The sequence below is a fragment of the Sporosarcina sp. FSL K6-6792 genome (assembly GCF_038004885.1).
GTDB lineage: Bacteria > Bacillota > Bacilli > Bacillales_A > Planococcaceae > Sporosarcina > Sporosarcina psychrophila.
Genome location: NZ_JBBOSA010000001.1, coordinates 2,115,685 through 2,231,027, shown reverse-complemented (window position 1 = coordinate 2,231,027; position 115,343 = coordinate 2,115,685). Strand labels below are relative to the sequence as shown.

Annotated in this window: 115 protein-coding genes and 5 pseudogenes (2 of these 120 only partly in view); 96 read left to right on the top strand and 24 right to left on the bottom strand. The window is 38.0% G+C overall.

Going from position 1 to position 115,343, the window contains the following annotated elements; all coding sequences use genetic code 11:
• Nucleotides 1–485 carry the final stretch of a tyrosine-type recombinase/integrase gene (locus MKZ26_RS10825; protein ID WP_340758915.1) on the top strand. 1,429 nt of this gene lie to the left of the window's left edge, so only the last 485 of its 1,914 coding nucleotides appear in the window; its start codon lies off the left edge, out of view; it ends in the stop codon at nucleotides 483–485.
• A 1-nt stretch (nucleotide 486) separates the two neighbouring features.
• On the top strand, nucleotides 487–852 hold the full coding sequence (locus MKZ26_RS10820) for a DUF6262 family protein (RefSeq protein WP_340758914.1): 366 nt from the start codon (nucleotides 487–489) through the stop codon (nucleotides 850–852).
• Nucleotides 853–1,069: 217 nt separating this feature from the next.
• Here the strand turns inward: MKZ26_RS10820 and pckA are convergent, their stop codons facing one another.
• From pckA to MKZ26_RS10805, 3 genes are all read right to left on the bottom strand, one after another.
• Nucleotides 1,070–2,578 (bottom strand): phosphoenolpyruvate carboxykinase (ATP), encoded by a 1,509-nt coding sequence (gene pckA / locus MKZ26_RS10815; RefSeq protein ID WP_340758913.1) that lies wholly within the window; start codon nucleotides 2,576–2,578, stop codon nucleotides 1,070–1,072.
• 34 nt (nucleotides 2,579–2,612) lie between these two features.
• A complete protein-coding gene (locus MKZ26_RS10810) occupies nucleotides 2,613–4,367 on the bottom strand; it encodes a SulP family inorganic anion transporter (protein WP_340758912.1) in 1,755 nt (584 codons plus the stop codon).
• A gap of 105 nt (nucleotides 4,368–4,472) precedes the next feature.
• The gene (locus MKZ26_RS10805; RefSeq protein ID WP_340758911.1) at nucleotides 4,473–4,817 is read right to left on the bottom strand and encodes an ArsR/SmtB family transcription factor; all 345 of its coding nucleotides are present in this window, start codon (nucleotides 4,815–4,817) and stop codon (nucleotides 4,473–4,475) included.
• Between the two features lie 476 nt (nucleotides 4,818–5,293).
• On the opposite strand from MKZ26_RS10805, the pseudogene MKZ26_RS10800 reads away from it, so the two are divergent.
• The 8 genes and pseudogenes from MKZ26_RS10800 to MKZ26_RS10765 all read left to right on the top strand — a co-directional run.
• Nucleotides 5,294–5,434 (top strand): annotated as a pseudogene (locus MKZ26_RS10800) (JAB domain-containing protein); the annotation flags it as partial.
• 599 nt (nucleotides 5,435–6,033) lie between these two features.
• Nucleotides 6,034–7,812 carry a type I restriction-modification system subunit M gene (locus MKZ26_RS10795; RefSeq protein WP_340766193.1) on the top strand — a complete coding sequence of 593 codons (1,779 nt, stop codon included), beginning with the start codon at nucleotides 6,034–6,036 and terminating at the stop codon, nucleotides 7,810–7,812.
• Nucleotides 7,805–9,082, top strand: coding sequence for a restriction endonuclease subunit S (locus MKZ26_RS10790; RefSeq protein WP_340766192.1), 1,278 nt, complete (start codon nucleotides 7,805–7,807; stop codon nucleotides 9,080–9,082). The genes MKZ26_RS10795 and MKZ26_RS10790 overlap by 8 nt, the downstream gene beginning before the upstream one ends.
• A gap of 6 nt (nucleotides 9,083–9,088) precedes the next feature.
• Nucleotides 9,089–12,088, top strand: a complete 3,000-nt coding sequence (locus MKZ26_RS10785; protein WP_340767641.1) for a type I restriction endonuclease subunit R — start codon at nucleotides 9,089–9,091, stop codon at nucleotides 12,086–12,088.
• A 312-nt stretch (nucleotides 12,089–12,400) separates the two neighbouring features.
• Nucleotides 12,401–13,582 carry a nucleotidyltransferase domain-containing protein gene (locus MKZ26_RS10780; RefSeq protein WP_340766191.1) on the top strand — a complete coding sequence of 394 codons (1,182 nt, stop codon included), beginning with the start codon at nucleotides 12,401–12,403 and terminating at the stop codon, nucleotides 13,580–13,582.
• Nucleotides 13,583–14,221 (top strand): hypothetical protein, encoded by a 639-nt coding sequence (locus MKZ26_RS10775; RefSeq protein ID WP_340766190.1) that lies wholly within the window; start codon nucleotides 13,583–13,585, stop codon nucleotides 14,219–14,221.
• 37 nt (nucleotides 14,222–14,258) lie between these two features.
• Nucleotides 14,259–15,383 (top strand): SAVED domain-containing protein, encoded by a 1,125-nt coding sequence (locus MKZ26_RS10770; protein WP_340766189.1) that lies wholly within the window; start codon nucleotides 14,259–14,261, stop codon nucleotides 15,381–15,383.
• A gap of 268 nt (nucleotides 15,384–15,651) precedes the next feature.
• Nucleotides 15,652–16,506, top strand: a complete 855-nt coding sequence (locus MKZ26_RS10765; protein WP_340766188.1) for a tyrosine-type recombinase/integrase — start codon at nucleotides 15,652–15,654, stop codon at nucleotides 16,504–16,506.
• A 159-nt stretch (nucleotides 16,507–16,665) separates the two neighbouring features.
• Here the strand turns inward: MKZ26_RS10765 and MKZ26_RS10760 are convergent, their stop codons facing one another.
• Both MKZ26_RS10760 and MKZ26_RS10755 read right to left on the bottom strand, forming a co-directional pair.
• Nucleotides 16,666–17,808, bottom strand: a complete 1,143-nt coding sequence (locus MKZ26_RS10760; RefSeq protein ID WP_340766187.1) for an Abi family protein — start codon at nucleotides 17,806–17,808, stop codon at nucleotides 16,666–16,668.
• A gap of 663 nt (nucleotides 17,809–18,471) precedes the next feature.
• Nucleotides 18,472–19,074: a recombinase family protein gene (locus MKZ26_RS10755; RefSeq protein WP_340766186.1), complete on the bottom strand. Its 603-nt coding sequence runs from the start codon at nucleotides 19,072–19,074 to the stop codon at nucleotides 18,472–18,474.
• 322 nt (nucleotides 19,075–19,396) lie between these two features.
• Between MKZ26_RS10755 and MKZ26_RS10750 the strand changes: the two genes are divergently transcribed.
• The 13 genes from MKZ26_RS10750 to MKZ26_RS10690 all read left to right on the top strand — a co-directional run bounded on the left by MKZ26_RS10750 (nucleotide 19,397) and on the right by MKZ26_RS10690 (nucleotide 28,198).
• Nucleotides 19,397–19,579 carry a hypothetical protein gene (locus MKZ26_RS10750; RefSeq protein ID WP_340766185.1) on the top strand — a complete coding sequence of 61 codons (183 nt, stop codon included), beginning with the start codon at nucleotides 19,397–19,399 and terminating at the stop codon, nucleotides 19,577–19,579.
• Nucleotides 19,580–19,670: 91 nt separating this feature from the next.
• Nucleotides 19,671–19,850: a hypothetical protein gene (locus tag MKZ26_RS10745; RefSeq protein WP_340766184.1), complete on the top strand. Its 180-nt coding sequence runs from the start codon at nucleotides 19,671–19,673 to the stop codon at nucleotides 19,848–19,850.
• A 200-nt stretch (nucleotides 19,851–20,050) separates the two neighbouring features.
• Entirely contained in the window at nucleotides 20,051–20,245 is a 195-nt protein-coding gene (locus MKZ26_RS10740) for a helix-turn-helix domain-containing protein (RefSeq protein WP_203249284.1), read from the top strand.
• 1 nt (nucleotide 20,246) lies between these two features.
• Complete coding sequence (locus MKZ26_RS10735; RefSeq protein ID WP_203249285.1) at nucleotides 20,247–20,720, top strand: hypothetical protein; 474 nt, start codon at nucleotides 20,247–20,249, stop codon at nucleotides 20,718–20,720.
• A gap of 326 nt (nucleotides 20,721–21,046) precedes the next feature.
• Nucleotides 21,047–21,382: a hypothetical protein gene (locus tag MKZ26_RS10730; RefSeq protein ID WP_203249286.1), complete on the top strand. Its 336-nt coding sequence runs from the start codon at nucleotides 21,047–21,049 to the stop codon at nucleotides 21,380–21,382.
• Between the two features lie 173 nt (nucleotides 21,383–21,555).
• A complete protein-coding gene (locus MKZ26_RS10725; protein WP_203249287.1) occupies nucleotides 21,556–21,744 on the top strand; it encodes an antitoxin VbhA family protein in 189 nt (62 codons plus the stop codon).
• Nucleotides 21,745–21,759: 15 nt separating this feature from the next.
• Nucleotides 21,760–22,467, top strand: coding sequence for a Fic family protein (locus MKZ26_RS10720; protein ID WP_340766183.1), 708 nt, complete (start codon nucleotides 21,760–21,762; stop codon nucleotides 22,465–22,467).
• Nucleotides 22,468–23,050: 583 nt separating this feature from the next.
• Nucleotides 23,051–23,944: a DUF6744 family protein gene (locus tag MKZ26_RS10715; RefSeq protein ID WP_340766182.1), complete on the top strand. Its 894-nt coding sequence runs from the start codon at nucleotides 23,051–23,053 to the stop codon at nucleotides 23,942–23,944.
• A gap of 25 nt (nucleotides 23,945–23,969) precedes the next feature.
• Entirely contained in the window at nucleotides 23,970–24,164 is a 195-nt protein-coding gene (locus tag MKZ26_RS10710) for a hypothetical protein (RefSeq protein ID WP_340766181.1), read from the top strand.
• An 83-nt stretch (nucleotides 24,165–24,247) separates the two neighbouring features.
• Entirely contained in the window at nucleotides 24,248–25,414 is a 1,167-nt protein-coding gene (locus tag MKZ26_RS10705; protein WP_340766180.1) for an AAA family ATPase, read from the top strand.
• Nucleotides 25,415–25,491: 77 nt separating this feature from the next.
• Nucleotides 25,492–26,934, top strand: a complete 1,443-nt coding sequence (locus MKZ26_RS10700) for a VWA domain-containing protein (protein WP_340766179.1) — start codon at nucleotides 25,492–25,494, stop codon at nucleotides 26,932–26,934.
• 770 nt (nucleotides 26,935–27,704) lie between these two features.
• Nucleotides 27,705–27,902: a hypothetical protein gene (locus MKZ26_RS10695; RefSeq protein WP_340766178.1), complete on the top strand. Its 198-nt coding sequence runs from the start codon at nucleotides 27,705–27,707 to the stop codon at nucleotides 27,900–27,902.
• Nucleotides 27,899–28,198: a helix-turn-helix domain-containing protein gene (locus MKZ26_RS10690; protein ID WP_340766177.1), complete on the top strand. Its 300-nt coding sequence runs from the start codon at nucleotides 27,899–27,901 to the stop codon at nucleotides 28,196–28,198. Before MKZ26_RS10695 ends, MKZ26_RS10690 begins: the two co-directional genes overlap by 4 nt.
• A 415-nt stretch (nucleotides 28,199–28,613) precedes the next feature.
• On the opposite strand, the gene MKZ26_RS10685 is transcribed toward MKZ26_RS10690, so the two are convergent.
• The 3 genes from MKZ26_RS10685 to MKZ26_RS10675 form a co-directional block, all read right to left on the bottom strand.
• Complete coding sequence (locus MKZ26_RS10685; RefSeq protein WP_340766176.1) at nucleotides 28,614–29,240, bottom strand: site-specific integrase; 627 nt, start codon at nucleotides 29,238–29,240, stop codon at nucleotides 28,614–28,616.
• 176 nt (nucleotides 29,241–29,416) lie between these two features.
• Complete coding sequence (locus tag MKZ26_RS10680; RefSeq protein ID WP_340766175.1) at nucleotides 29,417–29,728, bottom strand: Arm DNA-binding domain-containing protein; 312 nt, start codon at nucleotides 29,726–29,728, stop codon at nucleotides 29,417–29,419.
• Nucleotides 29,729–29,946: 218 nt separating this feature from the next.
• Nucleotides 29,947–31,740, bottom strand: a complete 1,794-nt coding sequence (locus MKZ26_RS10675) for a V4R domain-containing protein (protein ID WP_340766174.1) — start codon at nucleotides 31,738–31,740, stop codon at nucleotides 29,947–29,949.
• Between the two features lie 160 nt (nucleotides 31,741–31,900).
• Between MKZ26_RS10675 and MKZ26_RS10670 the strand changes: the two genes are divergently transcribed.
• The 26 genes and pseudogenes from MKZ26_RS10670 (at nucleotide 31,901) to MKZ26_RS10540 (ending at nucleotide 54,278) form a co-directional block, all read left to right on the top strand.
• The gene (locus MKZ26_RS10670; RefSeq protein WP_340766173.1) at nucleotides 31,901–32,770 is read left to right on the top strand and encodes an alpha/beta fold hydrolase; all 870 of its coding nucleotides are present in this window, start codon (nucleotides 31,901–31,903) and stop codon (nucleotides 32,768–32,770) included.
• A 2-nt stretch (nucleotides 32,771–32,772) separates the two neighbouring features.
• Nucleotides 32,773–33,939 carry an acyl-CoA dehydrogenase family protein gene (locus MKZ26_RS10665; RefSeq protein ID WP_340766172.1) on the top strand — a complete coding sequence of 389 codons (1,167 nt, stop codon included), beginning with the start codon at nucleotides 32,773–32,775 and terminating at the stop codon, nucleotides 33,937–33,939.
• Nucleotides 33,940–33,955: 16 nt separating this feature from the next.
• Nucleotides 33,956–34,957 carry a VOC family protein gene (locus MKZ26_RS10660; protein WP_340766171.1) on the top strand — a complete coding sequence of 334 codons (1,002 nt, stop codon included), beginning with the start codon at nucleotides 33,956–33,958 and terminating at the stop codon, nucleotides 34,955–34,957.
• Nucleotides 34,958–34,976: 19 nt separating this feature from the next.
• Nucleotides 34,977–35,450, top strand: a complete 474-nt coding sequence (locus tag MKZ26_RS10655) for a flavin reductase family protein (RefSeq protein WP_340766170.1) — start codon at nucleotides 34,977–34,979, stop codon at nucleotides 35,448–35,450.
• 16 nt (nucleotides 35,451–35,466) lie between these two features.
• Nucleotides 35,467–36,261 (top strand): 2-keto-4-pentenoate hydratase, encoded by a 795-nt coding sequence (locus MKZ26_RS10650; protein ID WP_340766169.1) that lies wholly within the window; start codon nucleotides 35,467–35,469, stop codon nucleotides 36,259–36,261.
• On the top strand, nucleotides 36,258–37,145 hold the full coding sequence (locus MKZ26_RS10645; protein ID WP_340766168.1) for an acetaldehyde dehydrogenase (acetylating): 888 nt from the start codon (nucleotides 36,258–36,260) through the stop codon (nucleotides 37,143–37,145). The genes MKZ26_RS10650 and MKZ26_RS10645 overlap by 4 nt, the downstream gene beginning before the upstream one ends.
• A complete protein-coding gene (gene dmpG, locus MKZ26_RS10640) occupies nucleotides 37,142–38,149 on the top strand; it encodes a 4-hydroxy-2-oxovalerate aldolase (RefSeq protein ID WP_340766166.1) in 1,008 nt (335 codons plus the stop codon). The genes MKZ26_RS10645 and dmpG overlap by 4 nt, the downstream gene beginning before the upstream one ends.
• 17 nt (nucleotides 38,150–38,166) lie before the next feature.
• Nucleotides 38,167–38,940, top strand: a complete 774-nt coding sequence (locus MKZ26_RS10635) for an FAD synthetase family protein (RefSeq protein WP_340766164.1) — start codon at nucleotides 38,167–38,169, stop codon at nucleotides 38,938–38,940.
• 317 nt (nucleotides 38,941–39,257) lie between these two features.
• Nucleotides 39,258–40,088: pseudogene (locus MKZ26_RS10630) on the top strand (ATP-binding protein); the annotation flags it as partial.
• A gap of 225 nt (nucleotides 40,089–40,313) precedes the next feature.
• Entirely contained in the window at nucleotides 40,314–41,201 is an 888-nt protein-coding gene (locus MKZ26_RS10625) for an AlbA family DNA-binding domain-containing protein (protein WP_340766162.1), read from the top strand.
• A 74-nt stretch (nucleotides 41,202–41,275) separates the two neighbouring features.
• Nucleotides 41,276–41,869, top strand: a complete 594-nt coding sequence (locus tag MKZ26_RS10620; RefSeq protein ID WP_340766160.1) for a type IV toxin-antitoxin system AbiEi family antitoxin domain-containing protein — start codon at nucleotides 41,276–41,278, stop codon at nucleotides 41,867–41,869.
• A gap of 163 nt (nucleotides 41,870–42,032) precedes the next feature.
• Nucleotides 42,033–42,446, top strand: a complete 414-nt coding sequence (locus tag MKZ26_RS10610) for a hypothetical protein (RefSeq protein WP_340766159.1) — start codon at nucleotides 42,033–42,035, stop codon at nucleotides 42,444–42,446.
• Between the two features lie 87 nt (nucleotides 42,447–42,533).
• The gene (locus MKZ26_RS10605) at nucleotides 42,534–42,671 is read left to right on the top strand and encodes a hypothetical protein (RefSeq protein WP_340767723.1); all 138 of its coding nucleotides are present in this window, start codon (nucleotides 42,534–42,536) and stop codon (nucleotides 42,669–42,671) included.
• Nucleotides 42,672–42,938: 267 nt separating this feature from the next.
• Nucleotides 42,939–43,496, top strand: a complete 558-nt coding sequence (locus MKZ26_RS10600) for an RNA polymerase sigma factor (protein ID WP_340766158.1) — start codon at nucleotides 42,939–42,941, stop codon at nucleotides 43,494–43,496.
• On the top strand, nucleotides 43,480–44,322 hold the full coding sequence (locus MKZ26_RS10595) for a hypothetical protein (RefSeq protein ID WP_340766157.1): 843 nt from the start codon (nucleotides 43,480–43,482) through the stop codon (nucleotides 44,320–44,322). Before MKZ26_RS10600 ends, MKZ26_RS10595 begins: the two co-directional genes overlap by 17 nt.
• Nucleotides 44,323–44,822: 500 nt before the next feature.
• Entirely contained in the window at nucleotides 44,823–45,131 is a 309-nt protein-coding gene (locus MKZ26_RS10590) for a PadR family transcriptional regulator (RefSeq protein ID WP_340766156.1), read from the top strand.
• Between the two features lie 16 nt (nucleotides 45,132–45,147).
• Nucleotides 45,148–46,341, top strand: coding sequence for a chromate efflux transporter (gene chrA / locus MKZ26_RS10585; RefSeq protein ID WP_340766155.1), 1,194 nt, complete (start codon nucleotides 45,148–45,150; stop codon nucleotides 46,339–46,341).
• A gap of 485 nt (nucleotides 46,342–46,826) precedes the next feature.
• The gene (locus MKZ26_RS10580) at nucleotides 46,827–47,174 is read left to right on the top strand and encodes an ArsR/SmtB family transcription factor (protein ID WP_340766154.1); all 348 of its coding nucleotides are present in this window, start codon (nucleotides 46,827–46,829) and stop codon (nucleotides 47,172–47,174) included.
• Nucleotides 47,175–47,189: 15 nt separating this feature from the next.
• A complete protein-coding gene (locus MKZ26_RS10575) occupies nucleotides 47,190–48,488 on the top strand; it encodes an arsenic transporter (RefSeq protein ID WP_340766153.1) in 1,299 nt (432 codons plus the stop codon).
• A 24-nt stretch (nucleotides 48,489–48,512) separates the two neighbouring features.
• Complete coding sequence (gene arsC / locus MKZ26_RS10570) at nucleotides 48,513–48,932, top strand: arsenate reductase (thioredoxin) (protein ID WP_340766152.1); 420 nt, start codon at nucleotides 48,513–48,515, stop codon at nucleotides 48,930–48,932.
• A 665-nt stretch (nucleotides 48,933–49,597) separates the two neighbouring features.
• Nucleotides 49,598–50,725 carry an ABC transporter permease gene (locus MKZ26_RS10565; RefSeq protein ID WP_340766151.1) on the top strand — a complete coding sequence of 376 codons (1,128 nt, stop codon included), beginning with the start codon at nucleotides 49,598–49,600 and terminating at the stop codon, nucleotides 50,723–50,725.
• Complete coding sequence (locus MKZ26_RS10560) at nucleotides 50,725–51,396, top strand: ABC transporter ATP-binding protein (protein WP_340766150.1); 672 nt, start codon at nucleotides 50,725–50,727, stop codon at nucleotides 51,394–51,396. Before MKZ26_RS10565 ends, MKZ26_RS10560 begins: the two co-directional genes overlap by 1 nt.
• Nucleotides 51,397–51,449: 53 nt before the next feature.
• Nucleotides 51,450–52,121, top strand: coding sequence for a response regulator transcription factor (locus MKZ26_RS10555; RefSeq protein WP_340766149.1), 672 nt, complete (start codon nucleotides 51,450–51,452; stop codon nucleotides 52,119–52,121).
• Nucleotides 52,118–53,503 (top strand): sensor histidine kinase, encoded by a 1,386-nt coding sequence (locus tag MKZ26_RS10550; protein ID WP_340766148.1) that lies wholly within the window; start codon nucleotides 52,118–52,120, stop codon nucleotides 53,501–53,503. Before MKZ26_RS10555 ends, MKZ26_RS10550 begins: the two co-directional genes overlap by 4 nt.
• A gap of 15 nt (nucleotides 53,504–53,518) precedes the next feature.
• A complete protein-coding gene (locus MKZ26_RS10545) occupies nucleotides 53,519–53,881 on the top strand; it encodes a hypothetical protein (RefSeq protein ID WP_340766147.1) in 363 nt (120 codons plus the stop codon).
• 106 nt (nucleotides 53,882–53,987) lie between these two features.
• A complete protein-coding gene (locus tag MKZ26_RS10540) occupies nucleotides 53,988–54,278 on the top strand; it encodes a hypothetical protein (protein WP_340767722.1) in 291 nt (96 codons plus the stop codon).
• A 21-nt stretch (nucleotides 54,279–54,299) separates the two neighbouring features.
• On the opposite strand, the pseudogene MKZ26_RS10535 reads toward MKZ26_RS10540, so the two are convergent.
• Nucleotides 54,300–54,455: pseudogene (locus MKZ26_RS10535) on the bottom strand (chromate transporter); the annotation flags it as partial.
• A 231-nt stretch (nucleotides 54,456–54,686) separates the two neighbouring features.
• Here MKZ26_RS10535 and MKZ26_RS10530 point away from each other — a divergent pair.
• The 17 genes and pseudogenes from MKZ26_RS10530 (at nucleotide 54,687) to MKZ26_RS10450 (ending at nucleotide 67,930) form a co-directional block, all read left to right on the top strand.
• Nucleotides 54,687–54,950 (top strand): metal-sensitive transcriptional regulator, encoded by a 264-nt coding sequence (locus tag MKZ26_RS10530; RefSeq protein ID WP_340766146.1) that lies wholly within the window; start codon nucleotides 54,687–54,689, stop codon nucleotides 54,948–54,950.
• A 66-nt stretch (nucleotides 54,951–55,016) separates the two neighbouring features.
• A complete protein-coding gene (locus tag MKZ26_RS10525) occupies nucleotides 55,017–55,496 on the top strand; it encodes a DsrE/DsrF/DrsH-like family protein (RefSeq protein WP_340766145.1) in 480 nt (159 codons plus the stop codon).
• Between the two features lie 26 nt (nucleotides 55,497–55,522).
• Complete coding sequence (locus MKZ26_RS10520; protein WP_340766144.1) at nucleotides 55,523–55,819, top strand: rhodanese-like domain-containing protein; 297 nt, start codon at nucleotides 55,523–55,525, stop codon at nucleotides 55,817–55,819.
• A 43-nt stretch (nucleotides 55,820–55,862) separates the two neighbouring features.
• Nucleotides 55,863–56,432, top strand: a complete 570-nt coding sequence (locus MKZ26_RS10515; RefSeq protein ID WP_340767640.1) for a sulfurtransferase TusA family protein — start codon at nucleotides 55,863–55,865, stop codon at nucleotides 56,430–56,432.
• 44 nt (nucleotides 56,433–56,476) lie between these two features.
• On the top strand, nucleotides 56,477–57,604 hold the full coding sequence (locus MKZ26_RS10510) for an MBL fold metallo-hydrolase (RefSeq protein ID WP_340766143.1): 1,128 nt from the start codon (nucleotides 56,477–56,479) through the stop codon (nucleotides 57,602–57,604).
• 16 nt (nucleotides 57,605–57,620) lie between these two features.
• Nucleotides 57,621–57,848, top strand: coding sequence for a sulfurtransferase TusA family protein (locus MKZ26_RS10505; RefSeq protein ID WP_340766142.1), 228 nt, complete (start codon nucleotides 57,621–57,623; stop codon nucleotides 57,846–57,848).
• 100 nt (nucleotides 57,849–57,948) lie between these two features.
• Nucleotides 57,949–58,344, top strand: coding sequence for a DsrE/DsrF/DrsH-like family protein (locus MKZ26_RS10500; RefSeq protein ID WP_340766141.1), 396 nt, complete (start codon nucleotides 57,949–57,951; stop codon nucleotides 58,342–58,344).
• 45 nt (nucleotides 58,345–58,389) lie between these two features.
• Nucleotides 58,390–60,051, top strand: coding sequence for a SulP family inorganic anion transporter (locus MKZ26_RS10495; protein ID WP_340766140.1), 1,662 nt, complete (start codon nucleotides 58,390–58,392; stop codon nucleotides 60,049–60,051).
• Nucleotides 60,052–60,064: 13 nt separating this feature from the next.
• Nucleotides 60,065–60,616, top strand: a complete 552-nt coding sequence (locus MKZ26_RS10490; RefSeq protein WP_340766139.1) for a carbonic anhydrase — start codon at nucleotides 60,065–60,067, stop codon at nucleotides 60,614–60,616.
• 433 nt (nucleotides 60,617–61,049) lie between these two features.
• Nucleotides 61,050–62,750 carry an FAD-dependent oxidoreductase gene (locus tag MKZ26_RS10485; protein ID WP_340767639.1) on the top strand — a complete coding sequence of 567 codons (1,701 nt, stop codon included), beginning with the start codon at nucleotides 61,050–61,052 and terminating at the stop codon, nucleotides 62,748–62,750.
• Nucleotides 62,751–62,849: 99 nt separating this feature from the next.
• On the top strand, nucleotides 62,850–63,209 hold the full coding sequence (locus tag MKZ26_RS10480) for a rhodanese-like domain-containing protein (RefSeq protein ID WP_340766138.1): 360 nt from the start codon (nucleotides 62,850–62,852) through the stop codon (nucleotides 63,207–63,209).
• 20 nt (nucleotides 63,210–63,229) lie between these two features.
• A pseudogene (locus MKZ26_RS10475) lies at nucleotides 63,230–63,526 on the top strand (rhodanese-like domain-containing protein).
• Nucleotides 63,527–63,575: 49 nt separating this feature from the next.
• Complete coding sequence (locus tag MKZ26_RS10470) at nucleotides 63,576–64,142, top strand: sulfurtransferase TusA family protein (protein ID WP_340766137.1); 567 nt, start codon at nucleotides 63,576–63,578, stop codon at nucleotides 64,140–64,142.
• 11 nt (nucleotides 64,143–64,153) lie between these two features.
• Complete coding sequence (locus MKZ26_RS10465) at nucleotides 64,154–65,281, top strand: MBL fold metallo-hydrolase (RefSeq protein ID WP_340766136.1); 1,128 nt, start codon at nucleotides 64,154–64,156, stop codon at nucleotides 65,279–65,281.
• 23 nt (nucleotides 65,282–65,304) lie between these two features.
• On the top strand, nucleotides 65,305–65,532 hold the full coding sequence (locus MKZ26_RS10460; RefSeq protein ID WP_340766135.1) for a sulfurtransferase TusA family protein: 228 nt from the start codon (nucleotides 65,305–65,307) through the stop codon (nucleotides 65,530–65,532).
• A 62-nt stretch (nucleotides 65,533–65,594) separates the two neighbouring features.
• Nucleotides 65,595–66,369: pseudogene (locus tag MKZ26_RS10455) on the top strand (sulfite exporter TauE/SafE family protein).
• Nucleotides 66,370–67,126: 757 nt separating this feature from the next.
• A complete protein-coding gene (locus MKZ26_RS10450; protein WP_340766134.1) occupies nucleotides 67,127–67,930 on the top strand; it encodes a cupin domain-containing protein in 804 nt (267 codons plus the stop codon).
• A 536-nt stretch (nucleotides 67,931–68,466) separates the two neighbouring features.
• On the opposite strand, the gene MKZ26_RS10445 is transcribed toward MKZ26_RS10450, so the two are convergent.
• Entirely contained in the window at nucleotides 68,467–69,048 is a 582-nt protein-coding gene (locus MKZ26_RS10445; RefSeq protein WP_340767638.1) for a transposase, read from the bottom strand.
• A gap of 148 nt (nucleotides 69,049–69,196) precedes the next feature.
• Nucleotides 69,197–69,469 (bottom strand): transposase family protein, encoded by a 273-nt coding sequence (locus MKZ26_RS10440; protein ID WP_340766133.1) that lies wholly within the window; start codon nucleotides 69,467–69,469, stop codon nucleotides 69,197–69,199.
• Between the two features lie 305 nt (nucleotides 69,470–69,774).
• Here MKZ26_RS10440 and MKZ26_RS10435 point away from each other — a divergent pair, with 305 nt between their 5' ends.
• From MKZ26_RS10435 to MKZ26_RS10410, 6 genes are all read left to right on the top strand, one after another.
• Nucleotides 69,775–70,233, top strand: a complete 459-nt coding sequence (locus MKZ26_RS10435) for an SRPBCC family protein (protein ID WP_203248640.1) — start codon at nucleotides 69,775–69,777, stop codon at nucleotides 70,231–70,233.
• Nucleotides 70,234–70,643: 410 nt separating this feature from the next.
• A complete protein-coding gene (locus MKZ26_RS10430; protein ID WP_340766132.1) occupies nucleotides 70,644–70,994 on the top strand; it encodes a hypothetical protein in 351 nt (116 codons plus the stop codon).
• Between the two features lie 612 nt (nucleotides 70,995–71,606).
• Nucleotides 71,607–72,719, top strand: coding sequence for an endospore germination permease (locus MKZ26_RS10425; protein WP_340766131.1), 1,113 nt, complete (start codon nucleotides 71,607–71,609; stop codon nucleotides 72,717–72,719).
• The gene (locus MKZ26_RS10420; protein ID WP_340766130.1) at nucleotides 72,706–74,187 is read left to right on the top strand and encodes a spore germination protein; all 1,482 of its coding nucleotides are present in this window, start codon (nucleotides 72,706–72,708) and stop codon (nucleotides 74,185–74,187) included. The genes MKZ26_RS10425 and MKZ26_RS10420 overlap by 14 nt, the downstream gene beginning before the upstream one ends.
• Nucleotides 74,184–75,344, top strand: coding sequence for a Ger(x)C family spore germination protein (locus MKZ26_RS10415; RefSeq protein WP_340766129.1), 1,161 nt, complete (start codon nucleotides 74,184–74,186; stop codon nucleotides 75,342–75,344). Before MKZ26_RS10420 ends, MKZ26_RS10415 begins: the two co-directional genes overlap by 4 nt.
• A gap of 399 nt (nucleotides 75,345–75,743) precedes the next feature.
• Entirely contained in the window at nucleotides 75,744–76,196 is a 453-nt protein-coding gene (locus MKZ26_RS10410) for an SRPBCC family protein (protein ID WP_340766128.1), read from the top strand.
• 333 nt (nucleotides 76,197–76,529) lie between these two features.
• Here the strand turns inward: MKZ26_RS10410 and MKZ26_RS10405 are convergent, their stop codons facing one another.
• Both MKZ26_RS10405 and MKZ26_RS10400 read right to left on the bottom strand, forming a co-directional pair.
• Nucleotides 76,530–77,045 carry a hypothetical protein gene (locus MKZ26_RS10405; RefSeq protein WP_340766127.1) on the bottom strand — a complete coding sequence of 172 codons (516 nt, stop codon included), beginning with the start codon at nucleotides 77,043–77,045 and terminating at the stop codon, nucleotides 76,530–76,532.
• 29 nt (nucleotides 77,046–77,074) lie between these two features.
• Nucleotides 77,075–77,767: a B3/B4 domain-containing protein gene (locus MKZ26_RS10400; RefSeq protein ID WP_067205854.1), complete on the bottom strand. Its 693-nt coding sequence runs from the start codon at nucleotides 77,765–77,767 to the stop codon at nucleotides 77,075–77,077.
• Between the two features lie 56 nt (nucleotides 77,768–77,823).
• Between MKZ26_RS10400 and queG the strand changes: the two genes are divergently transcribed.
• From queG to MKZ26_RS10385, 3 genes are all read left to right on the top strand, one after another.
• A complete protein-coding gene (queG, locus tag MKZ26_RS10395) occupies nucleotides 77,824–78,963 on the top strand; it encodes a tRNA epoxyqueuosine(34) reductase QueG (protein ID WP_340766126.1) in 1,140 nt (379 codons plus the stop codon).
• A gap of 117 nt (nucleotides 78,964–79,080) precedes the next feature.
• Nucleotides 79,081–79,554, top strand: a complete 474-nt coding sequence (gene trmL / locus MKZ26_RS10390; protein ID WP_067205859.1) for a tRNA (uridine(34)/cytosine(34)/5-carboxymethylaminomethyluridine(34)-2'-O)-methyltransferase TrmL — start codon at nucleotides 79,081–79,083, stop codon at nucleotides 79,552–79,554.
• Nucleotides 79,555–79,879: 325 nt separating this feature from the next.
• Entirely contained in the window at nucleotides 79,880–80,173 is a 294-nt protein-coding gene (locus MKZ26_RS10385) for a hypothetical protein (protein ID WP_067205862.1), read from the top strand.
• A gap of 48 nt (nucleotides 80,174–80,221) precedes the next feature.
• On the opposite strand, the gene MKZ26_RS10380 is transcribed toward MKZ26_RS10385, so the two are convergent.
• On the bottom strand, nucleotides 80,222–81,523 hold the full coding sequence (locus MKZ26_RS10380; RefSeq protein WP_067205864.1) for an NCS2 family permease: 1,302 nt from the start codon (nucleotides 81,521–81,523) through the stop codon (nucleotides 80,222–80,224).
• A 156-nt stretch (nucleotides 81,524–81,679) separates the two neighbouring features.
• Here MKZ26_RS10380 and MKZ26_RS10375 point away from each other — a divergent pair, with 156 nt between their 5' ends.
• Nucleotides 81,680–82,504, top strand: a complete 825-nt coding sequence (locus MKZ26_RS10375; protein WP_340766125.1) for an aldo/keto reductase — start codon at nucleotides 81,680–81,682, stop codon at nucleotides 82,502–82,504.
• Between the two features lie 136 nt (nucleotides 82,505–82,640).
• Nucleotides 82,641–83,576 (top strand): methyl-accepting chemotaxis protein, encoded by a 936-nt coding sequence (locus MKZ26_RS10370; RefSeq protein ID WP_067205870.1) that lies wholly within the window; start codon nucleotides 82,641–82,643, stop codon nucleotides 83,574–83,576.
• Between the two features lie 118 nt (nucleotides 83,577–83,694).
• Here the strand turns inward: MKZ26_RS10370 and MKZ26_RS10365 are convergent, their stop codons facing one another.
• The 3 genes from MKZ26_RS10365 to MKZ26_RS10355 form a co-directional block, all read right to left on the bottom strand.
• On the bottom strand, nucleotides 83,695–84,546 hold the full coding sequence (locus MKZ26_RS10365) for an RluA family pseudouridine synthase (RefSeq protein WP_067205872.1): 852 nt from the start codon (nucleotides 84,544–84,546) through the stop codon (nucleotides 83,695–83,697).
• Between the two features lie 115 nt (nucleotides 84,547–84,661).
• Complete coding sequence (locus tag MKZ26_RS10360; protein WP_340766124.1) at nucleotides 84,662–85,141, bottom strand: thioredoxin family protein; 480 nt, start codon at nucleotides 85,139–85,141, stop codon at nucleotides 84,662–84,664.
• Nucleotide 85,142: 1 nt separating this feature from the next.
• Nucleotides 85,143–85,568, bottom strand: coding sequence for a disulfide oxidoreductase (locus MKZ26_RS10355; RefSeq protein WP_340766123.1), 426 nt, complete (start codon nucleotides 85,566–85,568; stop codon nucleotides 85,143–85,145).
• A gap of 133 nt (nucleotides 85,569–85,701) precedes the next feature.
• Between MKZ26_RS10355 and MKZ26_RS10350 the strand changes: the two genes are divergently transcribed.
• Nucleotides 85,702–87,246 carry a bifunctional GNAT family N-acetyltransferase/carbon-nitrogen hydrolase family protein gene (locus tag MKZ26_RS10350; protein WP_340766122.1) on the top strand — a complete coding sequence of 515 codons (1,545 nt, stop codon included), beginning with the start codon at nucleotides 85,702–85,704 and terminating at the stop codon, nucleotides 87,244–87,246.
• Nucleotides 87,247–87,523: 277 nt separating this feature from the next.
• On the opposite strand, the gene rsgA is transcribed toward MKZ26_RS10350, so the two are convergent.
• Both rsgA and MKZ26_RS10340 read right to left on the bottom strand, forming a co-directional pair.
• On the bottom strand, nucleotides 87,524–88,603 hold the full coding sequence (gene rsgA / locus MKZ26_RS10345; protein ID WP_445683458.1) for a ribosome small subunit-dependent GTPase A: 1,080 nt from the start codon (nucleotides 88,601–88,603) through the stop codon (nucleotides 87,524–87,526).
• Nucleotides 88,604–88,959: 356 nt separating this feature from the next.
• Nucleotides 88,960–90,285 (bottom strand): hemolysin family protein, encoded by a 1,326-nt coding sequence (locus tag MKZ26_RS10340; protein ID WP_067213830.1) that lies wholly within the window; start codon nucleotides 90,283–90,285, stop codon nucleotides 88,960–88,962.
• Nucleotides 90,286–91,278: 993 nt separating this feature from the next.
• On the opposite strand from MKZ26_RS10340, the gene MKZ26_RS10335 reads away from it, so the two are divergent.
• From MKZ26_RS10335 to MKZ26_RS10320, 4 genes are all read left to right on the top strand, one after another.
• Nucleotides 91,279–93,018, top strand: a complete 1,740-nt coding sequence (locus tag MKZ26_RS10335; protein WP_340766121.1) for an ABC transporter ATP-binding protein — start codon at nucleotides 91,279–91,281, stop codon at nucleotides 93,016–93,018.
• A gap of 1 nt (nucleotide 93,019) precedes the next feature.
• Nucleotides 93,020–94,777, top strand: coding sequence for an ABC transporter ATP-binding protein (locus MKZ26_RS10330; RefSeq protein ID WP_340766120.1), 1,758 nt, complete (start codon nucleotides 93,020–93,022; stop codon nucleotides 94,775–94,777).
• A gap of 224 nt (nucleotides 94,778–95,001) precedes the next feature.
• Nucleotides 95,002–96,291: an MFS transporter gene (locus MKZ26_RS10325; RefSeq protein ID WP_340766119.1), complete on the top strand. Its 1,290-nt coding sequence runs from the start codon at nucleotides 95,002–95,004 to the stop codon at nucleotides 96,289–96,291.
• Between the two features lie 55 nt (nucleotides 96,292–96,346).
• A complete protein-coding gene (locus MKZ26_RS10320; protein WP_187046664.1) occupies nucleotides 96,347–96,583 on the top strand; it encodes a hypothetical protein in 237 nt (78 codons plus the stop codon).
• A gap of 35 nt (nucleotides 96,584–96,618) precedes the next feature.
• Here MKZ26_RS10320 and MKZ26_RS10315 read toward each other — a convergent pair whose 3' ends face one another.
• Nucleotides 96,619–96,771 (bottom strand): hypothetical protein, encoded by a 153-nt coding sequence (locus MKZ26_RS10315; protein ID WP_156475954.1) that lies wholly within the window; start codon nucleotides 96,769–96,771, stop codon nucleotides 96,619–96,621.
• Nucleotides 96,772–96,824: 53 nt separating this feature from the next.
• Nucleotides 96,825–97,028: a YheE family protein gene (locus MKZ26_RS10310; RefSeq protein WP_067205894.1), complete on the bottom strand. Its 204-nt coding sequence runs from the start codon at nucleotides 97,026–97,028 to the stop codon at nucleotides 96,825–96,827.
• A gap of 71 nt (nucleotides 97,029–97,099) precedes the next feature.
• Here MKZ26_RS10310 and MKZ26_RS10305 point away from each other — a divergent pair, with 71 nt between their 5' ends.
• From MKZ26_RS10305 to MKZ26_RS10285, 5 genes are all read left to right on the top strand, one after another.
• Nucleotides 97,100–97,492 carry a ferritin-like domain-containing protein gene (locus MKZ26_RS10305; RefSeq protein ID WP_340766118.1) on the top strand — a complete coding sequence of 131 codons (393 nt, stop codon included), beginning with the start codon at nucleotides 97,100–97,102 and terminating at the stop codon, nucleotides 97,490–97,492.
• Nucleotides 97,493–97,555: 63 nt separating this feature from the next.
• On the top strand, nucleotides 97,556–98,713 hold the full coding sequence (locus MKZ26_RS10300) for a DUF445 domain-containing protein (RefSeq protein ID WP_340766117.1): 1,158 nt from the start codon (nucleotides 97,556–97,558) through the stop codon (nucleotides 98,711–98,713).
• Between the two features lie 12 nt (nucleotides 98,714–98,725).
• The gene (locus MKZ26_RS10295; RefSeq protein WP_067205901.1) at nucleotides 98,726–99,073 is read left to right on the top strand and encodes a YlbF family regulator; all 348 of its coding nucleotides are present in this window, start codon (nucleotides 98,726–98,728) and stop codon (nucleotides 99,071–99,073) included.
• A 112-nt stretch (nucleotides 99,074–99,185) separates the two neighbouring features.
• Entirely contained in the window at nucleotides 99,186–100,691 is a 1,506-nt protein-coding gene (locus MKZ26_RS10290; protein WP_067205904.1) for a coproporphyrinogen III oxidase, read from the top strand.
• A gap of 140 nt (nucleotides 100,692–100,831) precedes the next feature.
• Nucleotides 100,832–101,611, top strand: coding sequence for an enoyl-CoA hydratase (locus MKZ26_RS10285; RefSeq protein ID WP_340766116.1), 780 nt, complete (start codon nucleotides 100,832–100,834; stop codon nucleotides 101,609–101,611).
• Nucleotides 101,612–101,917: 306 nt separating this feature from the next.
• On the opposite strand, the gene mgsA is transcribed toward MKZ26_RS10285, so the two are convergent.
• Together mgsA and MKZ26_RS10275 are read right to left on the bottom strand one after the other, a co-directional pair.
• Nucleotides 101,918–102,322 carry a methylglyoxal synthase gene (gene mgsA / locus MKZ26_RS10280; protein ID WP_340766115.1) on the bottom strand — a complete coding sequence of 135 codons (405 nt, stop codon included), beginning with the start codon at nucleotides 102,320–102,322 and terminating at the stop codon, nucleotides 101,918–101,920.
• Between the two features lie 98 nt (nucleotides 102,323–102,420).
• Entirely contained in the window at nucleotides 102,421–102,606 is a 186-nt protein-coding gene (locus MKZ26_RS10275) for a YhzD family protein (protein WP_340766114.1), read from the bottom strand.
• Nucleotides 102,607–102,788: 182 nt separating this feature from the next.
• Between MKZ26_RS10275 and MKZ26_RS10270 the strand changes: the two genes are divergently transcribed.
• The 9 genes from MKZ26_RS10270 (at nucleotide 102,789) to yhaM (ending at nucleotide 113,976) form a co-directional block, all read left to right on the top strand.
• Complete coding sequence (locus tag MKZ26_RS10270) at nucleotides 102,789–102,986, top strand: helix-turn-helix transcriptional regulator (protein ID WP_067205914.1); 198 nt, start codon at nucleotides 102,789–102,791, stop codon at nucleotides 102,984–102,986.
• Nucleotides 102,987–102,988: 2 nt separating this feature from the next.
• Nucleotides 102,989–103,300 carry a hypothetical protein gene (locus MKZ26_RS10265; protein WP_067205915.1) on the top strand — a complete coding sequence of 104 codons (312 nt, stop codon included), beginning with the start codon at nucleotides 102,989–102,991 and terminating at the stop codon, nucleotides 103,298–103,300.
• A 74-nt stretch (nucleotides 103,301–103,374) separates the two neighbouring features.
• Nucleotides 103,375–104,274, top strand: coding sequence for an ABC transporter ATP-binding protein (locus tag MKZ26_RS10260; RefSeq protein ID WP_340766113.1), 900 nt, complete (start codon nucleotides 103,375–103,377; stop codon nucleotides 104,272–104,274).
• Nucleotides 104,267–105,532, top strand: a complete 1,266-nt coding sequence (locus MKZ26_RS10255) for an ABC transporter permease (protein ID WP_340766112.1) — start codon at nucleotides 104,267–104,269, stop codon at nucleotides 105,530–105,532. Before MKZ26_RS10260 ends, MKZ26_RS10255 begins: the two co-directional genes overlap by 8 nt.
• 1,144 nt (nucleotides 105,533–106,676) lie before the next feature.
• On the top strand, nucleotides 106,677–108,104 hold the full coding sequence (locus MKZ26_RS10250) for a hypothetical protein (protein WP_340766111.1): 1,428 nt from the start codon (nucleotides 106,677–106,679) through the stop codon (nucleotides 108,102–108,104).
• 247 nt (nucleotides 108,105–108,351) lie between these two features.
• Nucleotides 108,352–108,684, top strand: coding sequence for a MazG-like protein (locus MKZ26_RS10245; protein WP_340766110.1), 333 nt, complete (start codon nucleotides 108,352–108,354; stop codon nucleotides 108,682–108,684).
• 226 nt (nucleotides 108,685–108,910) lie between these two features.
• Nucleotides 108,911–110,131, top strand: a complete 1,221-nt coding sequence (locus MKZ26_RS10240; protein WP_340766109.1) for a metallophosphoesterase family protein — start codon at nucleotides 108,911–108,913, stop codon at nucleotides 110,129–110,131.
• 9 nt (nucleotides 110,132–110,140) lie between these two features.
• Nucleotides 110,141–113,041 carry an ATP-binding protein gene (locus MKZ26_RS10235; RefSeq protein WP_340766108.1) on the top strand — a complete coding sequence of 967 codons (2,901 nt, stop codon included), beginning with the start codon at nucleotides 110,141–110,143 and terminating at the stop codon, nucleotides 113,039–113,041.
• The gene (gene yhaM / locus MKZ26_RS10230) at nucleotides 113,038–113,976 is read left to right on the top strand and encodes a 3'-5' exoribonuclease YhaM (protein WP_340766107.1); all 939 of its coding nucleotides are present in this window, start codon (nucleotides 113,038–113,040) and stop codon (nucleotides 113,974–113,976) included. The genes MKZ26_RS10235 and yhaM overlap by 4 nt, the downstream gene beginning before the upstream one ends.
• Before the next feature lie 628 nt (nucleotides 113,977–114,604).
• Here the strand turns inward: yhaM and MKZ26_RS10225 are convergent.
• Nucleotides 114,605–115,343, bottom strand: the 3' portion of a protein-coding gene (locus MKZ26_RS10225) for a peptidylprolyl isomerase (protein ID WP_340741506.1). Its footprint extends 173 nt past the window's final position; only the last 739 of its 912 coding nucleotides appear in the window; the start codon falls outside the window, past its right edge; the stop codon is at nucleotides 114,605–114,607.

Genomic DNA, 115,343 nt, shown 5'->3' with positions numbered 1-115,343 from the left:
CTAGAATGATAAACAACGGAGTGCCACAGCATATTGTTCAAAAATTCTTAGGGCATGAATCACCAGAAATGACTGCAAGATATGCCCATATTTTTGATGAAACTCTAAAGAAAGAGTTCATAAAGTTTAAGGAAACTTTGGTGACGAATAGCGGTAGCATTCTGGATTTAACCGAAGAAAATACTGAAGCTGACAATACAGATCTTCAATGGTTTAAAAAAAATATCAATGCACAAGCACTTCCTAATGGCTATTGTCGTTTACCAGTAATTGCGGGACCGTGTCCTCACGCAAATGCTTGTTTAGATTGTACGAACTTCTGTACAAGTAAACAATTTCTAAATGAACATGAAGAGCACTTAGACCGAACTAAAGAAATATTAAATAGGGCTAAACAGAACCAATGGCAGCGTCAGGTTGAAACTAACGAACGTGTTAAAAATAGATTAGAGCAAATTATTCATTCGTTAAAGGAGACGAATTAAGATGACTAGAAAGAGTAACACAACTGCCATAATTCAACTATCCAAAGAAAAGTCGGAGAAGACAAGAATTAGGGTTGAAAAGACAATTTCAGAGATGGCACTGAAAAAAGAGAAGATTAATTTTAATTCCGTTGCACAAAAAGCAAGTGTTTCAAAGTCATGGCTGTACAAACAAAAAGACATTAGAACTAGAATAGAGACATTAAGAGGGATGCAAATAAGTGAATTAGTTCCCCGTAAACAGAGTAAAAACCTTCGTTCAGAAGATAGTTTAATTAAGACATTAAAAATCCGAATAAAGGCACTAGAAGAAGAAAACAAACAATTAAGGGATCAAGTTCAAAAATTACATGGCAAGTTGTTTTAGAGGTCTTGTTGAATAAGATAAAATAGTACATTGCAAATTAAAACAAGAAAAGCACTCTGTTAAATATGGAGCAAGGCATTCCCGAAGATCTTCTATGGTTAGACTACAGCTAATGTTACTGGATAGATAACATTCCCTTGGGGAAAAATCAAAATATACAAAAGTAAGTGGAGAAAAACGACTCGTTTTTCTCCACTTACCCTTTATTTTATGATTTTTATAAAAACTTCTCGAAATTTTCCCGAAATAGATTTGTTAATTTTGTTGCTTGGATATCATAAGCCTCTTTATCTTTCCATGTATTGCGGGGGTTAAGAATTTCAGATGGTACATTAGGACAACTTTTAGGTATGTTAAGACCAAAACTCCGTTCCATTTCAAATTCTGTATGTGCTAATTGACCTTCAATAGCTGCTGTAACCATCGCTCGAGTATGGGAAAGGGAAATACGTTCGCCTATTCCATAAGGGCCTCCTGACCAACCTGTATTAATTAAATAAACATCCACGTCATGTTTCCGAATTTTCTCTCGAAGCATTTCAGCATAAACTCTAGGTGATAATGGCAAGAATGGTGCACCAAAACAGGTTGAAAATGTTGCTTCTGGTTCTGTTATGCCCCTTTCAGTTCCAGCTAATTTACTGGTATAACCTGAAAGAAAATAATACATGGCATGTTCTTTTGATAATTTAGAAATGGGTGGTAAAACACCGAACGCATCTGCTGTTAAAAAGAAAATAACATTTGGATGTCCTGCCGTACTCGGATTAAGAGCATGCGGAATGTTATGGATCGGATAAGCTGCTCGTGTGTTTTCTGTTAAACTACAATCATTATAATCTGCCAAATGTGTATGAGGATCGATTATGACATTTTCTAAAACAGATCCATAAGTAATCGCGCGAAATATTTCTGGTTCTTTTTCCTCTGATAAGTTGATGCATTTTGCGTAACAACCACCTTCAATATTAAATACACCTTTGTCTGACCAACCATGTTCATCATCACCAATTAACATACGATTAGCATCTGCTGAGAGAGTGGTCTTTCCCGTACCTGATAAACCAAAAAATAAAGCAACATCTTCATTTAATCCTTTATTTGCAGAACAATGCATAGAAAGAACATCATTAATTGGTAAAAGATAATTCATTATAGTAAAAATCGATTTTTTAATCTCTCCTGCGTACTGTGTTCCTCCAATCAATACGATTTTTTTATCGAAATTAATCACAATAAAAGTTTCGGAATTTGTTCCATGAATGGAAGGTGTAGCTTCAAAATTAGGAACGCAGATTACAGTGAAATCTTCTTTGTGTACAGCTAACTCTTCTTTTGTTGGACGAATAAATAATTGATGAGCAAATAAATTATGCCAAGCATACTCGTTAATGATTCGAATAGGTAGACGATATGCTTGATCGGCTCCAGCGAACCCATCAAATACAAATAGTTCTTTTTCTTCTAGATAATTAGAAACATCCTTTAAAAGAAGATCAAAATTTGCTGACGTCATTTGTTGATTTGTTTTCCAATCAATTGCAAGTTCAGAGGCAAGTTCTTTAACAATAAATTTATCTTTAGGTGAACGGCCTGTATATTTACCTGTTTTCGCTACTATCGCGCCACCAGAAGAAAGTTGAACCTCTTTACGCTTGATAGCGATTTTTATTAGTTGACTAGGTGTTATATTAAAATGTAATTTGAGTGCGTTGTTTAGTCCCATTTTATATCCATCCTTTTTAGTTATCTTTTATTTTTTATATTTCTAGTAATTTAGACTCCTTTTTATCGAGATTTCCTGTATGTGAAAGTTGATTGCATTCATGAAAAGCGAAATGCTTACATCCTAAACATTTATTATGGTTAATTTCTGAGATGGAATAGTCAATGGCTTCGCCTGTACGACTAAATATATACTTTTCACCAATTTCATCATAAAGACCAGACTTTTTCAATGACTTTTTCAAATCATCAACTATACCTGAAAGCACAAGAATTCCACCTTGTTTTTTATAATAATTGACAATATTCTTCAAATTCGCTTCACCTGTCGAATCGATGAACGGTACTTTCCCCATACGTAAAATCAAGACAGTAGGTTCATAATGAATTGTATCCATTATGCGTTGTTCAAACACTTGTGCAGCACCAAAAAAAAGTGGCCCTTCAATTGTATAAATGCTAATTTGTGGGCAGTTATGAGCTTCGTTAACTACATGGGATTGAACAATTTCATTCTTATGAGTGTGGTCTGGTAACACTTTGGAAACAACCAACATATTACTCATGCGTTTTGCGAATAAAACGACAGCTAAGATGAGACCAACCATAACTGCTATCGTAATACTGGTGAAGACAGTTAAAAGAAATGTAACCAATAAAATAAGAGAATCGCCACTTTTCATTTTCAACACATGAAGAAACTGTTTTCTTTCACTCATATTCCAAGCCACTATCATTAAAACAGGCGCCATACTAGCTAACGGAATAAGTGAAGCATAGGGTGCTAATATTAAGAGGGTTAATAAAACAAAAATCCCATGAATAATCCCTGACATAGGAGAAGTAGCACCAGATTTAATATTTGTCGCTGTTCGTGCAATTGCACCTGTAGCTGGAATTCCTCCAAATAAAGGAGTAATGATATTTGCAATTCCTTGGCCCATTAATTCACGATTACTATTGTGTTTACTATTCGTCATCCCATCTGCTACTACAGCGGATAAGAGAGATTCAATTCCTCCCAATATAGCAATTACAAATGCAGGTACTATTAAACGCTGTATTCTTTCCCATGTTATATCGGGAAAGCGAAAATGAGGGAGTTGGCTTGGAATTTCTCCAAAGGTGGAGCCTATAGTTGAAATATTGCCTGAAAAGAATACTGTTGCTATTATTGTTGTTACGATTAAACCAATTAGTGATCCAGGAACTTTCGGCAATAATTTCGGTGTGAGTAAAATGACGAAAAGACACAATATGGCAATTCCTATACTATAAAAATTCATTGTATCAATATGAAAGATAATTTCCTTCATGTTGTCAATGAACTTCTCATGTTTTTCAAGCCCTGTCAGTCCAAAGAAATTTTCAATTTGCCCTGTGAAAATAATAATGGCAATCCCTGAAGTAAAACCAATTGTGACAGGACGAGGGATGAATTTAATCAAAGAACCTATTTTAAAAATCGCCATTAAACACAAGATAATACCGGCTAAAAAACCAGCAAGTAATAAATCTGTATATCCATAAGCTATGACAATCCCAAAAAGAATAGGTACGAAAGCACCAGTAGGTCCTCCAATTTGATATTTCGATCCACCAAATAAAGAAATTAAGATACCAGCAATACATGCTGTGTAAATCCCGTATTCTGGTTTCACACCTGATGCAATAGCAAATGCCATAGCTAATGGTATAGCAATTACCCCTACAATAACGCCTGAAAGAAGATCTTTTTGGAAATGCCGTATTGAATAGTCATCAAATCTTCCTGTAAAAAAGCTTTTCATTATACCCCTTCTTTTTCTATGAATGATTAAAATAGTAAATTGATTGTATATTATTGATTGTTTAGGGAGTTATATCTATTTAAATTTCCATTGATTACTCCGATTCTATGATTTAGAAAGTGTATCTTCTTCATCTAATTCTTCTAACATAGAAAGGGTATCAATTAAATGATTATTGAAGATTTCTCGTGTAACTATTAAAAGTTTTATAATGGATGGGTCGCGAAGTGAATAAACAACTCGTTTACCATTTTTGATACCAACTACAATATTTTTAGAGCGTAATACACTTAGTTGTTGGGAAACTGCGGAACCTTCACTATTAAGAGTGCTTTGAATTTCTGTAACGCTCTTTTCTCCTTCTGACAGTAATTCAAGAATCCGTATTCTTAGTGGATGTGCCAAGGCTTTAAAAAAATCAGCTTTAAATTGTTGTATATCTGTCCACAATCAATTTTCCTCCTTTGACAAATTCGATTATACATATTCAAATGTTTGAATATGTATAATCGAATTATACCTCCAGTTCTTTTGATTTACAAATCATTTTAAGTTAAAAATACAGAAATGTAGTTTTCTATCGTTAATACCTAAATTAATTAGTTAATCAACAATTCCTAGTGCGAAGTATCTTTACAGCGAACGACCAGACTTCGTTTATCCATCCAGTTGGTACAAGTTCCTGTTCTAATAAAGGCAAAACGACATGATCCCCACCGAAAACTAAATTTACAGGGGTAAACGAAATAAAAAGGCGACCACTCATTTGAAGTGCCCCCATAAAGTTAAACAGTTTTTCTTATCTTTTTTGACTAATTCTTTCATAAAAAAGGTAATTTTATAATTTAGTTATGCTAACTCTGAAGACATGTAGTCAAAGCCAAGAGATTGCTTTCATAATATTTCTCCCACTTTACTATTGATATAACCCAACTCCCTCCCCTGAGGATATAGATGTTACGAAAAGATTGGCTGAAGCAGGTAGTGTGATGGGGGTGGAGCTTTTGGATCACGTGATTATTGGTGATCATAAATTTTTATCGCTTAAAGAAAAAGGGTATATGTAAAGATAGAAGGTATAAGATTGTGTTAGTAATTTATTATTTAGAGAACAAGCTGTTACATGTGATTAAATTAATCACATGTAACAGCTCTTTTATTTTTTATATATAATTCTATGCTTCTCAACTTTAATTTTTTTAGAACTTAACATTTTATCATTTTTTGGATACCTAGAATCACAGGTAATCCAATTATTCTAATTGTATTAAAAGTTAGAAAGGTTTTTATATAAAGCACTATTTATAGGTGTTTATATACAAATATACAAAAGGAACACCATTCATATATACTATAATAGAGGGAAATAGGTTTTTTTCAGTTGTGCATAGAATTAATCAATAAACCCAATACAAAGTGAATCAGATATGAAGGTGTTTTCTATGCACTTTTGTACTATTACTCAATTGCATGAATTGATTATCTTAGTATTCTATATACCATTTACTCAACATTTAGTAAGTATGTGTTCTTTATTCACTAGTTACAGTAAAAGAAAAAGTTAGGACCTGCAAAAGTTATTGGTTTAATTAGATGTGTAAAATAGCAGAGGGTAATAAATAAAGAGCCACTAATAAAAGGAAAAATTCTAGGGGGAAATTTAAAAATGAGCGAAAAAGCTATACACCTGCAAACAAACTTTAATGTTCAAGAAAAATCGAGTTTAATTTGGAATATTGCTGACATTTTAAGAGGTTTATATAAACCTCATGAATACGGCGAAGTAATCTTGCCTATGACAGTTATTAAACGATTCCATGACACGTTATTGCCAACACGAGATGCTGTAATGGAGGCGTTTGATAAGTATGAAACCTTTGCTGTTAAGGAAGGATTTTTACAAAGGGCATCAGGCCACATTTTTTATAATACCAGTCATTACACATTTGATACGTTGTTGTCGGACTCCGAGCATATCGAAGAAAACTTTAGAGCCTATTTAAACGGATTTTCAGAAAATGTCCAAGATGTATTAACTAATTTTGAAATGGATAGACACATCACAAAGTTAGGTAAAAGCGGAAAATTGTTTCATGTTATTCAGGAATTTAACACAGCTAAAGGCTATATGGGCGCGGATACTATTACAAGTACAGATATGGGATATGTATTCGAAGACTTGGTAAAAAGATTTTCGGAAAGCTATAACGAAGAAGCTGGAGCGCATTTTACTAGCCGCGATATTATCTACTTAATGACAGATATTCTATTATCCGAAGAAAAGGATATCTTAATGGAAGAAGGTGTCGTGAAGACAGTTTATGATCAAGCAATGGGGACTTCACAAATGTTAGGTGCGATGGAAGAAAGGTTAAAGTTATTAGATGCCGATGCAGAAGTTACGGCATTCGGGCAAGAGTTAAATTCTCAGACGTATGCGATTGCTAAGGCTGACATGATTATTAAAGGTGGAAATCCGGAGAATATGAAACAAGGAAATACGCTGACCGAAGACCATTTTGAAGGATATACATTTGATTACTGCATCAGTAACCCCCCATTCGGAATTGACTGGAAATCCGAAAGAATAGCAGTCAAAAAAGAGCATGATCTTGGGGATAATGGTCGGTTTGGTATTGGATTACCAGGGGTAGGTGATGGTCAATTATTGTTCATGTTGAATGGGATAAAGAAATTAAAAGATACTGGAAAAATGGCGATTATTCATAATGGCTCAGCTTTATTTACTGGGGCTGCCGGAAGTGGAGTAAGTGAGATTCGTCGTTATATCATTGAAAGTGACTGGTTGGATGCAATTGTGCAATTACCAGGGGACTCATTCTACAACACGGGAATATCAACATATATTTGGATTATTTCAAAAGATAAACCTAGTCATCGGCGGGGGAAGGTTCAACTAATTGATGCTTCCAACATGTTTGAAAAACGTCGTAAAGCTATTGGGGATAAACGTAATGATATTACCCAAGATTGTCGTGAAATTATCATCCAAGCGTATGGCGACTTTTTAAATAAGGAATATACTTTAGAAGAAAAAACACTTGAATCAATAATTATGAACAATGAAGATTTCGGCTTTAATAGAGTGACTGTTGAATCGCCGTTGATAGATGAAAATCGTAATATTATAATGAATAAAAATAAACCAAGACCCGACCCAAGTTTAAGGGACACCGAAGATATTCCATTAACGGAAGATATCGAAACGTACTTTGAGCGCGAAGTAAAACCGTTTAATCCACAAGCGTGGATTGATAAGACTAAGACTAAAGTGGGGTACGAAATACCATTTACTCGTCTGTTTTACAAATATGAAAAACCTGAAAGAACAGAAGAAATAATCCTTAGAATCAAAGAACTAGAAGAAGGCATTGTGAAATCTTTTGAAGCTTTATCTGGTCAGGAGGTTAAAACTAATGGATAGAAAAATGAAAGATAGTAGGGTTAAATGGATTGGGGAAATTCCTGAACACTGGAGGGTTTCCCCAATGAAAAACTTCATGTCATTTATCAATGGGTATGCATTTAAGAGTAGCGATCTATTAACGGAAGGGAAATATCCCGTAATAAAGATTGGTGATTTCAACATTAATGGTATCGATTTTCGAAATGCAAATTATTGTAATATAGATTACGAAATATTGAAAAATTATTCTATAAAAAAGGAAGATATTTTAATTGCGATGAGTGGTGGTACTGTTGGAAAAATCGTTTATGTAAACGATACTGTAGAAGATGCTTTTATAAACCAACGTGTTGGAATAATTAGGGCCACAAATTCAAAATTTATTTATTACGTTTTGAGTACAGGGGAATTTCTTAAATATGTTTATTTGTTAGCAGGTGGCACGGCCCAACCTAATATTTCCACGAATAGCATCAATAAATACAAATTTGCTATTCCAGGAATAGAAGAACAACGAAAAATCGTTAATTTACTCGACGGAAAAACATATCAAGTTAATTCGATTATAAAAAACACTAAAGTTTCTATCGAGGAAATTAAAAGGTATAAACAATCTGTGATTACTGAAGCGATCACAAAAGGGTTAAATCATAAAGTTGATATGAAAGAGACCGATGTTGATTGGATTGGAAAGGTTCCAGTTCACTGGAACGCAATGAAAACAAAATATATTTTTAAAGTTGAGAAAAGAATAGCGAATGAAGAAGGCCATGTAATTTTGTCTGTTACACAAAAGGGTTTAAAAGTTAGGGATATATCAAAAAATGAAGGACAAATTTCCGCTGACTATAGTAAGTATCAATTTGTGAACGTTGGAGACTTTGTAATGAACCACATGGATTTATTGACAGGTTGGGTTGACCACTCAAAACTCGAAGGGGTTACAAGTCCCGATTATCGTGTCTTTAAGTTTATTAATGACAGTAATTATTCAGCTGATTATTATAAATATATTTTTCAAATGTGTTATTCCAATAAAATTTTTTACGGAATGGGGCAGGGCGTATCAAATTTAGGTAGATGGAGATTACAAACAGATAAATTCATTAACTTTGTTTTACCGGTCCCAAGTTTGGAAGAACAAAATGAAATCGTATTATTCCTTAATTCTAAATGCGCACACATTGACAGCTTAATTGAACAGAAGAGAAAACTTATAAACGAGCTTGAGAACTATAAAAGTTCCCTGATTTTCGAATACGTAACGGGAAAAAAGGAGGTTCTTTAATTGACGATCCTGCAAGATAATGAAAAACGCTTTGAGGAAGATATTGAAGCGTATCTTCTCGCCGAAGGTGGTTATTCAAAAGGGAACCAAGAAAACTATGATAAAGAAAAAGCTATCGATATAGATGAATTAATAAGCTATATAAAGGAAACACAGAAAAAGGAATGGAAGAAGTATGTGAGAACCTACCAATCCGATGCACCGAACAAGCTGTTTACGCGGTTAACACAAGAAATTAATGCGAATGGTTTATTACACGTATTACGCAACGGGATAAGCGATAGAGGAACCAGACTAATGATTGCTTCCTTTCGTCCAGAAACTTCAGGTAACCCTGAAGTGATTAGTGCCTATGAGGCTAATAGACTAACTTGTACAAGACAATTTTACTATTCGACAGAGAACCGCAACTCGATTGACATGGTTCTGTCCTTAAATGGGATTCCAATTGTTGCGTTAGAGTTGAAAAATCAAATCAAAGGACAAACCGTTGATAATGCAAAAAAACAATTTATGTATGATCGGAATGAACGTGAAGTTTGTTTCCAATTTAACACACGTTTTTTGGTTTACTTCGCGGTAGATTTATATGAATCATGGATGACTACAAGATTAGATGGAAACAAAACGTTTTTCTTACCATTTAATCAGGGTTCACATGGAGCCGGAAATGTTGGAGGAGCCGGAAATCCACAAAATATTGAAGGCTATTCCACATCTTACCTATGGGAGAATGTTCTTCAGAAAGATGCGTTGTTGGATATTTTACAACGATACATGCACTTGGACGGAAATGTTAAAACGGGTCGTTTGATATTCCCTAGATTTCATCAACTGGATGTTGTTACGAAATTAGTGGAGGATGTACGAGTGAATGGAAGTGGCGATAACTACTTAATTCAACATAGTGCAGGTTCGGGAAAATCAAATAGTATTGCTTGGCTATCTTATCGTTTATCAAGTTTACATAATGCGTTGGGTAAAAATATTTTTACATCAATTATCGTTGTCACGGATAGACGAGTATTGGATAACCAGTTACAGGCCACAATATCGGGTTTTGATCATACCCTTGGGCTTGTAGAAACAATTGGAGATAAAAAGACCTCAAAAGATCTTCGGGATGCTATCAATGACGGGAAGAAAATTATCATTACAACCCTTCAAAAGTTTCCGGTTATTTATGATGAAATCAATGATAATACCGATCGAAGATTTGCCATTATTGTAGATGAAGCACATTCATCACAAACAGGCGATAGTGCCAAGAAGTTAAGAACCGCTTTAGCGAATACGGAGGATGCTTTAAGAGAATATGCTGAAATCGAAGGAGTAGCTGAAGAGAACTTGGAAGACGGAGAAGACCAATTGGTTAAAGAGTTGTTGAGCCATGGTCGGCATGAAAACTTGAGTTTCTTTTCATTTACAGCAACACCCAAGCAAAAGACATTAGAAATGTTTGGAACCGAACATGATGACGGAACGTTTCATCCATTCCATATTTATAGTATGAGACAAGCTATTGAAGAAGGCTTTATCTTTGATGTCCTAAAAAACTACATGACATACCAAACATCATATCGTATTGCGAAAGCAACGCCGGATAACCCAGAAATACCAACAACTAAAGGAGTTAAAGCCATTCGTCGTTTCCAATCTTTACATGCACATAACTTGCAACAAAAAACGATTGTTATGATTGAACAGTTTCGTGATATAACAAAAAATAAAATTAGTGGAAAAGCCAAGGCTATGGTAGTTACGGCTTCTCGATTGCATGCTGTTCGTTATTATCATGAATTCAAACGCTATATTGAAGCGAAGAATTATGATGATCTTGATATTTTAATTGCTTTCTCCGGTGTCGTAAATGACGGTGATACCGATTATCGTGAAACAAGTATGAATAAAACGAAGGATGGCAAAAGCATTTCCGAAAACCAATTAAGAAACGAGTTTCACGAGGATGATTTTAATGTTTTAATTGTAGCTGAAAAGTATCAAACAGGATTCGATGAACCTCTATTGCATACAATGTTTGTAGACAAAAAATTATCGGGTGTTAAAGCGGTTCAAACACTATCGCGATTAAATCGCATACACGAGGGGAAAGAGGATACCTTCATACTGGATTTCATAAATACGGCGGAAGAAATAAAGGAGTCATTTGCACCATACTATGAATCCACATCACTGGATGAAGCAATTGATGTGAATATGATTTACGATATTCAAACTAAAATCCATAACTTCAAATTATATAATAAACAGGACATTGACAAGTTCTTGAAGATTTATTATAAAAAAGGGAAACAAAGCGATAAGGATTTGGGCGAAATGACCAGTCTTTTAAAACCGGTTCTGGAGCGTTATACAGACTTAAAAGATGAAGAACAGTATGAGTTTAGAATATCCCTTCGTAATTTTAATAAATGGTACTCATACATCATTCAAGTAGCGAGAATGTTTGATAAGGGGTTGCACCAGGAGTATGTCTTCACCTCCTATTTAGATAAATTTATTCCAAAACTATCTACAACAGATATAAATATAGAGGATAAATTAAAGTTAGAATACTATAAGCTAGAAGAAACGTTTAAAGGTGATATAACTTTAAATCCTAATACCGTGGATAGTGTATTGGAGAACCCAAAAAGCGTAGGAACGGGGATTAAACCAGTTGAAGAAGATGAGCTGCTTGAAGTCATCATTCAAAAGATTAATGAGAAGTTCCCAGGGTCATTTAGTGATGGTGAACGAATAATTGTCGAAACCTTGTACAAATCGGTAAAGAAAGATAAAAAGTTAAAAGTATCTGCTAAAAATAACGATGCCCAGATCTTCGAACAAAGTATTTTTCCGGAGTTTTTTCACAAAAGTGCTTTAGACAACTATGAAAAGTCAATGAATTCATTTGAAAAATTGTTCCAAGACTCGACCTTTTATCAAGCTGTTATGGATGCAGTAGCAAAAGTGGCATATAAGGATCTTAGAAGTGAAGATTAATTGACTAAATGAACTTTAGTAGAAGTATCAATGAAATAACCATTCTAAATAAAAATAACGGATTAACCAAAACACAGGTTATCCGTTATTTTTATTTGATTCAATAAATTCTTATTTTTCATAGGGTAATGGTTTACTATAAAATTTATCTTGAGTTACTTAAATACAAAAATTAGTAGCCAGGGACAAGAGTATAATCAATACTATAAACCCTTTAACTTTTAATAGTTTGATAACAACATCATACTAATGTACACTATATATAGACGCGTAATTTAATTATAGGTACAACATATAGGGGGATATTTAAGAATGCAGGCAGCAAAAGTAAAGGAAGTTTTATTAGAAATGGTATCGCAGCTAGATTTACCGAAGAGTATAGATGAAAAGGCGAGAGAAAGATATATTTCTTTAAGTAATTGGTTTAGTCGCGAGAACAGTAGTTTAAAAGATGTTAAAATTGACTTCTTTTCACAAGGGTCATTTGCATTGGGGACAACCATTAGACCAATAAAAGAGAATGAAGAATATGATTTAGATATGGGGTGTAAGTTAAATATTGAAGAATATAAAAGTTCTAGGACTCAAAAAGAGTTAAAACATTTGGTAGGACATGAGCTAGAATTGTATCGAAACAGTGTAGGTATAGAAAAGCCTTTAGATGAAAAGCGGCGATGTTGGCGATTGGAATATAAAGATGAGATTAGCTTCCATTTAGATATTGTGCCTTGTGTTCCATTAGAGGGTGAACGAAAAGCAATTTACGAATCGCAATTATTTCAAGCTTATAGATACGAACAGTCTTTTCAACAAGACTTAGTACATTTTGCAATTAATATTACAGATATGGAGAACGAAAATTACTCTACTATTACTCATGAATGGTATGTCAGTAATCCACAGGGCTATGTCAGATGGTTCCAAAAGCAAATGCAGAAGAGTAAACAACAAGGTTTTTTTGAATCAAGAAATTTGATTGAGCCTGTTCCCAAATATGAACAAAAAACTGTTTTACAACTTTGTATTCAACTACTGAAGCGTCATCGAGATAATATGTTTGAAGAAAATCAAGACAGCAAACCTATTTCAATTATTATTACAACGTTGGCAAGTAAAGCTTATGATGGTGAATTAAATATAGAAGTAGCAATTATAAATATATTAAGCAAGATGCCCCAACATATTCATTCTCAAAAACCAAGGGTTCCAAATCCAGTAAAACCAGAAGAAGATTTTGCTGACCGCTGGGCCAACTCAGAATTTAGTCATTTAAATTTAGAGGCAAACTTTAAAATTTGGCTAAATCAAGCATATCTTGATTTTAAAAAGTTACTTGAAAAAGAAAAAACAGAAGAAATTCGCTCCGTTCTTAACGAGAACTTTTCATTAGACATAAATAGCGAACGCCTAGAAAAAGAATTTGGTTATAAAGTTGATTCGACACCAACTATCCATGTGATTAATACTCCTACTACTAAACCCTGGTGTTCATAAATGAATTTCAATTTAATTAATAAGTTTTTAACCCAGTATGGTGAGTTTAGAATGCAACCTATTGTTAATAACACAATGATTTTAAAGGGGAACCTTTGTCGGCAATTGCGTCATGATTCTTTTGGAACAATTAATATAGACTATTCACTGTTAATTCATATCCCTTTAAATTATCCAGAGAATCCACCAATTGTCTTTGAAAGTAAAGGTGCAATTCATAACTCACCTGCCAATCATATTAACCCAGATGGGTCTCTTTGTTTAGGATCACCACTGCGCTTAAAAATACTATTGAAAAGAAATCCAGACTTTAATCACTTTTTTGAAAAATGCATCTTGCCCTATTTATATGCAGTTACAATAAATATTAAAGAAAAAGGTGGCTTCCCATTCGGGGAATTGGCACATGGAGCAACTGGTTTATTTTTGGATTTTCAGGACTTTTTTCATCTTAAGAATCCTTCGCAAGTATATCAAATGTTAAAAGTATTAAGTAGTAAAAGAAAATTAGCTAACATTATGGTTTGTCCTTGTAGTTGTAAAAAAAGAGTTTCACAATGTGATTACTTTGAACGTGTATTAAGAATGCGCAAGGTATTAACTCGGGCTGAGTGGGAAAAGCAATTCCACTTAATTTAAGTTATTAAGAAAAACCATTGGAAAAGGGGGGATTTAAATGTCAGTAAGTTATATTCCACAAGATGTTAGATACCGTTTATGGGGAAAGGCAGCCGGGAGATGTCAATATCGAGGATGCAACACACCTCTATGGATAGATAAACTTACAAAAGCAGAATTTAATAGTGCCTATATTGCTCATATTATCGCTGATAAACCAAGTGGTCCAAGAGGTGATGTTAAATTATCTATATTACTAGGTAAAGATATTAGCAATATTATGTTGTTATGTGATGCACATCATAGATTAATTGATATAAAAGAGGTTGAAGGTCATCCAGTAGAATTATTACAGGAAATGAAAAAAGAACATGAAAATCGAATTGAACTCATAACAGAAATGGATACGGATAGAGAATCACATGTTGTCTTGTTTGGTACCAATATTGGAGATCATAGCTCTCCTTTAAATAAAAATAGTGTTTATCCTGCTTTAAAAGTTGAGAAGAGATATCCAGCACAAGTAGAGCCGATTGCTTTAAATCTTGATAATAGTTTGTTTAAGGATAATGACGAATTCTTTTGGACAGTTGAAACTAAAAACTTGCAACAGCAATTTAAAGAAAAAGTAGAACCTATTTTATCCAAGAATGAAATGCATTTTTCTTTGTTCGGTATTGCACCACAACCATTGTTAATCAAGCTAGGAAAACTATTCTCAGATATCCCGGTTGTGGAAACGTTTCAACGGCAAAGGGAGCCAGAGCCAACTTGGGAGTGGTCGGAATGTGAAGAATTTACCTACATTGTTAAAGTACCCGAGAAAATTAAAAATAAAATCGCACTTATTATTTCTTTAAGTGGGGCTGTTACTGATGATCGCATAGTCAGCGTATTGGGAGAGGATATTTCGATATGGACACTTACAATTGACAATCCAAACAATGATTTCTTAAAATCCAAACACCAGCTAAGTGAATTCAGACAAATATTCCGTAAACTATTAAATGACATTAAGTTTCGTCATGGTCAAAATAATGAGATTCATGTTTTTCCAGCTGCTCCAGTAGCTGTTAACATAGAAATAGGGAGAGCTTGGATGCCTAAAGCAGATTTGCCTATGAGGATATACGACCAAAATTATAAAATGGGTGGATTTCAATATGCATTAACTATACGATGAAGCAATCTTGTTTGATTCAGTCAAAAAAGATTCAAGTGTATTATAATTTTTATATATTTATTAAATTCCTTCAGTAGTGAAATTTTATAAACTAGTCGTCATGCAGATCCTTTTATCCACAATAAGAATAGACCAAATTGACGATACAACATAATATAAATTATGTTGTATTTTCGTGTTTAATTAGATAAGATTAAGCCTATAATGCAACATAGTTTATAACTTATAATGAAAAATAAATGCAACATAATTTATAGGGGTGATATTTATGATGGAAGCTTTTCAGAAATATTTAAATTTAAGTGGGCTTAGCGAAAATACCATCAAAGGTTATAGTCAATCGGTCAATGGATATTTAAAATGGTTCGATGAATCAAAAGGTGTTTCATTCACAAAGTTGCACCGGGAAAATATGCGGGAATATATATCTTATCTTAAAGCGATCCAAACAGTCGGACCTAAAACGATTAACACGAAATTAAGTGGTTTGGTAAAATTCAATGAGTTTTTAATTGAAGACAACAAACAATCTGATTTAGTTATTGAAAAAGGTGATTTCGTTAAAGTTCAGCAACAATATGCATCCCTTGCAAAAGTTGAATTTCAGGATGCGGAAATGTTTCGCCAACTAGTGCTGGATAGTGGGAAAGCAAGAAATTATGCAATCGTAACAGTTTTGGCTTATGGCGGATTACGCATTTCAGAAACACTCAATTTAAAAGTAACTGATATTAACTTGGTGTCCCGTGAAATACTTATTGTAGACGGGAAGGGCGATAAATCTAGAACGGTTTTTATGGGAGAGAAAGTGAAGATTGCCTTACAGTCTTGGCTGCGTGAAAGAAAAGAGAAGGGTATAGATTGCGAAATCCTCTTTCCAAGTAACCGAAATAGAAGGTTAGATCGTACTGTTGTGAATCGTTTGTTCAATACTTATTCAGCCAAGATTGGAAAAGCTATTACGCCACATGATCTCCGACACTTTTTCTGTTCAAATGCGATTGAAAAAGGCATGAGCATTCATGAGGTGGCAAATCAAGCCGGACATTCAAATATTCATACGACGTTGTTGTATACGAATCCTACGAAAAAGGAAATGTTGGAGAAGATGAATCTGCTTTGAAGATGAATCTTGTTAATATTTGAAGAAATTATATACGATAATTACCTTTATCTAGAATGCAATGTTGTAAACAAGATATCGACTGGCTAGGAAAAAACCCCTGAGAATGTTTAAGGGTTTTTCTGTTTAATGGGGGTTGGGTATGTGTGCAGAAAACTATTAATGATCGTGCATTATTGAATCGATCCATTCAAAATTTAATCCCATCAGTCTTTTGATCTCTACTATAGATATTGTATGTAATTTTTCATCCAGCACTAAAAATTCTTTTTGTATCTCTTCTATAAAATGATTTAAATCATTTTTCCTAAGAAAGAGTGATATTACAAAAATCAGAGAGAATATACCCCTACGTGCGTTTAGTCTTTGATTCGACTTAGACTTATTTAGACGTCTATTACTAGATGGGTCAACGGAGTGCGGTAATTTTAACCCGAACTGCATGAATATATCGTCAATAGGAACTTTCACTTGAGTGTTATAAAATCGTTCATTATGAGCACAGATATTTCTGAAGATACTTAGTATTTGTAAGGAACGTGCTGTGTTTAAAATCGTCAAATTATTGCTCGTGTTAGGACTGCTATGCAACTTCAATGATTTTATCATGTGTAGTTGAATCGCTTCTTTTTGAAAAGTGAATAAGTGACTTACATTTCCTAGTGTCAACACGTTCATCAATATCCACATAGGAATGTATCCATGTTGATTTAGGTAGGATGTAATAGACAGATTTTTATTCTTTTTTTGTTGATGTATTGTTTGGTTTGCAGTCTTTACGAATTTATTATATGCAGCTTGTCGATCTAGTTTTGTACTTTGGACGTTGGGTTTACTATTTGAAATGCTAGTACTAACAATACCAAAGTTATTTATAGAATAAACACTATAAGAAGCATCTAGGGTATAATATGTACTGCGCAAATATTCACTGTCCCTATGTAAGTTGTTTTGCTGCGTTGAAGTGTTGTTACTTTTTGGGTCAAGGTGATATGTATAAAAAGATTGTACGATTTGATTTTTTATTATCTCTTCTATTTTCAAGATTTCTTTTAAAAAGATTAATCTTATATTCGTATCAAAGGTTAGTAATGCTTCCAGTTCTGATAATTGAGTACCATCCTTATATTTCTCTACTTTACTGGAACCATGAAACAAGAAAGGATCCTTATAGCCATTAATGATATTGTAATAGCTGTATCTTTTTAATATTTCTTTTTGTTCACTACTATTTGGTATATTCATATTTCGATGACGAAGAATCTCGACTCTTTGGCTATATAATGAAAAGAACTTGTCCATATTCCCCTCCTTAATACAAGAAAGGCCGGAGGTTAAATAACCCGCGGCCTTTAATCGATCTTTTATAATAATAATTATATCATTATTAAAGATCAATTACAATTATATTATATGTTTGTTTTTTGGAAAATATACAGAGAATAATAAAAAAATCGAAATGTCGCTTATGAATAGGAAAAAAGCGAATATTTGATTCTCAATTAATAGACGGATAAATGACGGTGGCGTCATTTATTTTGAACGTAAGTCAATTTATATGATTTAAATGTTAGCTAATGGACAGATAAATGACATTGAATAGACGGATATGCATTTATTTATGTCATTTCGGTCTAATTGAATGTAAATAAGGATGCTTCGCAATTTAATACTCGAACTTCTCGCAGATGAGGTTGAGCCACGCACGAAAATGCCAAAGAAAATGTAGGCAAACTGGGGTTTTGAGTTCTAAGCTTCGCATTTTGGAGCATGAGCTTCTCACGGATGAGGTTGAGCTTCGCATGAAAAACCTAAAGCAAGTGTAGGCAAACCGCGGTTTTAAGTTGTGAGCTTCGCATATTGTTGCATGAGCTTCTCACGTAGGAGGTTTAGCTTCGCATGAAAAACCTAAAGCAAGTGTAGTTAATACTGTGGATTTGTATAAATCCTTCTAAACAGATATTATTATTGATTTTTAAAATCATTCACCATTTTATAAAATGAGGTTTTCTTCATTCCAGCTTCCTCCATTGCTTTAACTGCTGTAATTTCCCTGGATTGCCATTTATCATAAGCCTGAATAAATTCGTCTGTTATTTTGATTGGTGGACGTCCAAATTTCACACCATTTGAGAGGGCTAAATCAATTCCTTCGCGCTGACGTGTTCGTATTCTATCTCGTTCATCTTCCGCAAGCCAAGATAGAACTTGCAGGATAAGATCTGAGATGAAATTACCAATACTGTCTTTATATTTTGTAGTATCCAACAAAGGCATATCAAGTACCACTATATCAGCCCCGATTTCCTTCGTAAGTTCTTGCCACTCGTTTAAAATATCATCCTTGCTTCGACCAAAGCGATCCAGAGAATGAATATAAAGAATGTCCCCTTTTCTAATCATCCGTTTCATTAGTTGATACTGTTCGCGATGAAAGTTCTTTCCAGATTGCTTGTCGAGGAAAATGTCGCGATCACTAATCTCAATCTTTTTCATTGCTTCCATTTGACGGCTTTCGTTTTGATCTTTTGAACTTACCCTAATGTATCCGAATTTTCGTGACTCCAAAAATAGAACACCCCTTTAAGAACATTTGTTTCTTTAAGTATATAATTCCGTTCGGGAAGTTGCAAAGGAATGCGTGAACGTTCGGTAGGCGTTTATATACATTTACGAACTGTTTTCAGCTATGTTTTTGTAACTTGGAGGAGCGTTCGTTAAAGTGTACTTTTGCGAACACAAAGATTTTGAATTTTATTTTGCAGATTTAAGATGAATAGCATTGGAACTTACAATTATGAATGCTATACTTACTGTATGTATTAGTGAATATTCAGTAAGAACGGTATTCAGCTAACGGGCCATTTTGCAGAGAAATGGGGGTGTTTCGATGAAAAAGAAATCTCTCTTTTACTGGCGAATATTCGTACTTGCCGTTATGTTTTTGCTTTTTTTAACGAAAGTAATAAGCCTAGACACCTTTTTAACAATGATAGGTGGAATAATAGTCTTTGTCGGTATCCCTGAGACTATAAAGGCAATAAAGGGTAAAGACAGAAAAGAAAATCCATAAACGGGCGCGATAATGGCAAAGTGTTGTGTCAGAATTGGGCCAGATTATTTCAGACAATTTAGTGTGTGAAGTGAAGTGAGGGGGAGACACAATGAACAAATATCATCGATCTAGCTTACAGCTTATTTTCATTGTCACTATGACATTAATTTTATCTACATACTGGTTAGATTTAGAAATTGGTTATGGAATTATATTTTTAATCATAGCCGTTGGATATACGATTTATCTTAATTTTAAGGCAAGCAGAAGAGAACAAAGGGAAGAATAAGAACCTTCTACAATCGGGCGCTTTTACGGAACACAACCGTTCCGCAATAGGTCCATTTTATCGAAGGAAAGATATATACGCTAAAAAGCACAGAAATTATTCTGTACTTTTTAGCGTTCTTTTAATTGACTTTAAGAAAACGTGATGTAATATATATATTATATAAGCAATATATATATTGCGAGAAAGCAGAGGTATCTATGAAAAATAACGTGAAGATATCCCGAATAAAAGTTTCTATGAAACAGGATGAATTAGCGACAGTAACTGGAGTAACCCGACAGACGATTGGTTTAATTGAAAAGGGAGACTATAATCCAAGTCTGAATCTCTGTATTGCAATTGCAAAAGCATTAGATAAAACACTTGATGAATTATTTTGGGAGGTAGATTGAAATGGAAAAAACGTGGATTGCTAACTTATTATCAAAAGATGAATATAGGGAAAAACGATTTCTGTATTTTGTAGCTGAATCAGTATTAATTTTAAGTATATTGCTCTTTCTATATTTAATTGTTGATTCTTTTTTAATTGATTTAAATGTTCCTGGCGATATGATGGCACTTATTTCTTTAGGGTTTCTGAGTATTTATATACTTTTGAGATCTACCTTGACGGGTATTGAATACCCTGAAATTGCAACAAAAGCAAGATATAAAGAGGAAAAACGTTCTAAAGTTTATGGATCGATTCGTTTCGGAATCCTATTTATAATCGTTTATGGTGTATTTAAAGGTATTCCAGCTAACTTACAAGAAGTAGTAAATGTTATTGGACCAGCTATATTAGCTGCGATATTTTTCTTTCTTTTAAATTATATTTCTTTGAGAAAGTCATATAGTAAAAACCGAGAATTGTTAGATGACTAACATAATTTCGATTGTGACTTTGTAAGAATTTATTCTGGAATCGGACGCGATTGCGGAAGATCATAAGCCTAATTCCTCGTTCAATATATGGAGGAGTTAGGCTTTTTTATCTTTCAAAATCCTTAACGTTGTAAACTTGCACATTCTTGACGTTACCGCATTGTTAAGCTCATTGGCAGCGAGTGGTAAGCTTTGCGGCAATCGCTGGTAAAAGAGATGGCGGAAGTGGTACATTCTTAGTGCTGGTATCAATTTGGAAAAGGTTTGTAAGCGTCAAGTAGCGTTTACATGGTTCAATAAAAATTTGTGTTAAAGGATGATTCTTGATGAAAGATCATATGAAAATAGATGGTAAGCTTCTTCGAATAAACAAACGTTTTTCACAATTGAAAAATAATCAAAAGGATTGGATCGCAACGGAACTTTATAAACTTTATCACGATAAGATGAAAGAAAGATGTACAACAAGAAAGCTTCCTCCTGTTCACCAAGATATGGTGATATCATCTCTATATGAACAGATTCAGAATAAAGAAATATGGATACCTTATAGCGAAGTAAAAAAATATACAGTGAGTAAAACCACAAAAATAGTGAAAACTTTTAAAAAACAATTTCCTGAGTTGAGTGAGGAAATCGAAGCCAATCATGCTAACAAATAAAATGTAAGTCATTATTAAGTAATCGTTCCATTTGCAAGAAAGAAGTATGTCTGATTATTTGATTTAGAAACGGCCTTTTCTATTCATCATATACGTTTATGAAAGGTTCGAACTATCTTCCGATACATGAAAGCTGATATAATGGATATATCAATAAGCGAGGGGTGTTATTTATGAATGAAAAAAACATAAGTATAGAACGCCAAAAACAAGTAGAGTTTGCAGTTGGAATGGCTGCAATTGACGGTGGAAAACCGAGCGCATTTACACAAAATCTTTTAAATCAATATGAACAAGGTCAGGTTTCATCCAGCCAATTGAAACAAGCAATTGTTGAAAAATATATAAGGCCATCACAGTAATTTATGGATCCATATGTGTATTCAAATACAAATATTTTGATCAACAAATTAAATATTAAAGATGAAAAAGAATTAATTGACGTTGAAGCACAACTAATCATTGCAGGTATTCTGGATATTACTTCTATTTTTGCTGAGATTAATTTCCAAGAGTATCGAAGCTTACAAAAGATTCATCACTTTCTATTTCATGAACTATATTCATGGGCAGGAGAATTCCGCACAATCAATATTTATAAAACTGAACGTGTTTTAAATGGATTATCCGTTGATTATAGTAATGAAGACCAAATCACTTCTGATTTGAAAGCAATTTTCAGTTGGGCTAATTCTAAACTGTGGAATTACTCAAATCCTCAGCTTGCAGAAGATTTTTCAACGTTGATGACCAATCTTTGGCGAGTTCATCCTTATCGAGAAGGGAATACCCGAACCCTTTCGATTTTCATGAAACTATTTGCTGAAGCAAATAATTTAGGCTTTAACGCTCAATTGCTTTCACAACATGCAGGGTATTTACGAAATGCTCTGGTTCTTGCGGCGGTAGAAGAAGCTTCAGAACCTCAATATTTACTTAAAATGATTACAGATGCGTTAAACTTAGATACTCTTAACATGGTCCAATTAGGTGATGAAGAGTCCAGTAATTATCAAGTAATTGGGCAATACGATGTTTCCAAGTATGAAGAAAAACCTTTCAAAACAGATTTCGATACGAAATAATTTCATTTTACAAACCGATTGAATAGGCTCTAGTCATTCAAATAATTTTTATTTTGCAAGAGTGAAAAACTTCACTTTTACCATGCGTTCCTGTAGTAGCAATAATTAATAAAAGTTTCAGCTTAAAATACAATCTGGTTTTAAGTTGTCATTTTTGATGAAGTTGCGATTTACATTGGGTTTTGTTAAAGTGAAAGTATATTCTTTATGTTATTAAGTCACTGTTCTACTGGTGAAAGTCGTTATACTTTATGCATACGCAGAAAGAGATTCGGCACAAATTTTCAGCCTTTGTATTCCTTATTTAAAGGAGAGGTTAGGCAGACGAATTAGACGTCAATAAATTGCTTTTGCTTATCAAAAGAGATACTTACGCATTTTGCGTGAACTATATTAAAACCGATTATTCCTATTCAGGAGTGGTTGGTTTTTTTGCTTTTAAAATGGTATTGAAGGGAGATGGCAAGGAATTTATTGAAATTAAACAAATCGGGTTATTTTAAAACGCATTTACTTAGCGATAGCTAGGTATAAATGCGTTTTTTATTTATCTAAAATACAAAAATAGAAAGGGTTGTTAGGTATGTCAATTAATCTTGATAATATGACGGCTGTTCAAAACAAGCAACAAGACGGTATTCTCGGTCATCTCATGTGGTTCTCGGTTGGTAAGCAATTAGTCAAAATGTATGATTTGGAGCAAGCACTCGTTCAATCGGGTTTGCCTGTTGAATGGATGCCGAATGCGATTCGTCCAGCCGATGCCTTCCGCAGAAGTACTAAAGAGATAGAGACTAGAAAATCTACTGGGCATGTTGGTGTATTCGAGAACTTTCTTATTCGTGAAGTGTTCTCGGACAAGAGCCACGTGCAAAGAAATATTGTGGTGGAAAAAGTGGATCAGGCAGGTAAACGTCTTGATTACAACAGTAAAGCGGGAGTAATCACGCTGGATAAACAGAAGAGTTCTCTGACGTTTATAACAGAGAATGAAATTGCAAAAGAGTTGTGTTTTGAAGCAGAACGTAATTTTAATATTTATAAATCCCATTATTCAGCCCAGCAAGTAAGAGTAATGGTGAGTAAAATCCTTCAATCATTAGCACCCACACCTGTGCGTCCTGGTGGTGGCGTTTATTTTGTTCCAGATTCACATACGGAAGGGTTGAATCAACTTGTAAATTTTACGTCCTCTCTTGAGAACAGTGAAGGGTTCAAGATACCCGTCGTAAATACATTCGACAACCGAAAAATGGTGAACACGAAGTTAAATGACCATTTGGAATCCATTTTACATGATTGTAAGTCGAGTGCTGGGCTGAAAAAAGGACAAGTGAAAGAGATTATTGAAAATGCGAAGTCGGTAATTGCCAACTATCGAAATTACAAAGGCATTGTCGCCAATGAAGCAGACACGCTAGAAAATAAAATCATGACGATTCGTGCTGCGGTTTCGAAAATGGTTGCGGATCTTTAAAAAATATAGAAATGGAGCGATTAGAATGCCTGAATTTTATCAAACAATAATGGGGAGAAAATTCTACGAGCGTGATGTTGTCGAGTGTGTGCAATCTATAAAGAAAATTGCGCAAGAACTTGAGCGTTCAAATGAATTGAAAGAACAGGAATTGCAGATGAAAATGCGTAAGCTATCGATAAAAGAACAAGAATTGTTTATTCTTTCAGCGAAAAACTGAAATGAATCTTAAAAAGGGAAGTAGGGTTTCATTAGAAGCCTGCTTCCTTTTGCTATCTAAACTAAAAAAAGGGGTTAATCAAAATGACAAACACTAATTTTACCAAGTTAGAGGAAATTAAAAAGGCGCTCAATGCGAAGTTTTTTGAGCGCGAAGAAGAGGTTGAGGGGATTCTTGTTGCGCTACTTTCTAGGCAGCATATGCTCATGATTGGACCTGCTGGCACAGCGAAATCAGCATTATCGGTAGAGTTAGCCAAGATTGTAAAGGGGACAGATTATTTTCAATGGTTGCTAACAAGGTTCAGTACACCCGAAGAAGTTTTTGGTCCTTTGTCGTTAAAAGATCTTGAACAGGGCGTGTACAAGCGGAATACAGCAACTAAAATACCGGAAGCCAATCTTGTATTTCTAGATGAGATATTTAAAGCCAACTCAGCAATCTTGAATAGTTTGCTGACGCTTATAAACGAAAGGCTTTTCTATAATAACGGGACGCCTGTAAAGGTTCCTCTGATGTCAGTCATTGGAGCTTCAAATGAATACCCAGAAGAAGGGGAAGGCCTTGAAGCTCTTTTCGACAGGTTCTTACTTCGATTCGAGCTAGATTATATTGCAGATGAAACGAATTTTGTTTCGATGATGAAGGGCACCGGTCAAAATATTGTTATGCCTTCTATGACAATGGATGAGTTGGTTCAACTTCAGTTTTTTACTGACATGGTTACAATTCCTGATGAAGTCTATGACACGCTTTCAAAAATCCGTAATGAATTACGTGATGAAGGAATCCGTCCATCTGACAGACGATTTAAACAGTCGCTCTCAGTGCTTCAGGCCAAGGCTTTGATAAACCAAAGACAAGTTGTGAAAGTTGATGATATTGTCATTCTTGAAAATGCACTATGGGAAACAGTTGATCAAAAGGATAACGTTTCTTTGATTGTTCGTAGCCACGCACAAGATGTGGTGACTCGAAAACTGGATAGGATTCAGGAAGAGGCGAGTGAAATATTTTCACTTATTCAGAAGGATGCTTCTACTGATGCTGGTATGGAAGCGACTCAAAAACTGAAATCGTTGGTTGCTGATTTAAATAAGTTGAAAAAGCATAATCAAAGTAGAGATGAGGATATAGATCCGCTGCTCGATAAAGTGAAGGTGATTCAGCAAGAGGTTCTTGACAGTATTTTAGAGCCAATGGATATTGATACTTCAAGTACAAAATCTGCTGTTGAAATGCCATTTTAAGCGTTAGGATTGGTAGTTGAAAGCCAGAGAATTAATCCCTGGCTTTCTATTCATTCAAATGAAGGGAAGTGTTTCGATTGGAACCAGCAAAAGCGAAAAGTGGAAATCAATCTGTGTTGAATACAGATGCATTTGATAAAAGACGTTTCATCGAAATTTATTCTATGTCGCAAAGTCTTCAAAAGCTAAAGGTTGAAGGAGAATTACCTACATTTGAACCGTTACTTGCTGATATTTGGGCATCGTTATACAAAATGAAGCCTGAATTGAGCGAAGATAATATTCCCGATGATTTGCAAGTGAACAAATCATTTATGGAGAAAATCATGAATGATGACTCGTTTGAAAGTTACCGGAAATTTACCAGACTGGATGATTTATCATCAGCCATAGGAACTGTTAAATTTGGAGAGAAAACAAATGAATGGTTAATAGACCAAAAGAAAAAGGATGAGGACCTACAAAAAAAAATGCAGGAAATTCAGGCGATGCAAAGGCAACTTCAAAAGCAGGACCAACAAAATGGGGCTGGAAAAGGTAGTGAGGAGTTACAAGAAGACTTAAAAGATGCAATGTCAGACTTAGGGAGTCAACTTCATCAGACATTGGAAAACAACAGTCATAGCTTTTCAGAAGCGATGTCGCAAGCTATGCAGGAAACGAAACAGACGAAGGATAGCTTGAAATCATTACTTGGAGGCACGAGTGCAGGTAGTGGTGACGCAGAATTGAAAAAAGTTCCTTTACGAGACCAAATTTCATTAGCTGAAAAGATCGCATCTAATAAACAGATGAAAGAAATTGCGGATTGGGCAGGTCGATTTAAACAGGTAGCCCGTAAAAAGCAAAAATCTAAGCATAGTGATTCAATGGAGAGAAGTGGGGTTACGGTTGGCAACGATATTGAGCGATTGCTACCAATGGAGTTGGGTTTGTATACACATCCAATAACGAAGAGTGATTTCCTACGTCGCTTTGTGGAAGGCCAAACGATGCAATATGAACAGAAAGGACATGAGGTACTAGGGAAAGGTCCAATTGTGCTTTGTCTGGATCAATCAGGCAGCATGCACAAACTCGATACCCAATCAAAAGGGTTTACGTTAGCGCTTATGTCAATTGCAAGAAAACAGAAAAGAGATTTTTGTTTAATCCTGTTTTCTACTCGTACAAAAATCTTTAAATATGAAAGAGGGAAAATAAAAAGTTCAGACATGATCAATTTAGCTCAAACTTTCTTAGGAGGGGGAACGGACTTTGCATTACCTCTTGAAAAAGCGATGAATGTAATAAACGAAAGTCGTTTTAAACAAGCTGATTTAGTTTTTATTACAGATGGGGAAGACAAAGTAAAAGATTCGTTTCTTGAGTCGTTTAATAAAAAGAAAAAAGAAAAGCACTACAATGTATTGTCGCTTACGATAGGGAGTAATATAAAAACAGTTGAACAGTTTTCAGACAAGGTGGTACAAGTTAAAGATTTTGATGACGTGGGAAGTTGTACTGCGTTTGAAATATAAAGTGAAAACTAGGGCTTTACAGATACAGTCATAGTAACGAGTTCGGCTTTGGCATCCGAAGAGAATAGCCCACTAAGAATTTAAATATTTTGTATTTCAATAACTAATCAACAAAAAATAGCATACAAAAAGCTCAGACTTAAATCTGAGCTTTTTTAGGTTATAGACTTTTTCGTTACACAATCAGCACCCATTCTTAAAGTACGTATGTCCAAGCAATCGTATAAAATCATTTCTAGATTGAAGAACAATACTTGGAATATCTTAATCTAATAAATAATTCATTAAGATGTTTCCTCTTTTTCTAAAAATTGATCAATTTGTCTTTTGAACAATGACAACATTGGCTCACTTTCCTTTTAATAGCACCCTCTTTTTTTAAATTATTACATATTTGATTAACCTGTTGCCTCGGTTTAATATTTAATACCACCGAGAGGCAATCATCACAATATGGCTCACTTGCGGTGTTAATGAAATCTTGGACAATTTTCATATTAGACATAAACTAATTATCTCCTTTGTATTCATAAAACAATTTGGCCTTGTTTGCAGAATACTGGTTTACTTAACCAATTGTATTCATTATTACATAAAGACTTCGATAGTTTCAAACTATTCCGGATAAAGAGTGATGATTGAAATTGTCCAAATAGATAAATCTATGCACTCTCTAAAAAACATAATACTTATAGTAAACGCTTTTTTGATTCTTTCAATATGACCCTCTATAATAGAAGGAACAGATCTTATCGGAAGAGGTGGCGTGTATGGCGATTATAATACCTTTCAAAAGTAGGCAGCAACTAGAAACAGAAAACGCTGTTAAAGTTATGCGTGAGTGGGAAGCGCATTTAGAATGGGAAGATGCTAATTGGAATAAGGTAGTAGATAGGGAAGCAAAAGAAGAAAGTTTATCTCAGGAGGAAATTAAGTGGCTGAATGACTGGGTGGGCGAAGAAATTTGATTACCATAGAAGTTGATCAAGAAAAGCTGGAAAAGCTCTACCTTCAGAAAATAGATGAGCATTTACAAAAACTTGAATCAGAAGTTTTTTTCATGAATTCAAAGCAACTTTGTACATACTTAAATATGTCCTGGAATACAATTGTCACCCATCTTTTATATGATGAAGAATTTCCGAAGATACGCCTAGGGAACAAGTGGTTGTTTCATAAAAAAGAGGTCGGTAAATATATGGAGAAGTATTATAATGAGGTTCGTAAAAATGGTGGGAGTATGGTAAATTACAAACGGAAGTGATGAAGACTGGATTGGGAAAGTTGGGTTTACTGCAATCCTTGGAATCAAGAAAACAGACAGCGGAGTCTGGAAATTATCGGCTATCTGTTTCTGATGCCACGAGGACGTAATTGATGCCTTGATTGATGCCGAAACTTATAAAAAACAGTATAAGTTGATATAATTAATTTGGATAAAACACTTCAAAACGTTGATATAAAGCGGTCTATACTATCCTGTATACATGTGTAATACCTCGGACTCTATGGGCGGCATGATGTAATTCAGCCTTCTAAACCTCTTATCTACCAAGGCTTCAGGTTAGATGTATGGTCTTTTGACCGCATTTTAAAATAATGACCCCTCAATTTAAATTTGAGGGGTTTTTTACGTGCGTTATTATCCGTAATTTAATCAAAATCAATTACCGAATCTATTAGTTTTTTGAATTTTTTCGAGTCTTGTTCTCTGATGGGTTTTGTCGTATGCAAATATATTTTTTAGTGATTTTATCATTACCATACCCCAAGTGTTTCATAATTCTTTCTAAACTAACTTCTGCTTCCGATAACAGTGAAGTGTGTGTATGTCTAAATGAATGGGGGGTAAAGTTTGAATCAAATCCCGATAATTTTAAAATTCGATTCATACGATGCTGAACAAATTTTTTATATAGGGGGTACCCTGGATACTTTCCAGTATTCACAAAGATGAAATCGGAATCATGATAACTTTGACCTACTTTTTTTAATGCTCTCGTGAAGGCTATAACTCGTTGTAGCGTATTGTAAACTGTTTCATCTATATCTATAACTCTTCGTGAAGTTTTATTTTTGGATGTGACAAGTTCGTATTCATTTACAATATTCCTTGGATTATACATAGTTTTAGTGATACTAAGGAAATAACCGTCATCATCTTTAATGACATCGCTTGATTTTAATAAGCAAAATTCTCCTACTCGTAATCCCGTGTATGCCAGCGTTATGAAAATTTCAAAATCGAATTGTAACCCTGATTTTAAACATGTTTTTAAGAACAAGGACAGATTTTCTTTTTCCATAAAGTTGGGTATGCTTTCTTCGTTTTCGATTTCCTCGATTGTCTTTTTGTATCGCGCATATAGCTAAATCGTGCAGGGTTTTCCTAATTACTTCTAATTCGACAGCTTTCTCAAATATTATTAAAGTGGTTGAATAAATCCCTTCGAGTGTACTTTCGGCAAACTCTTTCTTTAATTTATTTATTGACCCTTGGAATAACCCAAGGATTATATCTTTCATTTTCATAGATTTCCAACCATGTCCCGCAAAACTTTTTCAATGTTAATTCTTTCTCTTTGAAAATATTCCCTCGTTCTTTTATTTCTAATTCTAATTCTAATTCTAATTCTAATTCTAATTCATAACACTTTTCCTGCGCTTCACGTTTCATTTTAAATCCACTTCTAGTAGTATTTCTTCTCTCGCCAGTAATTGGATCGGCTCCAATCCCAACCTTGAACATCCACCTTGAGCCACTTTTAGTTTGATATCTTTTAAACGATACCACCAATTATTCTCCTTTCTATCTATTAGGGTCCTAAAAAGTGGTGTGCAATTATATTGCTTACTAGTTAAATGCATGATTTAAATATACGAATATTTTTTAGTTGCAAAAGTTTATTAAGACTAAAGGTAGTATCGAAAGGTGTAAATAGGCTTCTTGCAAAATTATAATTCTGCGATAGTTCATATTTAATCTTGAGTTACATCCAATATTGCTTGATGTTATTTAAATGAAATAACATCTAATAATATTAGCACTTCCATTAGGAGTAATATGTGTGCAGAGGTTGTAGCATCTTTTAGGTCAATATTTAACATTTTTTCGATTTTACTTATCCGATATTTTATACCACCAATAGATAGGGAAATATCTTGCATAGTTTTCTCTAATTTCTGGCTATTTTTCAAGAAAATATAAAGTGTATGTAATAATTCATAATGTTTATCGATATCCACTAGTAGTGGACCTAATTCATTCTGAGCAATATCAATTAATGTTTCTGAATTGAAATTTTCTAAGAGCGCGCTAAAGAATCCCAATGTATGGTATTCAGTAAATGTATCATTTCGTGGGAAATTCATAGCTTGTTCGGCTTGAGATAAGCTGGTATAAAATGATTCTAAATCCTCGAATTCATTGCTCATACCGTTTTTGAATGTTAATCCTGGGTTGAACTTTTCAATTTTATGACAAACTTTTTTTAATGATTTAAGAGCCCAATTATAATCAGTTAAATCATATAAAAATAGAATTATATGATTATTCTTTTGACTTAATAAACCTGAAATATTATACACTTTTAAAAATTTAGCTATCTCGAGAATTATTTGATAGTGATTAGGAAAAAAATCTTCAGTTTTATTAATAACTAATTTCATGGAAAGCGTTCGATAAGGCGGTTTTAATTTTGGTGTTATATATTTTGAGTGTAAAGCAACTTCAGTTGAATTTTGAAATTGATGATTAATTAATCTATCTAAAAAGTTGATTTTTAGATGCTCAGATGCTTCAAAACTAACTTTTTCATTTAAAAAACACAAACTAGCTGCAACACAAAGTCTTTCCAAAAAAAGATGATCGTTCGTATCTGGGTGAGTATGCTTATCATATAAAAAGAAACAAAATGCAAAGCTTTTAAAATCCAGTTGAATAGGGGCTACTAGAAAATTATTAAAATCATTATTTAGAACAGTAGCTCGAGTTATAGTGCTTATTTTTTTTGTTAATTGTGTTAAAGATAGTTCTGAATCAGTAGCAAAGCCATCCCTATATAGGATACTTCCATCTAAATCTGTTATAAAAACTGGGATTTTTAATGATGAATAAGCAGTTTGTAATACTTTATTTATGTCATTTTGTTGTGCAATTGTCTCTGTAATTTTACTGTGAAATTCAGTAACCTTTTTTAAAAGGTTTTTTTGTTGTAATAATTTATCATAAGTATAATCTAATTCGTTAATAATCGTTTGGCTATCGTAAATTTCTAATCTTAATTCATCTTTTGTCTCCCAATATTCTTTTGTATTTACTATAAAAGTACAGTTTTCATCGCCCCGTGCTCTGCATGTGACCTCTTTAACAAAAATATCTTCATTGTAAAAAGTAGTTAATATGCCACTTGCAAACCCACTTAAAATATAGCAGGAACATTCACTAGCTTTTCCAAAGTGATTTAGCTGTAAAGGTACCTCGAAGGAACCATACCAAACACCATATACATCATCGAAGTAAAATCGATTATCTCTTTTTAATGCGCTTCCAGTTACGGTTATATTTGAAATGTGCCCTAACGAAACATGGAGCTCAAGAGCTAATTTTAAAAAGTCTTCTATATTTCTTTCTATTAATAAAATTTCTTTAGCTTTTTCTATTCCCAATTCACGTCCGAAACGTAATAAAAATCTTTTAGCTTTCTCTAAACCTAAGTGTTCTATCAGCACATTTCTTAATAGACCAAATGTTTTAGACGTAATCACTAAATCGGCTGGCAATAATTTAAAAGGATTTTCATTCATCTAATCATCACTCCATTTTTGCTTGAATTATTATACCATACACAATAAAATTCCGTAATTTTTACTTTAAATTTAAATAATAACAGTAAAAACAAACATTGTTTATCCTTAATATATCATATATTCTGATATTGTACTAATTCTTCTAGGAGGGATAAAGATGGCAGAGTTTGCAGTGAAAAAACTACAAACAGAGGGATTTGAAACCGTATATTACCATTCGGGTGAAAAAAACAATGAAGCGGTTGTTCTTTTACATGGTTCTGGTCCAGGTGCAAGTGGAATTACAAATTGGAAAAAAGCATTAGAGGTAATGGGGGAAAAATATCAAGTTATCGCGCCTGATTTAGTTGGTTTTGGTGATACAGAAATTCCTTCAAATACCAAATTGACATTTTGGGAATGGACAACTTTACGTATTAAACAAATCTTGGCCATTTTGGATCATCACAATTTGGAAAAAGCACACTTAGTAGGTAATTCAATGGGTGGTATCGTTTCTTTAAACGCAGTAATGTATGACGAATCAAGATTTGATAAGTTAATCTTGATGGGCAGTGGGGGAGGAACAACAAATGGTCCAACGCCAGAGATTATTCGAATGAAAAATTTCTTTAATGATCCAACGATTGAGGCGTTTCGAAATCTAACTAAATGGTTCGTCTATGATGAGCGTACATTAGGGGATAATCTTGAAGAAATTGTTCAAACACGTTATCAAAATGTTATGCGTCAAGACATGAGCGAACTATATCCGACCTTGCTCCCATTTAATCCTATGGAAACACTGATACCACCAAGTGCATTACGAAGAATTAAACAGCAAGTCTTGTTAATTCATGGGTATGAAGATCAATTTGTACCAAAGGAAAGTAGTTTAAGTTTATTTGAGCATTTACCAAATGCTGAACTAATTTTGTTGAAAGAATGTGGTCACTGGGTTCAATTAGAAAAACCAAATAAATTTATACAACTTGTGGATCAATTTATTCAACAACATCAAAATACATTAGAAAAGATAGGAGGATAATCATGGGCGTAAATGTATTAACTAAAGAGTTGTATTCGCAATTAATGGAAAGCGCAAAAAAAATTGGGCAATTAGCAGAGCAAGAAGTATTGGCAGCAGAACAAAATTCTTCCCTTTCACAAAATGTAGTAGATGCAATCATTGAGGCTGGTGTTAACCGATTAATTATCCCGAAAGAATATGGATATCCACAAATCGATTTCACAACATATGCAGATTTAGTAAAAGAAGTAGGTTACTATAATCTGTCTGCTGCATGGTTGACGTATTTTTACTCATTACACAATGCTTGGGTAGCTTATTTACCAAAGCATCGAATGGATGAAATTTATCAAGATGGTGGCTTACTAGCAGATATTTTTGCACCGGTAGGTAAAGCAGAAAAGGTTGATGGTGGCTATATTTTAAATGGTAAATGGAATTATGTAAGCGGTATCAATTATTCTGAATGGGTTTCTTTAGGTGCTATTTACTTCCCGGAAGGTGAACCAATGCCAGAGCGATTAGCATTATGCATGAGTGTTTCAGAACTAGAAGTTGTACAAGATTGGAACTCTTTAGGACTTCGTGGTTCAGGTAGTAATACGGTTATAGCGACTAATTTATTTGTACCTGAAGATATGGTAATTAATTTTAATGATTGGACGATTCATCGCAAACCTCAAAATTTAGAGATTGGCGAAGACTATTTATATTACAATAAACCATTTTTCCCAGCATTCTATATGGGGTTTGCAGCGATGGCGATTGGTGGGGCAGAGCGTGTGATTGTAGAGTTCATTGATAGAACAAAAAAACGTGTGAGAATGGACGGTACACATGAAGGACAGTCTGCCAAAGCACAACGTGTTGCTGCAGAATTATCACTTCAGCTAAAACAAGCAAAAGGGTTATTGAAAGAATATATTGAGATGCTTGAAACCGATCAAGGTCAGTATAATCCAGGTGAATATAATGCTATTCGTGTACAAATTGTTAGAAATTGTTTAGATATTGCTATTCGTGCTACATCGTCTTTGGGTGCAACTGCCCTGATTAAGGGGAATCCTTTAGAAGTTATGACACGCGATTTAATTACAATTAGTACACATATTACATCACTTTACGAAGATGGCATTGACAATTATGGGAAATCATTATTCGGCATTCAAACAATGGCGATTGGATAATAAGGAGGAATTTAAAATGACAAATAATAAATTTGAGTTTTTACCTGAAATTGCAAAGTTAGGTCACGTAGCATTAGTCTCAGCGGATTTAGAGAAATCATTACTATTTTTTGAAGAAGTTGTAGGATTAGAAAAAACAGTTGAGGTTGATGGCGTGCACTACTTACGTGCATGGGGGGATTTTGAACATCATACGTTATCAATTCAAGCTGGCGAAGAATCTCGTGTGGACCATATCGCTTGGAAGGCAAAACGTCCAGAAGATGTAAATAATTTTGCTGCTTTATTGCGTGATGCCGATGTTGTAGTAGAAGAAGTAAAAGCAGGAACTGAAGTAGGACAAGGGGATTCAATTCGCTTTCAACTACCAACAGGCCATAACTTCGAAATTTATTTTGTTATGGATAAACCTGAAGTAGCGGATCCTAAGCGTAAAGCAGTATTGAAAAATCAAACATATAAAGCATGGCGTAAGGGAATTTCACCACGCCGTATTGACCATGTAAATATTGCAACAAACATGCCTGCTTCATTAATTACAGATTTTTTAATGGATAAATTAGGGTTCAAGCTCCGTGAATACGTGAAAGCTCCAAATGGCGATCTTTTATCAGGTTGGTTAAGCGTTACGAATTTAGTCCATGATATTGCTGTGATGTCTCGCCCGGATATTAAGACACCACATGAAATTCACCATTTGTCATACTGGTCAGATAATACGCAAGACATTTTACGTGCTGCAGATATATTAACTGAAAACGGTATACCATTTGTAGGACCAGGCAAGCACGGGATCACACAAGCATTGTATTTATATGTTATAGACCCAGGAAGCGGCGTTCGCCTGGAATTATTCTCAAGTGGTTATCTGATTTTTGAGCCGGATTGGGAACCAATTGCTTGGGACTTAAGTGATATGCAGTTAGGAATCACGTATTGGGGGGAACAAGCAGTTGCCCCAGATGGTCCTGAACCAACAATTAATGCAGGGGCAACATTGGAAGTAATTACAAAATAAAAATCTTGAGGTGATTTAAATGGACGATATTTTATTTCGTAATGCAATGGGCAAGTTTGCCACTGGTGTGACAGTTTTGACAACAGTCAATGACGGAGAACCACATGGGATGACAGCAAATGCTTTCATGTCCGTTTCACTAGATCCTAAACTTGTTGTTATCTCAATTGGACATAAAGCACGATTTTTAGAGAAAGTAATTGAATCTCAAAAATTTGGTGTAAGCATTTTAGCAGATGATCAAGAAGATTATTCACGCGTATTTGCTGGCCAAACTGACGGATCGCCTGAGTTTGTTTATTTGGCAGGTATGCCTGTACTTGATGGCGCAGTTACTCAGCTTGCATGTGAGGTAGTTTCTACACATATTGAAGGTGATCATACGTTATTTATAGGGAAAGTTGTAGATATTCAGCTTGAAGATAAAAATCCATTGCTTTTCTTTGGTGGCAAATATCGAAAACTAGTAGAGCTAGCGAATGTAGAATCTTAAAAAGAAGGTGTGGAAAATGGATATTAAGCAAGCTGCAGAATCTTTAATGGTTGCAGAAAGTACAAAACAGCCAATTCCACCTTTTACATCATCAACGGAAGTAATTTCTGTTGATGATGCTTATAATATTCAACTTTATCAAATCCAAAAAAAAGTTGAACAAGGAGCAGTTGTAAAGGGGTTGAAGATTGGTTTAACGAGCAAAGCAATGCAAGAAATGTTAAATGTTTATACACCAGACTATGGATTTATTTTAGACTCGATGGTGTTTGAAGAATCCGAAGGTATATCCGCAGCACAGTTTATCCAGCCGAAAGTAGAGTTTGAAATTGCCTTTGTATTCAATAAAGGTTTAAAAGGACCCAATGTTACCGTTCAAGATGTGATTGATGCTACAGCCTATGTTGTACCCGCAGTTGAAGTCATCGATAGTCGTATTACAGATTGGCAAATTAAATTTGAAGATACAGTAGCGGATAATGGTTCGTCAGCTGGTGCTATTTTAGGGAAAACACGTACGCTACTTTCAGACATAGCAGATATTACAGATATAAAAATGACAGTCACTAAAAATGGTAAATTTTTAGATGAGGCTACGAGTGCTGCAGTTTTAGGAAACCCATTAAATGCTGTTATTTGGCTTGCAAACGAAGTAGGAAAGTACGGCGTTTCAATTGAGCCAGGCATGTTCGTATTATCAGGTTCATTATCGAAAGCAGTTGTCTTTGAAGACGGAGACGTTTTTGAAGCAGACTTTGGCGTGCTAGGAAAAGTAAACGTTGTCATTACAAAGGAAGTGATGAAAAAATGACGAAATTAAAGGTGGGAATTATTGGATCAGGAAATATTGGAACTGATTTAATGTATAAAATTGAGCGTAGTCCAGTATTAGAAATGAGTGTAATGGTTGGTATTGATCCACAATCAGACGGCTTGCAGCGTGCGAAAAATCGTGGCTATGAAATTATTTCAAATGGTATCGATGGTTTAATGGAACGATTGGATTTAGTTGATATTGTTTATGATGCAACAAGTGCTTACGCGCATAAAAAAAATAGTGATTTGCTTACTGCTGCTGGAAAAAAAATAATTGATTTAACTCCTGCCGCCATTGGTCCATTCACGTTACCACCGGTGAATTTAAAAGAACATATTGAAAAGTCGAATGTTAATATGGTGACATGTGGTGGCCAAGCGACCATTCCTATGATTCATGCGATTAACCGTGTAGTACAAGTAGAATATGCAGAAATCGTCGCGACGATTGCGAGTCTTTCTGCTGGTCCAGGGACACGTGCCAATATTGATGAATTCACAAGTACGACTTCACGAGCAATCGAAGTGGTAGGTGGTGCGAAAAAAGGAAAGGCAATCATCATTTTAAATCCCGCCGAGCCGCCAATTATTATGCGTGATGCCATTCATGTATTAATAAAGGAAGAAGGACATGAAGAAGCGATCATTCAATCCATTCAACAAATGGTGAAAGAAGTACAAGCCTATGTACCTGGCTATAAACTAAAAGCAGAACCATTTTTTGAGGATAATAAAGTATCCATTTTTGTGGAAGTGAATGGTGCGGCAGATTATTTACCTGCCTATGCAGGTAATTTAGACATTATGACGGCAGCCGCTGTGCAAGTCGGCAATGAGATGGCACGGCATTTACTTGCAGAGAAGGGGGTCGCACAATGACGAAATCATTTGAAATTTTGGATGTTTCTTTACGCGATGGTAGCCATTCTGTACGCCATGCTTTTACAGAGGATCAAGTACGTTTAGCTGCACGCGGTTTAAATGCTGCGGGCGTGAAATATTTTGAAGTATCACATGGTGACGGCTTAGGCGGTTCATCGTTACAATACGGTTTATCAGCTGTTAATGAACTACAATTAATCGAAGCAGCGGTGGAAGAGGCAACAGATTCAAACGTGTCTGTGCTATTAATTCCAGGAATCGGCACAAAGGAAGATTTACAAGCAGCGGCAAAAATCGGTGCGAAAATGGTACGCGTGGCAACACACGTAACAGAAGCGGACGTAGCGGCACAACATATAAGCCTTGGTCGTGAACTTGGATTAAAAACAGCGGGCTTCTTAATGATGGCACATATGGCGCCTGTAGAAAAAATCGTGGAGCAAGCGAAATTGTTCGAAAGCTACGGCGCAGAAGTGGTCTACGTGACTGACTCTGCAGGTGCATTATTACCAGCTGATGTAACAGCGCGCGTATCAGCGTTGAAAGATACTCTTCGGTGTGAAGTAGGTTTCCATGCACATAACAATTTATCGATGGCGATGGCAAATACGGTTGCAGCGGTCGAAGCGGGTGCGACATTTATTGATGGTAGTATGCGCGCTTTAGGTGCAGGTGCTGGAAATACACAAACCGAAGCGGTGGTAGCAGTTCTTGAAAAGCTTGGCTATCATACGGGCGTTGATTTATATAAATTAATTGATGCTGCAAATGAGTCGATTGTACCACTTATGCAACAACCCCAAGAAATTACAGGATCAAGCTTAATCCTAGGCTATGCAGGTGTGTACTCGAGCTTCTTACTTCATGCACAAAAAGCAGCTAAACAGTTCGGTGTGGACGAACGTGATATTTTAATGGAGCTTGGTCGTCGTAAAACAGTTGGTGGACAAGAAGATTTAATTTATGAGGTTGCCCAAAATTTAAGTAGCCTAAATGTATAACTAAGGGAGGGGAAATGATGGAGAAAATTTACGTAAACATAGACAACATAGCGGATATACAAATGGAAAAATCGAATAGTGTGATGGTATTAGGCTATTTTGATGGGGTACATTTAGGTCACCAAGAAGTTTTAAAATCTGCCAAACAGATTGCGTGTAAATGTAATCTTAAACTTTCTGTATTATCATTTTTCCCTCATCCTAAAAGTGTATTAAATAAAAAATTCACTGATTTTTATTTGGAACCTATAGAAGATCGAATTGAAAAGTTGAAAAAGCTTGAAGTAGATACGTTTTATATTGTGGAATTTAATGAGCGATTTTCAAAGGTAGATCCAGATGCATTTATAAAAGACTATGTTTTGGGGCTAGGTGCAAAACATATTGTCTGTGGTTTTGATTATAAATATGGCTATAAAGCTAGCGGTAATACAGACACACTACAAAAATATAGAGAAATAGGTATTGGTATTACGATTATTAATGAACAAAAACATTGTAAGATCAAAATAAGTTCGACAGTTATCCGTGATTGTTTAGAAAATGGAGAGGTGCATCATATTCCGCACTATCTAGGAGGGCATTATTTTATTAAATATTGTAGTATTCAAGGTGTATTATCACATTATAAATTTCCATTAACAGGGAAGTATAAGACGATGCTTGAATTTGAAAATAACTCTATTTTATCATTCGTTACAATTGATGATGTAAAGAAATTACACTTTGATTGTAATGTTAGTCATGTTAAACAACCAATTAAAGTTTATTGGTTAGAGAAAGTGGGCTAAAATAGCGATTTGAGCTTTACAATTTGTTTCTAAAATTAAACGACCACGTTTTATAGGCAAAACATTAAAATAATTATTGGCTCCTTGCAATGGTTATTTAAAAAATGTTGATATTTCGGGTAACGATAAAAGGCAACAATGGCAAAATAGATGTAGGTGTCAGATAAATACTGTTCGTCAGTTATCTAAAGTTAGTAGCTCATGAATTTAATAATGCTAAGTGGAATCTTGAATACACTTAAATTCAGTTGAGGCGCTAGATAGTATGCATCTTTTTTAATTTCATTTATTAGAAAAAGAGGGTTCGTTATGAAAAAATATTAGTCGCTAATCGTGGGGAAAACGCAATTCGTATTTTTCGCGCGTGTAATGAGCTAAAACGTCGTACAGTTGCAATTTATTATTGATGCATATCACCGCTATAAAGCAGATGAGGCATACTTAGTCGGAAAAGGCAAAAAAACAATTGATGCGTATTTAGACATCGACGATATTATTCGCATTGCGAAAGATGAGAATGTTGATGCCATTCATCCAGGGTATGGTTTTTTATCTGAAAATCTAGAATTTGCAAAGCGTTGTGAACAAGAAGGGATTATTTTCATAGGTCCTACTTCGAAGCATTTAGATATGTTTGGAGACAAGGTGAAAGCACGTGAACAAGCAATTTCGGTACAAATCCCTGTTATTCTTGGTACAGATAGATCTGTATCGTTAGAGGAAGTACGTGCATTTGCAGATGAACAGGTTATCCTGTGATGATTAAAGCGGCACTTGGTGGTGGACGTGGTATGCGTCTTGTGCAGCAAGCAAAAGCAGCATTTGGTTCAGGTAACGTTTATGTAGAAAAGGCAATTATTAAACCAAAGCATATCGAAGTTCAAATTTCAGGTGATAAAGATGGGAATATCGTACATTTGTATGAGCGCGATAGCTCTATTCAATATCGCCACCAAAAGGTTGTAGAAATTACACCTTCAAATTCGATTTCTGAAGATTTACGTCAACGCACTTGTGACGCGGCAGTAAAACTAATGAAAAACGCTAGCTATATTAATGCGGGTACAGTGGAGTTTGGAGTAGCAGGCGATGAGTTTTATTTCATCGAAGTAAACCCACGTATTCAAGTAGAACATACAATTACTGAAAATGACCTATTCAACCTGTATAAAATTGAAATCCTTGAATTGTCGAAAGAAGTCGAATTGGAGGACGGGGCTTGGCCATTAATTCAAGAGAAAATGCAAGACGAAACTTATGTAACTGAAGCACCCACTCTTACTAGGATAGAGTATAGGGAACGCATTGGAAAAATTGTGGATATGATCGAACAATACATTGTCTGAATTGCGCCCGTAGTGGTGCTTTTTTTCATGCTTAAAAGGAAGGCGGATGGTGAAATTATTGCTATGGCCAATGCAGATGGGGGTATCATTGCTATTGATGTGAGCGACGGGAGAGTTCAAGGAATTACAGCCCAAGGAAATGTTAAAATCAATGATTATATCCAATGTAAAGTAACGCACTGTTTTCCTAATGTAAGGGCAGAAGAACGATTTTTATCTGTCCTAAATGATAAAGGGCAATCGGATCAAATACTTCTTATTCAAGTCGATGCCTCACCTAATACTGTACATAAAATAGCAAGTGATGAAGTGTATCTTAGAATCGGAGACGAAAGTATCCGGCTTAATCATGAGCAACGTCTAAATCTTGAATACGATAAAGGTGAACGGTCATTTGAAGATAAAATTGTAGAGAATTGCCGGGTTGAGGATTTGGACGATGATATTTTACTTCTATATAAAGAGGCGGTTGGGTATGAAGGTGAGGATCTATATCAACCTTTATATGCTCGCGGATTTATTCATCCTGCGACAGATAGCATAATGCAAGTCACAGCGGCAGCAGTGCTTCTTTTCGTAAAATATCCAATCCGATTTTTTCCCAATTCACGTATTCGCTTCTTCCGATATAAGGGTGATAGCGAGGAAGTGGGTACGTCCATGAATATTGTCAAACAACATACGATTGAAGGTCCTCTACCTGTTATGTTGCAGCAGACCAAAAAGTTTCTTTCATCACAATTACGGGATTTTACTAGCTTAAATCCACTGACTGGAAAATTCGATTCTGTACCAGAATACCTGGAGTTTGCCTGGCTTGAAAGTGTGGTAAATGCAAATATCCAGTGTCACTTTGCTTTCATTCTTGTGCCCGAATCCCCCTTGATACGGTCACGTTTAGCCCTAGTCAAATAGTTTTATAACAATTATTTTACATTTACGCTCATTCTGTATACAATAGTAGCATTAAAGTAAAAGTGGGGATAGGTATGAATTACCGTGAAATGCTTGATTCATTAATTGCACAGCATGAAGGAATTATTTTGACGAAAGATGTGACAGAGGCAGGAATTCCTCGCACTTATCTAAGTTCTTTGGTAAAAGAGGATATTCTGGAGCGGGTGGCACATGGTGTCTATTTATCCAGAGATGCATTTGATGATGAATTATATAGTCTACAAACAAGAAGCAGCCGACTGATCTACTCTCATGAAACAGCTCTTTATTTGCATGATTTTACAGACCGCGACCCTTTACAATGGGTGGGCACTGTTCCGAGTGGTTATAATAGTACCCATTTAAAAAATGAGGGCGTAAAGGTTTATACTGTGAAAAAGGTACTTCACAAGCTAGGGGCGACAACTGGACAGACAGAATTTGGTCGAAAAATTAACCTATACGACAAGGAAAGAACGATTTGCGACATCATTAGAAGTCGGAATAAGATGGACTCCAATCTCATCAATGAAACAATTCGGCGATACGTGGGAAGGAAAGACAAAAACATTCCACTTTTATTAAGATATGCGGAACAGTTTAGAGTACAGAAAATCTTACGGAATTACTTGGAGATTTTGTTATGAAAACGACCAGACAACTGAAAGACTTAATTAGGAATGTAGCAAAGTAAAAAGATATAAATACCCAATTACTGATGCGGAACTATATGCTAGAAAGACACCTAGAGAGAATTTCCTTGAGATTTTCCGTGTAACTGTTGATGATTTAGTAAAAGAGAGCAGCAGTATGGAGAATGAACAAAAAAGAAAAAGTGAATTTGAGAAAGCCCGAAATAAAATACCTGGCTACATCCTGATTGTGACAGGACTTTTGCTGATTGCAATATCTTTTAGCATTCCTGGTTATACCGTTTTTCTCGGAATTATTATGTTAATCATAGGTGTAGAATGGCTTTTGATAAAAAGTAATTTATTACTTGCGATTGCATGGACAATCTTCTTACTCACTGTTGTTATTTTTAATCCATGGACAACGGGAATAACTAATAAGTGGATTATCCATGCGATTTTTTCTGGAACAGTCTATACAGGTATTATTATTGGCATAATCCAAAGAATAGGTGGCATCCTATTGCTCTTTGTTACGGTTAAAAAGATTATTAATTTTTGGCGATCACAGTTACTCAAACAAAACGAATAGAAGGGAGGACGTAATTTGGAGAATTGCTACATTTCCGTGATTAGAGTATATATTCAGAATTCATAGGGCTCAAAAATTGCAGGTCGTGTGAATCAAATCCGTACACAACTTGAAGAAATAGTATCTGGTTTCAGCGCTTTTGACGGCAACTGGGTCAACATGATGGACGCAGGTATCGTCGATCCAACAAAAGTAACCCGCTATGCACTCCAAAACGCAGCATGATGTAAGGAAAACTCTAACCCCCTGATTTACCAAGGGGTAGAGCAACTTTCTTCAAACCGTGGTCATTTTATTGATCGTAAGCTTAAGTCAAATCAAATCATTCTAAATATGAAGGTCTTTCATCAATTCGCTGAATTGGTGAGAGGCCTTTTTTCTATTTGGAGACATTATTAATAGGAATTTGCCGCTAAAGCAACTCCCTATTTTGCTATGAGTCAACGTTTAAAAATAAGACTGTGACTTTATATTTTGCTATACGTCTAAATGATGAATAACAAAATGCAAGGAAGGGTGAGTTATTTGCCAGATGCGAAGGAGGAAATTACGAATTGGTATCATCTTTATAGTGATTCAATATTTAAGTATATCTTGATGATGATTAACGATTATCATCAAGCGGAAGATTTGACCCATGATACGTTCATTAAAGCTTACAAAAACCATCATTCCTTTCAAAAAAAAGCAAAACCTCAAACTTGGCTATTCAGCATTGCGCATAATAACACAGTAGACTATATCAGAAAACAAAAACCTATAAAGATTTTTCAAGAAATTTTCCAAACGACGAAGGACTCCGCACCTTTGCCGGAAGATATTTTAGAAATCAGGGAAAGTTCAATTGAGTTATATAAAGCGTTAAGCAAGCTTAAATCCTCCTATCGTGAGGTCATCATTCTCAGGAAAATAAAAGAGTTTAGTATCAGGGAAACGAGTGAAATTTTAAATTGGTCGGAAGGAAAGGTTAAAACAACACTTTATCGAGCAATTCCCGCTTTAGAAAAGGAACTGCTAAAGGAGGCTTTTTTGAATGAAAAACAAATCTAAGGATACGTTTTACTTCGATGAACAACTAAAACAATTAGATAAAGATATTATTTGGGAAGAGAAGAGAAAAAGCAAACTTGAAAATGAAATTTTATTTTCGATGGATAGTGATCGTTACAAAATTAAATTATTCGCAGGCTTTAAATATGCTTCAAATATAGGAATAATGGTTATTTTATTGTTGTTTGGCTATTACTTCTTATCCAACAGCATAACTCATCAAAGTGGAGAGAGTTCAACAGGCAACGAGGGTAATCAAACAAATAATAATCCAATCATCGATGATAAGAATGATCATGAAGAAGTGGAAAAAGAAGCGCCGGAAAATGATGAAAACGAAGAAACCAACATGGAGATTCATACAGGATCTTCCGAAACAGTAATTAGAAACGTGGAAGGCATGGACTTGGAAATTAAAGTTATTAATTATCATATACAACCTTATGGTATTGCTTATCAATTAGACGAAGTATTCGGTGCTCCCAAAATGAGCAGCAACCAAATAACTTATTCAACTCAAGATGATGATTATAAGATAACATTAGAAATGATAGAATACACAAATCTTGAAAAAGCTGTATCGAACTTGCAAGAAGGATTTGAAACAGAAGGATATGAAGAAAGTTATGAATTGAAAAGCACACCGGTTGAAGAAAATGGTTTGCTAGGAAAAATACAATTTTACGGCGACCATCCAATGAAAGGATTTATTGCATATGAGATTGATGAACATGCACTAGTGATTACTTTTCAATATCCAATAGAAGGTACAGATGCGATGAACCCACTTTTAGAAACCTTACGAAAGTCAATTAAAGTAGAATAATTGAATCAGTTTCATAATTGCAGTTTTAAAAATGCATAGAATAGCCCCTTGATGATTTCTAAGTTTTTTAAATAGATATTGGTTTTAATTAAGCTGCTTCTAGCGTTTGACCTTTCATTTCTACTCTACTTCAATCCACTGATAGCAGTACTCATCCTAGAATAAGAAGCTTCGGATGGGATTTGGTCGGAATGAAGAAAACCACAATCAAATCAAAAAAATAGGGTTTTGAAATGCAACCTTAGGGCACGGCAAGAAGAGTTAAAGCAGTACTGTCGATATGAGTATGAAGTTTAATAATTGGCAATCCCTAGTATTAAGCTATGTTATTAAGAATGAGTTGGATTGGACAAATTCATAAACGGGCATTGTATTGTTAAGAATATGTAAATTTCTTATTTTGACTTGGAGAATTTTATGATAAGTGCTATATTTATATTGTCGATTGTCGATATCTTAAACCGATATCGGATTTTGATATCAAGAAGGGAGATGACAGATTGGAAGATAAAGTATTGCGGAAACTTTTTCTTGGTTTTATCCACATACACATTTTGCACCATGCGAAAGAACACCCCATTTTCGGTGTATGGATGTTAGAAGAACTTAGGGAACATGGTTATAGTATCAGTTCTGGAACTCTTTATCCTATCCTTCATTCAATGGAGTCTGATGAACTTCTAATAAAAGAAGATAAAAACGTGGATGGGAAAATTAGAAAGTATTACACAACAACTGAAAAAGGAAATCTAGTCCTTATTGAAGCCAGGAAAAAGGCATATGAGCTCTTCAAAGAAATCAAAGACTAACAAAAAGGAGTCAACAATGAATCAAACGAACCCTAATAAAGGATTTAAATCACTTTTAGAGATATTTTTAGTTTCAACACGACTTGGGTTCACATCTTTTGGTGGACCAACAGCTCATTTAGGATATTTTCATGAAGAATATGTACGAAGAAGAAAATGGATGGATGAAAAAAGTTATGCGGATTTAGTTGCTTTATCTCAGTTCTTACCTGGCCCGGCCAGTAGCCAAGTGGGCATCGGTATAGGCGTTATGCGGGCAGGTGTACTAGGTGGAATTACATCTTTTATTGGGTTTACGCTACCATCAGTTATTGCGCTTATCCTTTTTGCTTTACTGCTCACTGGATTTGATATCGGAAATGCTGGATGGATACACGGATTAAAAATTGTGGCAGTAGCGGTAGTTGCACATGCCATTATTGGTATGGCCAAAAACTTGACGCCTGATTTAAAAAGAAAAGCCATCGCTTTATTTGCGCTAATAGGTACACTTCTTTGGCAATCAGCTTTTACTCAAGTAGGCGTCATTTTAATCGCTGCATTCTTTGGATTCCTTTTATTTAAACAACACGATCAAATTGAAGAAGCTAGTTCGAAATTCCCGATTGCTAAAAGAGTTTCGGTGATCTGTTTACTGTTATTTTTCGGTTTATTATTTCTTTTACCGGTCATCAGAGAAATAACTGGATCCTATTGGGTAGCTATGTTCGATAGTTTTTATCGTTCAGGTTCTTTAGTTTTCGGTGGGGGTCATGTCGTTTTGCCTTTATTAGAACAGGAATTTGTACCAACTGGATGGATAAGCGAAGAGTCATTCTTGGCAGGTTATGGTGCTACACAAGCAGTACCTGGTCCTCTGTTTACATTTGCAGCCTATCTAGGAACCGTTATGAAAGGTTGGCAGGGTGGCTTGGTCGCAACGTTTGCAGTTTTCTTACCTGCTTTCCTTCTGATTCTTGGTGCGCTACCATTTTGGGATAGTTTACGTAACAATCCTAAAATTAAAGGTGCAATAATGGGCGTAAATGCAGCAGTTATCGGAATTTTAATCTCTGCTTTTTATTTTCCGATTTGGACAAGTTCCATCTTGGCACCTGCTGATTTTGCTCTTGCTGCAATTTTGTTTAGTATGCTCGCTTATTGGAAGCTCCCACCTTGGATTATTGTGGTTTCTGGGGCTATAGGTGGATTCCTTTTAAGTCTGTTTTAAGATTCTTTCTTGTGGAAATCAATTTTGAGAAAATAAGTTGTGATTCGATACTTTAAGGAGGCTGTCCGGAAAGACCGAAAATCGTCAGAACGGCTCCCTTTCCGCGGGCATCGCTTCAGCCTCCTCGCTTCGCTGTGGGGTCTTCAGCTGATGCTATTCCCGCTGGAGTGTCGCCTTTTCTGACGATTTTCTAGAAATTACATGTAATAAAAATATGTGAAAGAAAATACTTGATTCTCCTACACATATTTGGTTTTTTCTGCTTATTGGAAAGGCCTCCTTCTACTTCGATAATATGAGTAATTTCACATTAAAGTCCATCTTCCAGCTGAAGGATTCGTTATTTTTTCACATCTCATACTCGCATTAAATATGTTCTTATTTTCTAGTTAATTCTTTGACTGTTGCTATACCATTTTCAAAAGTAGGCACTTGCATATATAAGCATATAATTATATGATGGTTGTGAAGAGGAGGGATGGTAGATGAATACAACATCAACAATTGATCTGCAACGAGCAGCACAACTATTAAAATTGCTTGGCGATCCGACACGCTTAACGATGATGAAGTTACTCAAGTCGCATGAATGTTGTGTGTGTGAGTTTGTTGAGATTTTTAAGATGAGCCAGCCGGCAATCAGTCAGCACTTGCGTAAACTGCGAGATATTAAGTTAGTTAAGGAAGAACGCAGAGGGCAATGGATTTTTTTCTCGATTAATGAAAGTCATGAAGACTATCCGTTTATTCAAAGCATCCTTGAGCATCTTCCAGACCAGAATGAATCAATTGCTGAACTGGAGGCACAAGGGCTTCGAGTTTGTTGTCCATAAGGAGGAGAAAGTGCGTTGGTTTCAGTTATTACCGCATCATTGATTTTCATAATTACACTTATATTTGTTATTTGGCAGCCTAGAAATCTATCGATTGGTTGGTCTGCTTGCATGGGTGCGGTGGTCGCTTTAGTGGCAGGCGTAGTCGATTTCCAAGATGTTATTGATGTTACAGGAATCGTGTGGAATGCTACGCTTGCTTTCATCGCAATTATAATTATTTCGTTAATCTTAGATGAAATTGGATTTTTCGAGTGGTCTGCTCTACATATGGCTCGATTAGCCAAAGGTAGCGGAATTCGCATGTTTGTTTACGTCAGTCTTTTAGGTGCCGTCGTTGCTGCTTTATTCGCAAACGATGGAGCTGCCCTCATACTTACGCCAATTGTGTTAGCAATGGTACGAAATTTGAATTTCAATGAAAAGATGATTTTTCCATTTATTATTGCCAGTGGTTTTATTGCAGATACCACTTCGCTACCATTGGTCGTGAGTAACTTAGTCAATATTGTTTCAGCGGATTTTTTCGGTATCGGCTTTGTGGAATACGCATCACGTATGATTGTCCCGAATTTGTTTGCATTAGTTGCGAGTATTTTAGTTTTATTGTTATTCTTCCGTAAAAGTATTCCTAAAAACTATGAGGTCTCGGATTTAAAAGAACCGAAGGATGCGATCAAAGATATAAAGTTGTTTCGACTAGCTTGGGTAATCTTAGGCGTATTACTCGTAGGGTATTTCTCTAGTGGGGTTACGGGATTGCCTGTATCTATTATTGCCGGGATTACAGCCATCTTCTTTATGCTTATGGCACAAAGAAGTTCGGCTGTTCATGCAATGCAAGTACTTAAAGGTGCACCTTGGGCCATCGTTTTCTTCTCTGTCGGGATGTACGTGGTCGTTTATGGATTGCGTAATGCGGGTCTGACAAGTGTCTTGGCAGATGTCATTCAAATGGCAGCGAATCAAGGGCTTTTTGTAGCGACGATTTCGATGGGCTTTATCGCGGCGGTTTTATCGTCCATTATGAATAATTTACCTACTGTTATGATTAATGCTTTGGCCATATCGGAAATGAATACAACCGGCTCGATTCGTGAGGCTTTAATTTATGCAAATGTCATTGGATCGGATTTAGGTCCGAAAATCACACCAATCGGTTCACTAGCTACTTTATTATGGTTGCATGTGTTGTCTCAAAAAGGTATGAAAATCTCTTGGGGTAGTTATTTTAAAATAGGTATTATTATAACGATCCCTACACTCCTGATTACACTCATTGGGCTGTATATATGGCTCTCATTCATACAATAAAACACAAAAAAGGGGATTTTTATTATGTCGAAAAAAACACTTTACTTCTTATGTACAGGTAATTCATGCCGTAGCCAAATGGCTGAAGGATGGGGCAAAAAGGTTCTTGGTGAAGAATGGCAAGTTCTCAGTGCAGGAATCGAAGCTCACGGAGTAAATCCAAATGCCATTAAAGCGATGAAAGAGGCTGGCGTCGACATTTCAAATCAAACTTCGGATATGATTGATCCGCAAATCTTAAACAATGCAGATTTTGTAGTCACACTTTGTGGAGATGCTGCTGACAAGTGTCCGATGACACCCCCTCATGTAAAACGCGACCATTGGGGATTTGATGATCCAGCAAAAGCAGAAGGAACGGATGAAGAAAAATGGGCATTCTTCCAGCGGGTACGCGATGAAATTGGTGCTAGGATTGAACGCTTCGCTAAAACAGGTGAATAAGTAAAAATGAAGAAAAATAGTAATGGTTGAAAAAGAGACCACTGAAAAAGTCTCAATTCCACTAATCCCGTTGATTTCCGTTCCGAGCGGACGCTTTCCACTCCAATCAACTAAGTTTCGTTATAAAAAGAAGGTTTTTCAGTGGCCTCGTTGAAAAATCGACCGCATTTTGACCGGAAAAGTTATATAATACTGTACAAGTTGGTATAAAATAAATCAAGGATAAAGATAGAAATCCTTGTGTTATCAGCATTTGTAGCAATACATATCAATCTGTAGAAGCTATTCAGTAAGGGGCGGCATGATGTAAGAAAAACTCTAAACCCCTGATATACAAAGGGTTAGAGCAACTTTCATCAAACCGAGGTCATTTTATTAGTCATAAGCGCCACAAAATCACACTAAATATTGAAGCTTTTCATTAATTCGCTGAATTTTTGAGAGGCTTCTTTTTCTATTCCTTTTGTCATATGTCCATATGTTTTTTTTACTTCTTTTGTCGATGCATGCCATTTTTTCATAACAACTTTTATTAATTTCTAAAATAAGGTTTTAACTTGGATGTATTAATACCTCTATTTCAGCTCAAATACCGAAAGTTTATATAGAGTTTATATAACTTGTTTATGATGAGGAATGTAAATGAAAAGAAGGAGGTTTATTGTATGTTTTTAGCATTAAAAGAATTAAAACATGGTAAGTTACGTTTTACAATGATTGGACTTATCATTGTATTAATCGCATGGCTTGTATTTATCCTTTCAGGTTTAGGAAATGGATTATCTACACTAAGCGCCGCGACGATTAAAAACTGGGAAGCAGAGCATGTGGTTTATGAAAAAGGGGCGGGTGCGAGATTTTCAAAATCATTATTATCTCAATCGATGCAAAGTGAAATTGAAGCTCAGCAGGGAGTAGAAGAAGTTGCACCATTTTCTCAAGCAATGATTGCAATCTTGCCAATTGATGGGGTTGCTGAAGGGGAGGAGAAAGTAGATGCAGCTCTATTAGGTATTGAAGCAAGCTCATTTCTACATCCTGAAGTAATAGAGGGTAAAGCACTTGATCCGAATATTAAAAATGGCGTTGTTGCGAATGTCACATTAAAAAATCAAAATGGCTATGAAATTGGTGATGACATAGCAATTGATGGTTCTGAACTACATGCAGAAATTATTGGTTTTGTGAAAAATGAGACTTTCAACCACTTGCCTTCACTATTTGGAAACATGGATTTTGTTCGGGAGTATAAATATTCCGCACCCGGATCAAATAATGGGGTAGAAGATGCTATCAATGCATTTGCCATATTAGGTAAAGACGTGGATGCCATTCAAATGGAAAAAGAAGTCAATGGCATTGAAGTAGTAACAAAATCCGCAGCTATTAATGGTATGCCAGGTTATACTGCGGAAAATGGTACAATAATGATGATGCTTGTATTCTTAATTGTCATTTCAGCTTTCGTCATTGCAGTATTTTTCTATGTTCTCACCATCCAAAAAATACAGCAATTTGGTGTGATGAAAGCAATTGGTGCTTCAAATGGATTTATCGCAAGAGCAATCGTGGCCCAAGTATTTGTCTTGTCATTTTTGGGTATTTTAGCAGGGATTGGTCTTACATATTTAACTGCGATGGTATTCCCAGAAGAAATGCCATTTAATTTAGATCCTGCATTAGTTATTATATATGCAATCGTACTATTAGTGATTTCAGTTGGCAGTTCATTGTTTTCAGTTCGTCGAATTTCAAAAATAGATCCATTAACAGCGTTAGGGAGGGTTGAATAATGACTTTAAGCATGAAAAATGTCTCAAAAGTATATAAAGAAGGCGAATCTCAAATAATTGCTTTAGATCAAGTGTCAATGGAGGTTGCGTCTGGAGAGTTTGTGGCAATTATAGGCCCATCAGGTTCTGGAAAATCAACATTTCTATCGATTGCTGGTGCGTTATTAAAGCCCTCGCAAGGTGAAGTGGAAATTGATAATAAGAATATCGCAACACTAAAAGACAAAGAGCTTTCCAATTTGCGACTACATGAAATTGGATTTATTTTACAAACGTCTAACCTAATGCCGTATTTAAACGTATTAGACAATTTGCTTCTTATAAAAAAGATGTCGGGTAAAGTAACAAAACAAGATGAAGCCTTTGCAAAAGAATTATTAACAGGGCTTGGTTTGACAAATAAATTCGGAAAACTTCCAAACGAGCTTTCTGGAGGAGAACGTCAACGTGTAGCAATCGCACGTTCATTTATGAATGATTCATCGCTTATTTTAGCCGATGAACCTACTGCATCATTAGATACAAACCGTGCAAATGAGGTCGTTTCCCTTATTTCAAAAGAAGTTAAAGCACGTGGTAAAGCGGCTGTTATGGTAACACATGATGAACGAATGCTAGCAAATTGCGACCGTGTTTACCGCATGGAAGATGGTAAATTAACGTTACAATAAAATGATTAATAGCTTACATGAAACTAAATTCACTAGAAAGTGGAGGCGTTACTATGCAGATTTTATTAGTAGATGATGATTTAGATACATTACAACTGGTATCTATACATTTGGAACGTGCAGGGTATAAAGTGCATATTGCTGACGATGCGGAAGCAGCGCTAACGTTATTAGAAACTTTCAAAGTGGATTTAGCGATTGTAGACGTTATGATGCCAGGAATGAATGGTTTTGAATTAACCGAAATTTTGACAAAAGATTATGAGATTCCTGTTATATTATTGACCGCTAAAGGCCAATTAGTCGATAAAGAAAAAGGGTTTATTGCTGGATCGGAAGATTACATAGTAAAGCCATTTGAACCTAGTGAATTATTATTTAGGGTTGCAGTTGTGTTACGACGGTATGAACGATCAGTAGAAAATTTCATAGAAATCGGAAATGTGAAAATTGATCAAAAAAACTTTGAAGTAATTATTAAAAATGAAACAGTTTTATTGCCTTTGAAAGAATTTGAGCTACTCACTTTTCTAGCATCACGAAGTGGAAAAATCGTACAACGAATTTTTCTGATTGAGCATACATGGGGAATTGATACTGAGGGCAATGACTATACGTTGAATACACATATTAATCGATTGAGGGAGCGATTAATACGTTATGAGGCGGATGTTGAAATTCTAACCGTTCGTGGAATTGGTTATAAATTAGAGATGTTGAAATGAAAACACTTTATCGACAATTTATTAGCGCCACATTATTAATTTTGTTTTGCAGTATCATCGTCGGATTTGCCCTTGCAAATATTATCTACTTTTCAATCTCAAAGGATAATATTAACTCACAAAATGTAAAGTTTGCTCAAGAGGTTGCGAACGGAATTGAAAATATGCATGATTCAAAGGATTCTATGCATGCATATTTATCATTAATCGGTAATTCAGGATATCAACTATATTTAATTTCTAGTTCCGGAGAAAAATATCCTTTTGGTGAAGAATTTCAAAACTTAAAGATACCTCATGAAACAGTTCAAACTATTATTGATGGTGAAATATACCATGGAATGAAATACGCATCGAGTTCATTATTTATGATGGGACATTTTTCCAATCGCTTGGAAAATTCAGTTGGGGTACCTGTTATTACAAAGCAAAACCAATATGCATTATTTTTAAGACCCGATAACAAGTCAATTTTCTCGGATATACATGTTGTTTTAATGAGCTTTGTAGTTGCAATAGCAATAATTAGCTTGCTGGGTGTAGTTATAATGACACGAAAATTAATTCGTCCCATTTCATCGTTAACAGAAGCAACAAAGGCAGTAAAAAATGAGAATTTCAATTATCGATTAAATATTTCTCGAAACGATGAGATAGGTCAATTGGCGGAAAACTTTAATCTAATGCAGCAACAACTTGCTCATAATGATGAATTGCGCAAAGGATTTATCAATGACGTTTCTCATGATTTTCAGTCGCCATTAATGAATATTCAAGGTTATTCTGATCTACTGCAAACTGATGAACTGAGGAAAGAAGAAAGATTACAGTATGCAGCGATTATTCAGCGAGAATCTAAGAGATTATCGAACTTAACAAAACAATTACTCATCTTAACCTCATTAGATCAGCCTTCTTATTCCCTACAAAGGAATAGTGTCCGATTAGATGAACAATTAAAAGAGACTATCAGGAATTCACAATGGCGGATCAATGAACGCGAATTAGAACTATCCTATAAATTAGAACCTGTATCCATTCAAGGCGATGCAGAATTACTCATGAGTGTATGGGATAATTTATTAAGTAATGCTATAAAATATTCTGAGTTTGGAAGTGTTATTTCGATTACGTGCCGACAAGTTCATGACGAAATTCAAATTATTTTCAAAGATTCAGGAATAGGGATTAATAATGAACAACTAACTCAACTTTTTGTCCGCTTTTATCGAGTAGATACAGCAAGAAAGAAAGACGGAACTGGGCTAGGACTATCAATTGTCAAGAAAGTTGTGGAGTTACATGGTGGACAAGTAAATGTAACAAGTAAAATTGGAAAGGGAAGTACATTTGGAATTAAATTACCAATTAGAAGAATCTAAAATTAAGGAAAATAAATGGTCAATCCGATTTTTGAAATAATCGGTACATTTTTAGGGTCGAAAATGAGTGGAAATACGGATTATTCATTGCGTCCGATATATGCACATATATTATTAGTTGGATGGTTATCGGTATTTGCATGGGGAATATTTTATAAAGTCTATACTGTAAAATATAAAAAACTTGTGTCTATACAAGCTATTACAGCAATGCTTGGTGCATTTGGTCTAACGTTAGGTATGTGGATGTATAATTTAAACCCATTTAACTTAAATGAAACATTTGTGATGATTTTTTTCATTGTAGGAGGAACTTTATTATTATTGGCATTTGCATTATTTGTAGTGATTACTTTCTTAACGGAGGATACGAACTAATTTTGTTGACGGGTGTTTGTAAAAAAAATATCCAATATTCATCTTATAATTTTTCATTTAATTGATTCTTCAAAGAAGAAGTTTAAATGCCTTTAGAGAATTTTGATTGGTGGTTACGTTAGGCAACGATATTGAGCGACTGCTACCGATGGAGTTGGGCTTATACACACATCCAATAACGAAGAATGACTTCCTTCGTCGTTTTGTGGAAGGCCAGACAATGATGTATGAACAGAAAGGACAAGAGGTATTAGGGAAAGGTCCGATCATACTTTGTCTGGATCAATCAGGTAGTATGCACAAGCTGGATACCCAATCAAAAAGATTTACATTAGCGCTCATATCGATTGGAAGGAAACAAGGGCTCCGGATTATGAAATTGACTCAGATAAGATAGTAATTCAGAACAATAGACACCTTTTTCATCCATCCACTTTCTTCGACTTACATATTCTTCATGAAAATAGCCTAAATGAGCCGTTGGTCTACCAAAAGAGGTTAATCCCAATCGTGTTGAAACTAGAAATATCTCCAATAGTGATTTGAAACCCCTATTCGGGTTGATTTGATTCATTGTAAACTTCTTTTTATTAAGTATTATATGTCAATTCAAGCCCTTATTAATACAGCACTAATCTGTACTATCTCGGGATTAGATAAGGGAGTTAACACATTCTTAACATATCCCTACGATAATATTGCTACGTATTTTTAACTTCGAGCTTTAACAAAAACAAATGTGTTGACTTTATACCCCGACGGGTATAAAGTGGAGACATCAGGTAAACAAAAAGGAGCCCAAACCATGGAATATGATGACAAAGTTAAAAACAGGTTAAAAAGGATTGAAGGTCAGGTCAAAGGTATTCTGAAAATGATGGATGAGGGCAAAGACTGCAAAGATGTAATCACTCAATTGTCAGCCTCTCGATCGGCGATTGACAGGACAATTGGTGTAATCGTCAGTTCTAATTTGATTGAATGTATTCAACAAATGGAGGACAGTGATTCAAGAACACAAGAGGATATCGTAAGAGAAGCAGTAGACCTACTAGTAAAGAGTCGCTGAAATAATCGACTCTTTTCTTTTTAATAAACATTATACCCTATAGGGTACTTGGAGAGGGAGATTTAATTGACTGAAACGAAAAGAACGACCATTGTATTGTTCAGTGGTGAGTATGACAAAGCAATGGCAGCTTATATTATTGCGAACGGGGCTGCAGCGTATGATCATGAAGTGACGATTTTTCACACGTTTTGGGGTTTGAACGCATTGCGTAAGGATGAACAAGTTGCGCTAAAGAAAGGTTTCTTAGAAAAAATGTTTGGAAAAATGATGCCACGTGGTGCAGATAAAATGGGCATTTCTAAAATGAACTTCGCGGGAATGGGTCCCAAGATGATTAAGCACGTCATTAAAAAGCATAATGCATTGACGCTCCCACAACTTATTGAATTAGCAGAAGAACAGGATATTAAACTTGTTGCTTGTACAATGACAATGGATCTTCTAGGTCTACAGCAAGAAGAACTGTTGGACGGCATTGAATATGCCGGAGTCGCGGCGTATTTAGGCGATGCACAAGACGGCAATGTCAACTTGTTTATTTAACAAACATGAAAAGGAGTTGTTCAAATATGAGACAAATTACAACAGCTGAAATAGCAAAAAAATTACAGGATAATCAATTAATCAATATTATTGATGTACGTGAAGTTGAAGAAGTAGCTGCGGGGAAAATTCCAAATGCTGTAAATATTCCCCTAGGTTTACTTGAGTTCCGAATGAATGAAATGGACAAAGATGCTGAATATATAATGGTATGCCGTTCGGGCGGTCGCAGTGGTAGTGCAACTCAATTCCTTGAAAATTACGGCTATAAAGCGGTCAACATGGTTGGCGGTATGCTTGATTGGGATGGTCCAACCGAATAATTTTTTATAAAAAAACATACCCTAATGGGTATAAGGAGAGTTTATATTGATTCAAACAGATTTCGTTTTGGACGCAAAAGGGCTAGCTTGCCCAATGCCTATTGTCAAAACACGTAAGACTATGAAAGACTTGGAACCCGGAAAGGTTTTGGAAGTGGTGGCGAACGATAAAGGATCGACAGCAGATATTAAAGCATGGGCTGAAAGTGCAGGTCATCACTATCTAGGTACGACAGAGGAAGACGATGTGTTAAAACATTACCTCCGTAAATCGAGTGGAGAGGAAAAGGCTGAAACTAAGCATCCATATATTGCATCACATAACGATTTACAAGTAGTGCTTGACGAAGGCAAGGAGGTGATAGTCCTCGACGTCCGTGAAGCAGCAGAATATGCATTTAGTCATGTTCCAGGTGCACAGTCACTACCACTAGGTGTATTAGGACAGGGTTTTGAGGAGATAGATAAAGAAGCGCAAATCTACGTTGTTTGCCGTACTGGAAACAGAAGTGATACTGCAGCCCAAAAGTTGGCGACCGCGGGTTTCAATAATGTGAGAAATGTGATTCCAGGCATGAGTGAGTGGAAAGGCGCTACAGAAAAGTCTTTATAATTACCAACAAAAAAATATATATACATTTGGGAGGTATATAGAAGATGGCAGTTACAGCAAGAACAGCAGGTGAAATCACTAAAAAAGTGATCAATAAGGAAGGGCTTTTTATCCTTGACGTACGAAACCAGGACGCCTTTGAAGATTGGAAAATTGAAGGTGAAAACGTACAATACTTGAACATTCCGTATTTCGATCTTCTGGATGGTGTAGAAGAAATCATGGAACAATTACCGAAGGATCAAGAAATCTTGGTCGCTTGTGCAAAAGAAGGTTCTTCTATTATGATTGCTGAAATGTTAGACGAGAAGGGTGTTCCGGCATCTTATTTGGCAGGAGGCATGAAAGCGTGGAGTGAACACTTGGAACCAGTGAAAGTTGGGGAAGTAAAAGGTGGCGGAGAAGTTTACCAATTTGTCCGTATCGGTAAAGGTTGCTTGTCCTACATGATTATTTCTAATGGTGAGGCGGCTGTCGTTGATGCCACTCGTATGACAGATGTATTCCTTGACTTTGCAAAAGAACAAAATGCGACAATCAAACACGTTTTTGATACGCATTTGCATGCAGATCATATTTCAGGCGGACGTAAACTTGCTGCAGCTGTGAACGGGACGTATTGGCTACCACCGAAAGATGCCGGCGAGGTAATCTTTGAATATGAAGCATTAGAAGAGGGTAAAGACGTTCAAATCGGAAATACCACAATTGTGATTCAACCGCTTTATTCACCAGGACATACGATTGGATCTACATCTTTTATCGTGGATGATCACTATCTTCTATCAGGTGATATTTTGTTCATCGACTCCATCGGCCGTCCGGACTTGGCGGGACTTGCAGAAGACTGGGTAAATGATTTACGTGAGTCATTATACAAACGTTACAAGCAATTATCGGATGATTTAGTTGTTCTCCCGGCTCACTTCATGATCATGGAAGAATTGAATGATGATGGTAGTGTTTCTGAAATACTAGGAACGCTTTACGCGGAAAATCATGGTTTGAATATCGAGGACGAGGTGGAATTCAGACAGCTCGTAACGGGTAATTTGCCACCACAACCGAATGCGTATCAAGAGATCCGACGAATGAATATGGGAATTATCATGCCGGACGAAGAGACACAACGTGAAATGGAAATCGGACCAAATCGCTGTGCAGTAAGATAAAGGGAGCGAATGAAAAATGAATGTTGTAAAAGTGTTGGATGCAAAGGGGTTGGCTTGCCCAATGCCAGTAGTGCGTGCACGTAAAGAGATTAAAGTGATGGCAACGGGAGAAGTATTGGAAGTTTTGGCAACTGACAAAGGGTCTGTTGCAGACTTGGCAGCGTGGTCTAAATCTGGCGGTCATACACTTCTAGATCAATTCGAAGAGGCGGGCGTCTTTAAGTTTTATATTCAAAAAGGATAAGAAAAATCGAAAGGGTGTTTTATAAAAAGATACCCTTTCTCTTTTTTGAAAGAAAGTAAAAGCTATATTACATTTAAATCACTTTATTGGAGGAATTGAGATGTCAAAAAAAGTAGCGATTATTGCAAGTAACGGTGGATTATTTGATGCGTACAAAGTATTTAATATTGCGACAGCAGCTGCTGCAAGCGAGGCGGAAGTAGGTATTTTCTTTACGTTCGATGGTTTACAATTAGTGCATAAAGAGGCGCATAAGCAATTGCCGATTCCTGAAGGCCGTGAAGCAATCCGTGAAGGCTTTAAGCAGCAGAATGTCCCTTCTATTTCTGAATTGATTGAAATTGCACAAGAAATGGACGTAAAGTTTATTGTCTGCCAAATGACAATGGATGTCATGAATATGACGAAAGATGAGTTTGTAGAAGGAATAGAAGTAGCAGGAGCCGCTAGTTTCATCCATTTTGCTTCCGATGCCGATATCTCTTTAACGTTTTGATTATCCAGAGTATGCAAGTAGTGGGAATGGAAAGGAGAGAAAATCGTGCTGAAGAAGTTAATACCTGCTTTGATGTGGATGCATGACTATAAAAAATCCGACCTGAGTGGAGACTTATCGGCTGGTTTCATTGTTGCCGTCATGTTAATCCCTCAGGGCATGGCCTATGCCATGCTAGCCGGGCTTCCTCCGGTTATTGGGCTATATGCTTCAACAATCCCACTCTTAGTTTATGCATTGTTTGGAACATCGCGGCAATTGGCAGTAGGTCCAGTTGCGATGGTATCGTTATTGGTATTGGCAGGCGTGTCTACGCTCGCGGAACCAGGCACGGAATCATATATTTCACTCGTCCTTCTGCTGATGCTTATGGTTGGGGTCATCCAATTTTTAATGGGGGTTTTGAAGCTAGGATTTATAGTGAATTTTTTGTCTCATGCTGTAATTAGTGGTTTCACGTCAGCCGCAGCCATTATTATTGGATTGAGTCAATTGAAGCATTTGCTTGGAGTGAAGTTAGAATCGAATCAAGTGTTTTTGGTACTTTGGGAAGCCATCCGGAAAATAGCAGAAATTAACCCCATATCATTTGCCATTGGAGCGGGTAGTATCATCCTTCTGGTCACGCTGAAAAAAGTTCTTCCGAGAGTTCCAGGACCACTTGTTGTCGTTGTTTTAAGCAGTATCATCGTTTATCTGTTCCAATTACAAAATGCAGGTGTAAGTATTGTCGGCGAGGTTCCGAAGGGTTTACCATCGCTGTCTGTGCCAATGTTCAATATGGACTCCATTTTACTGTTACTGCCGATTGCATTGACCATTTCATTTATCGGTTTCATGGAATCGATTGCGATGGCCAAGGCGATTGCAGCGAAAGAAAAGTATAAGATTGTACCGAATAAGGAATTGGTTGGATTAGGTCTTGCAAACGTTGCAGGATCATTCTTTTCTGGTTATCCAGTGACAGGCGGATTTTCACGCTCTGCTGTGAACTATCAAGCCGGAGCGCGAACGCCTCTTGCGACGATGATTACAGCAGTGCTTATTCTTCTCACGTTGTTGTTCTTTACAGACTTTTTCTATTACTTGCCGAACACGGTTTTAGCGGCAATTATTATGGTCGCTGTTTATGGATTAATCGATTTTAAAGAAGCGAAAGGCTTATTCAAAGTTCATAAACTCGATGGTGGGACATGGGCTGTCACATTTATCGCAACGTTATTTATCGGGATTGAACAGGGAATTTTAGCCGGTCTTGCTTTTTCATTGGTCGTGTTCATTGCAAGAAGTGCCTATCCGCATATGGCCGAGTTAGGTTTTTTAAAAAACGAAGAGGTTTTTCGTAATGTGAAGCGATTCCCAGAGGCGGAAACGGATCCAGAGGTTTTGATATACCGGATTGACGCATCTTTGTATTTTGCTAATATGAACTTTATCGAAGAAAAGCTTTGTGAGCGAGTCGCGGAAAGTCCAGCGTTAAAGTGGATTCTTCTTGATTTCTCAGGGGTAAATTCAATCGACGCAGTAGCCATTCATGCACTAGAAGACATGATGGACAACTGTTCGAAAGGTCAGATCAAGGTCTACTTTGCAGGGATTAAAGGGCCTGTTCGGGACTTGTTAAAAAAAGCGGGTTGGAACGAAAAGTACGCAGATCGCATGCAATACGTATCGATTGCGCATGTCTTATCATCAATTGGGAAGTAAGGGGGGAGCCACATTGGCAAGTCAAGACTTTCGTAATAAAAATGAAGAATTCATCCGGATGGCGAAGGAAACAAATCCAGATTTTTTTGAGGAATTGAAAAATGGTCAAAGTCCTGAATATTTCGTTCTTTCTTGCAGTGATTCCCGTGTGAGTCCATCAGTCATCACGCAATTGCCTTTAGGCCAAATGTTTGTGCATCGTAATATCGCCAATCAAGTGGTGGCAGCGGATGAGAGTTTTGCGGCGAGTCTCTTCTTTGCCATCCGGCATCTAAAGGTGAAAAAGATTATTATCAAAGGGCATACGAGCTGTGGCGGTGTGAAAGCGGCGATGGAGCGCAATCATGAAAAGGAGTTACAGAAGTGGGTTTCCCATATTCAAGAAAGCTTGCCTACCAATTTTGAGACTGAAAGCATGGATTTAGACGAACTGAGTAAACAAAATGTATTGCGACAAGTGAAGAAATTAAAAAAACATCCTATTTATATAAAATATGGTCAGAATGTCGAAGTGCAAGGGTACTTGTTCCATGTTGAATCGGGAGAATTAGAACGCCTGGCTTAAAGGCTAGGTACGGTGATTAGCTTCTTGTAAAGAGATGTACTCTTTTAGCAAGAAATTGCAATCTCTCGGTTAGAGTGCACCTCTTTATGCCACGGTCAAAAGGGTTAAGGTCTTTAAACTTATGTTTTGTATGGCATTCTAAGTGTGTACCATTATGAAAATTCCTCTCATTGCAACTCTAGCTGCCTCAATGATACACGAAATTTTATAATAGCCATTTTTTTGTCTGAATTTAGGTGGCTAAGTAGAATCTATAACTAGTCTTAAAAACTAAATATTGACAGTATACCTGCGAGGGTATATAGTTGGCGTTGTATGAGAAAGTAGTTCTAATAGTTCGCACTTTTTATTTAGAAGTTAATATACCCCTATCGGTATGGGAATGCAGTTGTGAAATGTTGAATGGCTCAGATAATAGATAGAAGAAAGGAAGATTCTTAATGGGGAAAAAAATTTAGTTGTTGGAGGAGTTGCAGGAGGCGCTTCTGCGCCGGCAAGGGTAAGAAGACTGGATGAGACGGCGGAAATTATTATGTTTGAAAAAGGACCGCACGTTTCTTTTTCGAATTGTGCACTCCCTTATCATTTGAGTGGTGTTGTGGAAAACAGCGAAGACCTCGTTTTAATATCTCCTGAAACTTTCAAAAAAAGATACAATATTGAAGCAAAAGTTCATCAAGAAGTGATGGAAATTAACCGCGATTCGAAAACAATAACTGTCAAAAATACACTCAATAACGAAACGTATGTGGAAAGCTATGATAAATTGGTTCTTTCACCCGGGGCTGCCCCTATTCGTCCTAATATAGAAGGGGTAAATGAAGACAATGTTTTTACAGTACGTAACGTTGTTGATATAGAGAGACTTAATACGTTTATAAAGCAAAAAGGTCTTAAAGATATTGCCGTAATTGGGGGTGGTTTCATCGGTGTTGAGGTCGCAGAGAATTTGAAGTTGGCAGGATACAATATTTCTTTAGTTGAATTTGCAAATCAAATGATGATGCCGTTAGATTATGGTATGGTGAAAATTCTGCATAAAGAGATGGTCGATAATGAAGTGAATCTAATTTTAAATGATGGATTGAAGAAAGTCGGAGACGGGTATATTCAAACGCAATCAGGCAAGAAAGTAAAGGCCGAAGCTGTTGTACTGGCAATTGGTGTAAGACCAGAAATTACGTTAGCCCAAAATGCAGATTTTGAAATCGGTGAGACAGGCGTAATAAAAGTGGATCACAATTATGTAACAAGCGATAAAGATATTTACGCTGTTGGTGATGCGATTGAAGTTTACCATAAACTGACACAGACAACTACTCGACTCGCATTGGCAGGTCCTGCGCAGAAGCAAGCGAGAGCGGCTGCAGATCATATGTATGGAATACCAAATCAAAATAAAGGGGTCATTGGCTCATCTTCTATGCATTTGTTTGATCTCAATGTTGGATCAACGGGTTTAAATGAGCGAATGGCTGAAAGTGCTGGCATTAGCTATGATTCTGTCTATATTATTCCCGCTGACAAGGTTGGATTAATGTTAAACAGCAGTCCGATGTATTTTAAATTAGTATACGAAGTTCCAACAGGGAAAATATTAGGGGCGCAAGCAATTGGTAAAGGAAATGTTGATAAGCGGATTGACGTCATTGCAACGATGATTACAATGAATGGGACATTAGAGGATTTGAAAGATCTAGAACTGTCCTACTCTCCTATGATGGGAACAGCCAAAGATGTTGTCAATCATGCAGCGTTAGTGGCACTCAATCAATTGTACGGAAGATACAAAGAGGTGAAAGTTTCACAAGTTCGGGAGTTGGTTGAAAATAATGCCTTTGTTATTGATGCAAGAGAACAAGACGAATATAATGGAGGACATTTAAAAAATGCAGTGAATATCCCATTGAGCGAATTTAGAGACCGTTTGGATGAAATTCCAAAGGATCAACCTGTATATATCCATTGTCGTTCTGGGCAACGCGGTTATAAGATGGTTATCGCACTTGAAAACTTAGGATTTGAAAATGTGTTTAATATTTCCGGATCCTATTTAGGTATTTGCCTATATGAATATCACGATGACTTAGTTACTGGCAGGGAAAAAATTGTAACGGAATACAATTTTAAATAATTTTAGTAGTTGAGTCAATTTCATAATTACTCAATTCTCTAGTATGAAAATGATTCAGTTAAATTAACTATTAATGAATAAGGAGTTAGAGGTTGCAGAATGGACATCATACAATGGGTCGTTATTATATTTTTAGTTGTTTTTGTTACTTATCGTTTCATTCCAACAAAAGGAATTACGAATATTACCATACAGGAAACAAAGGATAAATTTAAAGATAAGAAGGTTCAATTTATTGATGTACGTACACCTGGAGAATATAGGGCGAACCATCGCCCGCAGTTTAAAAACATATCCCTCTCAGAGTTGCCCAAAAAAACTAATAAGATGGACAAAAACAAAGAGGTAGTTGTCATTTGTCAAAGCGGAATGAGAAGTATAAAAGCGGCAAAAATACTAAGAAAGCAAGGTTTTAAAAAAGTTTGTAATGTAAAAGGCGGTATGAGTGCTTGGTTTTAAGAGAGAATGAAGGGTTTAAGATGAATGAAATAACACCAATGGAAGTCGAAAAGAAATTAAATACAAACCAACAGATTCACATAATCGATGTGCGTGAATTAGATGAAGTGAAAGAGGTAAGAATAGTGGGAGCAATCCACATTCCACTTGGATTATTGGAGTTCCGAATGCATGAATTGGATAAAGGAACTGTGTACACGATGGTATGCCTTTCAGGTGGATGAAGTGGAAGAGCTGCACAATTGCTTGATAGTCACGGTTATAAAGTAATGAATATGGTTGGCGGTATGAATGATTGGGAAGGTCCAATGGAATAAGTATATTTTTTGAAACTTAATATACCTAAACGTGAAGGGAGAAGATGACATGATAGAAACTAATTTAGTACTTGACGCAAAAGGATTGGCTTGTCCAATGCCGATTGTTAAAACAAGAAAGATTATGAAAGAGTTAGCACAAGGAAATGTGTTAGAAGTGCAAGCAACGGATAAAGGATCCACAGCAGATTTAAAAGCGTGGGCTGAAAGTTCGGGGCATGACTACTTAGGAACAACAGAAGCCGATGGAATTCTTAAACACTATTTACGTAAAGCAGGTGGAGAAGAAAAAATCGAGAAAAAATATCCACATATCGTCTCTAACAAGGAGCTTCAAGGGATTTTGGAAGGAAATAGAGAGGTACTTGTCCTTGATGTTCGCGAATCAGCAGAATTTGCGTTCGGCCACATCGCAGGCGCACAGTCGCTTCCGCTTGGGGATGTCGAAACTTCGTTAAGTGACCTTAATAAAGAAGCGGAGATTTATGTTGTTTGTCGAACGGGAAATCGTAGTGATCTTGTTGCTCAAAAGCTATCAAAAGCCGGTTTTACACAGGTTGTTAACGTTATACCAGGTATGAGCGAGTGGAACGGTTCAATTGAAAAATTACTTTAGGGGGTGTAGAAATGACCGTTAAATCTATGACAGCAAGTGAAATTGCAAAAAAAGTAGTGAACAAAGAAGCATTTTTCATAGTAGACGTTCGGAATGAGGACGTTTTTAAAGATTGGAAAATTGAAGGAGAGAAGATCGGGTATCTGAACATCCCTTATTTTGATTTGCTTGATGGGGTTGAAGAGATAATGAACAAGCTTCCGCTGGATCAAGACATTGTCGTGGTTTGTGCAAAAGAAGGCTCATCGATCATGATCGCAGAGATGATTGCTGAAGAAGGACGCGCTGTTCATTATTTGACAGGCGGTATGAAAGCATGGAGCGAACATTTAGAGCCAATTAAAGTTGGAAACTTGAAAGATGGCGGAGAGATATACCAGTTTGTTCGGATTGGAAAAGGTTGCCTGTCGTACATGATTATTTCGAACGGTGAAGCGGCAATTGTTGATGCAACACGAATGACTGATGTATTCATTGATTTCGCTAAAAAGATGGATGTTACAATCAAGCACGTGCTTGATACACATCTTCACGCGGATCATATTTCAGGCGGCCGTAAAATTGCGGAAGCGACAGGTGGCATGTACTGGTTGCCGCCAAAAGATGCAGAAGAAGTTACATTTACTTATGAACCGTTGGAAGAAGGAAACACAATTACAATCGGTAATACAACGATTGATATTCAGCCATTATATTCACCAGGGCATACGATTGGTTCGACTTCCTTTATCGTAGATGACTCGTATTTATTGTCCGGAGATATTTTGTTTATCGACTCGATTGGACGGCCGGATTTAGCAGGATTGGCGGAAGACTGGGTAGGCGATTTAAGGGAAACGTTGTATACACGTTATAAGAAATTGGCAGAGAATCTCATAGTTTTACCAGCTCACTTTATGATTCTAGAAGAGTTAAATGATGATGGAAGTGTATCCGAAAAACTGGGCACGTTGTATACCGAAAATCATGGATTGAAAATTGAAGATGAGGCAGCGTTTAGGGAAATGGTAACAGGGAACCTACCACCTCAGCCAAACGCCTACCAAGAAATCCGTGAAATGAATATGGGGAAAATAAAACCAGATGAAGAAACGCAACGTGAAATGGAAATCGGACCGAATCGTTGTGCAGTTAGATAATCAAAACTAAGGAGAGATGTTATATGAAAGCAAATAAAGTATTAGATGCAAAAGGATTGGCTTGCCCAATGCCGGTTGTACGTGCAAGGAAAGTAATGAAGGAAATGGAAACGGGCGACGTATTGGAAATTCAAGCAACGGATAAAGGTTCAGTCGCTGACTTGGCTGCATGGTCAAAGTCGGGTGGCCATGATCTTGAAAAGCAAACAGAAGAGGCAGGCGTATTTACTTTTTGGATAAAGAAAGGCTGAAGTAAAACGAAAGGGTATCTCTTTGGGGGTACCCTTTCTCTCTTTGAAAGAAGGATAATGTAATGGATTACTCATTTATGATTGTGCTATTTTTAATTGGCTTCGTAGGTTCTGTCATTTCTGGAATGGTGGATATTGGCGGTTCGATTATCAAGTATCCAATGTTGTTATATGTTCCACCACTTCTCGGGATGGCTGCTTTTAGCGCGCATGAAGTAACAGGTTATCAGTGCCATACAAGTATTGTTCGCGACTATTTCGGGTGTATGGGCATATCGGAAGAGCGGATATCTTAATAAAATATTGATTTTGTACATGGGTACAAGTATTTTAATAGGAAGTTTTATAGGTGGTTATGGCTTGAACTTGTTAGCTGAAGGATCCATCAATCTTGTTTACGGTTTACTCGCAACGATTGCGGCTATCATGATGTTTGTACCAAAAAAGGGTTGGACGATATACCGGTCGACCAAGTGAAATTTAATAAGTGGTTGGTGGCTGGGCTTGCATTTATCGTTGGAATTGGGGCAGGTATTGTTGGTGCCGCGGGTGCATTTATTCTTGTGCCAATTATGTTAGTTGTCCTAAAGGTCCCGACACGAATGACAATTGCAACCTCGCTTGCTATTACGTTCATCTCGTCTTATTGGCACAACTGTTGGGAAAGTTTTAACGGACCAAGTACTATATAGTCCAGCGGCTGTCATGATTGTAGCGAGTGTATTGGCGGCACCGATTGGAGCGAAACTTGGACAAAAGATGAATACAAAAGCATTACAGTGGATATTAGCCATACTAATTTTAGGAACCGCTATTAAAATATGGATGGATTTTTAACATAATTCAGCAGGGGTTCAGACCCCCCCGCCGGATGCCACAGAATTTGAAGGGCATTATTTAACCAAGCACAAATAAAAATCAGGGCGAAATATGCCAAGGCATACTTGATAGAGTTAGTTGGAAATGGGGTTATCTGTAAGCCGGTGAATAATCGGTCACGGATAGTCTTTTTTATTAAAGCGAAATATCTATGTAATTTAGCACGTCTGTTGATTACCCATTATTATACAGTTGAAATACTGTGAATCCGTTGGCTTCCGTTCCAGCGCACGCTTTCCGCGGGCACGGCTTCAGCCGCTTCCCTCGCTACGCTCAGTCCAGGGTCTTCAGCCGAGGAAGAGTGTACTTCCTCTTCCCATCTTTGCACTGCTGTTCCCGCAGGAGTCGGCGCTTACACTTCAGCCAACTATAGAAAGATGTAGAATATAATTATAATTTATAGCCAAAACTGCTTAATTCTAGCCATTTAACAACCTATTAAATGGATAATCAACACAAGTGGTAATTTAGTTAACTTCATAATTCAGAGTTCTTGGGGCTCTAGGCTTTCCGGGCTCAAAAAAATAGAGCACTTCTGTTAGTTATGATTGAAAGCAACTTGTTCTTACCACGGTTCAGAAGAGCGAGAAAGTAAGGTGGGTTGCATAAAGTTGAAAACCACTACTCCAGCATCTTCAAATTTATCTTGAATTTAAGTACACTCCATTTACAAAGCGCATAGGATAATTTATAAGTTGTGAAGGGATTGATAAAAATGTATTACGTTCCAAATATGTATCAATTTCAATATCCTCATTATGCTAATAGGCCAATGTATAATCATAGTAGGCAATGTGGTTGCTGGGCTCTTCCTGTTGAGGTGGAACATTTTCGCTCCTCCAATCATGATGTCCCTTACCTAAAAGATTATGGAGCAGAACCGTTTGTCGTTAATATCAATCAAGCTGCGAAGCAAAATAATACATTCCGTACTGCTTTATGGTCAGGAAAATACTTGCAAGTTACCTTAATGAGTCTCAATGTTGGCGAAGATATCGGTTTGGAAATGCATCCTGACGTTGATCAATTCCTACGTATTGAACAGGGCCAGGGTATTGTTCAAATGGGCAAGAGTAGAGACAATTTAAACTTTGAAAGAAATGTCTATGATGATTCTGCAATAATGTTACCTGCTGGAACATGGCACAATATAATTAATACAGGTAATATTCCGCTAAAACTTTATTCGATTTACGCTCCTCCTAACCATCCATTTGGCACAGTTCATGTAACAAAAGCTTATGCAGAGGCTTCAGAAGAAGGTTACGGTCATGGCAATGGAGATACAGTTGTTTTTGGCAAGACGCCAGATGAATGGATAAGGTACACGGATTTTTTGGTGAATCAAGGGTTAGAGGATGTTAAAAGAGGAATAAATGCTACACATATTCTTCAAGAATTTATTTTAATGGGAGTTCTTGTAGGGAAAGGGTATTCTCCTGAAAAAGCATATGAAACAGTAGAAGGATGGGAACGTACGGGAGAATTTAAACTTCTTCAGCAAAGCAAAAACATGTAAAAATAGAGTGAAATCGTATAGTTAAGAGAATGAAATATTTCAGAGAATAAAAAACTTATTAAAAAATACCGAATGGGGTTCCCTGAAAACTGGGGAGAATTTTTTCTATATCTCTACTTGAAAAATCATAATAAAAAGCATGTACAGGTTATATAACTTGTACATGCTTTTTATTATGAAACGAGTAATACAACCTGTATACAAGGTTAAGCGGGAATACGATTAAGACCCTAATTACAATTACACTGAAAAGACCTTTCCTTTTGATATATATATTTCTTTAACGAGCAAAAAACCTAACTGTTCTTTTTCAGTGGTCACAGCAACCTCAAACCTCCAACCGTTTTTGTTAGGTATTCTGTGGGTGTGCCATTATAAAATGTCCTCTCATTGTTAGTCTGTAAACTTCAATGATACACGAAATTTTATAATGGCCATTTTTTTGTCTAAATTTAGGTGGCTAAGTTGATTATACAACTAGCCTTTATTTACTGTTACCATACTGGCTCAACACCAAAACATGTACTTGACTACTTCTACCAGCCGATAAGCTCCTCGTTACATTCTAGTAAAATCCGTTGTTTGTAGTGCTGGGGATTTCGTATAAAGTAATGTCGACGTTGTAACGCTTTTATTTTGTTGTTTCTTCCTTCTACAGCTGCATTCGTGAAACGTAAGTGGTGGTAATTACAGATTTCTTCCTGCCAATTTTTCATGGTTTTTAGACAGCTTTGTACAGCTGAACTGTTGATTTGTTCACCTTGCTTAATCCACCGCACGAAACCTTTTACGGCTAAGGTATGATTTGAACTGCAATCATACCAAGTAATAAATGCTTCTTTCCATTCGTAGACCGCGCGTAAAACATCCGAATATTGAAGGAATTGGTTGATCAATTCGGTTTCTTTGTCGGTTAATTGATCCGCCCGTTTACCCAGGAGTCGAAAATGCCTCTTTAATTGTTGACGCGCGCGGGGCAAAAGTTCTTTCTGAACTTGCTTTCGAACAACCTGTAAGGCTTCTGTCACATAACGATTCACATGGAAACAATCGGCAATCCGAATGGCAGATGGATATATTTCATTGATAAAGGTATGGTAGCCTTTTGCCAAATCCATGACGACGGCTACAGGTTGAAGCTCTTTCCACCGTAGTTGCCGGTGTTTTCGTCTGTCTTGCGGCATATGTAACCGTCGCCCCAACGACATGACTAGGAATGGTTGCTTCAAATTGTTTGGTATAGCGCTTTTTAGGCGCGACACACGCCTACTGCCAAACGAAAGAAGCCCCACATTGGTTACACGACATGCGGATTGCTGGAAGCAAGAGATAAACACAACGGCCAAAGGCTGGAAGGTGCCGGACTTTTCGCTCATAGGCAGTGCCTTTACGGATGACATTCCTCCCCTCGCATTGAGGACAAACTTGCAGATAGTCAGTTGGTTGGACATAAATATAGAAATCATCTTGGACATTTACAATGTTGGTAATAGTTATCTCTTTTAAATTGAGAAGAAGACTGGTAAAATGAGCGTGCATCTGTATCCCTCTTTCGTTGTTTGCTGGTACTTACAACTATAGGGGATACGGGTGTTTTTTTGCATACTTTTTTACGTCAAGAACAGACTTTGGTGTTGAGCCACCATACTGCCTGAATAAATTTCGGTTACCATGTTCTCATTGAATTCAAAATTGTGTTAGAATCTGGCACCTCGTATTAATTGCATAAAATATAACTTGAAATCCGATACTAGCTGTCATTGGCGAGCTTCCAATTGAATTGTTATAAATACACCGCGCACAGGAACTGTCATAATATTTATATACCAAAAAAGGGTGACATCATGCCAATCATCAAACATGAAATTTCAATCCATGCTCCCATCCAAGTTTGTTTCGATGTTGCAAGAACTGTTGAAGTTCATGCAGGAAAAACGTTGCTAACGAAACAAATAGCCATTGGCGGAATTACGTTTGGATTGATGGAGCGTGGCGATTTCGTTACTTGGGAAACGACCCATTTTGGGATGAAACAAAAATTAACGTCTCAAATCATCGAAATGGTGAAGCCTTACAGATTCACCGATGCCATGGTTCATGGAGCCTTTCATTCGTTTACACATACACATGAATTCATTGAAAGGGGCACAGAAACAATCATGAAAGATACATTCTTATATAAATCCCCTTTTGGCATTTTAGGCAAAGTAGCTAATCGATTATTTTTGGAAAATTATATGAGCCATTTTATTGCCCGTCATGCCCAAAAGGTAAAAAAGGTTGCTGAAGCGACGAAATACTAAAATATCTTAATTTTAGGTTCTCATTGGATTCAGAATCGTTTTATAACCCTTCATTAGAGTGGAGCTAGTATGGATAGCGAGGAAATGTACTCACGCTAACGGGATGCTAAAGTTGAACATGCTTTAGTTTTTCAGATAATGTAATTTTCCTTGAAGAAATATTCAAAGCCAACTCGGCAATCTTGAATAGCTTGGCTAACGCTTATAAACGAAAGGCTATTCTATAATAAAGGGACGCCAGTAAGGGTTCATTTGATGTCAGTCGTTGAAGCTTCGAACGAATACCGGAAGAGGGACTTAAAGCTCTTTTCGACAGGTTTTTACTTAGGTTCGGATTAGATTACATTGCAGATGAAATGAATTTTGTTTCAATGATGAAGGGGACCGGTCAAAATCAGGTTATGCCCTCCATGACAATGGATGAGTTGGTTCAACTTCAGTTTTTTACTGACATGGTTACAATTCCTGACGAAGTATATGAAACTCTTTCAAAAATCCGTAATGAATTGCGTGATGAAGGAATCCGTCCTTCTGACAGGCGGTTTAAACAGTCGCTGTCGATTCTTCAAGCAAAAGCTTTGATAAACCAAAGACAGGTAGTAAAAGTTGATGATATTATCATCCTTGAAAATGCCCTTTGGGAAACGGTTGATCAAAAGGAAAACGTTTCTTTGATTGTTCGTAGCCACGCACAAGATGTGGTGACTCGAAAACTGGATAGGATTCAGGAAGAGGTGAAAGAAATCTTTTCCTCCATGTAGTCGGATACATCTACAGACTCTGGAATGGAGGCTACTCAAAAATTTAAATCGTTAGTTGTCGATTTAAATAAGTTGAAAAAATAATTAAAGTAGAGATACGGATATTGACTCTTTACTTGATAAAGCAATGCAACAAGAAATTCTTGACAGTATTTTGGAGCCAATGGATTTTAACTATAACTTTTGGGGTGCACTTCAGAATCAAGGGACTGATTTCCAATTTTAGTTTTTAGGCGCCCTACTTTGACAGCTTTTTTGGATGCTTTATCATCATTCCTATTTCTCAGAGGCTTCTGGCTTGAACCTTGACTTGATGCTTGTACTGATCCTCCACGTAGACGACTGTCATACTCATCATGGGCTTCTTCAACAAGTGCAATCTATTTCATCTAGAATTCGTTGATCACAACTTGAAAGGTCAGCTACCAAATTTGAAATTAGATCCTCGCATTTCCATTCTTCAAACAAATGGTACGTTTTCTCATTCTACTTTTGACATAGATCCAAACCAATGTTCCTTCGTGGCGGAAAACAATCAGTAGCTATAGGGTATAAACTTACTTACTTGTGTGAAAGATAAATGTTAGAAGCTAATGTTGGAGGTTATATTACATGAAGAAGTCCGACCCAATTAGCATTTTGCATGTAATATTCCTTTCAATGACTGTGATTGGTTTAAAAAACCATGTCACAATACTCCCACCGCTTTTGCAAGTTGGTGGGAGAGATGGATGGGCGTCAGTGGTACTAGCAACGTTGTTTATGTTGCCGTGGGGAATTCTATTGTTATACATTCATAAAAAATCAAACCAAGAGCCAATTAGAGATTGGTTGGAAGAAAAAATAGGTAAAGTCAGTTCATTCATTTTTCTATATACAACGATCGCATATCTTTTGTTTCTCGCTTCTGTCACGATGAGGGAAACATTACAATTCGTGACGAACACATTTTTACCGGAAACCCCTTTTATGTTCCTGTTAGTTATTTTTACAATTCTTTGTGTACTACTAGCAACAACTGATATTCAAACGATTGTCATGATAAATGTAATTGTTTTAGTTGGAGTGGTTGGTTTTGGTTTTTTTGCCGCTTTTACGAATTTTCAGGTGAAAGATTACAATTTGTTACGACCTTTTTTTGAAGATGGATTCCAACCTGTAATTAAAGGGATGATATATCCTGCTTCAGGGATTGTCGAACTGATTTTCTTTATCTTCATTCAACATAAAATAAAAAGTCGAATTCGCTTTTCTCATTTTGTAGTGATGGCTTTCATTTTAATGGGGTTAACGCTAGGTCCATTAACCGGAGCAATTACAGAGTTTGGACCTGAAGAAGCGGCTAAGCAGCGTTTTCCTGCTTATGAAGAATGGGGACTTGTGACCATTGGACGCTTTTTCGAGCATCTTGATTTTTTATCAATTTATCAATGGCTAACAGGTACTTTTATAAGAGTTGGATTAATTTTATTCGTTGTGATCGACCTGTTAAATTTGAATAAGAAAAAGAAGAAAATTTTCACATTTATTGCTCCTGTTTTCATAATAATATGTTTATCACTATTTGCCATGAGCGATATCAAATTCGTTGAGTTAAAAGGGAAATATATCTTGCCAATTACCTTCTTTGTTTTTTTTGTCACTTCTCTGTTCTTGGCGATTGTTGCCTTTGTGTCGTCAAAGTCATCCAGAAAGGAGATAAAACAAGACTATGAAGAAGCGTGAAAAAAGCAACCCAAGCGAACCTGTGAAAGCTATAATCGACGCAACAGAATTAAGGCGGATATTTCAGAAATCTTCGGACGTACAGTTTCAAGAATATACGTTTAAACAGCGTAAAGTGATGTTTATAACTTGCGACGCAATGATTGATCGACATTTATTAAACGCTGTAGTAATCGAGCGGGTTCAACTATTCTTTGATGCCCTTAAGAAAATATCATTTGAGGAAGCAGTGGAAAGTTACTTACACATTCCAGAAATAAAGAAAATAGAAGGAAAAAGCGAAATAGTTTCTAGTGTTTATTCCGGGAGAGTCCTTCTTTATTTTGAAGATTATGATGTTCTATATTCAAGTAATATCGCAAATATCCCGAATCGTACTCCTGAAGAATCGAATATAGAAGTTCCGGTGAAAGGGGCAAGGGATAACTTTATTGAGGATCTTTCGATTAATATCGCTTTAATAAGGAAACGTCTACCAACGGATTCATTATGCGTTGAAAAATTCGAATTAGGGAAAAGAACCAAAACGACTGTAGCCATACTTTATTTTGATGATATAGCGAACAAAGAGATTCTAAATGAAATAAAAGAACGAATGAATAAAGTCGATATAGATATCATTTTTAGTGGTGATATTTTAATGGAGCAGATAGATAATGGTTCGAACATTTTCCCGAAACATGATTACACAGGAAGACCGGATCATGCTGTTCAATCTCTTGCAAGAGGAAGATTTCTAATCCTAGTTGATGGAGTCACTTATGGAATTATCACGCCCGTAAATTTATTCCTGCTCCTTAAAACAGCTGAGGATAACGAGTACCCAACTATATTCAGTTCATTCGCACGGTTATTGAGATTGTCTAGTCTTTTAATAGGTATAATACTTCCAGCAACTTGGCTAGCCTTGACGACATTTCATCAAAACCAGTTACCTATGCTATTGTTAGCTACAGTCGTACAATCACAAAGAGGACTTCCGCTTCCTTCAGTGATTGAAATGTTGCTAATGTTAATCATGTTTGAATTATTCCGCGAAGCCGGTTTACGACTTCCTTCTGCAATTGGAGGGACAATAAGTGTCGTTGGGGGCTTAATTATCGGTGATGCGGCTATTCAGGCTGGGATTACGAGTCCGGCAATGATTGTTATCATAGCTGTTTCAACGATTGCGACATACACCTTGGTGAATCAATCGTTAGTTGCGGCTGTGAGTATATTGAGGTTCTTTTCAGTCATATTAACAGCATTTTTGGGTTTCTTTGGACTTTTTACTTCAATATTTTTTATTATTCTTTATTTAGCAAATATGCGAACGTTTGGTGTTCCATATTTAAATGTAGTGGCAGATCTAAGTTGGTTCACGGTAAAAAAAACAATGTTAAGATTACCGCAAAAAGATTATGTGGAAAGACCGCATGAGTTAAGTCCAAAAGATAAAATAAGATTAAAAGAGGATGAAAAATGAGCAGGACACAGATTATCTTTTTCACTATACTTTTTATTGTGATACTACTTTCTGGGTGCTCGAGTCATAATGAATCTGAACGTATGTTGTATATTCATGGAATTGGTATTGATTATGAAGACGATATGTATACTATATATGCACAAGTGATAAATTTTTCTACCGTGGCTAAATCAGAACAACCGGATGGCGAATCCGAACATAGTGAGGTTGGACAAGCTTCTGGTAAGACAGTGGATGAAGCAATATTTAATTTATATCACTCACTTGATCAAAAGCTTTTTTGGGGGCACCTTACTTTTGTTGTATACTCTGAAGAAGCGTTGAAAAAAGGACGAATGAATACCGTCATTGATTTGTTAAGCCGATATAGAGAAATAAGGTACCAAATTTGGTTTTACAGTACAGAGGATTCCGTAAAAGATGTACTGCTAACAGTTCCGATTATTAATACGTCACTTGCCTTATCTAGACTTGGAGATCCAAGGAATTCATATATGCAAGAATCATTTATTGAACCTGTTAATATGCGTATGACGATCATCGGATTAAATGAGCCGAGCCACGAAGCCGTAATGCCGGTTATATCTATTGTTAAAAATTGGGAAACGATAGAGGGAAAAAACGATATTGCAAAAGTAATTGGGGTTGGAGTTGTCTCGAAAGATGGCTTTAAAGGATTTATAACTAGTGACAAAGCCCGTGGATTACGTTGGATGAATAACAAGATGAAAAGGACGGAGATATCGATAGATACGGGAGAGGGTGAAGATGAAGAGAACGTAACAATTACAGTTGGAAAAATAAAAAAAAATGTGGATCCAGTCGTAGAGAGCGATACTTTAAAATTTGATATTAATGTTAAAATGACTATTGAAATTGCTTCAATTCAGGGAAAAGTAACAATCGAACAAATTAGGAAGCAATTAGAAAAAAAAATTGAACAAGAGATAAAGGAAACGTACAAAGAAGCATTAAAAAGAGATATCGATATTTATCGTTTATCAGAATATTTATATCGTGAAAATGTGAAGGCTTGGAAAAGAGTTGAGCAGGATGGAAAGGTGGAATTAACAGATAACTCAATTGGTAAGCTGGATATTAAAATAAAAGAGATTAAATCAGGAAGAAAATCTTTCAAGGAAACAATAAAGTAGAAAAGAGATGGATGGATTTAAACCGCTGTAGAACATATTGTATACACTGCTGATTGCCGAACTTTCAGGGGAAGTCGTTGTATAAAAAGGCGCTTACTCTATCGAAAGAGTAAGCGGACAAAATTATAAACTTAAACAATTTCACACAAATTTTACACAAGGATTGTCGGAAGTACTGATTTAACAGCATCCATAGGCCATAATAGAAACCGGCCTCGGGTATCAGATGAAAAACACAACTTCGGTTGTGTTTTTTTGTGTTTAATTACTACTATATAAGATGACTTAACTGAGCGAATGCGGGCTTTGGTTACCCCTAGCGCTTTAAAGAATTCAATGCAATTTAATTCTTTATTTCAATATATATTTAGATGAAAGAATAGAGAGCGGAGGAATATTATGCCATTAATTGAACACCAGGAGTTCGTTCAGGCCTCGATAGAACGTTGCTTTGATCTTGCACGAGACGTGGATATTCATACCCGTACCACAGAGGGAACGAAAGAGAAGGCTGTCGGTGGAGTGACAACAGGTTTATTGCTAGCCGGGGATGTTGTTACATGGGAGGCCGTCCATTTCGGTATAAGACAAAGACTAACTGCCAAAGTAACGGTGATGGATAGACCGTATATGTTTGAAGACATAATGATAAAAGGAGCATTCCACTCTTTTCACCATATTCATCAGTTTATTGAGAAGGATAATGGTACTCTGATGATTGACAGATTTCAATATAAATCACCCTGTGGAGTGATTGGTGTTATTGCGGATAAGTTGTTTTTGGAAAGCTATATGAGAAACTTTATTGTGAGTCGAGCAAGAGCTCTGAAGCATATTGCAGAAAATGAGTAAGAGGCATTTCATCAGGAAAAATCGACTTGATAAACTTGGTGGCACAAGTTTTCTAGAGAGTGGAACCTGGACATTACTAATCGATGGCGAGAAAACACAGCCGTTCAAAAATTGAGCCTAAACAAAATCGCTCCTTACCGCCGAAGCGCAAGGAGCGATTTTCATAGAGGGGATCCGATGACACTAGTTTGGGTTGTCTATTGCAATTGCCTTGGTTGGTCATTGGGGATTGGTCACAAAATAAATGGTGACAGGTTATTGGTTTGCCTGCAATTTAATTTGGATTGATCCCTACTCTATGCCCTGGAGAGGAGTCTCACCTTTCCAAGGAAATTAAAAGTACTTCGTATCATCAAATTTCAAGACAATCGAATAGTTTTTTGCATTAATAGAATTAGATAACTTATGTGCATCCTTTTCTGCTTGCAATGATTTCACCCGATAATCCTCAGGATCGAATAAAGCAACACGGTATACGACCGTACCTTCAGAGTAGCCGTATTGAATCTCTTCTTTTTCTGCCATAGAGAGTTCTTTGTAAAAGCGGGCTTTTGCACGCAATTGTATGGCAAGTTCAATCGCTTCGACAATCGCAAGTTGTTGCCCTTGGAACTCGATTTCATTATCGATATTGGCACGATACATGAGACGGTCGAGGACTCGACTATCTAAACGGACTTCATCCAATTCTGTTTCCACGATTTTAAGGCTACGTGGTCCTTGATCAGGGGTGTTGCCTTTTTCTACAGTCGTAAAGGCGACGCGTCTCATTTCATCTTCAAGCTCATGAATTCGTTTTGTTAAAACACTTTTTAATTTCACAGCTTCAGCGAGTGTTATGTTGCCCATTTGTTCATTCCCCCCATTTAGAAACATTGTCAGTCAACTATAATGGAAGTTTGTCCCTCGTGCAAAACATATGAACGAACATCTCCACCACTAAGACTAGTGAACATGTTCCCACATGCTGTTGTCAGTTCAAACGCTTCAGTAGCATCCATGGACGGGCGTAGGAAGAAGATATGTAGCGCGTCTGTCGTATCTTCTGTTACAGCGCTGCGTATAGAATCGACATATGGACTACCGAATGGGCTATAATCATCTTTTAACAGTAGAATATTTTGTAATGAATTAAAACGACCATTCAATCCATCATATCCATCCTCTTCTGTCCCTGAAGTAACGACTATATCGCCGACAATTTTTTCGAGGTCATAGATGCCTACTGGAATTTCGTGCTGCAAGGAAAAGAAGTTATTCAAGTCGACAGCATTGTGGAATGGATCGATGTAGTTTTGCTTCTTAATCCGCCGCATAAGTGCTTCAGTAGAATGACGGTATCGATTAGGGTCTGCGCCAAGTGCTTTCCACACAGTACGCCATTCTTTAATGCCAGGGAATTCGGGTACAGACTTGTTCTCCAACTCAAAGAAAAGTTGCTCTTGGAATAATTGCAATTTTCCTTTTAGCATTTGAGGCGATTCTGACACTGTAATTTTGGTATAATGGTTAATGCCCAATTTTAATCCGGGTACGGCACCTAAAAGCTTCATATCCATTTCAATAATCAATGACTTCACCCTTTATATAGTTTAATTCAATAGTAGCATAGTGGAGGCGATACAGTGTGAATGCTGTTCAGTTGCAACAGTCAGTGAGGGACTATGCGGAGTCAATCGGCATCGACAAAATTGGTTTTACAACAGCTGCACCATTTCGTGAGTTGAAAAACCGCTTGAAGCGGCAGCAAGAACTAGGCTATCAGTCGGGTTTTGAAGAAAAGGATTTAGATAAACGGACAGAACCTGCTCTTTTGCTTGATCAAGCAGAAAGCATTATTGCAATTGCTGTAGCTTATCCATCCAAAATGGCGGATTCTCCGAGAGGAAAAAAAGGCGAGCGCCGGGGTATTTTTTGCCGTGCATCATGGGGAACAGATTATCATACAGTCCTTCGTGAAAAGCTGAGACTGCTTGAGGAATTTATACTAGAACATGCACCTAAAGCAAAGGTTCGCTCGATGGTAGATACGGGTGAGCTTGCAGACCGCGCTGTTGCAGAACGGGCGGGGATTGGCTGGTCGGCAAAAAACTGTTCAATAATTACGCCGGAATTCGGTTCGTATGTGTACCTGGGTGAAATGATTACCAATATCCCTTTTGCGCCGGACGTTCCAATGGAAGATGAATGTGGGGATTGCACACTTTGTCTTGATGTATGTCCAACCGGTGCATTGATTCAGGGTGGTCAATTAAATGCGCAGCGTTGCATTGCTTTCCTTACACAGTCGAAAAAGCCAATCCCGGAAGAATTTCGTGCGGAGTTTGGTAATCGGATTTACGGGTGTGATACGTGTCAAACGGTATGTCCGAAAAATAAAGGAAAGCATAATTTGCATCAGCAAGCATTCCAACCGGACCCTGAACTGGCGAAGCCACTTCTTCAGCCTGTGCTCAGGTTGTCGAATCGAGAATTTAAAGAGAAATTTGGACATGTATCAGGATCTTGGCGCGGAAAAAATCCGATTCAGCGAAATGCAATTATTGCACTCGCACATTTTAAGGAGGAGTCTGCGGTACCTGAATTGATCAGTATGTTAGAGAACGATCCAAGGCCCGTCATTCGTGGTACGATTGCATGGGCACTTGGTCGAATTGGTTTGGAAGAAGGATATGTAGCGATTAAGGAAGCATTATCGAAAGAGGAAGATCCGGAAGTGCGTGCTGAATTAGAAAAGGCAGCGGATACTTATATATTAAAGAAATGAATGCCTATATAAACTAAACGAAGGCTCCTTACAAGAGGTAGCAGAAGTAAATTCAATGGGGTTCTATTTTTCAACAAATCTATAGTAAGAAAAAGTTTAATTGGAGGAATCACTGAGATGGCTATACACGTAGCGTTATTTGAACCACAAATCCCTGCAAACACAGGGAACATTGCAAGGACATGCGCAGGAACAGGAGCGAAACTTCATCTTGTGAAACCGCTTGGGTTTTCGACGGATGACAAAATGTTGAAACGTGCGGGGCTCGATTACTGGGAGCACGTCGACATTACATATCATGAAGGAATTCGTGAGCTATTCGCGGCGAATCCCGATGCTGTTTTTTACTTTTTGACAAAACACGGTGAAAGGACTCATACTGCATTCGATTATTCTGATGGTGCAACAGATATATTTTTCGTCTTCGGTAAAGAGACGAGCGGACTTCCTGAAGAAATTTTAGAGGAGAATAAAGAACGGTGTCTACGAATCCCGATGAACGACAACATTCGGTCGCTTAATTTATCGAACACGGCGGCGATACTTATATATGAAGCGCTTAGGCAACAATCTTATCCAGGATTGGTATAAAAAAAACGGGGCAGCCTGAAGGCATGTCCCGTTTTACTTATTGTTATTTTTTTAGGCCAGGTATCTTAACCTTGCCCGGTTTATCATCGTATCCGCCTGTGAAAATTGCAGATAGGAATGCAAAGCAAACACCTATAATTAGAATTACTGTCATGATAGGTACCTCCTGTAAATTCATTAGTAGCTTCGTTAAGTATACCCTATTTTAAATGGAATTGAAACGACCGTCAGGAAAAATTGTGACAGAGCCAAGAAAAATGAAACTTTTTGTCCGCTTGTCCGTATATAACATAACGACTTAAATAATATGGAGGTAGAATATAGTATGAAAAATTACTCGACAGGAATGAAATGGATCACGGCAATTGCAGAAGGTTTTCTTGCAATTCCAATCATTGGAGGAGTTTTTGTTATAAGCTCCGGATACTCAGTGCTGGGTGTCATGTTCGTTTTACATGCCATTACGTTACTGCTTTCAATTCGGGACATGCAGGGTAAGGCAGCACCCATCCTAGGTCTCGTAACGAGCATAGTGAGTGCTATTCCGTTCATTGGCTGGTTCATGCACCTACTAACTGCAGGAGCGCTCGTAATGTCAGCTATCACTTCTAGACGCTAAATCAATATGTAAGAAATACCCTTCCGAATACTAACGGAAGGGTATTTTTTAATGTGGTAAATAGAGCAGCTGATAGGTGAACAGTACTGCGAAAATATATAACAGGATAGGAACTTGTTTTCCTTTCCCTTTCACAACTTTCAATAGCGGGTATGTGATGAAACCAAGAGCGATTCCTGTCGCAATGCTCGATGTGAGTGGCATTGTTAGAATAACGAGGAATGCTGGGAATGCTTCATCGAATGAATCCCAATCAATATCTTTCACTGCGCCAATCATCAAGCTTCCGACGATAATTAAAGCAGGAGCTGTGATTGCAGATACACCAGACAATGTGCTGACGAGTGGACCGAAAAATGCCGCGACAAGGAAGAGGATAGAGACAGTCAGTGATGTCAATCCTGTCCGGCCACCTACTGCAACACCAGATGAAGATTCGATGTACGCCGTTGTTGGGCTCGTACCGAACATCGATCCGAATGTTGTTGCAACAGAATCTGCAAGTAATGCATGACGTGCACGTGGCAGCTTATTGCCTTTCATAAGGCCAGCCTGTTTTGCAACACCAATCATCGTGCCGGTGGTATCGAACAAGGTAACGATGAGAAAGGCAAAAACCACCCCATACAAACCATGTGAAATGACGTCACCGAATGCAGTAATCGGATTCCAAACAAGAATCCCTTCCGGTAATTGAGGCATTTTCCATAAGGCACCTTCAAATTTGAGCTGACCGGTAAAGACTGCGACAATTCCAGTTAGAACCATTCCAATGAAAATCGAACCATAGATATTCAAAGTCATAAGAATAACCGTCACGAGAAGGCCGAACAAAGCGAGTAGAACGGGCGGAGACGTAAGGTCGCCAAGCTTAACAAGATTCGCCTCATGTGGAGCGACGAGTCCAGAAAGACGCAAGCCGATAAAGGCGATGAATAACCCTATCCCAGCTGTAATCCCGAGCTTCAGACTCTCAGGAATTGATTCAATTAATTTTTCACGGAATGAAGTCAAGGACAACAGAACAAATATTAATCCAGCTATGAATACTGCAGAAAAAGCAGTCATGTAGTCGAGTTGACCATCAGATGCGAGAACAACCGATGTAAAATAAGCATTCAATCCCATTCCTGGTGCAATTGCAATTGGATAATTGGCGAAAAGTGCCATCCAAAGTGTACCGATAACCGCAGCGATAATTGTCGCAATGAATACTTGCTCAAATGGTACGCCGGCGTCAGCAAGAATAATCGGATTGACGATGACAATATAGGCCATTGTCAAAAAAGTTGTCATACCGGCCAATACTTCCGTTTTCACAGTGGTATTATGTTTTTTTAAATGAAACAATGTAAATCTCCTTTCAGAATACGAACGAAATGAAGTACATTTACAATAATATTCGTTTTTACGATAAAATTCAACTCTGAAATGCAATCAGGTAATTCGTAATATTCGAATGCCGCTTGTACAATTAAAGAATAAGTTTCGAAAGGGGAAATTCAAATGACAAAACGATTCAACGGAACACTTGAGCTAGCAAATGGTGTGAAAATGCCACAATTAGGACTTGGCGTCTATAAGATGACGGATCCGGGTCAGACTGTCGAAGCAATTACATACGCACTAGAAACAGGATATCGCGCAATTGACACAGCGGCAATCTATGAGAATGAAAGGGAAACGGGGGAAGCGATCCGTCACTCTGGTGTACCACGGGAAGAGCTGTTCATCACATCGAAGGTATGGAATACTGATCAGGGCTATGACGGGACACTCCGCGCATTCGAGACTTCATTGAAGAAATTAGGTTTAGAATATTTGGATCTTTATTTGACACATTGGCCCGTGTCAGAAAAATATGTCGACACTTATAAAGCGATTGAACGGTTGTATGACGAAAAACTGATCCGTACTACAGGTGTCTCCAATCATCATGCCCATCATCTTGAAAAAATCCTTGTAAAAGCAAATGTTGCGCCAATGGTGAACCAGATTGAACTCCATCCGTATCTAACACAGGAACCACTCCGTGCGTTTTGCGAAGAGAATGGAATTGCTGTGACGTCTTGGTCACCGCTTGCACGTGGGAAGCTACTTGCAGAACCAACGCTTCTTACTATCGGCGAACAGTACGGTAAAACACCAGCGCAAGTTATTATCAGATGGCATTTGCAAAATAATCTCATCGTTATTCCAAAGTCGGTGACACCTGAACGTATAAGTGAAAATAATGAAGTTGGCGATTTTGAACTGTCATCTGAAGAAATGGCATCGATTAACGCACTTAATCGCGATGAGCGGACGGGAACCAATCCGGATTCATACTAATTTCATCAGCGTACATGATATGTGTCATAAGTCTTAATGCTATTCATAGTATTGCAACTTTTAGCACAAATACTACATTCAAAATGAGGTATTTTATGGTATGATGAAAAAAAGGGTGTAGGAGGAATTGATTACCATGTTCAGAAGCAAGAAAAAGGGTATCGAGGATGATCGTCTTCAACTAGAAATTGACCGTTTGAAGTTGGCGTATTCGGATAAAGAACAACAGGATCAAGGACGTTTAACTGACTTAAAAAGCGAGTTGAATGCTGCTGTCAATCAGCATGAGAAAGTAAATGCGCAACATAACGTATTAGGAGAAGCAGTTAGTCAGATTGAGACAAGGTTTGAAAACGTGGGTGAACTAAGCGAAAGAACTTCGGAAAAGTCACAGGACTTGTTTGAAAAAGGTCGTTCACTTGAAGAACAATCTCATAGCATGGTTAAAGAAGCATCAGAAGGAACGAAAGAGGTAAAGGCGACAGCCGATGTCATCAAAGATTTGGGAATCCAAATTCAAGCTTCCGAACAGAACATGACGAACTTAAGCGCTAGATCAGTTGAGATACAGTCAATTGTCGGCGTCATTGAAGATATTGCAGCGCAAACGAATTTGCTTGCATTGAATGCGTCAATCGAGGCGGCACGGGCTGGAGAATCCGGAAAAGGGTTCGCGGTCGTTGCCCAAGAAGTAAGGAAACTTGCTGAAAGCACGTCGGATAGTACGGCAAACATCCAAACATTAACTTCTTCACTTCGCAATGAAATCGAGCAAGCGCTTGCCGCTACAAGGAAAAGTGCTGAGCTCGTTGAAAAAGGAGTCGAAGTAAGTTTGGCAACTGCATTAAAAATTGAAAGCATCCTAAGCACGATTGAGGTAAGCCAAGGTGACATTGGTGCTATTCAAGAAATGATTGAAGAACAGAAAAAACTGTCCGAAGAAGTGAAACATGAACTTCACGGTGCGAAAAGTTTATTCTCACAAGCACATAATCTAATTGTGGAACATATTGAAGATGCAAAAGAAGTTGATGAGCGTCTTGAGAATGGAATCCGTCAACTAGCGTTTTAATTTGATTCAGTAGGGGCGAGGGTATCTAGACTAAAATCGCCGCGTTCTGAGGATGCCACAAACTAAGTGTAATTGATTAAAAAAATGCCATGGAGAAATACTCTCCATGGCATTTTTTTTAGATATTTTTCATTTCGATAAGCGTCTGTTCTTCTGTAAAAGGATGGATGAACGATAACGCAGTTGCAGTTAACCGATAATGACCGTCTTCCGTTTCACTGCCGTCATATAGTGTATCGCCTGTAACTGGGTATCCAATATGTGATAAATGTACGCGGATTTGGTGTGTCCGACCGGTTTCAAGATCAGCCTCTACAATGGAAGTCTCTTCTTTACGTTCAATAAGTCGGAAGTTTGTAACAGCGGCTTGTCCAGACATTGAAACAATTCGTTTGGCTGGATGATGGCGGTCTTTTCCAATCGGAAGTCTAATGGAACCTTTAGGTCGTTTCAAGTAACCGTCAACTTCTGCCGTGTATTTCCGTGAGATGTCATTATTCTCAATCATACGGTCGAAGAGTGCCTTCGCAATTGGATGCTTCGCAACGAGAACAACACCGGAAGTTCCTTTATCAAGACGATGGATATGCTCGGCATAATCCCCGCCATTGTTTTTTACATATGCCATGACAGCATTCATCAGTGTACCTTTGTCCCTTGGACCATCGGGATGTGTTGTCATACCAGCAGGTTTAACAGCTGCCAGGATATGCTCGTCTTCAAAAAGTACGGTAAGTTCAACTTGTTCATCAGCAATATACGTGGAAGCTGCATCAGGGAAAGTAAACACCAATTCTGTACCTTTCGCGAGAGGTAAGCGCCAGTCGTCTACGGGTTCGCCGTTCGAATCTAGTACACTCTTGGCCATACGCATAAGGTGGACCGTCTTTTTACCGCCTTGCCATTTATCTTTGAGCAAGTATTCAACCGTCATATTGTCTTCTTGTGTTTTATAATGAAATAAAGCCATTTAAATCATTCCTTCCAGTCGTGGGCCTACAGGATGTAGGTCATGAAGCGTGAGGGATTGTACTTCATCCCTCCTAGTTGCCGCAGGACGCAGCGAACTTAGACTTCGTTCCATATTATTTGCCTTCGAATTCAGTGAAAAATGCACGTATATTTTCCTCGGGTTGTGCGCCGAGCATACGTCCGACTTCTTTACCATCTTTGTAGTGGACGAGGGCTGGCCAACGTTCAATTTTATAGTCTGTATCCATTCCGGCTTTATCACCAAATTCCATCATGTTATATTGCAGTACGTTGACATCCATCTCTTTTGCAATTGGCATCAAAACAGGTGTCATTTCCATGCAAAATTGACATTCAGGGTGGAAATAATAGGCCGTTACTGATTCACCGGCCTCTATTTTTTTGAACAGAGCATCTGGCAAGACGATGTTGCTGTAGTTTTCATTGCCTATCAAATCGATTGTTGGTTTTTCAAGATTATCCGTTCCATATGGATTGTCTTTCATTTTTGCTTGGTCCGCTTTGTTCGATAATACGACAATGAGGATGAAGACCGCGACAATAGCACCGCCAATGATTAATAATTTTTTCAAGTTACTTCGACTCCTTCTGCCATTTCATCATGAAAAGGCTTGTGATTAAGATGATTAAAAATGCCGTAAGCGCCAAGAATGGAATGGTGATGAATCCGAGATAGTTGATGTATTGTCCTGTACAAGACACGTTTCCACAAGTAGGTGCACTATTGCTCAAAAAAGTCAGCTTTTGAATTCCATAATGATAGAGGGAGATACTTCCACCAACAATCGAGAAAACAGCTAGAGTCAAGGCAATTCGTGCGTTTTTTTGGAACAGGGCGACACCTGAAATGAGTACGATTGGATACATCAGAATCCGCTGGTACCAACAGAGCGTACAGGGCTCATATCCGCGTACTTCCGAAAAGTATAACGAACCGAGCGTTGCGACAAATGAAACTGACCAAATAATAATGAGACTGTTTTCTAGTCGTTTTTGCATATAATCATCTCCTGCTTGGTAAACTACATACACATTTGATTATAGGGTGTCGTATTAAACAAGTAAAACATTATTAACTGTAGGGGCAACTGCGGTATAATGGAGAGATACAGGTTGGGAAGAGGTGTTTCGGATGAGTGAAGAATTTGATTTGTCTGAGTTTGAAATAAGTATGGTTATTCGTCAGATGAAATTTGAGGATATAACGAGGCTTTTAAGTATGCAGGAATTATGTTTCCCTGGCATGGAACCGTGGGAAGAGGGGCATCTAAAGAGTCATTTGGAAAATTTTCCGGAAGGGCAGATGGTTGCTGAATTGGATGGGGAAATCATCGGTTCATGCTCCAGTCTAATCATCAATTTCGATGAGTATGACGACCGCCATACATGGGATGATGTCACTGATGAAGGGTACATAACAAACCATAATCCCGACGGTTATAATATGTACGGCATCGAAGTTATGGTGCATCCTGGCTACCGCCGTATGAAGGTCGGACAGCGTTTGTATGAAGCACGTAAAGAACTTGCGAGAGAGCTCAATTTGAAGTCGATTATCCTAGGTGGTCGGATCCCGAACTACCATAAATTTGCCGAAGAAATGTCGCCGCGTGAATATGTAGATTCTGTGTCGCGCCATAAAATCTATGATCCTGTACTGACGTTCCAACTGATGAATGACTTTACGTTGATGAGGGTTAATCCAAACTATCTACCGGACGATAAAGCATCGAAGAAATATGCAACACTTATGGAATGGAATAACGTTGATTATAAACCGCTGACGAAGCGTCATTTCAAGACAAGTTATCCAGTACGTATTTGCGTTGTCCAATACTTGATGCGCAAGATTTCATCATTCGAAGACATGGCTCATCAGTGCGAATACTTCGTAGACGTCGCGTCTGATGCCAACTCCGATTTCGTCGTCTTCCCGGAAATATTCACGACTCAGCTTATGTCATTTATGGATGAAATATCGCCGAGCCAAGCAGTACGTAAAATGACTGAATATACGCCGCAATATATTGAGATGTTCATGAATCTTGCAGTCCGTTATAACGTGAATATCATTGGTGGATCTCACTTTGTCGAGGAAGAGGATGAAGAAATCTACAATATTTCGTATTTGTTCCGTCGTGATGGGTCAATTGAAAAACAATATAAGATTCACATTACGCCAAATGAACGAAAATGGTGGGGAATTAGTGCAGGAGATGCGGTTCGCGTCTTCGATACAGACTGTGGGAAAATCGCCATCCAAATTTGTTATGATATCGAATTCCCCGAATTGGCACGTATTGCAACAGATATGGGTGCCAATATTATCTTCACACCATTTTGTACAGAAGATAGACAAGGGTATCTGCGCGTCCGTTATTGTGCCCAAGCCCGAGCGATTGAAAATCAGATTTACACTGTTATTTCTGGCACGGTCGGAAACTTGCCACAGACGGCAAATATGGATATCCAATATGCACAATCAGCTATATTCGCTCCATCCGATTTCGAGTTTGCTCGGGATGGCATCGTAGGAGAAACGAATGCAAATTTAGAAATGGTACTTATTGGCGACGTCGACCTCGAGATATTACGTCGCCAGCGTCAGGACGGTACCGTGAAGCAACTAAAAGATCGTCGTCATGATGTGTACCATATCGAGTATAAGAAGGATTGAAAGCAAAAACGCCACGCATATCGGTAAACCTGGTGTACGTGGCTGTTTTTTGTAACGCAAAAAGTAGTTTCCGACTTACTAGGAATTCCATGGCGGTGATAAACTCGTTTAAGACGGTGATAAACGGGTCCATGGCGGTGATAAACCTCCCGATGACGGTGATAAAGCAATTCAACGCGGTGATAACAATCAATATGCATATCAAAAAAGGGCTGTTCTTGTTAGTCGATAAATTATCGATTAGCAGATCAGCCCTTCTCATATAGTGACTCTTTACTTATTTCTTCTTCGAAGGATGATTCCGCATACTTTTTGTTATCTTTTTCCACTTATTCCGGTCTTCGGATCGAGCGGCGGCATCCATTTTTCGTTCAAGGAATGCCAACTCTTTTTGGAGTTTCAGATAGCTCGCATAGCGGTCTTCAGGTAAAGCACCTGTAGCAAGTGCTTCCTGTACTGCACACCCAGGTTCATTGTTATGCTGACAGTCATTGAACTTGCATGAATTGGTGAATGCTTCCACGTCTTTAAAACCTGAATCCAGGCTCTCGCTGTTGTCCCACAGCTGAAACTCTCTCATCCCTGGCGTATCAATCAGTACACCGCCGCCAGGAATCTTAACGAGTTCACGATGGGTTGTCGTATGCCGGCCTTTATCGTCATCATCACGGATATCTTGAACGAACATCGTTTCACCGCCGTAAATGGCGTTTGTAAGAGAGGATTTTCCTACACCTGAAGAACCTAATAAGGCCGCTGTTTTTCCACCATCTAACAGTGCGGTCAATTCGTCAATTCCTTCACCGGTTACATTGCTCACGGCGAAAACATCAGCGCCCATAGCTATATTCCGTGCTTCTTCAATGTAGTAGGAAGGGTCATCACATACGTCTTTCTTTGTCAATACGACGACGGGACTTGCGCCTGAATCATAGGCGGCAACCAGATAACGCTCGAGTCGTCTAGCATTAAAGTCTTTATTCATCGACATGACCAAGAAAACGATATCGATATTTACTGCGATAATTTGTTCGGAAATCATTGTGCCAGCGGATTTTCTGGAGAACAGAGATGTTCTCGGTAATATGTCATGGATAATACCACGTTCTTCACCAGGCATTTTTTCCACTGCGACCCAATCACCGACAGCAGGGAAGTCTCGTCGCTCATCGGCTTCGTACTGCATCGCACCCGAACAGACAGATAGCCATTCACCTTCAGCTGTGACAACCCGATACATTCTTTTATGCTCGAGTGTGACACGCCCAGGCGTACATTTTTTCATTTTTAATCCGTCTTTTATATCATCCCAGTTCGTTTCATGGGATAAATTCCAACCGTACTCGTTTAAATTAATCAATTTATATTCCTCCTGTTATGTGCGTACTAGAAAAGCGCAAGGCGCCTGTAGCTAGACAATAAAAAAGCCGTGGGTCCTTTGATCGGACACCACGGCTTTCACGCGCATAACAGAATAAGCATGCTTATTATAAAAGCACGGCAGGTGAAAGTATGGGTCCGATCAAATTAGCAATAGGTACAATGATAATAGCCATAAAACTTCACCTGCTTTCTGTAAGTTGAATTAATAATAACAAGACGCAAGAAGAAAGTCAATACAGACTTTTCAGGTCATTTGAAATATAGCTGAGAAGGTGGGGAGTGTAACGTATCGGACAAAAAAAGCGTCCTCCATAGGGAAGACGCTTTTAGTTAGGATTCCATTGACAATTCTGAAGTGCTGTCAGTGGAGTCCTGTTCATATTTGATGACTTCTAGGTAGAGAATATGATGACCATCCACATCTTTCACCATGAATTCAAACCCTTGTTCAATAATTTTTTCACCTTGGATTGCTTCAAAGCGTTGGGTCATGATCCAGCCGCCGATTGTATCGATGTCCTCTTCGTTAATGGAAATACCGAGAATGTCATTTACATTTTCGATGCGCATCTTCGCGTCTAAAATGTAGTGGTTTTCCCCGAGAATTTGAATTTCTGGTACTTCATTCATATCGAATTCGTCTTGAATATCACCGACGATTTCTTCTAAAATATCTTCGATAGTTACAAGGCCTGAAGTTCCACCATATTCATCCATTAGAATCGCCATATGAATGCGTTCTCGTTGGATTTTGAGTAGAAGGTCGGCGATTGGTATCGATTCGATGACATGTATAATCGGTTGCATATAATTAACAATTGGTTGATGGCCAGCTGTGTCTGGTTCCTTAATGAATGCTGTCAATAGGTTTTTCATGTTGACCAGACCAATAATATGGTCTTTATCGCCATCCGTGACAGGGTAGCGTGTATATTGTTCAACACCCATCACATCGAATACTTCACGTAATGTCATATCTTTTTCGATTGATATCATTTCTGTCCGAGGGGCCATGATTTCATTGGCAATCCGGTCATCAAATTCGAAAATCTTATTGACATATTTATATTCGGCTTGGTTAATCTCGCCGCTTTTTAAACTATCTGATAAAATCATTCGAAGTTCTTCTTCTGTATGAGCGACTTCTGATTCAGAAATCGATTTATAGCCAAGCAGTCCAACGAAGAAACGTGCAGAACCATTCATACCTTTAATAACAGGGTACATGAGGCGATAAAATAAAATAAGCGGTTTTGCAAATAACAATGTAATGGCTTCCGCTTTTTGAATCGCGATCGTTTTAGGAGCCAATTCACCTATAACAACATGCAAAAATGTTACCGATGTGAATGCGATAATGAATGAAAGAATACTGGAAGTACTAGCTGTTAAATCGAAATACGAGAAAATCGGTTTTAACATTAGTTTTACAGTTGGTTCCCCGAGCATCCCGAGTCCGAGAGCAGTTATCGTAATCCCCAATTGGCAAGCGGACAAATACTCGTCCAGATTACTAATTACCTTTCTCGCAATTACGGCACGCTGGTTACCCTCCGCAACCAGTTGGTCAATCCGTGTTGATCTAATCTTCACAATTGCAAATTCACTCGCAACAAAAAATGCGGTGAGAGCGATCAAGACAGCAAATGCTGTCAATCGTATGGCAATATCCAAATAATTACTTTGTTCCGAACCCAAATGAGGGGGAGAACAAAGTGTACACCTCCTATAGTGGTAAAATCCTTAGTTAACTCTATGATAATTTATTTTCAAGAAAAAAACAAATAGATACTCTTGTCTTACGTATATTTGCTGGTAAGGCGCCTTCGCTCAGTATATATACCGGATTTATCCCAACTAATGAAATGCGCTTTCTCAAATAGACTATCCAGCGAAGGCGCGACTTCGTGGTAGCCGGAGCGATAAGACTGAAAGTGGTCTTCTTTCTGGCTTATCGCGGGAGGCATCCACAAAGCGTCGAAGCGGTATTGGCAGGAATTCTATTTAGTTCTAAGTATTGGTACCTTTTCAGTGGCCTCCTAAAAACCTTTATAAAGCGCTTACGGCGTATTCATTTGTTTAACATCTATAGTAGCTGTTATTCATTACGTATTTCTCTGTTGGTGTCATATTCAATTTAACTCATTCATATATTTATCCAATATTAACGAACAGTAAGATTCTCGCTGACTTGAGGATTACATCATAGAAAATGGTTGCAGTAATTCTGTTTTCGAAAAGTATTGACAACTCTGAAATGGAAATGATAACCTACAAGTAGTTAGTTACTCGAAATAGAAAGGGAGGTACGGAAAATGAAAAAAGTATACGTGTTCCAAAACAACAACAATAAAATGAAACCGTACCTATCCGTGTTTTAGTTTTTAACACTAAATAAACCCGGACCGGCGCGCTTTGCCGTTCCTTTTATGAGCACACGCTTATCTTAAGAAGCGTGTGCTCTTTTTTTGTTTTAATCTAAAGAAAAATTGGTGTTTCCACGCATTGCGTGTTGCATAAAGTTGGACCAACTAATAGGAAAAGGAGTGTTGACGATGTTAATCATCAAACAACAAAGGAAACTATTGAAAAAGGAATCTCTCGAAAGCGGATAGCTGTAAGAGAATAGGGAAGAAGGTTGATTGAATTATGTTTTCAGTGCTATTTAAATTAAAATGGTTTTTTAAAGAAAATCGTAAGAGGTACACAGTTGCGCTTATTCTGCTGATGGTGACGAATATTCTTGTTGTTATTCCACCTTGGCTAATCGGGCAGGCAATTGACTCGATCTATACACAGACGTTGACAGCAAGATTACTTGTTATATTTATTGGTTCTATGTTTTTAATTATGCTTTTCAATTATGCAAGTAACTATGTTTGGCAATACCAATTGTTTGGCGGGGCTTATGTCATCGAACGGCAATTACGGGGAAAGCTTATGCATCATTTTCTGAAAATGACCCCCACGTTTTATGAAAAAAATAAAACAGGCGATCTGATGGCCCGTTCTACAAATGACTTGCGGGCAATATCTGAGACGGCAGGTTTCGGCATCATGACGCTTGTCGATTCGACGCTCTATTTACTGACGCTAGTCTTGACGATGGGCTTTCTCGTGTCGTGGAAATTGACGCTTGTGGCGATTTTACCGCTTCCGATTTTGGCGTTTATCATGCAGGTTTTAGGAAAGAAAATTCACGAAAGATATATGACGGCACAGCAGGCGTTCGGTGATTTGAACGATAATGTCTTGGAAGCGGTCGCGGGTGTAAGGGTTGTTCGTGCATACGTCCAGGAACGTGCATCTGAAAAAGGGTTTTCTGATATGACGGAAGATGTCTATCAGAAAAACATGCACGTCGAGAAGATTGACGCGCTGTTCATGCCGATTTCAAAAGTACTGACAGGGCTGACGTATATGATTGGGCTCGGTTACGGGGCCTACCTTGTATCCATTGGTGATATGACGCTAGGGAATCTCGTTACCTTTAATGTCTATCTTGGGATGATTGTTTGGCCGATGTTTGCAATTGGTGAATTGATTAACGTTTTACAACGCGGAAATGCGTCACTCGACCGGGTGACAGAGACGCTTGATTATGAGGAAGATGTGAAGGATCCTAAACATCCCGTGAATGTTGAACAACCTGATAGTGTAGGTTTCCAGGATGTTACTTTCACGTATCCGACGTCGCATTCGGTCAACTTGGATGCTATTAAGCTCCATTTGAAACGTGGCGATACACTTGGGATAGTTGGGAAAACCGGTAGTGGAAAGACGACATTTGTCAAACAGCTACTGCGTGAATATCCATCCGGAGAAGGGGAAATCGTCTTCTCGGGAGTACCAATGCAGTCAATGACAAAAGATCAGGTAAGGGATTGGATTGGTTACGTCCCGCAAGATCACGTTCTGTTTTCACGGTCAGTCAGGGATAATATTTTATTCGGACGACCCGATGCAACAGAAGCGGACATTGCGGAAACGATTCGTCTGTCCTATTTTGAAAAAGATCTTGAAATGCTTCCTGAAGGACTTGAAACACTCGTCGGAGAGAAGGGTGTTGCATTATCCGGAGGACAGAAACAGCGAATATCCATTGCACGAGCACTGGTGAAAAATCCGGAGATTCTTATTTTAGATGACTCTCTTTCTGCGGTCGATGCGAAAACGGAAGCGAAAATCATAGAGAATATTCAAACGGAACGTTCTGGAAAAACGACAATTATTACAACACACCGACTGTCTGCTATTCAGCATGCAGACTGGATTATCGTCCTTGACGATGGGCGTGTTATTGAAGAGGGAACACATGAGGGCTTACTTGGAATGAACGGCTGGTACAAAGAACAATTCGACCGCCAACAGATTGGGGAGGTTGAATAATATGGGTACCGGTAGACGCTTACTCCATTACGCACTTGACTATAAAAAATTATTACTGACAGGTATTATTCTTCTCGCGTTCGCAGTCGCTGCGGATCTAATGGGACCAATGATTGCCAAGAAAATCATTGATGACCACATTGCAGGGGCTACTGGCGGGGGCATGGATTTCGCTCCGATTGCCAAGCTGCTTGCCATCTTTTTCGGGCTCGCCGTGGTCACTGCGATACTGAGGTATTTCCAGTATTTATTGATGCAACAGGCGGCAAACCGTATCATACAGAAAATGCGTAATGATCTGTACGAACATATTCAGACATTGCCAATCCGCTATTTTGATAATTTGCCTGCTGGGAAAGTTGTTGCAAGAATTACAAATGACACGGAAGCGATCCGTAACTTATATGTGACGGTCGTTTCACAGTTCGCAATTAGCGGAATGTACATTACAGGAATCTTCATTGCGATGTTCATTTTGGATCCTAAAATGGGTGCTATCACGTTATTTGTCTTACCAATACTTTATATTTGGATGAAGGCATACAGAAAATTCGCTTCAAAGGTTAACCATATCATCCGCGGAAAAGTGAGTGACATGAATGCGATGATTAATGAATCAATTAATGGTATGACAATCATTCAGGCATTTCGTCGTGAAAAGCAGATGGAAGAGGAATTCCGTGACTTGAATGATGAACACTTCCGCTATCAGAACAAACTGCTAAAAGTGGAGGCGGCGACTTCACATAACCTTGTCGACGTAATCCGGTCATTGACCTTTGTGTTCTTTATCTGGTATTTTGGCGGTGCTTCGATCTCCACAGAAAGTTTCATTTCAGTTGGGATGCTCTATGCTTTCGTAGACTATATTACACGGTTGTTCAACCCGGTGACGGGCATTGTAAACCAGTTCGCACGTCTCGAGCATTCACTTGTGGCGGCAGAGCGTGTCTTCAAATTATTGGACCGTGAAGGGGAGCCGGTAAGCGACGACAAAATCGCGCGTTACCAGGGAAATGTCCGCTTTGAGAATGTCTGGTTCGCTTATAAGGATGAAGAATATGTCTTAAAGGATCTTTCATTCGGAGCAAAGCAGGGAGAAACGGTCGCACTTGTCGGCCATACTGGATCGGGAAAAAGTTCAATCATGAATTTACTGTTCCGCTTCTATGACGCTTCGAAAGGGAAGATTACGATTGACGGACTAAACATCAGTGACATGCCACGTCAGACGATTCGTGATCATATGGGTATTGTTCTGCAAGACCCTTACTTGTTTAGTGGGACAGTCGAGTCGAACATTAGCTTAGGTGACTCACGCATTACACGCGAAAAAGTGCAACATTCGCTAGATGCAGTCGGTGGGGAACTGGTGTTGAAACATTTGCCAGGCGGAATTGACGAGCCAGTTGTGGAAAAAGGGAGTACGCTCTCTTCTGGACAGCGCCAGCTTATTTCATTCGCACGGGCGCTTGCGTTCGATCCTGCCATTCTTATTCTGGATGAAGCGACTTCCAACATCGACACGGAAACAGAGGAAATCATCCAACATGCGATGGACGTACTGAAAAAAGGGCGTACAACGTTCATCATTGCCCATAGGCTCTCTACTATTAAGAACGCGGATCGTATTTTAGTGTTAGATCGCGGGGAGATTGTTGAACAAGGCTCACATGATGAGTTGCTTATGCTTGGTGGGCAATATGCTCAAATGTATAAATTGCAGGCGGGAACTTCGGTTACTCCGAAAGTTGAATGACAAGGATATGACGAAGGGGACTTCCGTGTAAGTGGGAAGTTCCTTTTTTCTTTGTGATTAAGCTCCAAGTGACTGCTTTATTGTTGCCCGTACTACCCGGTGTGTAGTGCCAGCTGTTGCCACAATTTGAAGGGTACAAATGGTGTCAATAACTGGCATGATGCATTTGAGTTGTTGAAAAACTATTCTGAAAGACGTATCTTTAGAGTAACGAAGTATCTCGTATGGAAAGTTGGAGTAGCATGGGGAAATGGTTTGCGGATTGGAAGTTGAAAATATCTTCATTCAATAAAAACGTCAGGCTATTCATGCTAGCGAACGTGCTCATCCAGATTGGGATGGGTGTATTCATGGTCATGTATAATCTCTATATAAAAGAGTTAGGAATGCCTGAAACTATCAACGGAAAAGTTATTTCTATGACAGCGTTGGCGTCGGCAATTATGCTCGTTCCGGCCGGATTTCTAAGTGATAAATTCGGTCGGAAATGGATGATTGTTGGCGGTGCAATTTTCGGAGGAATGACATTGTTTTACCGAAGTGTTGCAGTTGCCGAAACACCGATAATTTACGCAGCATTTCTGACGGGTTTATTCATGGCATTCGTGCAAGTTTCGGGTGTCCCATTTCTCGCCGAAAACTCAAAGCCCGCCGAACGGGTCCATATGTTTAGTATCCACTTCGCCCTCATGACGGTTGCGAATGTTATCGGCAGTTTGCTTGGGGGCGTTATCGCTGACGTACTAGAAGTCCTCTTGGCTCTCGATGCAGCTGATGCGATTCGTTGGGCGCTTCTAACGGGGGCAACCATTTTTATCATTGGTTTACTTCCCTTATTTAAACTTCAAAACAAGCCGCCTGAATTGGTGCAAATGAAGAAAACGTCCGTTGAAGCTGTGGAAGAAGAGATTGAGAAAGTCGATAGCAGCTTCAGACGGAATATCATTCTGATTTTCCATTTCTCATTTGCGAGTTTGCTGATTGGTTTTGGTTCAGGTCTTGTTGTGCCGTACTTGAATTTATATTTCTCAAACCGATTTGATGCCTCTAATGCATACATTGGTCTTATTTTATCACTTGGATCTGCGATGACGGCGGTAGCTATGCTTATTGGTCCGGCATTAGTGAAAAAGGTTGGGAAAGTGAAAGCGCTTATCCTATTCCAAATGCTGTCTATTCCATTTTTACTATTAACAGCCTATACGACATCCCTGTTGTTAGCATCACTCGGATTCCTTATGCGCCAGGCACTCATGAATGCGGGGAATCCGATTCAAAGCGCTATCGCAATGGAAATCGTGGCTGACAAATACAAAGGACTTGCTAATTCAGTGAACCAAACTGTGTTTAATATTGGATGGGCAGCGATGGGGCCAGTAGCAGCGGGGCTTGTTATTGCAAGTGGTTCGTATTGGGGCTATGCCTATGCATTCACAATCACAGCAGGACTCTATGTTGTTTCCTCGACGTACTATTACTTCATTTTTGGCAGAAGAAATTTGTCGCAGGAATAGGGTGTCAGAAAAAACTGGTTAATTAGTGGTATAATAAATAAAAAGGGGTGTTCTTATGGGCATTACCATTATAGCTGTTGTTGCAATTGTATTGGGACTCGGAGGTATGGTGTTGATTGGTTTTGCAATCTACAAGACACTTTTTAATAAGAAGAAGTCAGGAAATATGTTTACGCCTTTTACTCCTTATGACGATATGACGAGGGGAACAAATGACACGAACAGTAATAAGTACTTGGAAGAAGATACAAGGCACGCGGTTGGCATAGAGGAAACGAGAAATGTAGAATAACAAAACTCCCTGCATACAATATGCAGGGAGTTTTGTTATTCACCGCGTCTGGCTTGTGTTTCTTTCCAGGCATTTTGTTCTTCTGGTACTCGACTCTTATCTTCAAAGACATTTTCAGTTTTCTGATCTTGTACTTTTAACTGTTCCTTTTCTTTACGCAACTCTTCAGGGGATTTTTCTTTATTCATACTGCGCCTCCTTAATACGTCATGGAGGACAGTATTCCCGAAGTTTTCACAAATCAATCATAGACGTGAAAAATCATCAATTCATGAATCATTTTTTTCAAATTGTCTTCTTCAGGCGGCGTTTCTCCTGTCCAAACAATGACACCCTCAGGTAAATAGTCACCGGTATACCTCGTATTGCGGAAGAAAAATGAGAATGTCCAACCCGGTAATTGTGTATTATCAAACATCGGTTTAAAACTGAAATGTTGTAGCATGTAAATAACTCCTCTCATAAGACGCTACCCGACCGCATAATATCAAGAAAAGAAAGCGAAAGGGTGCTGACTTGTTTGTTGATAAATTAAAGCAGGCCATCGAGGATGAGTACAAAGATTATTATTTTTATAAATCAATGCACGACATGACCAATGATCCGCTTTGGCAAGACTTCCTCAGACATATGTATGAAGATGAAAAAAGCCATTATGAAATGTTTCAACAGCTCTATTATATGATGACGGGGACATTTGTACCAAATCCAAAGAGACCATTGCCTTGTTATAACTTAAAAGAGTGTGTTCAGCGGGCATTGGTGAGTGAGCTTGAAGCGGTTGAAATGTATAAGGAAATGCTACTAACCGTTCCTTTTCAGCAGGCCTACAATCCGTTATTCATCGCTATGCATGATGAAATGGAACACGCTATTCGCATGTCAACAATGTACAACGCACTAAGATAAGTCTTTGAATTTTTCCGTTCGGTTTAGTTCTGCTATAATTAGGACTTAACGATACGGAAAAAGGTGAAGCATTTGGGTATTTTATGGACATTGTTATTCATGGCTTTTATTGGTGCATTAATCGGGGGACTTACAAATCATCTGGCGATTAAAATGCTGTTCAGGCCACATGAAGCGAAATATATTGGGAAATGGCGTTTGCCATTCACGCCGGGATTGATACCGAAACGGCGCGATGAACTGGCAGTGCAACTCGGTAAGACGGTGACGAATTATTTATTAACACCGGAAACGTTCAGAAAGAAATTATTGACGCCTGACATGGAGAAGAAAGCAGAGGATTTCCTCCAACAAAAACTTGAGCAGCATATCCTTCTCTCTGATAAAACATTAAATGACTGGCTTAATACTGCCGGCGCGATGAATGTTGCAGGGAAAGCAGAGCGGAAAGTGTTGGAAGTACTCGATGCCCAGCTTAACGCCGTTCGTGTAAAAATGACGACGGGATCGGTAGAAGAGGTGCTACCGCAAAAGTGGCGGGTAGAAGCTGCAGGGCGCATTCCAGCCATAACAACCTATATTCTAGGCAGGTCGGAAACCTACTTCGAATCAGATGAAGGAAAAGCAATGTTCCATAAAATGATTGATGATTTCCTAGCATCAAAAGGTACACTTGGAAGTATGGTAAATATGTTTTTTGGAGAATCAGAATCGCTTGTTGTAAAAGTACAGCGTGAAGCACTGAAGTTTGTCGCAGCACAAGGGACGTATGATCTTGTGAACACAATTATACTTAATGAATGGGAAAAGCTTCAAAAACGTCCCGTTGAGGAACTTCTCTCAGGGTTTGATTGGGATGGGTTGTTCAATTCAGTCCGATCTTATGCAGAAAAAGAACTTGTACTGGAAGCTCGCTTGAATAAGACGATACAGGATTATTGGCCTGCAGGGGCGGAATGGACAGCTGTTAATCTGACGCCGGCGCTGACTAGCTTTGCATTCGAACAGGCAGAAAAACAAATGGAGATATCGCTCCACAAACTTAAATTAGATGATATGGTTAGAGAGCAAGTCGATGCGTTTCCAGTTGCAATACTGGAAGATCTAGTACTTGGCATTTCAAAGCGCGAGTTCAAGATGATCACCATACTTGGAGCATTTCTCGGCGGTTTGATTGGAATCGTTCAAGGCCTCGTCGTCTTGGCAACAAATTTATCCTAGGGGGAACAATACATGACAGTGAATATTTACGATGATTTAAACAAATTGGAAGCAACATTCCGAAAAACTGCAGAGTTTTTAGAAGTACAGCAAGCGGTAGAAGAAGTGAAGGTGGATGACGATGCACTAGCGTTGTTCAAAAACTTCCGAAAAATCCAATTGAGCCTTCAGGAAAAACAGATGCAAGGTGAAGAACCAGTAGCTGAAGAGCTTGAGTATGCTCAAAAGACTGCACAACTTGCGCAGCAAAATCCTAAGATTATGAAAATGCTTGAAGCAGAAATGAAATTGAGTGGCTTGATTGAAGAAGTAAACCGTGTACTGATGAAACCAGTACAACAATTATACGAATCCATCTAAAAACCGGCCTAGGCCGGTTTTTCTTCTTTCACTCCGTAAATTTGCTATAATGATTTTATGTTTATCTAGAGAAAAAACTTCGGTTTTATAAATAGAAAGTTGGGTACTTACAATGCAAAAAATCATCATGAAAGAAAACTACGAACAGGGTTGGATTAGGATGTTTACGCATCTAGCAAACCTTTTCTTTGAACAATCGAAAATAGTCGATGAAGATGAAGAGGGTGCGATACTGGCAAATTTGACGTTGGAACGGACGCTTGATGGACAACTTGTCGGAAAGGCAATCCTTACATGGGACGGTGTGGAATATTCTGCTGAGTTTTCTGAGATAGAAGAGACGGACGATGATAAAGCGATTACCCGCCAGTTAAAGCGGATTTATTCACACGTTTTCCTTGAAACGCTTGAACAAGCAACAGGGATGCATCAATCGTGGGGAATTCTGACAGGGATTCGCCCGATGAAACTGTACCATAAATATCGTCACGAAGGACACAGTACGGAAGAGGCCCAGCAATTGTTAATGAATCGCCATCGGCTCTCGAGCGAAAAAAGCGAACTTCTAGCAAAAATAGCGAATGTGCAGTTGCGAACGGTGCCTGATTTACACGAATTAAAAAATGAAGTAAGTATTTATATAGGCATTCCATTTTGTCCGACGAAATGTGCGTATTGCACATTCCCAGCCTATGCGATTAATCGAAAAAATGGACGAGTCGAAACATTCCTAGACGGATTGCATGAAGAAATCCGAGAAATGGGAAAATGGCTGACAGAGCGAGACATGGCCATTACGACGATTTACTTCGGTGGAGGAACTCCGACATCTATAGAAGCGGAAGAAATGGACGCGCTATATGAAACGATGTATGCTTCATTCCCTAATATGGATAAAGTCAGAGAAGTAACGGTAGAAGCAGGTCGTCCTGATACGATTACGCCTGCTAAAATCGAAGTTCTGAAAAAATGGGGCATTGACCGGATAAGCGTCAATCCGCAATCCTATACAGATGAGACACTAAAAGCAATCGGTCGTCACCATACTGTTCAAGAAACAGTCGATAAGTTCTGGTTGTCACGCGATATGGGCATGAAAAATATTAATATGGATCTCATCATCGGTTTGCCAAATGAAGGAATGGAAGAATTCAAGCATTCACTTGCAGAGACTGAAAAAATGCAACCCGAATCGCTGACAGTTCATACATTGTCATTCAAACGGGCATCTGAAATGACTCGTAATAAAGACAAATACAAAGTAGCTAATCGTGAAACAGTCGAGCAGATGATGAAACTCGGAGAAGAGTGGAACGCTGCAAATGGCTATGAACCGTACTATTTATACCGTCAAAAGAACATTTTAGGCAACTTGGAAAACGTCGGGTACGCAAAGCCTGGTGAAGAAAGTATCTATAACATTGTTATTATGGAAGAGGTACAGACGATCATTGGAGTAGGCTGTGGGGCTTCAAGTAAGTTCATTGACCCTGAAACGGGGAAAATTACGCAGTTCTATAATCCGAAAGATCCGGCAGCTTATATTCTGACATATGAAGATTCAATCGTGAAGAAACTCGCTCATCTTGACGCGATTTTTCCAGAGATGGTTAAGTAGAAAAGCGCAAGCGCCTTGATAGACCCTACTCTAGGTAGAAAAACGTATACTTTCTTAGCTCTTAAATAAAGGGTTTACTGAAAAAACACCGAATCTAAGAAGTGAATGGTAATTCATTTCTTACGAAGGGGTGTTTTTTTATGTATACAACTGTCGAATTAAAAAAAGAGGGACGCCTTGCGCATCTTACGTTGAATAGGCCTGCATCGATGAACGCGATGGATAGTGTCATGATGAAGGAACTAGCAGATGTTTTCGAGGAATTGAAAAGCGATGTGTCAGTTCAAGTTTTGGTAATCCAAGGGGCCGGTCGTGCATTTTCTGCGGGTGGGGATATTAAAGCGATGTTAAATCCGGATAGCCCAATGGATATTGGTAGCGTAATGGTAGACGTGTCACGTCTTGCGAAAGCACTTTATACATTACCGCAAGTTACGATTGCGGTGGTCCATGGTGCGGCGGCAGGACTTGGATTTAGCCTTGTGCTTGGCTGCGATTATATTATTGCGGAAGAGGAAAGTAAACTTGCGATGAACTTTATCGGCATTGGTCTAATTCCAGACGGGGCAGGTCATTTCTTCTTAAAAGAACGCGTAGGTGTGCCTCAAGCGAAAAAACTCATTTGGTCAGGAAAAGTGATGAATGGTCAAGAAGCACTTGAAAAAGGACTCATCGATGAAGTGACTGCACAAGATACTGGTGCTGAACGCGGCGAAGCGTTTGCTCATAAACTGCTTGCGTCGCCGATTGCAGCAATGATTGCATCGAAAAAAATTCTGCACGCGCAAAAAACGAAAGAACTTGAAAGCATATTGGCAATGGAAAGTGAAGCACAAGTGGCAATGCGGAAAACAGCAGACCACCTAGAAGGTATTCAGGCATTTGTAGGAAAACGTAAGCCGGAATTTATAGGGAAATGATTTTTATGTAATATGGACACTGGTTTAGGGGTGAGTTTTTACACCATCCTGAATCAGTGTCTTTTCTTGTACTAGACATTTTGTACAATTAACATGTGGCGGTCATAAAACGGCTGATGCCAGTCATAACTGTACCCATGGCGAGCATAACAAGCTCCATGGCGGTCATAAGGAAGAAAGGAAATCAACAATTTAATCCAACGCATGCAGTCTGAATCAGCCTGCGTAATTAAAAAAGTACCAAGCATGAATCCGTTGAATAAAAGGATCAGTGCTTGGTACTTTTTATTTTATTTTGAAATGAACTTACTTATATTTATCAAGCATTTCACGCCATGAGAAGTACCCTTTTTCAACAGCGCGAAGTAACAGCTCAGCCGTTGCAATATTTGTAGCGAGTGGGATGCCATAGACATCACAAAGGCGTAATAACGCACTGACATCGGGTTCATGTGGTTGAGCAGTTAGTGGATCACGGAAAAACAAGATTAAGTCCAGCTCGCCAGTTGCAACCATTGCACCAATTTGCTGATCACCACCCAAAGGTCCCGAATTAAGTCGGGTTACAGATAAATTGGTTTCGTCCATAATTCTTTTTCCCGTTGTACCGGTAGCAAATAATGTGTATTGCGAAAAGATATATTCGTAGGCAATTGTGAAATTCACCATTTCATTTTTCTTTTCGTCATGGGCAATTAATGCGATTTTCATTTCTCAACACCCTGTCTATTTGTATGATGGAAATGCTTTGTTTCTGTTTAGGATTACATAATAAATGAAGTGAAGTAATCATCTAAGCATAAATTTATTCAAGAATGGAACAATAACAACTTTCCAGCAGGAGAGGCAAGGCGGTGTGTTTTGGTGAGAAGGTTTTTCTCCTCAAGCATTACTTGGCCTTTTTCTTTTGCTGCTTCGTCCGTTTCAGCTGTGAATGTATCTTCTGTAATTAATTCCCCCGTTGGTTCAAAAGCTGTTAGTTTATATGTTCTCACATAATTCACCCTTTCCACTCTATTTCATTCATTATACTATGAAAAATTCTAAAAGGAAATTTGTAAAGGTTACTTGACATCTCGAGTGTAGTAAAGTAACCTTTACGTAAAGCAACCTTTACAATAGTCGGTGTCTAGACTCCGGGTGCCCTGCGCTTTTCGTATGAAAGGGGAGCATTGAAATGAATAACTTGATAAAGGAAATGCGGACTGCGATGGGGCTAACGCAAGATGATCTGTCGGAGAAACTGGAAGTTTCGAGACAGACGATTATTTCCCTCGAAAAAGGTAGATATAACCCATCACTGACATTAGCGTTCAAACTTGCGAAGTTATTCAATTGTCGCATTGAAGATATTTTTACACCAGAGGAGGATTGAAAATGTACGAAGGGTTTAATATATGGGTATTTCTTGCAGGGCTGCCGCTTGCTGTAGTCATTATTTTCATTACTATGTTAATAAATCGGAAAAGGGGAAAGAAAGAACGATGGTTTGACGAACGATATAGAACGATTCATCAACATGCCCGTTCAATTTCGTGGTGTGCGACAACGGTTGCGATACTCATTGCTTGGGCAGTTATCATTATTGTTGAAGGACCGCAACTTGCATTTTTCATTCTAACGGGAATCTGGGTAGTGCACATGGCGTCGTATGCGATTGGTACAGCAATCGCCAGTAGTAAAAACTGAAAAACTAAAAAAGTGAAACTTCAGAGTGCTAGATACGTATAGTTAATATTGGGTAAAACGAAAGGGGTAATCAAATGTCATTGCTACTTGAAAATGTAACGAAACGATTTGGAGATTTCACGGCGGTTGATGATTTGACGCTGTCTGTAGGTAAAGGCACGATGTACGGTTTTCTTGGAGCGAACGGTGCAGGTAAGACGACGACATTTCGGATGATTCTTGGTCTATTAAATGCGAATGAAGGACGGATTACGTGGAATGGGAAACCGATTTCTTACGCAACAAGTCCTGAGATTGGTTATTTACCGGAGGAACGCGGCCTTTATCCGAAAATGAAGGTGGAAGAGCAACTGATTTTTCTAGCACAATTACGTGGTATGACAAAGTCGGATGCCAAGACAGCTATGAATAAATGGCTGGAACGAATGGAAATCACTCACTATGCCAATAAAAAAGTGGAAGAACTATCAAAAGGAAATCAACAAAAAATCCAAGTAATTGCATCTCTCATGCATAATCCGCAATTGTTAATTCTAGATGAACCATTTTCAGGGTTGGATCCAGTAAACGTTGAAATGCTGAAAAAGGCGATAATTCAATTTCGTAATGATGGTGCAACTATTGTATTCTCGAGCCATCGCATGGATCATGTCGAAGAATTGTGTGAGCAACTTAGTATCATCGATAAAGGTAAGCAAATCGTGAGCGGGACACTCCGCGATGTGAAGCGGTCATATGGCAAGCAGAACGTACGCATAAATTCAGACAATGATTTAGCACATCTGAATGCGATTGCAGGTGTTACATCTGTCCATAAGTCGGTTGAAGGGGCACTCTACCAGGTCGAATCTGAACAAGTGGCCAATGATTTGTTGACGGCCGCATTAAAGTCGGGCCCGATTCGCCATTTTGGGATTGAGGAACCTTCGCTACAAGACATTTTCATCGAAAAGGTGGGGAAACAGCATGCGTGAATTCATGATCATTTTTAAACAGGCATTTACGACAAAAGCGAAAACGAAATCGTTCATTATAACAACATCCATCATGATTGCGGCGGTTTTCCTTTTTGCTAACATGGAAAAAATCATTGATACCGTTAAAGGTGCCACGGGCGGAGATAAAGATTCGGCGGAAGTGCTGCAAGTACTCGATGAAAGCGGTGTTCTTGCGGAGCGGTTGAAAATGCAACTAGAGTCAAATGAATCAGGTATTAAGGTAGAACTGTCCAGTAAATCGGAAAATGCGCTTACAGAACAAGTGAAAGAGGGAGAAATCGATTCGTTCGTGACGCTTGGACTTGATAACACAAATACAATTCAAGCGAACTACATCTCGATGAGTGCCATGGACTTTTCTCTTCCAATGATGCTAGAAGAAGCACTTAAGTCGATTCAAACAGAAATGAAAGCGGAGGAGCTCTCACTGTCTAGTGAGCAAGTACAGACACTATTCGCACCTATCCAATTTGAACAGCAATCTGTATCTCCGTCAGCGAAATCACAAGAAGAATTGAGCCAAGCACGTGGTCTCGTCTATGTACTCATGTTTCTTATTTACTTTGCAGTCATCGTATATTCAAGTATGATCGCGACAGAAGTTGCTGCGGAAAAATCATCGCGTGTGATGGAAATTCTTATCTCAAGCGTATCACCTGTTAAACATATGTTTGCAAAAGTACTTGGCATTGGATCGCTTGGTCTTTTGCAAATGGTATTATTGGGTCTGGCAGGATATATTGCATTGAAAACAACAGGTTCTGAAATGGCAGATGGCTTCTTTTCCGTCTTCGGCTTTTCGAATATGAATGTGGGAACGCTTGTCTATGCGCTAGTTTTCTTCCTGTTGGGCTATTTCCTTTTCGCGACGCTAGCAGCACTTCTTGGCTCACTTGTCAGCCGCACGGAAGATGTACAGCAGATTATCATGCCAATGACGTTGCTAATCGTGGCAGGGTTCATGATTGCGGCAACTGGGCTAGGAAATCCTGAAATGGCCTATATAAAATATGCTTCGTTTTTCCCGTTCTTTGCGCCACTCGTCATGTTCTTGCGCGTTGGTATGTTGGAGTTACCAGTATGGGAACCGTTATTGTCAATTGCGATTATGCTTGTGACAATTTTCCTTTTGGGCTTCTTCGGAGCACGTGTTTACCGCGGTGGCGTTCTCATGTACGGACCGTCTCGTTCGTTGAAAGATATTAAAAAAGCCATCCAGCTTGGAAAAGAATAAGTGAAGATGAAAAAGACTCTGAATTAGTTCTAAAGGGTTTTCTTAGTGGGGGCAAAACAGCAAAATACTAGGCGGTGTTAATGTATAGGGGGGAAATCACCTACAATGAAGAGGATGCTTTCTTTTTATTGAGTAATGAAATTAAATATTTCCGGGAATTGGTGCTATGTCAACCTGCTGTGTATGGTGTATACAAAATTGTTAAGCAATCGATTCGATGATTTGCGGATTGATCCCATGAAGCGAATCCTGTTTCTTGTTCAACTATATGGTAGGTTAGTGGAAGAAGGATTCTCTGATAAAAGAAGTATTGTGTTCACACCTGTTGATTAACCGAATTTAACCAGTTAATAACTTAATCACACACTGGGCGCTACGTGTATCGTTGCATTTTGATTGCTTTGGATAGAATGACTTCTATACGATTACCGAGATGTCTGGATATGTAGGGATGCGACAAAGTCGCATCCCTACATATTTTTTTCGGCAATCGTATGGTGGTCCTTCATCCGTCGCGCTCCAAATTCATAAGTACACGTAGTTCTGAAGCTTTTTAGGACGGAAGAATAGCTGGCTTCTTAACTGGAGAAAAAGCCGCCAAAGATGCAATTTTGGCAGCTGAAACTTTCGATATAGTTTTTCCTTTTTTTTATTAAAGAAGTGTCACTTTCTATCAGGTATCACATGATTGGATGCAAACTCTTTGCTAGAAGTAAGCAAGGAACAAATTGTACAACGTGCAAGAGTGCCCGAAATTGCATCTTCGGGCACTAACAATCGCTATAGAAAGTCATCTATTCGCACACAACTGCATTTTTTACTTGAATAGTGTAGGTACGCGAAAGGCAACTATTCGCAACAGAATTACCGAAAAAAGTGCGGCTAGAAGTGTCATGAATAGTTCGCCGAAAGCGAATCGGAAATGATCCAGTGAAAATGGATTTTTCTAAGCCCTAGTCACTCGTATTTCATGTAAATAAATGGTTAATCAACAGACGTGTATTTTGTTTGTTATATTGGATCTAAGAGGGTATATAACGAAGTATTTACTCCATCCTAAATAGGCACATTAATCTTATGATTAATGTGCCTATTTAGTTATGGGATGGTGGTAATTTTGAGTTTCTTAAAAAAAGTCTCATGTTTGTTAATACTTTTTTTAGTTTTTGTAAATTTGATTGGTCGCGAAGGAATCGCTTCAGATGGTGAAATTACGCTAAAAGAAGCGATTGACATTGGATTGCAGCGAGCAAAAGAATGGAATGTAAACGCAACACTATCAAGAATAAACAGTGTGGATGAAACGAAGGGAGGCTCGAGAGGAGATACAGGGAAACGCTTTATATGGTCTATGTTCTTTGTCGTGCCAGGTACAGATGATTTTGCACTAATTGGTATCTCAGAAAAGAAAATTACCGTGTTTAGACCAGATAAGCAATCTCCGGATCCAACAATATCCTACGATGAGATTAAGTTGGATAGCTCTGATGTACTCCAACTAGCAAAGGATAAATACGGACTAAACCCTGGAAAGGATTGGGCAACAGGATATCATTTTACACTTGATAATATCGATGGTATACCCATTCTAACAGTGTTTGGAAATGATCGAGATAGCCGTTTTACTCGAATTTCATTCAATGCCAAAAACGGAGATGTGGTCAGTGCCATTCATAAATTACCATACGGTGGAGGGTTACTATCCAAACGGAATGGCATCGAAAACCTAACAAAAAAAGGGATGGCGATTAAGGGGGTTTTCGCTGGAAACAACAATTTAGTGGTATGGGGAGACAAAAAGCCAACACAATTTAGTACAACCAAGCAACCTTTTATTGAATGGAGCCATAACAATGGCGAAACATGGACAGAACTCCAAGCTACCAATTATGTAATACACGCGTGGTTTGATATGAATGATCAATTATATGCAGCAACGGAAAAAGAATTATGGGCAGGTATTACCTCAAAAAGTAAGGGAACGAAAATCTTTTCGTTAGACCACCCGATCGAAAACATCGATTATTCAATCAACAACCTTATAGCTGTGCTATCAAATGGAAAGGTTTACTATACAACCAATCAAGGGGAGAGTTGGGGACAAGCTATAGTTCCTAAACCATTTTATGTGGTTCAAATATCGGATAATGGTGATTTGGTAGGGCTCACAGAGGAAAGGAAGATTTTGCAAAAGAAAAATGATGGGTGGAACGAGATAACCATGCCGAATAGCAATGAAGAACCTGAGGATATGAAAGTGATTAATAATAGGCTATTCATTACCACACAAAGTGGAATTTGGACCCAAGATCTTCAAGAGGGAAATTGGAGAAAAATCAAAGTTGATGAAGTGATAGTTAAACTTATTAAAAAAGGAGAGAAATTATTCGGAATCACACATAGGACTGAAGCTATTTATGCCATCAACACGAAAGATGAAAGAAAACATGAAAAAATGTTTGATGCAAGGGATTCCATCGTTTGGGATATGGATATCATGGGAGACACGTTATGGATCGCAACTAGCCCAGATTATTCGTGGGAAGACATGCCGATTCCACAGAGACGATAAAAATTTCAAGGGTATATCCATGAATAAATAGATTGTGAAACATTTTACTACGACTAAAGGGTGCGTTTCTATAACAAGTAGAGACGCATTTTTACTAACTGGTAGTTTAGTTGAAGTAGTTATTGTTGTGTTTTCATTTAGATTAAGGTTATACTAACGGCTGGAACATACGTTCCTATTGAAGGGAAAGCCCTTACCAATCCGCGAACAGGTGAATAATAAATGTCTCTAAAAGAAAGGGGGAAAAATGAAAAATATGAATTTTAGTGAAGCCGTTGAACGTTCTATACAATTAAGAAAAGTCTACCATCGTTTGGAACGACAGTATCATGAAAAAGAATGGACAGTAGAAGAAGATGCGCTAGCTTTCCTGACAGATGCTGGTTTGGTCGGTCGTCTAACAATGTCTCAACAGGGTCGTTGGCCAACAAGTGGGGAAACTGAATCTGAACTTGAACATAAGATTGGAGAATGCATGTGGTGGCTGATTAATTTGGCTGAACGAACGAATATTGATAGCGGTGAAGCATTAGAAAAGTTCTTATCCAAAACAGAAAAAAAACTAGGGGGATTGAACTAATATAGCTGTTAAACTAACAGGAGCTTTAGTTCAATTATTAAAATGTATTCAAAAATAACAAGCATCGGTGCTATAACCGATGCTTGTTTGGTCGTTGAAATAAGTGTTAGTGTTGATGGGTTTTTCTTTTTTGTCCCCCTAAAGAGAACCCGTTAATTAATTAGCAGAGTCTTTTTATTTATGGTAAAATAAGAACAAGTATTCGTTTGGTGAAGGAGGGACTAACTTGTCAACAATCCGATTTATCCACACAGCTGATTTGCATCTCGACAGCCCGTTCAAAGGCATGACTGGCCTACCAACAGATCGCCTGAACAATTTACGTGACAGTACCTTTGCAGCATTTACTAAATTGATTGGGCACGCAGTCAAAACGAACCCGGATTTCATGTTAATCGCGGGTGATATTTACGATGGGGAAGATCGGAGTTTACGTACGCAGATGAAGTTTCGGGAAGGGATGGTAAAGTTGGCTGCGGCCGGCATTCCGGTATTCATTTCACACGGCAATCACGATCATCTTAGTGGAAGGTGGACTCGATTTGACCTGCCGTCGAATGTGTATGTTTTCGATGAGCATGTTGAAACAGTGCGCCTGACCGTGGATGGTCAAGAAGTGTTGATTTCTGGGTTTAGTTATAAGGAAAGGCATATCCGTGATAAAGTGATTGACCGTTATCCTCTAGCTGAAGATCAGGATGCGATACATATCGGGATGTTGCACGGTAGCTTGGCGGGAGATGAAACACATGCCGTTTATGCGCCATTTACTAAAAATGAGTTGCTAGCTAAGCGGTATGATTACTGGGCGCTCGGGCATATCCATGTAAGGCAACAGCTGCATGAATCTCCACCAATCGTTTATCCGGGAAATTTACAGGGGCGTCATCGCAATGAGCGTGGTGCTAAGGGATTCTATGAAGTTGAACTCTCGAAAACAACAGCATCTCTTCATTTCATCCCGGCATCAGCAATTGTCTTTGATAGACTCGAATTGCCTTGTGCAGGAATGAGTCATGCGAATGAGTGGCTGACGGCATGTTCGGAAGTGCTAGAGTCATTTAAAGAGCACAATGGCGCGGGAATTGTGGAGCTGTTGCTGACTGATATCGATCGAGAAGCTGCGAATCTATTCAGTCAATCGCCGGAGGGAGAATGGTTGGAGGTCCTACGTGATTATGTGGGTGAAAGCGAACCCTATGTCTGGGTGCAGAAGATTACATTTGCGAGTCAGTTGAATCCATCTAAGGCATCAAGTGCACTGATGCAATCAGTTGCTGGGATGATTGATGGTTGGACGACGGAAGACTGGAAGGATGTTTTAAAAGATGTTTACCAGCACGCACGTGGCGTCAAATATCTGGATGTTTTGACTGAAGATGAAATAGATGAAGTGAAAGCCGGAGCAACAGCATTGTTGGCGGCGGAAATGTCAGGAATGGAATGAGGTGTTTACATGAAAATTGAAAAACTAAACATTTATGGATTTGGAAAACATGAAAATGTCATGGTGGATTTTGGACAAGGGATCTCTGTAGTTTATGGATTGAATGAAGCTGGGAAAACGACTATTCAGCAATTCATCCTGCATATCTTATTTGGATTTCCACCAAAAAATAATGCGCTCTTACGCTACGAACCGAAATCGGGCGGCAAGTACGGTGGGCAAGTTCATCTTATAGATGAAACATATGGGAAATGCATCGTCGAACGGGTCCGTGGAAAATCTGCTGGTGATGTTACAGTCTATTTCGAAGATGGAACAAAGGGTGGAGAAGAGCAATTGAACACGCTACTTCGCCAGTATGACCGTGCTTCATTCGAATCCATTTTTTCATTCTCTTTGTTACAGTTGCAGGGATTTGAAAAAATGGATGAAGACGAATTAAGCAGGACACTTCTTGCTTCGGGGACTACTGGTGTTGACTCTTTGTTGCAGCTTGGAAATCGAATGGAAAAAGAACTGGGGGATTTGTTCAAAAAGTCGGGAAGGATTCCGGAGATGAACGTCAAGATCATGGAACTTCGGGAATTGGAAATAGAGTTGAAAGAAGAGCAGGAAAAAGTGGGAGAGTATGCACCCTCGATTGAACGAATACGGGAAATCGATGACTTGCTTACAGAGTTGCGAGGACAGGAAGCGGAACTTATGCAAGAATCACAGAAGCTCGCTCTCGTGCGACAGCTACTCCCCCTTCATCAAAAGAAACAAGCATTGGATGCAAGACTATCACAATTAAGTGGAATAACCTTTCCAGCAGATGGTCTCAGGCGCTATGAAATGCTTGCGGGGAAGTTAACGGAAGCCGAAGTCACTAAACGACGATTGGAAGAAGAATTAGAAGAGCTAATGACACGAATGCCTGAACAGCACGAATTTGAGCGCATTGCTGAACTTGAAATTTTACTGGCGAAAGAAACAGAGTGGCATAGATGGCAAACAGCGGTTACTTTTGAAGAAGAAAACGTGAGTCAGCTAACTAGTTCAAAGAGACGTCTGCTTGATAGACTTGGTGTCAAAGGGCTTGAAGCGGAAAATACTATTTTGGAGGCAGATGTTTCAATCCAAAAGGAAGAACAGATGCACAAAATTATTCAAGAACTTACTGAAGGCGATCAGCAAATTGGCTTTGTGAATCGCCAACTCATTCAAGTGGAAAATGAGTTAGGTGATACGGAAACTGAAATTGGTGGAATTGAACGCACTGCACCTGCCGTAGAGGAATTAGAACGTGTACAGCAGTGGCCTAAAATTCGTCAGCAACTTGCTGAAGCGAAAGCCTATATTTCACTAAGCGGAAGACCGGTTGAACAGAAATCACTGATGATACCTGCACTTCTTGTCGTACTTGCTGTCGCGTTCATCGTTTTCGGTTTCATCCAAAAAGAATGGTTCATAATTATAGCTGGTGTTATTGTTATAGGATTAGGTATTCTAATTTATTCGAAAAAACAGCATCAAACGCCCGATTCAGCAAAACTGAAGCAGATGGAAAAAATCATTGCCGCATATGATGGAAATGAGCATCAAATGGAAGAACTGACAGACCGAATTGGCATGTACAAGCGCAAGAAAGAAGATTTACAAGAAGCGTTTATGGTACTTGAAAGGAAATTTCAATCGTTGACATCCGAGCTTGAAAATACCTATAGCAATAGACGGAAAATCGAATTGGAGCTGGTCGATTTTTTAGGACTTTATGGTTTCGATGACATACCTTCAACCGGGATTATCCCGGAATTATTCCGTATGATTCGAGAAGTTCAGGAAGTTACTAGAGAGTTGAATGATGCCTTGTTACGGCGACAAACGATTCAACACCAGATTGCTGTGAGGTTAGCAGAAGCTGAAAAAATAGTGCGGAAATTTGCACCACAAGAAACAGTTTATGAGATGCTGAGAAGGGAATTCATTCACCTAAATGAACAGGCAGAAACAATCAGGTCATTGACAGTTGCTTTGGAACGCAAAGAATCTGCGCTGAAAGAGACATCCAGCCTTGTAAACTCGTTGCTGGAAAAAGTGCAGGCTCTGCTTGCTGAAGCAGCAGTAGAAACGGAAGAGGCCTTTTACGCTGCATACAATAGCCACCAGGAAGCGTTTCGTTTAAAGGGGCAACTTGAGGATGTCAATGCTCAATTAGCATCATATGGCCCTCTTGAATTGCCTGATGGCGTTGTGGATGAAGAGTTGCGAAAAAAAGTGAATGATATTAGCGGAACACTATCGTCGATTAGCGAGAGGCTAAATGTCTTAATCAATGACAAGGCCGCACTTGTTAACAAAACGGAACGACTACTGACAGATGAAAATTACGGTCGTAAACTGCAACACTTCGAAATGAAAAAATCGGAGCTCGCAGAACTCGTAAAAAAATGGTCTGAGCGCAAAGCGATTACTGAAGCAATCAGAAGAACAATGTCGGAGTTGAAAGAAAAGAAATTGCCAGAAGTACTTGAAGCGGCAGAAAAATTGTTTTGTGAACTGACGGGTGGAAATTATGAATCACTTCGTGTAACGGAGACGGGTCATTTCGAAGTAGTAGCGAAAAATGGGATGCGTTATCCCATTGTAGAGCTGAGCCAGGCTACAAAAGAGCAAGCCTATATTTCGCTTAGATTGGCGCTTGCGGCATCTATAATGAATACGGCACCTTTTCCATTAATGTTGGACGATCCATTCGTTCACTTTGACGAAGAGCGACTTTCGCGTATGATTGAACTACTAGACAATCTACAAAACAAGCATCAGTTCATTTATTTTACATGCCACGAAGCGATGAAGGATAAATGGCAGGGGGCAACAATACTAAACGTTTCCGGTATCGGAAGCGAACAGGGAGCGATGGTCTTATGAAGAAAATTGCAGAATATAATGCAGGCGAGCCGTTTGATCTTTTCTTGCTAATTAAGCAATCTACAAAAGGAGTTACCACACAAGGTAAACCGTTTATGACGCTTATTTTGCAGGATAAAAGTGGTGATATTGAAGCGAAGTTATGGGATACAACAGATGAACACGCGAAAACATATGCCGCAGCATCGATTGTCAAAGTTGGCGGGGAAGTACATGAATATCGTGGGAAAAATCAGCTGCGCATCAAAAGTATACGTCCCGTAAAAGAGGATGAAGGGGTGGCGATTGCTGACCTAGTTCCGTCATCGGCAATAAGTAAAGAAGTGCTATACGAAGAGCTGATGCAGTATTTCTTTGAAATGCAAAATCCACAAATCCAACGAATTACGCGTCATTTATTGAAAAAGCATCAGACAGCTTTCATGACGTACCCTGCTGCGACAAGAAATCACCATGATTATGTATCGGGTCTTATTGATCATGTTGTTTCCATGCTGAAACTTGGAAAATCGTTAGCGGATCTGTATCCGTCACTCAATAAGGATTTATTGTACGCGGGAATTATTTTGCATGATGTTGGGAAAGTAATTGAACTTTCAGGTCCAATTGCAACTCAATACACGATTGAGGGGAATCTGCTAGGCCATATTACGATTATGGTCAATGAAATTTCAAAAGCGGCTGACGAACTTGAAATTACAGGTGAAGAAGTTATGCTGTTGCAACATATGGTTTTATCTCACCACGGTAAGGAAGAATGGGGAAGCCCGAAACGTCCAATGCTGAAAGAAGCGGAAATCCTTCATTACATCGATAATATTGATGCGAAGATGAATATGTTGGATCGTGCACTTGGCAAGACGGCTCCTGGTGAGTTCACTGAAAGAATTTTCCCGCTGGATAACAGGTCATTTTATAAACCATCAATTGACTAACCAGTAAATAACGCAATCAACCACAAGGCGCTCCGAGTACAGTTGTTTTAGATCGCTTTGGATTAAACGGCTCCTACACAATTACCGTGATATCTTAATCTATAGGGATGCGACTTTGTCGTATCCCTATAGATTTTTTCGGTAATCGTATGGTGGTCATTCATCCGTCGCCCTTCTAAGACACAAGTACACGAAGTGCTAAAGCTTTTTTGGATGAAAGAATAGTTGGTTCTTATCTGGGTAAAGGCCGCCAAAGATACAATTTTGGCGGCTCACTCCTTCTTTATGGTTTTTTCTTTTTTATTGTCTAGGAGGTTATAAAATCTCGTACCCTGGATGAGTTAGAACATTGAGATTTCACGTCTAGCCACCCTTGTCCCACGATAAAAATGTAGTGATTAGTTTAGCCGAAAGCGAGCCGGAAACGTACTAGTCCAAATGAAGACTTTTACGCCTACCTTACCAGTATCTTATGCAAGAAAATGGTTAATCAACAGACGTGGAATAACATATATTGAACTAGCAAACACCTCCGAAAGACAGGCGTCTTTTGGAGGTGTTTGTTTGTACATTTTAATACCCCAACAAAAAAAGACCCCTGAAAAGGAGTCTTGAATTGTTAGTAGCATTACTTAGATTCTTTATCTGTTTCTGTTTCTTTTTCTACTTTAGGTTCTTCCAAGAATACATCAAGTGCTGATTTCAAATCTTTATCTTCGACTTTTACATCAGCATCTTTCATTAGCTTAGATACTTTCGGGATAATTGTACTAGGATCTGCTTTCTCAAGTTGTATTTCTTTAGTAAGTTTTTCTTTCTCTTCTTTAGTCATTTCCTTAGCTTCGATGTCACGTTTTTCTGTAACTTTAATAATGTGGAACCCGTGTTCCGATTGGACCGGCTCACTGATTGTGTTCACTTCAAGTGCATATGCAGCATCCCAGAATTCTTTGACCATTTTACCGTAGCCAAACCACCCAAGATCCCCACCGGATTCTTTTGCAGCCGGTTCAGTCGAATTCTTTTTCGCTACTTCAGCAAAATCAGCTCCGCCTTCAAGTTCCTTTTTGACTTTAAGTGCAGTCTCTTCATCCGCAACTAGTACGTGTTTGGCATTCAATTCTGTAGCCATCATTTTAACGCGCTCTTCGATTTCCTTATCTGTTACTTCAACGCCATCAGTAAGAGCCGCTTCTTGTAACATGTTGATACGAAGGATTTTTTTCAAGCTCTTCTCAGTGTGACCTTGTTGAGCGATATAAGCATCGAAACCTTCACCTAATTGTTCTTTCATTTCATTGATTGCTGTATCAACTTGCTTATCAGAGATTTTATATTTTGCATCTAATACTTTTTCAAGGACGAGT

Bases quoted from the DNA above. Each gene is read 5' to 3' on its own strand.
- MKZ26_RS10820 (WP_340758914.1), top strand. From the start codon at position 487: ATGACTAGAAAGAGTAACACAACTGCCATAATTCAACTATCCAAAGAA.
- pckA (WP_340758913.1), bottom strand. From the start codon at position 2,578: ATGGGACTAAACAACGCACTCAAATTACATTTTAATATAACACCTAGT.
- MKZ26_RS10810 (WP_340758912.1), bottom strand. From the start codon at position 4,367: ATGAAAAGCTTTTTTACAGGAAGATTTGATGACTATTCAATACGGCAT.
- MKZ26_RS10795 (WP_340766193.1), top strand. From the start codon at position 6,034: ATGAGCGAAAAAGCTATACACCTGCAAACAAACTTTAATGTTCAAGAA.
- MKZ26_RS10790 (WP_340766192.1), top strand. From the start codon at position 7,805: ATGGATAGAAAAATGAAAGATAGTAGGGTTAAATGGATTGGGGAAATT.
- MKZ26_RS10780 (WP_340766191.1), top strand. From the start codon at position 12,401: ATGCAGGCAGCAAAAGTAAAGGAAGTTTTATTAGAAATGGTATCGCAG.
- MKZ26_RS10775 (WP_340766190.1), top strand. From the start codon at position 13,583: ATGAATTTCAATTTAATTAATAAGTTTTTAACCCAGTATGGTGAGTTT.
- MKZ26_RS10770 (WP_340766189.1), top strand. From the start codon at position 14,259: ATGTCAGTAAGTTATATTCCACAAGATGTTAGATACCGTTTATGGGGA.
- MKZ26_RS10765 (WP_340766188.1), top strand. From the start codon at position 15,652: ATGATGGAAGCTTTTCAGAAATATTTAAATTTAAGTGGGCTTAGCGAA.
- MKZ26_RS10760 (WP_340766187.1), bottom strand. From the start codon at position 17,808: ATGGACAAGTTCTTTTCATTATATAGCCAAAGAGTCGAGATTCTTCGT.
- MKZ26_RS10750 (WP_340766185.1), top strand. From the start codon at position 19,397: ATGAAAAAGAAATCTCTCTTTTACTGGCGAATATTCGTACTTGCCGTT.
- MKZ26_RS10745 (WP_340766184.1), top strand. From the start codon at position 19,671: ATGAACAAATATCATCGATCTAGCTTACAGCTTATTTTCATTGTCACT.
- MKZ26_RS10740 (WP_203249284.1), top strand. From the start codon at position 20,051: ATGAAAAATAACGTGAAGATATCCCGAATAAAAGTTTCTATGAAACAG.
- MKZ26_RS10735 (WP_203249285.1), top strand. From the start codon at position 20,247: ATGGAAAAAACGTGGATTGCTAACTTATTATCAAAAGATGAATATAGG.
- MKZ26_RS10730 (WP_203249286.1), top strand. From the start codon at position 21,047: ATGAAAGATCATATGAAAATAGATGGTAAGCTTCTTCGAATAAACAAA.
- MKZ26_RS10725 (WP_203249287.1), top strand. From the start codon at position 21,556: ATGAATGAAAAAAACATAAGTATAGAACGCCAAAAACAAGTAGAGTTT.
- MKZ26_RS10715 (WP_340766182.1), top strand. From the start codon at position 23,051: ATGTCAATTAATCTTGATAATATGACGGCTGTTCAAAACAAGCAACAA.
- MKZ26_RS10710 (WP_340766181.1), top strand. From the start codon at position 23,970: ATGCCTGAATTTTATCAAACAATAATGGGGAGAAAATTCTACGAGCGT.
- MKZ26_RS10705 (WP_340766180.1), top strand. From the start codon at position 24,248: ATGACAAACACTAATTTTACCAAGTTAGAGGAAATTAAAAAGGCGCTC.
- MKZ26_RS10695 (WP_340766178.1), top strand. From the start codon at position 27,705: ATGGCGATTATAATACCTTTCAAAAGTAGGCAGCAACTAGAAACAGAA.
- MKZ26_RS10685 (WP_340766176.1), bottom strand. From the start codon at position 29,240: ATGGAAAAAGAAAATCTGTCCTTGTTCTTAAAAACATGTTTAAAATCA.
- MKZ26_RS10675 (WP_340766174.1), bottom strand. From the start codon at position 31,740: ATGAATGAAAATCCTTTTAAATTATTGCCAGCCGATTTAGTGATTACG.
- MKZ26_RS10670 (WP_340766173.1), top strand. From the start codon at position 31,901: ATGGCAGAGTTTGCAGTGAAAAAACTACAAACAGAGGGATTTGAAACC.
- MKZ26_RS10665 (WP_340766172.1), top strand. From the start codon at position 32,773: ATGGGCGTAAATGTATTAACTAAAGAGTTGTATTCGCAATTAATGGAA.
- MKZ26_RS10660 (WP_340766171.1), top strand. From the start codon at position 33,956: ATGACAAATAATAAATTTGAGTTTTTACCTGAAATTGCAAAGTTAGGT.
- MKZ26_RS10655 (WP_340766170.1), top strand. From the start codon at position 34,977: ATGGACGATATTTTATTTCGTAATGCAATGGGCAAGTTTGCCACTGGT.
- MKZ26_RS10650 (WP_340766169.1), top strand. From the start codon at position 35,467: ATGGATATTAAGCAAGCTGCAGAATCTTTAATGGTTGCAGAAAGTACA.
- MKZ26_RS10645 (WP_340766168.1), top strand. From the start codon at position 36,258: ATGACGAAATTAAAGGTGGGAATTATTGGATCAGGAAATATTGGAACT.
- dmpG (WP_340766166.1), top strand. From the start codon at position 37,142: ATGACGAAATCATTTGAAATTTTGGATGTTTCTTTACGCGATGGTAGC.
- MKZ26_RS10635 (WP_340766164.1), top strand. From the start codon at position 38,167: ATGGAGAAAATTTACGTAAACATAGACAACATAGCGGATATACAAATG.
- MKZ26_RS10625 (WP_340766162.1), top strand. From the start codon at position 40,314: ATGCTTAAAAGGAAGGCGGATGGTGAAATTATTGCTATGGCCAATGCA.
- MKZ26_RS10620 (WP_340766160.1), top strand. From the start codon at position 41,276: ATGAATTACCGTGAAATGCTTGATTCATTAATTGCACAGCATGAAGGA.
- MKZ26_RS10610 (WP_340766159.1), top strand. From the start codon at position 42,033: ATGGAGAATGAACAAAAAAGAAAAAGTGAATTTGAGAAAGCCCGAAAT.
- MKZ26_RS10600 (WP_340766158.1), top strand. From the start codon at position 42,939: ATGAATAACAAAATGCAAGGAAGGGTGAGTTATTTGCCAGATGCGAAG.
- MKZ26_RS10595 (WP_340766157.1), top strand. From the start codon at position 43,480: ATGAAAAACAAATCTAAGGATACGTTTTACTTCGATGAACAACTAAAA.
- chrA (WP_340766155.1), top strand. From the start codon at position 45,148: ATGAATCAAACGAACCCTAATAAAGGATTTAAATCACTTTTAGAGATA.
- MKZ26_RS10580 (WP_340766154.1), top strand. From the start codon at position 46,827: ATGAATACAACATCAACAATTGATCTGCAACGAGCAGCACAACTATTA.
- arsC (WP_340766152.1), top strand. From the start codon at position 48,513: ATGTCGAAAAAAACACTTTACTTCTTATGTACAGGTAATTCATGCCGT.
- MKZ26_RS10565 (WP_340766151.1), top strand. From the start codon at position 49,598: ATGTTTTTAGCATTAAAAGAATTAAAACATGGTAAGTTACGTTTTACA.
- MKZ26_RS10560 (WP_340766150.1), top strand. From the start codon at position 50,725: ATGACTTTAAGCATGAAAAATGTCTCAAAAGTATATAAAGAAGGCGAA.
- MKZ26_RS10555 (WP_340766149.1), top strand. From the start codon at position 51,450: ATGCAGATTTTATTAGTAGATGATGATTTAGATACATTACAACTGGTA.
- MKZ26_RS10550 (WP_340766148.1), top strand. From the start codon at position 52,118: ATGAAAACACTTTATCGACAATTTATTAGCGCCACATTATTAATTTTG.
- MKZ26_RS10545 (WP_340766147.1), top strand. From the start codon at position 53,519: ATGGTCAATCCGATTTTTGAAATAATCGGTACATTTTTAGGGTCGAAA.
- MKZ26_RS10530 (WP_340766146.1), top strand. From the start codon at position 54,687: ATGGAATATGATGACAAAGTTAAAAACAGGTTAAAAAGGATTGAAGGT.
- MKZ26_RS10520 (WP_340766144.1), top strand. From the start codon at position 55,523: ATGAGACAAATTACAACAGCTGAAATAGCAAAAAAATTACAGGATAAT.
- MKZ26_RS10510 (WP_340766143.1), top strand. From the start codon at position 56,477: ATGGCAGTTACAGCAAGAACAGCAGGTGAAATCACTAAAAAAGTGATC.
- MKZ26_RS10505 (WP_340766142.1), top strand. From the start codon at position 57,621: ATGAATGTTGTAAAAGTGTTGGATGCAAAGGGGTTGGCTTGCCCAATG.
- MKZ26_RS10500 (WP_340766141.1), top strand. From the start codon at position 57,949: ATGTCAAAAAAAGTAGCGATTATTGCAAGTAACGGTGGATTATTTGAT.
- MKZ26_RS10480 (WP_340766138.1), top strand. From the start codon at position 62,850: ATGGACATCATACAATGGGTCGTTATTATATTTTTAGTTGTTTTTGTT.
- MKZ26_RS10470 (WP_340766137.1), top strand. From the start codon at position 63,576: ATGATAGAAACTAATTTAGTACTTGACGCAAAAGGATTGGCTTGTCCA.
- MKZ26_RS10465 (WP_340766136.1), top strand. From the start codon at position 64,154: ATGACCGTTAAATCTATGACAGCAAGTGAAATTGCAAAAAAAGTAGTG.
- MKZ26_RS10460 (WP_340766135.1), top strand. From the start codon at position 65,305: ATGAAAGCAAATAAAGTATTAGATGCAAAAGGATTGGCTTGCCCAATG.
- MKZ26_RS10450 (WP_340766134.1), top strand. From the start codon at position 67,127: ATGTATTACGTTCCAAATATGTATCAATTTCAATATCCTCATTATGCT.
- MKZ26_RS10445 (WP_340767638.1), bottom strand. From the start codon at position 69,048: ATGGATTTGGCAAAAGGCTACCATACCTTTATCAATGAAATATATCCA.
- MKZ26_RS10440 (WP_340766133.1), bottom strand. From the start codon at position 69,469: ATGCACGCTCATTTTACCAGTCTTCTTCTCAATTTAAAAGAGATAACT.
- MKZ26_RS10435 (WP_203248640.1), top strand. From the start codon at position 69,775: ATGCCAATCATCAAACATGAAATTTCAATCCATGCTCCCATCCAAGTT.
- MKZ26_RS10430 (WP_340766132.1), top strand. From the start codon at position 70,644: ATGACAATGGATGAGTTGGTTCAACTTCAGTTTTTTACTGACATGGTT.
- MKZ26_RS10425 (WP_340766131.1), top strand. From the start codon at position 71,607: ATGAAGAAGTCCGACCCAATTAGCATTTTGCATGTAATATTCCTTTCA.
- MKZ26_RS10420 (WP_340766130.1), top strand. From the start codon at position 72,706: ATGAAGAAGCGTGAAAAAAGCAACCCAAGCGAACCTGTGAAAGCTATA.
- MKZ26_RS10415 (WP_340766129.1), top strand. From the start codon at position 74,184: ATGAGCAGGACACAGATTATCTTTTTCACTATACTTTTTATTGTGATA.
- MKZ26_RS10410 (WP_340766128.1), top strand. From the start codon at position 75,744: ATGCCATTAATTGAACACCAGGAGTTCGTTCAGGCCTCGATAGAACGT.
- MKZ26_RS10405 (WP_340766127.1), bottom strand. From the start codon at position 77,045: ATGGGCAACATAACACTCGCTGAAGCTGTGAAATTAAAAAGTGTTTTA.
- trmL (WP_067205859.1), top strand. From the start codon at position 79,081: ATGGCTATACACGTAGCGTTATTTGAACCACAAATCCCTGCAAACACA.
- MKZ26_RS10385 (WP_067205862.1), top strand. From the start codon at position 79,880: ATGAAAAATTACTCGACAGGAATGAAATGGATCACGGCAATTGCAGAA.
- MKZ26_RS10375 (WP_340766125.1), top strand. From the start codon at position 81,680: ATGACAAAACGATTCAACGGAACACTTGAGCTAGCAAATGGTGTGAAA.
- MKZ26_RS10370 (WP_067205870.1), top strand. From the start codon at position 82,641: ATGTTCAGAAGCAAGAAAAAGGGTATCGAGGATGATCGTCTTCAACTA.
- MKZ26_RS10365 (WP_067205872.1), bottom strand. From the start codon at position 84,546: ATGGCTTTATTTCATTATAAAACACAAGAAGACAATATGACGGTTGAA.
- MKZ26_RS10355 (WP_340766123.1), bottom strand. From the start codon at position 85,568: ATGCAAAAACGACTAGAAAACAGTCTCATTATTATTTGGTCAGTTTCA.
- MKZ26_RS10350 (WP_340766122.1), top strand. From the start codon at position 85,702: ATGAGTGAAGAATTTGATTTGTCTGAGTTTGAAATAAGTATGGTTATT.
- MKZ26_RS10335 (WP_340766121.1), top strand. From the start codon at position 91,279: ATGTTTTCAGTGCTATTTAAATTAAAATGGTTTTTTAAAGAAAATCGT.
- MKZ26_RS10330 (WP_340766120.1), top strand. From the start codon at position 93,020: ATGGGTACCGGTAGACGCTTACTCCATTACGCACTTGACTATAAAAAA.
- MKZ26_RS10325 (WP_340766119.1), top strand. From the start codon at position 95,002: ATGGAAAGTTGGAGTAGCATGGGGAAATGGTTTGCGGATTGGAAGTTG.
- MKZ26_RS10320 (WP_187046664.1), top strand. From the start codon at position 96,347: ATGGGCATTACCATTATAGCTGTTGTTGCAATTGTATTGGGACTCGGA.
- MKZ26_RS10315 (WP_156475954.1), bottom strand. From the start codon at position 96,771: ATGAATAAAGAAAAATCCCCTGAAGAGTTGCGTAAAGAAAAGGAACAG.
- MKZ26_RS10310 (WP_067205894.1), bottom strand. From the start codon at position 97,028: ATGCTACAACATTTCAGTTTTAAACCGATGTTTGATAATACACAATTA.
- MKZ26_RS10295 (WP_067205901.1), top strand. From the start codon at position 98,726: ATGACAGTGAATATTTACGATGATTTAAACAAATTGGAAGCAACATTC.
- MKZ26_RS10290 (WP_067205904.1), top strand. From the start codon at position 99,186: ATGCAAAAAATCATCATGAAAGAAAACTACGAACAGGGTTGGATTAGG.
- MKZ26_RS10285 (WP_340766116.1), top strand. From the start codon at position 100,832: ATGTATACAACTGTCGAATTAAAAAAAGAGGGACGCCTTGCGCATCTT.
- mgsA (WP_340766115.1), bottom strand. From the start codon at position 102,322: ATGAAAATCGCATTAATTGCCCATGACGAAAAGAAAAATGAAATGGTG.
- MKZ26_RS10270 (WP_067205914.1), top strand. From the start codon at position 102,789: ATGAATAACTTGATAAAGGAAATGCGGACTGCGATGGGGCTAACGCAA.
- MKZ26_RS10265 (WP_067205915.1), top strand. From the start codon at position 102,989: ATGTACGAAGGGTTTAATATATGGGTATTTCTTGCAGGGCTGCCGCTT.
- MKZ26_RS10260 (WP_340766113.1), top strand. From the start codon at position 103,375: ATGTCATTGCTACTTGAAAATGTAACGAAACGATTTGGAGATTTCACG.
- MKZ26_RS10255 (WP_340766112.1), top strand. From the start codon at position 104,267: ATGCGTGAATTCATGATCATTTTTAAACAGGCATTTACGACAAAAGCG.
- MKZ26_RS10245 (WP_340766110.1), top strand. From the start codon at position 108,352: ATGAAAAATATGAATTTTAGTGAAGCCGTTGAACGTTCTATACAATTA.
- MKZ26_RS10235 (WP_340766108.1), top strand. From the start codon at position 110,141: ATGAAAATTGAAAAACTAAACATTTATGGATTTGGAAAACATGAAAAT.
- yhaM (WP_340766107.1), top strand. From the start codon at position 113,038: ATGAAGAAAATTGCAGAATATAATGCAGGCGAGCCGTTTGATCTTTTC.